Origin of the sequence: Paenibacillus sp. A3M_27_13, from assembly GCF_024213315.1 — a bacterium.
GTDB classification, from domain to species: domain Bacteria; phylum Bacillota; class Bacilli; order Paenibacillales; family Paenibacillaceae; genus Paenibacillus; species Paenibacillus polymyxa_B.
In genome coordinates, this window is the sequence record NZ_JANAVE010000008.1 from 1 (window position 1) to 115,343 (window position 115,343).

105 protein-coding genes, 1 rRNA gene, 3 pseudogenes and 2 riboswitches (1 of these 111 running past the window's edge) are annotated in these 115,343 nt (G+C 44.6%); of the genes and pseudogenes, 79 read left to right on the forward strand and 30 right to left on the reverse strand.

The window, feature by feature from the left end:
- The 4 genes from rrf to NLX82_RS21670 form a co-directional block, all read left to right on the forward strand.
- A 5S ribosomal RNA gene (gene rrf / locus NLX82_RS27970) occupies positions 1–75 on the forward strand; the annotation flags it as partial.
- 214 nt (positions 76–289) lie between these two features.
- Positions 290–1,282 carry a ketoacyl-ACP synthase III gene (locus tag NLX82_RS21660; protein WP_075153732.1) on the forward strand — a complete coding sequence of 331 codons (993 nt, stop codon included), beginning with the start codon at positions 290–292 and terminating at the stop codon, positions 1,280–1,282.
- 129 nt (positions 1,283–1,411) lie between these two features.
- On the forward strand, positions 1,412–3,547 hold the full coding sequence (locus NLX82_RS21665) for a DNA topoisomerase III (protein ID WP_254349045.1): 2,136 nt from the start codon (positions 1,412–1,414) through the stop codon (positions 3,545–3,547).
- A gap of 98 nt (positions 3,548–3,645) precedes the next feature.
- Positions 3,646–3,783, forward strand: coding sequence for a hypothetical protein (locus tag NLX82_RS21670; RefSeq protein WP_023987042.1), 138 nt, complete (start codon positions 3,646–3,648; stop codon positions 3,781–3,783).
- A 184-nt stretch (positions 3,784–3,967) separates the two neighbouring features.
- On the opposite strand, the gene NLX82_RS21675 is transcribed toward NLX82_RS21670, so the two are convergent.
- Both NLX82_RS21675 and NLX82_RS21680 read right to left on the reverse strand, forming a co-directional pair.
- Positions 3,968–5,128, reverse strand: coding sequence for a type II asparaginase (locus NLX82_RS21675; RefSeq protein WP_254349046.1), 1,161 nt, complete (start codon positions 5,126–5,128; stop codon positions 3,968–3,970).
- A 346-nt stretch (positions 5,129–5,474) separates the two neighbouring features.
- Positions 5,475–5,603, reverse strand: coding sequence for a DUF4023 family protein (locus NLX82_RS21680; RefSeq protein WP_023987044.1), 129 nt, complete (start codon positions 5,601–5,603; stop codon positions 5,475–5,477).
- A gap of 191 nt (positions 5,604–5,794) precedes the next feature.
- Between NLX82_RS21680 and NLX82_RS21685 the strand changes: the two genes are divergently transcribed.
- From NLX82_RS21685 to NLX82_RS21735, 11 genes are all read left to right on the forward strand, one after another.
- Positions 5,795–6,058: a DUF1294 domain-containing protein gene (locus NLX82_RS21685; RefSeq protein ID WP_254349047.1), complete on the forward strand. Its 264-nt coding sequence runs from the start codon at positions 5,795–5,797 to the stop codon at positions 6,056–6,058.
- 146 nt (positions 6,059–6,204) lie between these two features.
- Positions 6,205–6,639: a universal stress protein gene (locus NLX82_RS21690; RefSeq protein WP_023987046.1), complete on the forward strand. Its 435-nt coding sequence runs from the start codon at positions 6,205–6,207 to the stop codon at positions 6,637–6,639.
- A 350-nt stretch (positions 6,640–6,989) separates the two neighbouring features.
- Positions 6,990–7,091, forward strand: a riboswitch (purine riboswitch).
- A 148-nt stretch (positions 7,092–7,239) separates the two neighbouring features.
- Positions 7,240–7,725 (forward strand): 5-(carboxyamino)imidazole ribonucleotide mutase, encoded by a 486-nt coding sequence (gene purE / locus NLX82_RS21695; RefSeq protein WP_023987047.1) that lies wholly within the window; start codon positions 7,240–7,242, stop codon positions 7,723–7,725.
- A complete protein-coding gene (purK, locus tag NLX82_RS21700) occupies positions 7,722–8,897 on the forward strand; it encodes a 5-(carboxyamino)imidazole ribonucleotide synthase (RefSeq protein WP_254349048.1) in 1,176 nt (391 codons plus the stop codon). Before purE ends, purK begins: the two co-directional genes overlap by 4 nt.
- A gap of 2 nt (positions 8,898–8,899) precedes the next feature.
- Positions 8,900–10,198: an adenylosuccinate lyase gene (gene purB / locus NLX82_RS21705; RefSeq protein ID WP_013308794.1), complete on the forward strand. Its 1,299-nt coding sequence runs from the start codon at positions 8,900–8,902 to the stop codon at positions 10,196–10,198.
- Positions 10,199–10,998: 800 nt separating this feature from the next.
- Positions 10,999–11,880 (forward strand): phosphoribosylaminoimidazolesuccinocarboxamide synthase, encoded by an 882-nt coding sequence (locus tag NLX82_RS21710; RefSeq protein ID WP_025719826.1) that lies wholly within the window; start codon positions 10,999–11,001, stop codon positions 11,878–11,880.
- Positions 11,881–11,938: 58 nt separating this feature from the next.
- A complete protein-coding gene (gene purS / locus NLX82_RS21715; protein ID WP_013308797.1) occupies positions 11,939–12,184 on the forward strand; it encodes a phosphoribosylformylglycinamidine synthase subunit PurS in 246 nt (81 codons plus the stop codon).
- A 4-nt stretch (positions 12,185–12,188) separates the two neighbouring features.
- Positions 12,189–12,878: a phosphoribosylformylglycinamidine synthase subunit PurQ gene (gene purQ, locus NLX82_RS21720; protein ID WP_023987050.1), complete on the forward strand. Its 690-nt coding sequence runs from the start codon at positions 12,189–12,191 to the stop codon at positions 12,876–12,878.
- Positions 12,856–15,099 (forward strand): phosphoribosylformylglycinamidine synthase subunit PurL, encoded by a 2,244-nt coding sequence (purL, locus tag NLX82_RS21725; RefSeq protein ID WP_254349049.1) that lies wholly within the window; start codon positions 12,856–12,858, stop codon positions 15,097–15,099. Before purQ ends, purL begins: the two co-directional genes overlap by 23 nt.
- Entirely contained in the window at positions 15,084–16,565 is a 1,482-nt protein-coding gene (gene purF / locus NLX82_RS21730) for an amidophosphoribosyltransferase (RefSeq protein ID WP_023987052.1), read from the forward strand. The genes purL and purF overlap by 16 nt, the downstream gene beginning before the upstream one ends.
- Positions 16,537–16,689: a hypothetical protein gene (locus NLX82_RS21735; RefSeq protein ID WP_179086217.1), complete on the forward strand. Its 153-nt coding sequence runs from the start codon at positions 16,537–16,539 to the stop codon at positions 16,687–16,689. Before purF ends, NLX82_RS21735 begins: the two co-directional genes overlap by 29 nt.
- A 281-nt stretch (positions 16,690–16,970) precedes the next feature.
- On the opposite strand, the gene NLX82_RS21740 is transcribed toward NLX82_RS21735, so the two are convergent.
- Complete coding sequence (locus tag NLX82_RS21740; RefSeq protein ID WP_143757184.1) at positions 16,971–17,156, reverse strand: hypothetical protein; 186 nt, start codon at positions 17,154–17,156, stop codon at positions 16,971–16,973.
- Between the two features lie 138 nt (positions 17,157–17,294).
- Between NLX82_RS21740 and purM the strand changes: the two genes are divergently transcribed.
- From purM to NLX82_RS21790, 10 genes are all read left to right on the forward strand, one after another.
- Complete coding sequence (gene purM, locus NLX82_RS21745; RefSeq protein ID WP_053324651.1) at positions 17,295–18,335, forward strand: phosphoribosylformylglycinamidine cyclo-ligase; 1,041 nt, start codon at positions 17,295–17,297, stop codon at positions 18,333–18,335.
- Complete coding sequence (purN, locus tag NLX82_RS21750) at positions 18,335–18,949, forward strand: phosphoribosylglycinamide formyltransferase (protein ID WP_076293327.1); 615 nt, start codon at positions 18,335–18,337, stop codon at positions 18,947–18,949. Before purM ends, purN begins: the two co-directional genes overlap by 1 nt.
- Positions 18,950–19,079: 130 nt before the next feature.
- On the forward strand, positions 19,080–20,627 hold the full coding sequence (gene purH, locus NLX82_RS21755) for a bifunctional phosphoribosylaminoimidazolecarboxamide formyltransferase/IMP cyclohydrolase (RefSeq protein WP_254349050.1): 1,548 nt from the start codon (positions 19,080–19,082) through the stop codon (positions 20,625–20,627).
- Positions 20,628–20,697: 70 nt separating this feature from the next.
- On the forward strand, positions 20,698–21,963 hold the full coding sequence (gene purD, locus NLX82_RS21760; protein WP_023987055.1) for a phosphoribosylamine--glycine ligase: 1,266 nt from the start codon (positions 20,698–20,700) through the stop codon (positions 21,961–21,963).
- 125 nt (positions 21,964–22,088) lie between these two features.
- Positions 22,089–22,766: a TetR/AcrR family transcriptional regulator gene (locus tag NLX82_RS21765; protein ID WP_075153736.1), complete on the forward strand. Its 678-nt coding sequence runs from the start codon at positions 22,089–22,091 to the stop codon at positions 22,764–22,766.
- Positions 22,767–22,865: 99 nt separating this feature from the next.
- Positions 22,866–23,723, forward strand: coding sequence for a substrate-binding periplasmic protein (locus tag NLX82_RS21770; protein ID WP_254349051.1), 858 nt, complete (start codon positions 22,866–22,868; stop codon positions 23,721–23,723).
- Between the two features lie 85 nt (positions 23,724–23,808).
- A complete protein-coding gene (locus tag NLX82_RS21775) occupies positions 23,809–24,456 on the forward strand; it encodes an amino acid ABC transporter permease (RefSeq protein WP_023987058.1) in 648 nt (215 codons plus the stop codon).
- 14 nt (positions 24,457–24,470) lie between these two features.
- Positions 24,471–25,220: an amino acid ABC transporter ATP-binding protein gene (locus NLX82_RS21780; protein ID WP_081366795.1), complete on the forward strand. Its 750-nt coding sequence runs from the start codon at positions 24,471–24,473 to the stop codon at positions 25,218–25,220.
- Between the two features lie 54 nt (positions 25,221–25,274).
- Positions 25,275–25,700 (forward strand): OsmC family protein, encoded by a 426-nt coding sequence (locus NLX82_RS21785; RefSeq protein ID WP_076295796.1) that lies wholly within the window; start codon positions 25,275–25,277, stop codon positions 25,698–25,700.
- A gap of 183 nt (positions 25,701–25,883) precedes the next feature.
- On the forward strand, positions 25,884–27,137 hold the full coding sequence (locus NLX82_RS21790; RefSeq protein WP_053324654.1) for a serine hydrolase: 1,254 nt from the start codon (positions 25,884–25,886) through the stop codon (positions 27,135–27,137).
- A gap of 40 nt (positions 27,138–27,177) precedes the next feature.
- Here NLX82_RS21790 and NLX82_RS21795 read toward each other — a convergent pair whose 3' ends face one another.
- From NLX82_RS21795 to NLX82_RS21815, 5 genes are all read right to left on the reverse strand, one after another.
- Positions 27,178–28,155, reverse strand: a complete 978-nt coding sequence (locus NLX82_RS21795) for a FecCD family ABC transporter permease (RefSeq protein ID WP_254349052.1) — start codon at positions 28,153–28,155, stop codon at positions 27,178–27,180.
- Positions 28,152–29,156 (reverse strand): FecCD family ABC transporter permease, encoded by a 1,005-nt coding sequence (locus NLX82_RS21800; protein WP_254349053.1) that lies wholly within the window; start codon positions 29,154–29,156, stop codon positions 28,152–28,154. Before NLX82_RS21800 ends, NLX82_RS21795 begins: the two co-directional genes overlap by 4 nt.
- The gene (locus NLX82_RS21805) at positions 29,153–30,133 is read right to left on the reverse strand and encodes an ABC transporter substrate-binding protein (protein WP_254349054.1); all 981 of its coding nucleotides are present in this window, start codon (positions 30,131–30,133) and stop codon (positions 29,153–29,155) included. The genes NLX82_RS21800 and NLX82_RS21805 overlap by 4 nt, the downstream gene beginning before the upstream one ends.
- Positions 30,134–30,334: 201 nt before the next feature.
- Complete coding sequence (locus NLX82_RS21810; protein WP_023987065.1) at positions 30,335–31,063, reverse strand: response regulator; 729 nt, start codon at positions 31,061–31,063, stop codon at positions 30,335–30,337.
- The gene (locus tag NLX82_RS21815) at positions 31,056–32,729 is read right to left on the reverse strand and encodes an ATP-binding protein (RefSeq protein WP_023987066.1); all 1,674 of its coding nucleotides are present in this window, start codon (positions 32,727–32,729) and stop codon (positions 31,056–31,058) included. Before NLX82_RS21815 ends, NLX82_RS21810 begins: the two co-directional genes overlap by 8 nt.
- A 161-nt stretch (positions 32,730–32,890) precedes the next feature.
- Here NLX82_RS21815 and NLX82_RS21820 point away from each other — a divergent pair, with 161 nt between their 5' ends.
- The 12 genes and pseudogenes from NLX82_RS21820 (at position 32,891) to NLX82_RS21875 (ending at position 44,723) form a co-directional block, all read left to right on the forward strand.
- Positions 32,891–33,184 carry a putative quinol monooxygenase gene (locus NLX82_RS21820; protein WP_013308817.1) on the forward strand — a complete coding sequence of 98 codons (294 nt, stop codon included), beginning with the start codon at positions 32,891–32,893 and terminating at the stop codon, positions 33,182–33,184.
- 44 nt (positions 33,185–33,228) lie between these two features.
- The gene (locus tag NLX82_RS21825; protein ID WP_025721170.1) at positions 33,229–34,053 is read left to right on the forward strand and encodes an aldo/keto reductase; all 825 of its coding nucleotides are present in this window, start codon (positions 33,229–33,231) and stop codon (positions 34,051–34,053) included.
- Positions 34,054–34,250: 197 nt separating this feature from the next.
- Positions 34,251–34,862, forward strand: coding sequence for an alpha/beta hydrolase (locus NLX82_RS21830; protein ID WP_053324659.1), 612 nt, complete (start codon positions 34,251–34,253; stop codon positions 34,860–34,862).
- A gap of 73 nt (positions 34,863–34,935) precedes the next feature.
- On the forward strand, positions 34,936–35,160 hold the full coding sequence (gene tlp, locus NLX82_RS21835) for a small acid-soluble spore protein Tlp (protein ID WP_013308822.1): 225 nt from the start codon (positions 34,936–34,938) through the stop codon (positions 35,158–35,160).
- A gap of 240 nt (positions 35,161–35,400) precedes the next feature.
- Positions 35,401–36,693 carry an ABC transporter substrate-binding protein gene (locus tag NLX82_RS21840; RefSeq protein ID WP_023987070.1) on the forward strand — a complete coding sequence of 431 codons (1,293 nt, stop codon included), beginning with the start codon at positions 35,401–35,403 and terminating at the stop codon, positions 36,691–36,693.
- A 27-nt stretch (positions 36,694–36,720) separates the two neighbouring features.
- Positions 36,721–37,683, forward strand: a complete 963-nt coding sequence (locus NLX82_RS21845; RefSeq protein WP_023987071.1) for a carbohydrate ABC transporter permease — start codon at positions 36,721–36,723, stop codon at positions 37,681–37,683.
- Between the two features lie 3 nt (positions 37,684–37,686).
- Positions 37,687–38,526: a carbohydrate ABC transporter permease gene (locus NLX82_RS21850; RefSeq protein ID WP_023987072.1), complete on the forward strand. Its 840-nt coding sequence runs from the start codon at positions 37,687–37,689 to the stop codon at positions 38,524–38,526.
- Between the two features lie 334 nt (positions 38,527–38,860).
- Positions 38,861–40,147: a threonine ammonia-lyase IlvA gene (gene ilvA / locus NLX82_RS21855; RefSeq protein ID WP_069080226.1), complete on the forward strand. Its 1,287-nt coding sequence runs from the start codon at positions 38,861–38,863 to the stop codon at positions 40,145–40,147.
- Between the two features lie 220 nt (positions 40,148–40,367).
- Positions 40,368–41,342 (forward strand): arabinan endo-1,5-alpha-L-arabinosidase AbnA, encoded by a 975-nt coding sequence (abnA, locus tag NLX82_RS21860; RefSeq protein ID WP_013308827.1) that lies wholly within the window; start codon positions 40,368–40,370, stop codon positions 41,340–41,342.
- Between the two features lie 211 nt (positions 41,343–41,553).
- Positions 41,554–42,621, forward strand: coding sequence for a FecCD family ABC transporter permease (locus NLX82_RS21865; protein WP_370671136.1), 1,068 nt, complete (start codon positions 41,554–41,556; stop codon positions 42,619–42,621).
- A pseudogene (locus tag NLX82_RS21870) lies at positions 42,621–43,646 on the forward strand (FecCD family ABC transporter permease). Before NLX82_RS21865 ends, NLX82_RS21870 begins: the two are co-directional and overlap by 1 nt.
- A gap of 129 nt (positions 43,647–43,775) precedes the next feature.
- Positions 43,776–44,723, forward strand: a complete 948-nt coding sequence (locus tag NLX82_RS21875) for an ABC transporter substrate-binding protein (protein ID WP_023987077.1) — start codon at positions 43,776–43,778, stop codon at positions 44,721–44,723.
- Positions 44,724–44,884: 161 nt separating this feature from the next.
- On the opposite strand, the gene NLX82_RS21880 is transcribed toward NLX82_RS21875, so the two are convergent.
- Positions 44,885–45,316, reverse strand: coding sequence for a hypothetical protein (locus NLX82_RS21880; protein WP_013308831.1), 432 nt, complete (start codon positions 45,314–45,316; stop codon positions 44,885–44,887).
- 197 nt (positions 45,317–45,513) lie between these two features.
- On the opposite strand from NLX82_RS21880, the gene NLX82_RS21885 reads away from it, so the two are divergent.
- The 3 genes from NLX82_RS21885 to NLX82_RS21895 all read left to right on the forward strand — a co-directional run bounded on the left by NLX82_RS21885 (position 45,514) and on the right by NLX82_RS21895 (position 47,793).
- Complete coding sequence (locus NLX82_RS21885; RefSeq protein ID WP_023987079.1) at positions 45,514–45,813, forward strand: hypothetical protein; 300 nt, start codon at positions 45,514–45,516, stop codon at positions 45,811–45,813.
- Between the two features lie 271 nt (positions 45,814–46,084).
- Positions 46,085–46,909 carry an alpha/beta hydrolase gene (locus NLX82_RS21890; protein WP_023987080.1) on the forward strand — a complete coding sequence of 275 codons (825 nt, stop codon included), beginning with the start codon at positions 46,085–46,087 and terminating at the stop codon, positions 46,907–46,909.
- Between the two features lie 92 nt (positions 46,910–47,001).
- On the forward strand, positions 47,002–47,793 hold the full coding sequence (locus NLX82_RS21895; RefSeq protein WP_023987081.1) for a dioxygenase family protein: 792 nt from the start codon (positions 47,002–47,004) through the stop codon (positions 47,791–47,793).
- A gap of 72 nt (positions 47,794–47,865) precedes the next feature.
- On the opposite strand, the gene NLX82_RS21900 is transcribed toward NLX82_RS21895, so the two are convergent.
- Positions 47,866–48,789 (reverse strand): hypothetical protein, encoded by a 924-nt coding sequence (locus NLX82_RS21900; RefSeq protein WP_028542000.1) that lies wholly within the window; start codon positions 48,787–48,789, stop codon positions 47,866–47,868.
- A 213-nt stretch (positions 48,790–49,002) separates the two neighbouring features.
- Positions 49,003–49,521, reverse strand: coding sequence for a DoxX family membrane protein (locus NLX82_RS21905; RefSeq protein ID WP_023987083.1), 519 nt, complete (start codon positions 49,519–49,521; stop codon positions 49,003–49,005).
- A 249-nt stretch (positions 49,522–49,770) separates the two neighbouring features.
- Between NLX82_RS21905 and NLX82_RS21910 the strand changes: the two genes are divergently transcribed.
- The 6 genes from NLX82_RS21910 to corA all read left to right on the forward strand — a co-directional run bounded on the left by NLX82_RS21910 (position 49,771) and on the right by corA (position 56,615).
- Positions 49,771–50,865 carry a DUF3048 domain-containing protein gene (locus tag NLX82_RS21910; RefSeq protein ID WP_254349055.1) on the forward strand — a complete coding sequence of 365 codons (1,095 nt, stop codon included), beginning with the start codon at positions 49,771–49,773 and terminating at the stop codon, positions 50,863–50,865.
- A 188-nt stretch (positions 50,866–51,053) separates the two neighbouring features.
- A complete protein-coding gene (locus NLX82_RS21915; protein WP_007428879.1) occupies positions 51,054–51,668 on the forward strand; it encodes a DUF47 domain-containing protein in 615 nt (204 codons plus the stop codon).
- 14 nt (positions 51,669–51,682) lie between these two features.
- A complete protein-coding gene (locus NLX82_RS21920) occupies positions 51,683–52,672 on the forward strand; it encodes an inorganic phosphate transporter (protein WP_023987085.1) in 990 nt (329 codons plus the stop codon).
- A gap of 240 nt (positions 52,673–52,912) precedes the next feature.
- Complete coding sequence (locus NLX82_RS21925; RefSeq protein WP_023987086.1) at positions 52,913–54,361, forward strand: amino acid ABC transporter substrate-binding protein/permease; 1,449 nt, start codon at positions 52,913–52,915, stop codon at positions 54,359–54,361.
- Positions 54,354–55,082, forward strand: a complete 729-nt coding sequence (locus NLX82_RS21930; protein ID WP_254349056.1) for an amino acid ABC transporter ATP-binding protein — start codon at positions 54,354–54,356, stop codon at positions 55,080–55,082. The genes NLX82_RS21925 and NLX82_RS21930 overlap by 8 nt, the downstream gene beginning before the upstream one ends.
- A gap of 573 nt (positions 55,083–55,655) precedes the next feature.
- Positions 55,656–56,615: a magnesium/cobalt transporter CorA gene (gene corA, locus NLX82_RS21935; RefSeq protein WP_254349057.1), complete on the forward strand. Its 960-nt coding sequence runs from the start codon at positions 55,656–55,658 to the stop codon at positions 56,613–56,615.
- Positions 56,616–56,621: 6 nt separating this feature from the next.
- Here the strand turns inward: corA and NLX82_RS21940 are convergent, their stop codons facing one another.
- The gene (locus NLX82_RS21940; RefSeq protein ID WP_076159976.1) at positions 56,622–57,137 is read right to left on the reverse strand and encodes a tyrosine protein kinase; all 516 of its coding nucleotides are present in this window, start codon (positions 57,135–57,137) and stop codon (positions 56,622–56,624) included.
- 226 nt (positions 57,138–57,363) lie between these two features.
- Between NLX82_RS21940 and NLX82_RS21945 the strand changes: the two genes are divergently transcribed.
- The 6 genes and pseudogenes from NLX82_RS21945 to NLX82_RS21970 all read left to right on the forward strand — a co-directional run bounded on the left by NLX82_RS21945 (position 57,364) and on the right by NLX82_RS21970 (position 62,275).
- Positions 57,364–57,654 (forward strand): YerC/YecD family TrpR-related protein, encoded by a 291-nt coding sequence (locus tag NLX82_RS21945; protein WP_007428885.1) that lies wholly within the window; start codon positions 57,364–57,366, stop codon positions 57,652–57,654.
- Positions 57,654–58,442 carry a sirohydrochlorin chelatase gene (locus NLX82_RS21950; RefSeq protein ID WP_076317402.1) on the forward strand — a complete coding sequence of 263 codons (789 nt, stop codon included), beginning with the start codon at positions 57,654–57,656 and terminating at the stop codon, positions 58,440–58,442. The genes NLX82_RS21945 and NLX82_RS21950 overlap by 1 nt, the downstream gene beginning before the upstream one ends.
- A gap of 173 nt (positions 58,443–58,615) precedes the next feature.
- Positions 58,616–59,497 (forward strand): diacylglycerol kinase, encoded by an 882-nt coding sequence (locus tag NLX82_RS21955; protein ID WP_013308843.1) that lies wholly within the window; start codon positions 58,616–58,618, stop codon positions 59,495–59,497.
- Positions 59,498–59,702: 205 nt separating this feature from the next.
- Positions 59,703–61,526, forward strand: a complete 1,824-nt coding sequence (gene rlmD / locus NLX82_RS21960) for a 23S rRNA (uracil(1939)-C(5))-methyltransferase RlmD (RefSeq protein ID WP_254349058.1) — start codon at positions 59,703–59,705, stop codon at positions 61,524–61,526.
- A gap of 106 nt (positions 61,527–61,632) precedes the next feature.
- Positions 61,633–61,926, forward strand: a pseudogene (locus tag NLX82_RS21965) (SF0329 family protein); the annotation flags it as partial.
- Positions 61,907–62,275: a hypothetical protein gene (locus NLX82_RS21970; protein WP_254349059.1), complete on the forward strand. Its 369-nt coding sequence runs from the start codon at positions 61,907–61,909 to the stop codon at positions 62,273–62,275. The pseudogene NLX82_RS21965 and the gene NLX82_RS21970, both read left to right, overlap by 20 nt.
- A gap of 508 nt (positions 62,276–62,783) precedes the next feature.
- Here NLX82_RS21970 and NLX82_RS21975 read toward each other — a convergent pair.
- The 4 genes from NLX82_RS21975 to NLX82_RS21990 form a co-directional block, all read right to left on the reverse strand.
- Complete coding sequence (locus NLX82_RS21975) at positions 62,784–63,071, reverse strand: hypothetical protein (protein ID WP_254349060.1); 288 nt, start codon at positions 63,069–63,071, stop codon at positions 62,784–62,786.
- A 156-nt stretch (positions 63,072–63,227) separates the two neighbouring features.
- Positions 63,228–63,608 (reverse strand): hypothetical protein, encoded by a 381-nt coding sequence (locus NLX82_RS21980; protein WP_254349061.1) that lies wholly within the window; start codon positions 63,606–63,608, stop codon positions 63,228–63,230.
- Between the two features lie 13 nt (positions 63,609–63,621).
- Positions 63,622–66,612, reverse strand: coding sequence for a contractile injection system protein, VgrG/Pvc8 family (locus NLX82_RS21985; RefSeq protein ID WP_254349062.1), 2,991 nt, complete (start codon positions 66,610–66,612; stop codon positions 63,622–63,624).
- Between the two features lie 697 nt (positions 66,613–67,309).
- Entirely contained in the window at positions 67,310–67,756 is a 447-nt protein-coding gene (locus NLX82_RS21990; RefSeq protein WP_254349063.1) for a hypothetical protein, read from the reverse strand.
- Between the two features lie 126 nt (positions 67,757–67,882).
- Between NLX82_RS21990 and NLX82_RS21995 the strand changes: the two genes are divergently transcribed.
- The 9 genes from NLX82_RS21995 to NLX82_RS22035 all read left to right on the forward strand — a co-directional run bounded on the left by NLX82_RS21995 (position 67,883) and on the right by NLX82_RS22035 (position 79,539).
- Positions 67,883–68,233, forward strand: coding sequence for a hypothetical protein (locus NLX82_RS21995; protein ID WP_254349064.1), 351 nt, complete (start codon positions 67,883–67,885; stop codon positions 68,231–68,233).
- A gap of 722 nt (positions 68,234–68,955) precedes the next feature.
- Positions 68,956–69,468, forward strand: a complete 513-nt coding sequence (locus NLX82_RS22000; RefSeq protein WP_254349065.1) for a restriction endonuclease subunit S — start codon at positions 68,956–68,958, stop codon at positions 69,466–69,468.
- A complete protein-coding gene (locus NLX82_RS22005; protein WP_254349066.1) occupies positions 69,465–72,674 on the forward strand; it encodes a type I restriction endonuclease subunit R in 3,210 nt (1,069 codons plus the stop codon). Before NLX82_RS22000 ends, NLX82_RS22005 begins: the two co-directional genes overlap by 4 nt.
- Before the next feature lie 43 nt (positions 72,675–72,717).
- Positions 72,718–73,719, forward strand: a complete 1,002-nt coding sequence (gene rhuM, locus NLX82_RS22010; RefSeq protein WP_254349067.1) for a RhuM family protein — start codon at positions 72,718–72,720, stop codon at positions 73,717–73,719.
- Positions 73,716–74,954 carry a restriction endonuclease subunit S gene (locus NLX82_RS22015; RefSeq protein ID WP_254349068.1) on the forward strand — a complete coding sequence of 413 codons (1,239 nt, stop codon included), beginning with the start codon at positions 73,716–73,718 and terminating at the stop codon, positions 74,952–74,954. The genes rhuM and NLX82_RS22015 overlap by 4 nt, the downstream gene beginning before the upstream one ends.
- A gap of 15 nt (positions 74,955–74,969) precedes the next feature.
- Positions 74,970–76,568 carry a type I restriction-modification system subunit M gene (locus NLX82_RS22020; RefSeq protein ID WP_254349069.1) on the forward strand — a complete coding sequence of 533 codons (1,599 nt, stop codon included), beginning with the start codon at positions 74,970–74,972 and terminating at the stop codon, positions 76,566–76,568.
- A 359-nt stretch (positions 76,569–76,927) separates the two neighbouring features.
- On the forward strand, positions 76,928–77,917 hold the full coding sequence (locus tag NLX82_RS22025; protein WP_254349070.1) for a tRNA dihydrouridine synthase: 990 nt from the start codon (positions 76,928–76,930) through the stop codon (positions 77,915–77,917).
- A 54-nt stretch (positions 77,918–77,971) separates the two neighbouring features.
- Positions 77,972–78,541, forward strand: a complete 570-nt coding sequence (locus tag NLX82_RS22030) for an SF0329 family protein (RefSeq protein WP_254349071.1) — start codon at positions 77,972–77,974, stop codon at positions 78,539–78,541.
- Positions 78,542–78,960: 419 nt separating this feature from the next.
- On the forward strand, positions 78,961–79,539 hold the full coding sequence (locus NLX82_RS22035; RefSeq protein WP_075153762.1) for a hypothetical protein: 579 nt from the start codon (positions 78,961–78,963) through the stop codon (positions 79,537–79,539).
- Positions 79,540–79,587: 48 nt separating this feature from the next.
- Here the strand turns inward: NLX82_RS22035 and NLX82_RS22040 are convergent.
- A pseudogene (locus NLX82_RS22040) lies at positions 79,588–79,745 on the reverse strand (IS3 family transposase); the annotation flags it as partial.
- A gap of 199 nt (positions 79,746–79,944) precedes the next feature.
- On the opposite strand from NLX82_RS22040, the gene NLX82_RS22045 reads away from it, so the two are divergent.
- From NLX82_RS22045 to NLX82_RS22055, 3 genes are all read left to right on the forward strand, one after another.
- On the forward strand, positions 79,945–82,173 hold the full coding sequence (locus tag NLX82_RS22045) for an MrcB family domain-containing protein (RefSeq protein WP_254349072.1): 2,229 nt from the start codon (positions 79,945–79,947) through the stop codon (positions 82,171–82,173).
- Positions 82,145–84,556, forward strand: coding sequence for a restriction endonuclease-like protein (locus NLX82_RS22050; RefSeq protein ID WP_075153764.1), 2,412 nt, complete (start codon positions 82,145–82,147; stop codon positions 84,554–84,556). The genes NLX82_RS22045 and NLX82_RS22050 overlap by 29 nt, the downstream gene beginning before the upstream one ends.
- A gap of 112 nt (positions 84,557–84,668) precedes the next feature.
- On the forward strand, positions 84,669–85,751 hold the full coding sequence (locus NLX82_RS22055) for an endonuclease NucS domain-containing protein (RefSeq protein WP_081376881.1): 1,083 nt from the start codon (positions 84,669–84,671) through the stop codon (positions 85,749–85,751).
- Between the two features lie 143 nt (positions 85,752–85,894).
- Here the strand turns inward: NLX82_RS22055 and NLX82_RS22060 are convergent, their stop codons facing one another.
- Positions 85,895–86,836: a helix-turn-helix domain-containing protein gene (locus NLX82_RS22060; protein WP_071559272.1), complete on the reverse strand. Its 942-nt coding sequence runs from the start codon at positions 86,834–86,836 to the stop codon at positions 85,895–85,897.
- 316 nt (positions 86,837–87,152) lie between these two features.
- Here NLX82_RS22060 and NLX82_RS22065 point away from each other — a divergent pair, with 316 nt between their 5' ends.
- From NLX82_RS22065 to NLX82_RS22075, 3 genes are all read left to right on the forward strand, one after another.
- Positions 87,153–88,172, forward strand: coding sequence for a glycoside hydrolase family 88/105 protein (locus NLX82_RS22065; RefSeq protein WP_075153765.1), 1,020 nt, complete (start codon positions 87,153–87,155; stop codon positions 88,170–88,172).
- 12 nt (positions 88,173–88,184) lie between these two features.
- Positions 88,185–90,359: a 1,3-beta-galactosyl-N-acetylhexosamine phosphorylase gene (gene gnpA, locus NLX82_RS22070; protein WP_254349073.1), complete on the forward strand. Its 2,175-nt coding sequence runs from the start codon at positions 88,185–88,187 to the stop codon at positions 90,357–90,359.
- A 159-nt stretch (positions 90,360–90,518) separates the two neighbouring features.
- Positions 90,519–90,890 carry a hypothetical protein gene (locus NLX82_RS22075; RefSeq protein ID WP_226887842.1) on the forward strand — a complete coding sequence of 124 codons (372 nt, stop codon included), beginning with the start codon at positions 90,519–90,521 and terminating at the stop codon, positions 90,888–90,890.
- A 92-nt stretch (positions 90,891–90,982) separates the two neighbouring features.
- Here the strand turns inward: NLX82_RS22075 and NLX82_RS22080 are convergent, their stop codons facing one another.
- A complete protein-coding gene (locus tag NLX82_RS22080) occupies positions 90,983–91,921 on the reverse strand; it encodes a helix-turn-helix transcriptional regulator (RefSeq protein WP_075153767.1) in 939 nt (312 codons plus the stop codon).
- 120 nt (positions 91,922–92,041) lie between these two features.
- Between NLX82_RS22080 and NLX82_RS22085 the strand changes: the two genes are divergently transcribed.
- Together NLX82_RS22085 and NLX82_RS22090 are read left to right on the forward strand one after the other, a co-directional pair.
- On the forward strand, positions 92,042–92,488 hold the full coding sequence (locus NLX82_RS22085; RefSeq protein WP_075153768.1) for a VOC family protein: 447 nt from the start codon (positions 92,042–92,044) through the stop codon (positions 92,486–92,488).
- Positions 92,489–92,595: 107 nt separating this feature from the next.
- The gene (locus tag NLX82_RS22090; protein WP_075153769.1) at positions 92,596–94,074 is read left to right on the forward strand and encodes a protein adenylyltransferase SelO; all 1,479 of its coding nucleotides are present in this window, start codon (positions 92,596–92,598) and stop codon (positions 94,072–94,074) included.
- Between the two features lie 79 nt (positions 94,075–94,153).
- Here NLX82_RS22090 and NLX82_RS22095 read toward each other — a convergent pair whose 3' ends face one another.
- The 6 genes from NLX82_RS22095 to NLX82_RS22120 form a co-directional block, all read right to left on the reverse strand.
- The gene (locus tag NLX82_RS22095) at positions 94,154–94,570 is read right to left on the reverse strand and encodes a DUF4280 domain-containing protein (protein WP_013308879.1); all 417 of its coding nucleotides are present in this window, start codon (positions 94,568–94,570) and stop codon (positions 94,154–94,156) included.
- 5 nt (positions 94,571–94,575) lie between these two features.
- Positions 94,576–95,106, reverse strand: coding sequence for a hypothetical protein (locus NLX82_RS22100; protein ID WP_193217094.1), 531 nt, complete (start codon positions 95,104–95,106; stop codon positions 94,576–94,578).
- Positions 95,103–96,365 (reverse strand): pentapeptide repeat-containing protein, encoded by a 1,263-nt coding sequence (locus tag NLX82_RS22105; RefSeq protein ID WP_075153771.1) that lies wholly within the window; start codon positions 96,363–96,365, stop codon positions 95,103–95,105. Before NLX82_RS22105 ends, NLX82_RS22100 begins: the two co-directional genes overlap by 4 nt.
- Positions 96,366–96,377: 12 nt before the next feature.
- Positions 96,378–97,793: a phage baseplate assembly protein V gene (locus NLX82_RS22110; protein ID WP_075153772.1), complete on the reverse strand. Its 1,416-nt coding sequence runs from the start codon at positions 97,791–97,793 to the stop codon at positions 96,378–96,380.
- Positions 97,790–98,470 carry a hypothetical protein gene (locus tag NLX82_RS22115; RefSeq protein ID WP_075153773.1) on the reverse strand — a complete coding sequence of 227 codons (681 nt, stop codon included), beginning with the start codon at positions 98,468–98,470 and terminating at the stop codon, positions 97,790–97,792. The genes NLX82_RS22110 and NLX82_RS22115 overlap by 4 nt, the downstream gene beginning before the upstream one ends.
- 165 nt (positions 98,471–98,635) lie before the next feature.
- Positions 98,636–99,511, reverse strand: a complete 876-nt coding sequence (locus NLX82_RS22120; protein ID WP_254349074.1) for an SDR family NAD(P)-dependent oxidoreductase — start codon at positions 99,509–99,511, stop codon at positions 98,636–98,638.
- Between the two features lie 197 nt (positions 99,512–99,708).
- On the opposite strand from NLX82_RS22120, the gene NLX82_RS22125 reads away from it, so the two are divergent.
- The 3 genes from NLX82_RS22125 (at position 99,709) to NLX82_RS22135 (ending at position 102,569) form a co-directional block, all read left to right on the forward strand.
- On the forward strand, positions 99,709–100,176 hold the full coding sequence (locus NLX82_RS22125; RefSeq protein WP_075153775.1) for a MarR family winged helix-turn-helix transcriptional regulator: 468 nt from the start codon (positions 99,709–99,711) through the stop codon (positions 100,174–100,176).
- A 50-nt stretch (positions 100,177–100,226) separates the two neighbouring features.
- Positions 100,227–100,673 (forward strand): GNAT family N-acetyltransferase, encoded by a 447-nt coding sequence (locus NLX82_RS22130; RefSeq protein WP_028542025.1) that lies wholly within the window; start codon positions 100,227–100,229, stop codon positions 100,671–100,673.
- Positions 100,674–101,189: 516 nt separating this feature from the next.
- A complete protein-coding gene (locus tag NLX82_RS22135; protein WP_053324682.1) occupies positions 101,190–102,569 on the forward strand; it encodes an amino acid permease in 1,380 nt (459 codons plus the stop codon).
- A gap of 125 nt (positions 102,570–102,694) precedes the next feature.
- Here NLX82_RS22135 and NLX82_RS22140 read toward each other — a convergent pair whose 3' ends face one another.
- Together NLX82_RS22140 and NLX82_RS22145 are read right to left on the reverse strand one after the other, a co-directional pair.
- On the reverse strand, positions 102,695–102,958 hold the full coding sequence (locus NLX82_RS22140; protein ID WP_075153776.1) for a DUF3953 domain-containing protein: 264 nt from the start codon (positions 102,956–102,958) through the stop codon (positions 102,695–102,697).
- Positions 102,959–103,151: 193 nt separating this feature from the next.
- Positions 103,152–104,192, reverse strand: coding sequence for an NAD(P)-dependent alcohol dehydrogenase (locus tag NLX82_RS22145; protein ID WP_023987116.1), 1,041 nt, complete (start codon positions 104,190–104,192; stop codon positions 103,152–103,154).
- A gap of 395 nt (positions 104,193–104,587) precedes the next feature.
- Between NLX82_RS22145 and NLX82_RS22150 the strand changes: the two genes are divergently transcribed.
- The 4 genes from NLX82_RS22150 (at position 104,588) to NLX82_RS22165 (ending at position 110,646) form a co-directional block, all read left to right on the forward strand.
- Positions 104,588–105,004 carry a MerR family transcriptional regulator gene (locus tag NLX82_RS22150; protein WP_023987117.1) on the forward strand — a complete coding sequence of 139 codons (417 nt, stop codon included), beginning with the start codon at positions 104,588–104,590 and terminating at the stop codon, positions 105,002–105,004.
- A gap of 390 nt (positions 105,005–105,394) precedes the next feature.
- Positions 105,395–106,330, forward strand: coding sequence for a hypothetical protein (locus NLX82_RS22155; RefSeq protein WP_254349075.1), 936 nt, complete (start codon positions 105,395–105,397; stop codon positions 106,328–106,330).
- A 299-nt stretch (positions 106,331–106,629) separates the two neighbouring features.
- A complete protein-coding gene (locus NLX82_RS22160; RefSeq protein WP_254349076.1) occupies positions 106,630–107,352 on the forward strand; it encodes a hypothetical protein in 723 nt (240 codons plus the stop codon).
- Between the two features lie 381 nt (positions 107,353–107,733).
- On the forward strand, positions 107,734–110,646 hold the full coding sequence (locus NLX82_RS22165) for an S-layer homology domain-containing protein (protein ID WP_254349077.1): 2,913 nt from the start codon (positions 107,734–107,736) through the stop codon (positions 110,644–110,646).
- 107 nt (positions 110,647–110,753) lie between these two features.
- Here the strand turns inward: NLX82_RS22165 and NLX82_RS22170 are convergent, their stop codons facing one another.
- Positions 110,754–111,428: an NAD(P)H-dependent oxidoreductase gene (locus NLX82_RS22170; protein WP_023987121.1), complete on the reverse strand. Its 675-nt coding sequence runs from the start codon at positions 111,426–111,428 to the stop codon at positions 110,754–110,756.
- A 143-nt stretch (positions 111,429–111,571) separates the two neighbouring features.
- Between NLX82_RS22170 and NLX82_RS22175 the strand changes: the two genes are divergently transcribed.
- Together NLX82_RS22175 and NLX82_RS22180 are read left to right on the forward strand one after the other, a co-directional pair.
- A complete protein-coding gene (locus NLX82_RS22175) occupies positions 111,572–111,964 on the forward strand; it encodes a winged helix-turn-helix transcriptional regulator (RefSeq protein ID WP_023987122.1) in 393 nt (130 codons plus the stop codon).
- Between the two features lie 192 nt (positions 111,965–112,156).
- The gene (locus NLX82_RS22180; protein WP_254349078.1) at positions 112,157–113,149 is read left to right on the forward strand and encodes an ABC transporter substrate-binding protein; all 993 of its coding nucleotides are present in this window, start codon (positions 112,157–112,159) and stop codon (positions 113,147–113,149) included.
- Between the two features lie 219 nt (positions 113,150–113,368).
- On the opposite strand, the gene NLX82_RS22185 is transcribed toward NLX82_RS22180, so the two are convergent.
- Complete coding sequence (locus NLX82_RS22185) at positions 113,369–114,004, reverse strand: cyclodeaminase/cyclohydrolase family protein (RefSeq protein WP_254349079.1); 636 nt, start codon at positions 114,002–114,004, stop codon at positions 113,369–113,371.
- Positions 114,001–114,867, reverse strand: coding sequence for a bifunctional 5,10-methylenetetrahydrofolate dehydrogenase/5,10-methenyltetrahydrofolate cyclohydrolase (locus NLX82_RS22190; protein ID WP_254349080.1), 867 nt, complete (start codon positions 114,865–114,867; stop codon positions 114,001–114,003). The genes NLX82_RS22185 and NLX82_RS22190 overlap by 4 nt, the downstream gene beginning before the upstream one ends.
- A gap of 110 nt (positions 114,868–114,977) precedes the next feature.
- A riboswitch (ZMP/ZTP riboswitch) is annotated at positions 114,978–115,062 on the reverse strand.
- Between the two features lie 213 nt (positions 115,063–115,275).
- Here NLX82_RS22190 and desA point away from each other — a divergent pair.
- Positions 115,276–115,343, forward strand: partial view of a Delta(5) desaturase DesA gene (gene desA / locus NLX82_RS22195; RefSeq protein WP_302055935.1) — the start only. It continues 994 nt past the right edge of the window; 68 of the gene's 1,062 nt are visible here — the first part of the coding sequence; its start codon is at positions 115,276–115,278; its stop codon lies beyond the right edge, outside the window.

Consider the following 115,343-nt stretch of genomic DNA (forward strand, 5'->3'; position numbering starts at 1 on the left):
AACACGACCGTTAAGCCCTCCAGCGCCGATGGTACTTGGACCGCAGGGTCCTGGGAGAGTAGGACGTCGCCAAGCAACAAACAAAAGAGACCATGATCTTCTGAAGATCATGGTCTCTTTTTTGCGTTAAAAGGCAGAGGGATTTTATTTAAAGTGAGTTTGTTATAAGTTCAACTGGATAAGTGGATATTAACTAGTAAATAAGAAGACGTTTTTAAAATAATTTAGTACCAGGTATTAGTATCTGGTGTTATAATGTGAATAAGGATTACAAAGGAGAGTGATCAGATTGTTGAATTCAAAAGCTAAGCTTACGGCCTTTGGCACTTATGTGCCTGAACGCATTTTGACAAACACCGATTTGGAGAAGCTTGTGGACACTAGTGACGAGTGGATTGTACAAAGAACGGGTATGCGTGAAAGACGAATTGCGGCTGAAGATCAATATGTATCTGATTTATGTATACAAGCTATTACACGTATGATTAACCTATACGACGTAAATATAAACGATGTTGAGATGATCATTGTAGCGACTAGTACACCTGATTACTACTTTCCAAGCACGGCTTCACGTATTCAGGCTCATTTTGATATTCCGAACACGGGGTCAATGGATATTAGTGCAGCATGTGCAGGTTTTTCCTATGGACTTCATTTGGCAAATGGCCTTATTACGAGTGGTCTGCATCGTAAGGTGCTAGTAGTGGGAGCCGAAACGTTGTCCAAAATTACAGATTATACGGATCGGACGACGTGTATACTTTTTGGAGATGGTGCAGGAGTTGCCCTTGTTGAATATGACGAGGATGAAGGATCATTTTTAACTTCTGATATAGGTACTTATGGGCAAGGAGGAGCACATCTTTACCGTGTGGGATTATCTGATCATTTGGATGGAGAGAAGCTGCAAGACCATGGATTTATTGCTCAAAATGGACGTGAGGTTTATAAATGGGCTGTTCGCTCTGTTCCAACGGGAATCGAACGATTATTGGATAAGGCAAATATGAAGAAGGAGGATCTTGACTGGTTTGTCCCTCATAGCGCTAATTTGAGAATGATCGAGTCCATATGTGAAAGAAGTACAGTACCTTTGGAAAAAACGCTGACCAGCGTAGAGTTGTATGGTAATACATCGGCGGCATCCATCCCGTTGGCTTTGCAGTGTGGTTTGGATGATGGACGTTTACGGTATGGACAACATGTGTTGTTATATGGATTTGGGGGAGGCCTCACCTATGCGGGTCTGCTATTAAAATGGAGTGTGCCTGATTTGTAAGTTATCCTAACCGATGTAGAAGCAATAGCAATAGTATGTACGATCATGTTAATAAGAGCCGTTGGCATTAGAATTTATCGTAAGATGGCAGGATGGTATAATTAACACTATGAGAGAAAGGAGCGTAACATGAAGGTATTGGTATTGGCAGAAAAACCGTCCGTGGCCAGAGAGATTGCACGTGTGATGGGTAGCCGCGAGAAGCATAAAAGTTATATAGAAGGACCCCAGTACGTGGTGACGTGGGCACTGGGACATTTGGTCGGCTTAGCAGAGCCGGTGGATTACGATTCTAAGTATGCGACCTGGAATTTGGAGGACCTGCCTATTCTTCCGAAGAGTTCAAAGTTAAAGGTGCTGCGCGAAAGTAACCATCAGTTCAAAGCTGTGCAGCAGCTCATGAAGCGGCAGGACATTGGAGAGCTTATCGTGGCAACAGATGCTGCTCGTGAAGGAGAATTGTTGGCACGCTGGATCATCCAAATGGCAAACTGGAAAAAGCCCTTCCGGCGCTTATGGATCTCCTCGCAGACGGACAAGGCGATTAAGGCAGGTTTTGCAAAGCTATTGCCTGGTCAGCAGTTTGATCGTTTATATGAATCGGCTCGCTGTAGAGCTGAAGCAGACTGGATGATTGGTCTCAATGTAACTCGCGCGTTGACTTGTCGTTATAACGCCCAACTTTCGGCTGGAAGAGTGCAGACGCCAACGCTGGGGATGATTATGGAGCGTGAGAAAGAAATTACCGAATTCCGTTCTCAGGAATATGATACTTTGACGGCGGATTTCGGCGATTTTCAGGCAACTTGGCGGGCAGAGAGCGGGGATTCACGCATGTTTGACCGCACTCAAGCAGAGGCTTTGCGCCGCAGGCTTGAGGGGGCCAAAGGCACAGTTGCGAGTGTTAAAAAGAGCGAAAAGAACGAGCCTCACCCGCTAGCGTATGATTTAACGGAGCTGCAAAGAGATGCTAATCAGCGCTATGGCTTTTCGGCTAAACAAACGTCTAATCTGCTTCAGCGTCTGTATGAACAGCATAAGCTGGTGACCTATCCACGTACGGACAGCCGTTATCTGACATCCGATATGGTGGACACACTTAAGGAAAGGCTCAGTAGTGTAGCAGTAGGTCCATATGCTTCCTTGGCACGTCCGCTATTGCGTAACAACCTACCAATCACAAAGCGAATTGTGGATGACAGTAAAGTTACGGATCATCATGCGATTATTCCTACTGAGCAGACATTATTGCTTAATCAGTTGAGCCCAGAGGAACGTAAACTGTATGATCTGATTGCACGACGTTTTATCAGTCTATTCTATCCACCTGCACGTTATGATGCTGTAGCCGTATCAGTAACGGTGGAGCAGGAGACGTTTCAGGTAAAAGGCACAACGGTAAAAGATAGCGGATGGCGTGCTGTATATGACGCGAACCATTATGGTATGGATGATGAAGAAGCAGAGGATCGGGAAAACAATGGACAAGGCGTTATTTTACCTGAGCTGCAAAAAGGAGATTCAGTCCGGTTACAACGTTGTCTTGTACGAGCTGGGCGAACGATGCCGCCGAAGCGGTATACAGAAGCAGCCCTGCTCGCTCAGATGGAAAAGCATGGACTGGGTACTCCTGCTACCCGTGCCGATCTGATTGAGAAGCTTGTCAGCTCGGATACGATTGAGCGTCAGGGGAACATGATGCATCCCACAGGGAAAGGTAAGCAACTGATTGAACTGGCGGCTCCACAGCTTAGAACGCCCGAACTGACGGCACGTTGGGAAGCGGAGCTGGAACGGATTGCTCGTGGTCAAGGACAACCGGAACCGTTTTTGAATTCTATTCGTGCTATGGCGAAAGAGTTGGTTTCCACTGTAAAAAATAGCAGTGCGGAGTACAAGCCCCACAACGTGACGAATAGTCATTGTCCTGATTGTGGTACAAAGCTGTTGGAGAAGAAGGGGAAGAAAGGAAAGTTCCTTGTATGTCCAAGTGCGGATTGCGGTTACCGTCGTTCAGGGGAAAAACGTTTGTCCAATCGACGTTGTCCGCAGTGTCATAAGAAAATGGAAATGAAAGAGGGCAAGGCAGGGCTATATGTAAGATGCCTGCCCTGCGGCATTACTGAGACGTTGGATAATGACAAGCAGCGGGTAAACAAACGGGAACAGCAAAAGCTAGTAAGACAATTTGAAAAGCAGGAATCTTTTGGCTCCAGTTTGGGTGATTTGCTAAAAGCAGCGATGGAACAAAAGCAGGGCAAATAACGGATGACCAAAAGTGCTGTAGTCAACATAATCAGCAGGTATACGTCGGTATAAAAACGATCACTCCTTGGCATGGTAATCCGAGGAGGTGAGTATTTATGCCCAAGCATAAGTCGCTTAAAATCAATAATCAGCAAAATAAATCAAGTATTCTGGAGGAAGAAATCGCTCCTCATCCAGAGAAGCAAGCGAAATATCCTCCAAGCTTGAATGGGATTCCCAAACAGCAGTCTTGATGCTACATGGGAGGAACAACGAATTACTGTTTAAGACCAAGACGATTGGATATCAGATGAAATAGTTACTAATGCTAGAATTGTCTCGCAAAAAAAAGAAGCAGCAGTTACGGTGGTCAACCGTAATCGCTGCTTCTTTTTCATAATAAAGATGATCTATTTATTTGATTTGGGATGACTGCTTTTAGTATTCATTAAAAAAGGATTGAATTTGGTTAACATCGTGTGTTTGGGTCAAAGCAAGCATGAGCAAAATCCGTGCTTTTTGCGGATTAAGCGAATCGGTCGACACAAAGTTCGATGCCGCGTCTTTTGTTGACGGGGACACAACTCCACTTCCCACGCGGCTGGAGCGGGCAATGATCACTCTTTTTTTACCTGCGGCCTCTGCGCCCTCTGAGGAGGTCTTGGACAAGGAACCATTACCGGAACCAGCTACGACAATACCCTTGGCACCAGCTGCTACGGCTGCATCATATAGATAGCGACCATTGTTTTGATACTCGTATAAAATATCTACTTGCGGCAGTTGAGTCAGGTTAGAGATGTCGAATACAGAAGAAGTCGTATGCTTGTGCGTGGATTTGTTGTAGTAGTACACTTGATCACCCACAACAGCTCCAAGGTATCCCTGCTCTACAGACTTGAACGTATCGACTGCTGTTGTGTTCGTTTTGGTGATGTATCTTGCTGCACCGATACGGTCGTTCAGCAGGACGAGTACACCCTGACCTTTAGAGGCCGAAGCCCCGGCGACTTTCACTGCATTATACAGGTTGAAGGGACCATCGGCACTGATGGCAGTAGCTGGACGCATAGAGCCAACGACAACTACTGGCTTATCGCTTTTGATAACAAGATTGAGGAAATAAGCGGTTTCTTCTAATGTATCTGTGCCATGTGTAATGACAATGCCGTCTACATCGTCTCTGGCAAGCAGTTCATTGGTACGTTTGGCAAGTTTTAAGAGGATTTCATTATTAACGTCGGGGCTACCTACATTAACAACTTGCTCACCACTGACATTTGCAATACTTTTCATCTCAGGAACGGCATTGATCAGAGTTTCCACACCTAACGCTCCTGCTTTGTAGCCGGTCGTATCCGTATTGACGGAAGATGATCCTGCAATGGTTCCTCCCGTGGCAAGTATTTTAATATTGGGTAAATGATTGGTTTGAGGATTTTCGGATTTGTCCGACGTTGTAGTGGCAGAAGTAGGTGCAGTTGTGCTGGTTGTAGCTGCTGCCGCAGCGTTGGCGGTAAATCCACTACTCCACAAGGTACTACCGAGAATAAAGCTAGCCAACAGGGGAATCATCGTCATTTTTTTCATGTTAGTCATATAAAGCTCCTCTCCAATCTTAAACCTCAAATATTAATGATAGATTAACTGACAAATAATTTGTCGAATTACGTTAATATCACGAATTATAGGGTGTAAAATTGTTTTTAGTCAACACTTATGTTAGGAAATATGACTTTAGAACTTGTTTATTATAAATGTAATCGATTTCAAAAAAATATTTGCAAAAACAACAAGCAGATATCTTATAAGAAGTCTGCTTGCTGTTATTGTGGAAGCTAAACAACGGAGTTTACCTTGTACTCAATTCTCAGGAAAAGCTGCAAGGTTAAGTTGATACTATACGTTAATAACGTGGCTATACAGCTTAACACAGATTCCTTGATCAAGGATTGTTGGTATGCTGTTTTGTCGGTAAGCTGGCGCTGGGAGTTCCTTTTCCTCGTTTACGGTTGCGTTCTGCCTTTTTTGCATTTTCTCGCAGCTTTTCAACGTATTCATGGGTGCTTTCCATCGCAGTTCCTCCTTTAAGACGAAATAGATGCACTCGGGGATCGCCCTTATGCCACCTTACTATTTCCGCAAAAGCACTATCCAAGTCAGGGGAGGCGTTGTTTCTGTAAAAGGGGGGGGGTTATAATGAGGGAGGAGCGCTATATAAGGCCTAATCCTGAACTTGGTAGGTGTGCAAAAGGAGGAGAGACATTGCAGACAGGCTTGTTGGTATGGCTGCTGTTTATCAATGCAGTAGGCTATCTGGTAATGTCGGAAGATAAAAAGAGAGCACGTAAACATCGCGATCGTGTACCTGAACGGACGTTGTTTTTCCTGGCCCTGTTCGGGGGAGCATTAGGCGTGCTAATTGCCATGTACCGCAAACGCCATAAAACACGGCATATGAGCTTCAGACTAGGTATTCCTGCGTTGCTATTCATGAACGCATTGCTGTATGGGTATTTTTTACGGTAAAGGGGAGGAGTTTAGGTTCTCATAGGGAAGTTTAATGATGAGTGAGAAGACTACTCCAGCCATCCAGTGATGACATGGCATGAACAACAGGACTACATATTTCAGGCTTTGGAATCAACAAACTGAATGAGGAAGAGGTGCGTAGTATGCTATTTTCAAAAATATTGCTTGCTTATGACGGTTCGGATGCATCCAACAAGGCTTTGTTGAAGGCGACTGAATTGGTCAAGGCATCACCGTCCTCGCAGCTTGAGGTGGTAACAGCATTTGATTTTCCACGGATTTTTATGGGCGAAGGTTTGGCTCCAATTCCAGCTTCGGTGAATAAAGAATATTACGATTTGGCCGAACAAACTACGGATGAAGTTAAAAAGCGGCTTGCTGAGCAAGGCGTAGATGCCAAGGTGGAGCTCATTCAAGGTTCGCCAGCCGAAGTCATTTTGGATTATGCTAATGAGAATGACTTCGATGTGATTGTGATCGGTAGCCGCGGTTTAGGTGGTATCCGTGAATTCGTATTGGGTAGCGTAAGCCACAATGTGGTGCAGCATGCGCGTATTCCTGTGCTGGTCGTAAAATAACTGAATAAAAAAGTAAAAGTCGGTTTACTGCCTGTATAGGGAGTGCCGACTTTTATTTTTGTCAGTGAAATGCGGTGCACTCGCTGTTATCAGGATAGGTGAGAGATAGCTAAATGTAATACAATAGTCCTGACCTATGGGTATATAAGGGTGTTGATTTTGTTAAACACGAACATTCTATTGTATGGTTATTATAATGTTCGTTTTCAAGTTGACATAAGGTGTAGGGAATTGTTAAACTAGGAAGTGTATTGTCGATAAAAAATGAACTTTAGGTACAATTTAATAAGGTACACATGTTTGAGCCGAAACTGACCATGATCATACTTGTAAAGAATATCGTTGGGTATGGAATAGGCACAATGCTAACTCGTATAATGCCGGGGATATGGCCTGGAAGTTTCTACCTGGAAACCTTAAATTTCCGGACTACGGGAGACATACGACTGAAGCCGCATTGGATGCGGTGGAAGAGGCTTGCTTTTGGCATGCCTTTAAGAGGCTCTGTCGTTTGTTTTTTCGTAGTCCGGTGTCTTGAAAATAACGTTATTTTCGAGTGCCGGATTTTTGGCGCTTATTGATAAACAGGGAGTGAAGGACATGTCAGTGCAGGTCGCTGTCATTATGGGCAGCACATCAGACTGGGACACCATGCAGCATGCATGTGCTGTGCTGGACGAGCTTGAAATCGGATATGAGAAAAAAGTAGTTTCAGCCCATCGTACACCGGATTTAATGTTTCGTTTTGCAGAAGAGGCCGCCGGGCGTGGACTAAAGGTCATTATTGCTGGAGCGGGTGGGGCTGCGCATTTGCCAGGGATGGTGGCTGCGAAGACATCCTTGCCGGTCATTGGTGTGCCTGTTCAGTCGAAGGCTCTGAACGGTCTGGACTCCCTGCTCTCCATTGTGCAGATGCCGGGTGGTATTCCGGTTGCCACTGTGGCAATCGGTAAGGCAGGTGCTACGAATGCAGGGCTGCTGGCAGCACAAATATTAGGCGCTTTTGACGAAAAGATAAGCCAACGGGTTTTGGCGAGACGCGACCGTATCCGTGATGAGGTGCTGGAAGGCAGTGACTCGCTATGAATGGGGCAGGTGAACCCACAGGCCGTATCCGACCTCCTGGTACAACGATTGGACTTTTGGGAGGCGGGCAATTAGGAAGAATGCTTGTACTGGCGGGAACCAATCTAGGATATCGCTTTGTGACACTGGACCCTACACCGGATAGCCCATGTGGACAGGTGTCAGAACAAATCCGCGCTGCCTATGATGATGAGCATGCAGCCAGAGAGCTGGCTGAGCGATGCGATGTGATCACGTATGAGTTTGAAAATGTGGACGCGGGTGTGGCTGCACTTTTGGAACAGGAATCCAGCGTTCCGCAAGGCAGCAGTCTTTTGTACACAACCCAGCATCGTCTGAGAGAGAAGCGTTCTATTGAAGCTGCTGGTGTCCCTGTCGCTCCGTATCGTGAAATCAGCAGTCTTGCGGATATGGTTCAAGCGGTAGCTGAACTGGGTGTACCGTGTGTGCTCAAGACAGCAGTCGGTGGTTATGATGGCAAGGGACAAGTGGTCATTCGCCAACCGGAGGAAGCCACGGCTGCCTACGAACAACTGGCAGGAGGCGGTGCAGAACTGGTATTGGAACAGTTCATCCGTTTTCGCTGCGAAATCTCGGTGATTGTAGCTCGCAGCACGAACGGTGAAGCCAAAGCCTTTCCACCTGCCGAAAACATTCACGTGAACAATATTTTGCACACGTCAATTGTGCCTGCGCGTGTGCCAGAACCTGTCCAGGAGGAAGCGCGAAAGTTAGCGCTGGCTGTGGCAGATTCGCTGGGTGCGGTGGGACTGCTCGCTGTGGAGATGTTTGTCACCGAAGATGGACAATTGTACGTTAATGAGTTGGCACCACGACCGCATAACTCCGGCCATTACACGATGGAGGGATGCGCGACGTCGCAATTCGAGCAGCACATACGTGCGATTTGCGGTTTACCCTTGGGCAGCACGAAGCTGCTGACTTCCGTCGTGATGGTCAATGTGTTAGGTGAGCATTTGGAGGACGTGGTTCGGCGGTTTGCGCAATCGGATGTTGAAGCTGAAAGATTGGATGTTGTACCCAAGCTGCATTTGTATGGAAAAAGTGAAGCCAAGCCAGGCCGAAAGATGGGACATATTAATCTATTGTGCCAGGATGCGGAACAAGCGCTGGAATGGATTGAACAAACCAATATTTGGGGGAATAAATAGTCATGATCGAACGCTATAGCAGACCGGAAATGAGAGCGATTTGGACGGAAGAAAATAAATTTAAAGCGTGGCTGGAAGTAGAGCTGTGTGCCTGTGAAGCTTGGGCGGAATTAGGAGTTATTCCCAAAGAGGATACTGTGGCTCTGCGTAAGAATGCAAGTTTTGATATTGAACGGATCTATGAAATTGAGCAGGAGACAAGACATGATGTCATTGCTTTTACCCGCACGGTGTCCGAAAGTCTTGGAGACGAGCGCAAATGGGTACATTATGGTTTGACCTCCACAGACGTAGTTGATACGGCACTGGGCTACCTGTTAAAGCAGGCAAATGAAATTCTGGAACGTGATATCTTGAATTTTATTGAAATTTTGAAGGAAAAGGCATTGGCTTACAAGCATACACCGATGATGGGGCGAACACACGGAGTACATGCTGAGCCAACAACGTTTGGACTGAAGATGGGATTGTGGTACGAGGAAATGAAGCGCAATCTGGAACGCTTTCGTTTTGCTGCTGACCAAGTACAATACGGTAAAATGTCCGGTGCAGTGGGAACATATGCCAACATTGACCCGGCTGTAGAAGAATTTGTATGCCGCAAGCTGGGCACCAAGCCTGCACCGATTTCTACACAGACGCTACAGCGCGACCGTCATGCCGAATACATGGCAACATTGGCGTTGATCGCCACATCGTTGGACAAATTTGCTACAGAAGTCCGTGCTCTGCAAAAGAGTGAGTTCCGCGAGGTGGAAGAAGCCTTTGCCAAGGGTCAAAAAGGATCTTCCGCGATGCCGCATAAACGCAATCCGATCGGAAGTGAAAACATCTCCGGTCTGGCACGCGTGATTCGTGGGCATATGGTATCGGCGTATGAGAACGTAACCCTGTGGCATGAACGCGACATTTCGCATTCTTCCGTAGAACGCATCATTCTGCCGGATGCAACGATGCTGTTGAACTACATGCTGAACCGTTTTGGTAATATCGTAAAAAATCTGACGGTCTTCCCTGAAAATATGAAGCGCAATATGGCCCGTACGTACGGCGTACCGTTCTCCGGTCGTATTATGACCAAGCTGATCGACAAAGGCTTTAGTCGTGAAAAAGCTTACGATACTGTGCAGCCGCGTGCTATGCAGGCGTGGGAAGAGCAACGCCAATTCCGCGAAATCGTCGAGGCGACCCCGGAAATTACTGCCGTGCTCAGCGCAGACGAAATCGAGGACGCGTTCAACCCAGCCTGGCATCTGAAGAACGTGGATACGATCTTCAAAAAGCTGGGATTAGGGGAGTAGGAGGGAATGTTGGTGCGTGGTGAGGCCGCTGCGCGAACGGATCATTCTTCCGATTGCTGTTGCCCCTGGATTCCTGTGATTGTATAAGACCAGATATTGGTTGGAATCCAGAGGCAAAGGCAAGCGCTAACGCTTCTCCAGAACGATTCCGTCCGCTCCGCTGCTTCCAGCACCAACCTTCATGAGGGAGCAGAACTAGGGGTGGTGCGGCACATAAGATGCCGCACCACCCCGAAGAACGATAGAAAAGCGTGTTCCACTGCTTTTCTATCGCAAAGCAACGTGCTCGTGAGGGCTGCCGAATTTGCGTAGCAAACAGCCCGCGGCCCTCACGAGCACGCGCAGGCTCAAGAAGCGAAGCCTTGAGCCACCGTATCCGTGCGCATGCGTAGCATATGCGCACAACAGGCGAAGCCCAATGCTCGCTGCACGGCATGCCGAGCTACGGCCACGGGCAGAATGGTTTGGCGGTATGTAGACGCTGAACCACGGTCGAGCTGTAAGCGGCATAAAACTTGTCGCTTAGAGTCGGAAGCGTTAATACATTGTTAATACGTAAAAACGTCGATCTGTACTAACGTAAAAGCGTTGCTGGATGAGGGCTTGTGCCAACAAGCCTTCATCCAGCGGAACGCGCTCACTCCACCGTAGCTCCAGTAACCCGTCATCCCCTGCTCACTAGCCAACCCTTGCGGGAGTCCCGAGGGCAGCAGCCCTGGGGGTCCTCCCTGAGGGGAGGATTTAGGAGGGGCAAGGTTGATTTAGGAGGGGTAATACTCTTTTGAAAGAGGTGTAATGAAATGTCATTGTCTACTGCCGAAGGTCTGATCCATGCGCCGCTCTTGTACAAAGGCAAGGTGCGTGAACTGTATGATCTCGGAGAGCATTTTCTGATTGTCGTGACGGACCGAATTTCGGCTTTTGATTATGTGTTAGAGCCGCCCGTGCCCGAAAAGGGGAACGTGCTGAATAAGCTCAGCGCTTTCTGGTTTGAGCAGACGAAAGACTTGTTGGAAAACCATGTCGTGCACACCGATGTGAACAAGCTCGGGCATGTGATCGACGAACAGAATAAAGAGTTGCTGAAGGACCGTATCATGGTCACGCTGAAGGCTGAACGCATCGACATTGAGTGTGTGGTGCGCGGATATATTACCGGAGGCGGCTGGCGTCAGTATGAGCAGAACGGTGAGGTGAACGGCATTCCATTGCCAGAGGGACTGCGTAAAAATGAGCGCTTTCCCAAGCCTTTATTTACACCGGCTGCAAAAAATGATGTTGGACACGACGAGGACATTTCTCTCCATCAGATGAAAGAGCTGGTCGGGGTTGAATTGACAGGCGAGCTTGAAGAAAAAAGCCTGGCGTTGTACGAATTTGCACGTGCTTTCTGTGAGAAGCGGGGGATTATTTTAGCCGATTGCAAGTTTGAGTTTGGTCTTGTTAACGGTAAGGTGATTTTGATTGACGAAATTTTCACTCCAGATTCATCCCGTTTTTGGGCGCAGGAAAAGTATGAGCTGGATGTTGAGATTGACAGCATGGACAAGGAGCCGGTACGAAGCTATTTGGCATCATCCGGTTGGGACAAGAATAGCAAGCCCGATCCGTTGCCTGCTGAGGTCGTAGAAGAAACAACTGCAAGATATACGGATATTTGGCGGCGTCTGACGGCACAGTAAATAGTAATCATAATTCAACCAATAGGATTCACTCATTCGGAGGAGGAACTGAAGGAACATGATGAAAGCAACAGTCTATGTCACGATTAAGCAAAGCGTTTTGGACCCGCAGGGGGTTGCGGTGCAAGGCGCACTGCATTCTATGGGTTTTGGAGAAGTGGACAGCGTCAGAATTGGTAAGTATATGGAATTGAATCTGGATACAACAGACCGCGAGAGTGCTGAAAAGCGCATCATTGAGATGTGCGAAAAGCTGTTGGCCAACACGGTCATTGAAGACTACCGCTACGAACTGGAGGGCTGATTCCATGAAATTTGCAGTTCTGGTTTTTCCGGGCTCCAACTGTGATATTGACTGCTATAAGGCGGTAGAGGACACGGTCGGTGAACCTGTCGATTATGTTTGGCATACTGCGACGGATCTGTCGCCTTATGATTGTATTCTTGTTCCAGGAGGCTTCTCCTACGGGGATTACCTGCGTTGCGGCGCGATTTCCCGGTTTGCTCCGGTGATGAAGGAAGTTGCCAAAGCGGCTGCCGAGGGCAAATATATTTTGGGGATTTGCAACGGTTTTCAAATTCTGACCGAAGCTGGGCTGTTGCCAGGCGCTTTGCGCCGTAATCTGTCGATGAAGTTCCGTTGCCATGATACGGTGTTGAAGGTTGCGAATAACCAAACACCTTTTACAAAAGATTACGCTGCTGGTGAAGAGATCGTCATTCCGATCGCCCACGGCGAAGGCAACTATTACTGTGATGATGAGACGCTGGCTCGCTTGCAGGCGAATAACCAGATCGTATTTACGTATAGAGATAATCCAAACGGTTCCGTGACGGATATCGCAGGGATTTGTAATGAACAAGGAAACGTGCTGGGCATGATGCCTCATCCGGAACGCGCGGTGGACGCATTGCTCGGAACGGATGACGGCAAACGTATGTTTACATCTATTTTGAATGCTTGGAGGGATCGACATGGCGCAGCAAGTGTCCGCTAAGGAACCGACGGCAGAGCAGGTTGCCGAACATAAACTGTATCAGCAGATGGGTGTATCGGACAGTGAATATGCGTTGATCTGTGAATTCATGGGACGTCAGCCGAATTATACGGAGATTGGCGTATTCAGTGTCATGTGGTCAGAGCATTGTGCTTACAAAAACTCTAAGCCGTTGCTGCGTCGTTTTCCAACGAGCGGTCCGCGAGTTCTGATGGGACCCGGCGAGGGCGCAGGCATTGTAGATATCGGTGACAACCAAGCGGTTGTATTTAAAATCGAAAGTCATAACCATCCGTCGGCTGTGGAGCCTTTTCAAGGGGCAGCGACTGGGGTAGGCGGTATCATCCGTGATATTTTCTCCATGGGTGCAAGACCAGTTGCGGTGTTGAACTCTCTGCGTTTTGGCAAGCTGGAGAGCGACCGTGTGAAATATTTGTTCGAGCATGTGGTATCTGGTATTGCGGGATACGGGAACTGTATCGGTATTCCGACTGTAGGTGGCGAGGTTGTATTTGATGAAAGCTACGAAGGCAATCCGCTCGTTAATGCAATGTGTGTTGGACTGATTGACCATGATAAGATCCAGCGTGGTGTTGCTAAGGGGGTCGGTAACCCGGTGTTCTATGTGGGCCCGCCGACAGGTCGTGATGGGATTCACGGAGCGACATTCGCATCGGTTGAGCTGACAGAAGAATCTGAAGCGAACCGGACTGCGGTTCAAGTAGGCGATCCTTTTATGGAGAAGCTGGTTATGGAATCCTGTCTGGAACTGATCGACAGCGGTATTGTGCTGGGTATTCAGGATATGGGTGCCGCAGGACTTACCTGCTCCAGCGCGGAGATGGCGAGTAAGGCTGGCAACGGCCTGGAGCTGTATCTGGATCAGGTACCGCAGCGTGAAGAGGGCATGACACCTTATGAAATGATGCTGTCCGAATCACAGGAACGGATGCTGTTCATAGTAGAGCCTAAGGATGAAGCACAGGCACTGGAAATTTTCGAGCGTTGGGGTGTTATTTGTGCCAAGGTCGGTAAAGTGACGGATGACGGTCGTTTGCGTTTGTTCCATCACAATGAAGTGGTCGGAGATATGCCAGTGACGGCGCTGGTTGACGAGTGTCCGATTTATGACAAGCCTTCCGAAGTCCCTGCTTATTATGAGCAAAATGCTGCTATTGACACACTGCGTTACGCTGAAGTGACGGATTTGAACGGTGCGTTGAAAAAGGTGCTGTCTTCACCAAGTGTAGCCAGTAAGAAATGGGTATACGAGCAGTATGACTACATGGTTCGCACGAGTACAGCCGTTCGTCCGGGATCGGATGCAGCTGTAGTGACTGTGCGCGGAACTCGTAAGGGACTCGCCATGACGACAGATTGTAACGGACGTTATGTATACCTTGATCCAGAGGTAGGTGGACGGATTGCAGTCAGCGAAGCAGCGCGTAACATTGTATGCTCCGGCGGCGAGCCGTTGGCGATTACGGATAACCTGAACTTCGGTAACCCTGAAAAGCCGGATATTTTCTGGCAAATGGAAAAAGCCGTGGACGGTATGGCAGAGGCTTGCCGTGTACTGGATACACCTGTTATCGGGGGCAATGTCAGCTTGTACAATGAAAATGCCAAAGGCTCCATCTATCCGACGCCTGTTGTCGGTATGGTAGGACTGGTTCATGATACAGATCATATTACGACACAAGGCTTCAAAGCCGAAGGTGATGTAATTTTCCTAGTGGGGGAAACGAAGGCCGAGCTGGGAGGCAGTGAGTTCCAAGCTGTCGTACACGGTGTATCCGAGGGACGCCCACCTGAGCTGGATTTGAACGTAGAGAAAAAACTGCTGACTGCGGTACTGGGAGCGATTCAGACCGGATTGGTACAATCTGCGCATGATTTGGCAGAGGGCGGATTGGCTGTAGCGCTTGCAGAATCCGGGATTAGCGGCGGATTGGGAGCACAGGTCAACGTAGAAACGAGCTTGCGTCCTGACCATGCGTTGTTTAGCGAAACTCAATCCCGTATTTTGTTATCTGCATCGCCGGATAAAGCGTCTGCTCTGGAAGCACATCTGCGTGGTTTGGAAGTGCCAGTTACCGTATTAGGAAAAGTTGAAGGATCACAATTGACAGTTGAGGTGAACGGACAACCCGCTTTGAACGAGGCAGTCGCCAGTTTGAAGCAAATCTGGGAGGATGTCATTCCATGTCTGATGAAATAACAGCACGGACGTTGTGGACTGGAGATTATTATAATGAAGGCTCTGGTAAAGAGGGGCTGTTTGATAAATTAAAAGAGGAATGCGGCGTGTTTGGAGTATATAGACACTCCGATGCCGCTTCCCTAGCATATTACGGATTGCATGCACTCCAGCATCGCGGGGAGGAAAGTGCGGGCATCTGTGTGAGCAGTGGCGACGAGTTCCATTATCATCGTGGAATGGGGCTTGTAAAAGAAGTATTCAATAAAGATTTGATGGCTTCGCTGACAGGCGATATTGCCATAGGACATGTGCGCTACTCGACAAGTGGAGACAGTAAGCTAACGAATGCACAGCCTTTGGTGTTTAAGTATCGTGATGGGGATCTAGCGGTAGCTACGAACGGGAATATCGTGAATGCTTTGCAAATCCGGCATGAGCTGGAGCAGGGCGGGTCTATTTTTCAAACAACCAGCGATACAGAAGTAGTGGCGCATTTGATCGCACGATCGTCCAAGGATTTGGTGGAGGCCGCCAAAGATGCATTGAAGCGTATCGTCGGAGGATTTGCTTTTCTCATTATGACCAATGATAAACTGCTGGTCGCTTCTGATCCCAATGGCTTGCGTCCGTTGACGATGGGCAGATTAGGTGATGCATATTTGTTTGCTTCCGAAACCTGTGCTTTGGAAACGATTGGAGCAGAGCTGTTGCGCGATATCGAGCCGGGTGAACTGTTGGTGTTGGACAAAAATGGTCTGCACGAAGACCGTTACAGTGAAGGCAAGCATCGTAAAGCACTGTGCGCGATGGAATATATTTATTTTGCCCGTCCTGACAGTGATTTGAATGGTTCCAATCTTCATGCTGCACGCAAAAGAATGGGGAGCCAGATGGCGCTGGAAGCTTTTGTCGATGCGGATCTGGTGACAGGAGTGCCGGATTCCAGTATTTCGGCTGCGATTGGTTATGCAGAGCAGACAGGTATTCCTTATGAGTTGGGTATGATTAAAAATAAATACACTGGACGTACCTTCATTCAGCCGAGTCAGGAGCTACGCGAGCAGGGTGTGAAAATGAAGCTGAGCGCTGTACGCCGTGTTGTTGAAGGTAAACGAGTCATTATGATCGACGATTCTATCGTACGGGGCACTACATCCCGTCGAATCGTGAATATGCTGCGGGATGCAGGGGCACTGGAGGTACATGTACGTATTACCTCACCGCCTTTCAAAAACCCGTGCTTCTATGGCATCGACACGCCGGATCGCCGGGAACTGATCGCTTCGTCCAAAACCGTCGAGGAAATTCGTGAGGAAATTAACGCCGATTCGCTCTACTTTATGAGCGCCGAGGGTTTGATTGCCGCTGTAGGAGGATATAACGAACAGGATTACAAAGGCGGCTTGTGCCTAGCCTGTTTCGATAATGATTACCCGACTCAGGTAGATTTCAAAGGTGAAGAAAAGTTCGGATGTAGTTGTTGAGAAAAGGGAACAAAAGAGGCACAGTGGTGCATGGCAGGAATGGGATGGCGGTTTTGAGGGGGCCACTCCGCGTGTGGAAGGTTCCTACGATCGCTGTTGCCGCTGGATTCTTGGATTGGAATAACCCTTACAGGGTTAGAATCCAGCGGCAAAGGCGAACGCTTTCGCTTCTCCAGAATCCTTCCACCCGCTGCGTTTCTCAGTTGTACATCCCTTTGCAGCAGTGCCTGTACCTCTTCTGTTCCCACGGGGAAGAGGATAGGTAAGGCAGTTAAAAACTCATGGCATAACTATTTCATGCCATGAGTTTTTAACGGAGCGGTGACTCACAAAAAGTCACCCTGCTCTTATAAGGTTGAGCCAGCGAAGCGAAGCTCAACAGCAGGCAAGGCGAAGCTGCCTGCCTCAATGGTCAAATAAGTAAGCCGCCCGTTGGCGCTGCTCACTTATTTGACCGGCACGTCCCCGCCTTTGCGAAGCAAACAGCCCGGGACGTGCCCCGCCGCCGCTGCATAGGCGGCCTTGCACTAAAGCGTGTCCTTTGTATTCGCGGGTATAGCCCACGAATACAAAGGACAACACGCGACTCACAGCACGAACCAACCACCAAGCAGCACCCAACCTTACACATCTGACCGACTCTTGAGGGGTCCAGGGGGAGCAGCCCCATGGAATCCTCCCTGCTAGGGAGGACTTAGGAGGGTCAATCATTTGAAGGAGTGTTCATGAATGTCCGAAGCATACAAAAACGCAGGGGTAGATATCGCTGCCGGTAATGAAGCAGTAGAACGGATGAAAAAGCACGTTAAACGTACCTTCCGTCCCGAAGTGCTGACGGACTTGGGCGGATTCGGTGCGTTGTTCGGCCTGAATAAGGATAAGTACGATGAGCCTGTACTCGTTTCCGGTACCGATGGTGTCGGCACGAAGCTGAAGCTTGCTTTCGCAATGGATCGTCATGACACCATTGGTATTGACGCGGTTGCGATGTGTGTAAACGACATTATCGTCGGGGGCGCGGAGCCACTCTTTTTTCTGGATTACCTCGCTTGTGACAAGGTTGTACCCGAGAAAATTGAAGCTATAGTCGCTGGAATCGCAGAGGGTTGCCATCAATCGGGCTGTGCGCTGGTCGGCGGTGAAACCGCAGAAATGCCAGGGATGTACAGCGAGGGTGAATATGATATTGCCGGATTCACGGTAGGGATTGTAGATAAAAGCAAAATCATCAACGGTAGCTCCATTGCTTCCGGAGATACAGTGATCGGACTGGCCTCCAGCGGAGTACACAGTAATGGCTTCTCACTGGTTCGCAAGCTGTTATTGGAACAGCAGGGCTATGATTTGCATGATGAAATCGAAGGCTTGAACGGCAAACTGGGCGATGTACTGCTGGAGCCGACGAAAATTTACGTGAAATCCGTTTTGGCATTGCTGGACAAGGTAAAAGTAAAAGGTATGGCGCATATCACAGGTGGCGGTTTTATTGAAAATATCCCTAGAGTGTTACCGGATCACGTCAATGTGGATATAGAATACGGCACTTGGCCGATTTTGCCAATCTTCCAGCTCATGCAGGAAAAAGGCGCAATCTCCAACAAAGACATGTTCACAACCTTTAATATGGGAATTGGGATGGTAATCGTTGTAGGCGAAGAGCATGCACAGACTGCACTGGAAGTTCTGAAGGAACAGGGCGAAGCTGCGTATGTGATCGGAAAAGTAACGGAAGGCAGTTCTATCGTGACCTTTACGGGAGCCGAGGTGTAATGAACGAGTACCGGATTGCTGTTTTTGCATCAGGCGAGGGGACGAATTTTCAGTCATTGGTGGATGCGGCTGCACGAGGAGAACTGGGCGGCGCCTCGGTAGAACTGCTCATCTGTGACAAGCCTGCGGCTCCTGCCGTAGCTAGAGCACAGAAAGCTGGAATTGCGTGCCATACTTTTCGACCCAAGGAATATCCTTCTCGAGAAGACTATGAGCGTGAACTGGTGACTTTACTGGATCAGAAATCAATTGATCTCATCGTGTTAGCTGGCTATATGCGTTTGCTATCCAGTGTCATGGTTGATGCCTACGCAGGAAAAATCATTAATATTCATCCGTCACTACTTCCGGCATTTCCAGGGAAAGATGCTGTTGGACAGGCATTGGCCTATGGGGTCAAGGTAAGTGGCGTCACCGTTCATTTTGTGGACGGGGGCATGGATACGGGTGCCATTATTGCCCAGCGTGTCGTGGAAGTTGACGACCATGATACAGCGGAATCCTTATCCGTAGCCATTCAATCCGTGGAACGTCAGCTATATCCAGAGGTAGTTGGCAAATTGGCCCAAGGCAAAATCCAATTAAATGGTCGCAAAGTGATTTCACTTCTCTAAGAATGATTGTAATTTGTCATATCATTGTCATATCAAGGATGCTGTACAGGCATTTTCCGATATTTCTCGGGAAATAAAATGATAAAAGAGAATTTTGCAAAATTCTGAAAGAGCTAAAGGAGGAGACAGGGTGAGTATTAAAAGAGCGCTCGTCAGCGTATCGGATAAGCGGGGGATCGTGGAATTTTGCCGCGAGTTGTCCAAATTGGGTGTGGAGATCGTTTCGACAGGGGGAACGAGCAGCTTGTTGTCGAAGGAGGGCATTCCCGTCATCGGCATTTCAGAGGTAACGGGTTTTCCTGAAATTATGGATGGACGTGTTAAAACACTCCACCCTGCGGTACACAGCGGCTTGCTGGCTGTTCGGGATAATGAAGAGCATCAGCGTCAGATGAAAGAACTTGGATTGGGTTATATAGATCTGGTCGTTGTGAATCTGTATCCTTTTGCGGAAACGATTGCCAAACCCGGTGTAACTTATGAGGACGCGATTGAAAATATCGACATCGGCGGTCCAACGATGCTGCGTTCTGCGGCAAAAAATCATGCTTTTGTCAGTGTGGTGGTCGATGCTGATGACTATAGCACAGTGTTGGAGGAAATCCGTAAGGATGGCGATACGGAACTGAATACCCGTAAGCGTTTGGCCGCAAAAGTTTTCCGTCATACGGCGTCATACGACGCTTTGATATCCGATTATTTGTCGAATGTGGCAGGCGAGCCGTTGCCTGAGCGTTACACTGTAACCTATGAAAAAATCCAGGATTTGCGTTATGGCGAAAATCCGCATCAGCAGGCGGCATTTTACCGTGAGCCATTGGCGGCAAAGGGTACACTGACAACAGCGAAACAACTTCACGGCAAAGAGCTGTCTTACAATAACATCAATGATGCTAATGCTGCTTTGCAAATCGTTAAAGAATTCAGCGAACCTACAGTAGTAGCAGTTAAGCATATGAATCCTTGCGGTGTGGGAATCGGCGGCAGTATTTATGAAGCGTACAGCAAGGCGTATGCAGCTGATCCAACCTCGATTTTTGGTGGCATCGTAGCGGCTAACCGGATTATTGATGGTGATACAGCGAATAAGCTGAGTGAGATCTTTTTGGAAATTGTACTGGCACCGGGATTTACGAAAGAAGCATTGGAGATTTTAACGAAAAAGAAAAATATTCGTTTGCTTGATCTGGGTGAGCTTTCCCGGTCTGAACAGGCAGAGAGCCGTTTCGTCGTGACTTCCATTGAAGGCGGCATGGTAGTTCAGCAAAATGACATTCACGCTGTAGACTCGGATGCACTTACAGTTGTAACGGAGCGGGCACCATCCGAGGAAGAACTGAAACAGCTTTTGTTTAGCTGGAAAGTGGTTAAGCATGTGAAATCCAACGCCATCGTACTGGCGGCAGATAATATGACCATTGGCGTAGGCGCAGGACAAATGAACCGTGTCGGTGCGGCCAAGATTGCTATCGAGCAGGCCGGTGACAAAGCAAAAGGTGCCGTACTGGCATCCGATGCATTTTTCCCGATGGGCGATACGTTGGAGTTGGCAGCTAAAGCAGGCATCACAGCAGTTATTCAGCCGGGCGGCTCCATCAAAGACGAAGAGTCCATCAAGGTTGCTAACGAATACGGCATTGCCATGGTCTTTACAGGCGTACGTCATTTCAAGCACTAACTTGTATGAGTTGAGGATGCAGCAGCATTTTCACCTGAACAATCTAATGGGAGCGGGAGGAAACACCTGAATGGATATTTTGGTTATCGGAGGGGGCGGCCGCGAACATGCAATTGTGTGGGCGCTGAAGAAGAGCCCCAAGGCCGGGCAAATCTATTGCGCACCAGGCAATGCTGGTATCGGACAGTTAGCGGAGTGCGTGCCGATTCCGGTGAGTGACTTTGACGCGCTGACAGAGCTGGCGGAATCCAAAAAGGTAGGACTTGTCGTGGTTGGTCCCGATGATCCGCTGGCAGATGGCATTGTGGATGCTTTTGAAGCGAAAGGCATTCCAGTCTTCGGACCGCGTAAAAATGCAGCTGAAATTGAAGGCAGCAAAATCTTCATGAAGGATTTGCTCCATAAATATCATATTCCGACAGCAACCTATCGCAAGTTTTATACTTACGAGGAAGCACATGCATACTTGAAGGAGCAACCGATCCCAGTCGTCATCAAGGCAGACGGACTGGCGGCAGGCAAAGGGGTAACGGTCGCGTACTCGATGGAGGAAGCGGAAAAGGCTCTCTCTGACATTATGGTGGCCAAGGTGTTTGGTGAAGCCGGGGCACAAGTCGTGATCGAGGAGTTTCTGGCTGGTCAGGAAATGTCGATTCTCTCCTTTGTCGACGGTGAAACGGTTCGTCCGATGGCTGCGGCGCAAGACCACAAGCCAATTTTTGATGGTGACAAAGGGCCGAATACAGGTGGCATGGGTACGTATTCTCCGTTGCCTCACATAGCCAATTCCATTATTGAGGAAGCTATTGAGACGATTATTAAGCCGACGGCCAAGGCGATGGTTGCTGAAGGGCGCCCGTTCCGAGGTGTATTATTTGCCGGATTGATGATTTCGCCGGACGGCAAGCCGAAGACCATTGAGTTTAATGCACGTTTCGGTGATCCGGAAACTCAAGTGGTTCTGCCTCGTTTAAAATCCGATCTGCTCGATATATTTCTCGCTGCTGTAAATGGCACGCTGGATCAGGTGGAGATTGAGTGGAAGGATGAAGCGGCGGTGTGCGTGGTACTGGCATCCGGAGGTTATCCTGCAGCTTACGCCAAAGGCGTACCTATCCACGGATTGGAACAGGTAGACGAAGCCATTGTGTTCCATGCTGGAACAGGCATCAACGAACAGGGTGAGTGGGTAACGAACGGCGGACGTGTATTAGGTGTGGTCGGCTTGGGACGTGATATTGCCGGGGCACGGAACAAAGCTTACGAACAGGCGGATCGTATTACCTTTGAAGGTAAACAAAACCGTACGGATATTGCGGCAAAAGCATTGCTGTAGCAGTAATATATAGGATAAAGAGGACCTCTGTGGAGGTTCTCTTTTTTCGTTTGACAAAAGTATACTTATCCTATAGGATTAAAAATACAAAACTGACTGACTGATCAATCGGGAGGAGGAAACCCATGCAGCCACGGAAGGCGAAGCAGTCCGAGACCGTCTCAAATGACCAACCTGCTGAGCACGCGGGAGAAGAAACAGACCGCAGAACACAGCTTCTTCACATTGCATTGAAGCGGTTCGCCGAGCAGGGTTACCATCAAACGAAGATTTCAGATATCGTGGTAGAGGCGGGAGTAGCCCAAGGCACGTTTTATTGGCATTTTAAAAGTAAAGAGGCACTGGCGCTGGAGATTATCGCTACTGGTCGTGAACAACTACTGTCAGCGATCGGACAGGGATATCGCCGTGACGCGGGAACGCTGGCTGATATGGTTAAGGCATCAGAGGCGCTGTTTGTTCGGTTATTTGATTTTGCATTGGAGAACCGCTATCTGATGGGTTTGCTGCTGATCGGCAGCGGTGTCGATGAACCGGTGCGCCAGAGTATCCGAGAGACAAGGGCCGCGATGGAGCTGGCATTCCGGCGCAATATGGAAAGAGCGATCGAGCTGAACATGTTGCCTGCTGAATTGGATGTCGAATTAAGGGCGGCACTACTCATGAGTATGATCGAAGGTGTCATTACACGCTGGCTATTCGGTTCAGAGGGAACACATGACCACATCACGCAGATAACTGCTAAAAGATTGGCAGCAGAGGCGGCTAATTTTGAGTTTTATGGACTATTAGGTCAAAGCTAGATGTGCAACATCGCATGAATGGGGCGTTGGCAACAAATAATATAGCCAAATCACATAGAAGAACTCAATCATTTACATCCAGACAGGAGAGAACGATACATGAAAACACGTAAAAAAGGGTTCTTGGTAACTACACTCATGGCTCTGGCATTGTTCAGCCTTGTGCTGAGCGCTTGCGGTACTAAGCCAGAAGCTTCTAATACTAGTAATGGAGCGGGTAGCAGTAATGTGGCAGCGAGTAACCAGCTCGAAGCAATCAAGAAGGCTGGTGTAATTAAGGTAGGCATGATGGGCACCTATCCGCCGTACAATTTTTTGAACGACAACAAGGAATTGGATGGATTTGATGTGGATATCGCCAAAGAATTGGCGAAGCGGATTGGAGTGAAACCGGAGTTCACGGCACAAGAATTCTCGGGACTGGTTCCAAGTTTGCAAAAGAAAAAATTCGATGCAGTGATTAGCCAGGTGACGATCACAGAGGATCGTAAGAAGGCCATTGACTTCACAGAACCTTATATCACAAACAATGTAAACATTATCGTAAACAGCAAAACAAATGATATTACCAAGCTGGAGGACTTTAAAGGCAAAACCATTGGTGTCGGCTTGGGAACGAATGATGAATCTTATCTGCGGAATGAAGTACTACCGAAGGTAGGCGATTTTGAGATTAAAACGTTTGATGATGTCATTACTTCCTTAAAGGATTTAAACTCTGGCCGTATTGACGCAACCATTAACAATCTGTATGCTCTCAAGCCCATTATTGATAAAAACGGGTTCCAAATTAAAGCCGTAGGCGAGCCGATTAAATCGGACCAAGCGGGTGTAGCTATTAACCAGAAAACTCCTGAGCTCAAAGAAGCCTTGAACAAGGCTTTGAAGGAAATGAAGGAAGACGGCACTTACAAAACAATTTTCAAAAAATGGTTTGGCGAGGAGCCAAAAGAATAACGTAAGCCTGTTAGAGGCGTCTGGCTCCAGTCTTGGCTTTTATGCTGACATGGGGCCACTCGTCTGAAAGAAGGGAATATAACCGATGCTTGAATTAATGTGGGAGAACGTCCCTTTTTTATTAAAGGGTGCTTATTATACGCTTTATATCACGATTGTCTCTATGTTTTTTGGCCTAATCATTGGTTTGGTTGTTGCTGTGGCCCGGTTGAAGGGGAATCGACCCGCTCGATGGCTGGCGCGCATGTATGTATCGATCATTCGGGGGACGCCGGTTTTGGTGCAGATTGCGGTCATTTATTACGGACTGGATGATTATGGAATATCATTCGGATCGCTGACGGCTGCTTGTCTGGCACTCAGTATTAATACAGGGGCGTACTTATCGGAGACGTTCCGTGGAGCTATTTTAGCCGTACCCCAGGGACAGACCGAGGCAGCTTATGCGACGGGAATGTCGCCCGGTCAAACGATGTGGCGCATTATTCTTCCTCAGGCGGTACGCATTGCAATTGCACCGATGGGGAATACATTTGTAGGTATGCTTAAAGAAACGTCGCTGGTGTCGGTTATCGGGGTCAGTGAATTGATGCGACAGGCACAGCTTTTACAGGCACAGTATTTGCTCTACATGCCGTTTCTGCTCGAAATTGGCCTGATGTACTGGATTATGAGCATTGGATTCTCCGCTATACTGGAGCGGGTGGAAAAGCGTCTGGCTCGAGCTTATTAAGGTGGAGATGATAGATGATGATAACAACAAACGGATTAGGTAAACGATTCGGACAGGTAGAGGTTCTGAAAAGCATTGATTTTCAGGTTGCCGCTCGTGAAATCGTCGTATTACTCGGCCCGAGCGGCTCAGGTAAAAGTACCTTGCTGCGCTGCCTGAACGGTCTTGAAGAGCTGTCTTCCGGCAAGTTTGAGGTGAATGGGATTGAGGTAGATGCTACGGCTCCCGTTCGTGTCCGCCAAGCAGCCATTCGTGATATTCGCAAACAGACGGGGATGGTGTTTCAGCAATTCAATCTGTATCCGCACAAAACCGCAATCGGCAATGTCATTGAAGGACTGCTGACAGTAAAAAAAATGCCGCGCGACAAGGCTATGTCCATCGGACAACGGTTGTTGGAGCGGGTGGGGTTATCGGATAAGCAGGATGTACATCCTTCACGTCTGTCCGGTGGACAGCAGCAGCGGGTAGCCATTGCACGTGCGCTGGCGATGGACCCGGCGATTATGCTGTTCGACGAGCCGACATCGGCGCTTGATCCCGAGCTGGTAGGGGAAGTGCTGGGTGTTATGCGAGAGTTGGCTCAAGACGGAATGACGATGGTCGTCGTTACTCATGAGATGAAATTTGCTCGCGAGGTGGCAGACAAGGTTATATTTATGGCAGATGGTATCATTTTGGAGGAGGCAGCGCCACAGGCGTTTTTTGACACTCCCCAGCACGAGAGAACACAGAAATTTTTACGCCAAATCAGCGAATTTTAAAGTAAGATCGAGGATAAATCATAGATTATTAAGATGGAAAGAAGGCCTTTGAACATGAAAGTATCTACAACTTGGCACGGCAAACGCGCGTTTACTTCGGAGGGACCATCCGGTTATTCTGTAGGGATGGATGCTACGGCGGCTTATGGCGGTGATGGTAAAGGGATGACACCCATGGAACTGCTGTTGGCAGGTCTGGCAGGATGTATGGGGATCGATATCACAATGATTTTGGATCGTTTCTTGTCGGACATTACTCGTATTGATATTGACGCAGAAGGTACGCGCAAGGAAGAAATGCCGACAGGCTTTACAGCGATTGATCTGACATTCAATGTAGATGGAGATATTCCAGATTACCGCGTATGGAAAGCGATTCAGATGGGTAAGGAAAAATATTGTGCAGTATCCGACTCCTTAAAAGCGGAAATTCGGATGCACCTCATATTGAATGGAACCGAAGTACCCTATCCAGCATAAGTGTCGAAGGGTAATGAAAGAGAGTCAGCCTGTGTTATGTACAGGTGGCTCTCTTTTTTATGTTATTTGAAAATATGACACGTAATGAAACTTTTTGTACTGTGTTTTCGTTTAAAATAGAAATTGAAATATAAAAATGGGAAAATAAACCTGTGTATGAAGTGTATACAGGGGGAGGTTATAGTGAAACGAAAGCGCCTTATCATAGTAGCAACTATTTTGGCTACAGTGCTCATCGTTATGGGAGTGGCAACAGGATTACTATCTTTCATGCAGAATCAAGTGGCTAATCCCCCGAATACCGTCCGGCCCACAACTGCGATTGCAGCCGAGGTTGAGGGTGAAACAAAGGAACAGGATGCTGCCACGCGTTTACTTCATTTTGTGGAGGAGAATGCAGAAAAAGTTTCGATTACGATTCTGAGAGATGAAAAAAAGCTGGCAGGCCAAGAGGAAAACCGGATGATGCCTTTGGCGAGCACCGTCAAAACAATCATTGCGATCGAATATGCCAAGCAAGCGGCGGTGGATCAGATCAACCCGGATGACAGAGTGAAGCTGATTTCGCTGGAAAGGTTTTATTTGCCGGGTTTGGATGGTGGTGCTCATACGGCGTGGCTACAGAATATGGAGGCTAAAGGGCGGATACAGAATGAAACTGTATCTGTACGAGACGTCGCCAAGGGGATGATTCAATTTAGTTCCAACGCCAATGCGGAGTATTTAATGGACAAACTGGGGGTGGATGCGATCAATCGGACGAGAGCCAAAATGGGGCTGCAAAATCATGATCCCATTTATCCGTTTGTATCCTCCATTTTGATTCCCTACGAATGGATGAAGGAGAGACAAGGTGAGAATTGGAATAATACAAAGAATAATATTTCTGCCAAAGAAGCCATTCAGGCGATGTCGGACACGGAGTTTCGCCGATATGCCCGCGTGATTCATAACAAGCTGCGCCGTGATGTGAGTGGTTCTTACAAGAAAAACGCAGATATTGAGACCTGGTATGATCAGGATTATGACCGTATTAATACGGATCGTTTTATAGCTTCAACGACAGCCGATTATGCCTCTTTAATGAGTAAGCTGAACCGCCGTCAAGGGTTCACAAAAGCTGAGCAAAAGTTATTGTCCGAGGTCATGGAGGAACCATTTATGGTTCTTCCTGAAAACCAGCAATTCCTGAAACATACTGGGCAAAAAGGAGGCTCCACGGCTTACGTTTTGACACTGGCAATGTATGCGACAGATAAGGAAGGGCATTCGACAGAGCTAGCTGTCTTTTTTAACGATTTGGACCCTAGCACAAATGCCAGCTTTCCTGAAATGATAAATGTTTTTAAAAAGAGGTTACTGCATGATGAATCGTTTAGAGAAGAAGTTAATCGGCGTATCGGTGTACAGGTAGCGCTGCTAAACGCTAGAGTATAGTACTGCGTTTAGCAGCGCTGCGCAACTTCTTATCCTAATCCTATCCGCTGCCTTTTTGTTTGCGTTCCCGCAGCAATAGATACAGAAAATATGGCGCGCCAATGACGGCTGTCACGATGCCAGCGGGAATTTCTAGCGGCGGCCTCAGCCCCCGTCCCAACGCATCGGCGAGGACGAGAATCAGGGCGCCGATCATCGCCGAGCCGGGCAATAGATAGCGGTGGCGATTCCCAAATAACCGCCGTGCCAGATGCGGTGCCAGCAGTCCGATAAAGCCGATGGAGCCGATGGCAGCAACACAGGAGGCAGCCAAGGCGACTGACACGGCTAGCAGTCCTGTACGCACGCGTTTCACGCTAAGTCCCAGCCCAGCAGAGCTTTCTTCATCTAGGCTCATAATGTCGAGCTTACGCTGTAGGGTATAGGCGAGAGGCAGCAACACGATTAACCACGGCATTAGCCCATACACTTCGTCCCAGCCTTTTCCCCACAGACTTCCAGCTAGCCAAGTGAGCGTGTCGCTGGCTTCGAGTGGATACTTGACCAGTATATAATCGGTCGCAGCCTGAAAAATAGCGCCCACCGCCAGTCCGGTCAAGGCTAGCATATTGGGACGCATGCCTCCCTTCATCGAAAGCTGTACGAGCAACAGTGCAGCTAGTCCGGCACCGACAAAGGCCGCTACAGGCAACAGCGCCACTGGGGATGAGGGTAGCAGTACGATGACGAGAACCGCCGCAAAGCCGGCCCCCTTGGATACACCTACCACATCTGGCGAGGCTAGCGGGTTGCGGATCATGCCTTGTAGCAGAACACCGGCTACTGCCAGCCCAGCTCCGGCCATGATGGCCAGCAGACCACGTGGCAGCCGATAGTGGTGAACGATGAACCAGGAAGAGGCATTCTGGTCAGTCAGAGCTGTGATCAGCTCAGAGGGCGTAATGTAGGTGCTGCCCACGCCTATAGCTATAAAAGCAACACCCAGCATTAGTGCGAGTAAAATCCACAGTTTTTTCATCGTGAAGTCCTCCCGTTCTTATGCGCCAGATATAAAAAGAAGGGCGCACCCACCAGCGCCGTTACAATACCAACGGGCGACTCATAAGGAAATGCAATGAATCGTCCAAGCACGTCTGCATATGTCAGCAGCAGAGCTCCGCAGATTGCAGACAGGGGAATGACCCGCTTGTAATTGTCACCTGTAAACATCTTGATGATATTCGGCACCATCAGGCCCACAAAGCCGATGGACCCGGCTACCGCTATGGCAGAGCCTGCCAGCATAATCACTGAGGCCGAGGCCAGTAGACGGACAAGACGTACGTTTTGTCCCAATCCTTGTGCGACTTCCGTCCCGAGGCTCAGCACAGATAGCGCGGGGGCCAGCGCCAGCGCAAGGATCATACCCACGGCGAACCATGGCAGCACCAGACGCGTGTCGGCCCAAGTGGAACCATCGATGGCTCCGGCGAGCCAATACAGCACATCGGATATTTGCTCGTTGAACACGAGCAGTCCCTGGGTGATGGAGGCCAGCAACAGATGCACGGCCATCCCGGCAAGGGCCAGCTTAACCGGCGTCATGCCCGCCGTTCCGGCCAGCGCATATACGAAGGAGCCGCCTGCGATGGCCCCGGCAAAAGCAAAATAAATGCTGCCGGACGATCCGATATTCGGCAGCAGCACGACGGACAGCACGACAGCCAGCGAAGCGCCTGAGCTGACCCCGAATACCTGCGGCGAGGCCAGCGGGTTGCGTGTGATGGCCTGCATCAGGGCTCCAGCCACGGCGAGCCCCGCCCCGACGATTAGGCCAATAACGGCACGCGGTAGGCGTACCGTCAAGACAATGAGCTGATCCTTGGACGGATGCTCGGTGAACAGCGCAGTCAGCATGGTGGGGATGTCCATCCTGACTGGGCCAATCGCCACGCTGAGCAGCAATCCAGCCAGCAACGCAGCGATAAGTGCAAAGAAGACCGGCTTATTCAGCCGGTCGCGTGAGACTTGTCCGATCAACGGGAGCCGTCTCCTTTACTTTGCGCGGGATACAGAAGCGAAATGGCTTGCTCCAGTATTTTCTCGGCTGAGCCGAGTCCACGGTACCGGGTCCATAGTGCCCGGTTCACTTCGTAAACTTCCCCTTTTTTGACTGCCGTAATGTTTTGCCAAAGCGGGTTTTGCTTCCATTCCGCAATCAGCTTCTCATCGGCTTCCACCAAAAAGATCACATCAGGATCCGCTTGTGCAATCTGTTCCAGCGTCAGCTTGACGGTAGGCTCGCTTGTATTTTGAAGGGCATTGTGAATACCCGCTTGCTCCAGCAGTTGTCCATCAAAGGATGAAGCACCGTGAGCCGATAGTGAATCAGAGCGGAATACCCCTAGCAATACGCTACGTGACTCGCCAGCTTTGATGCCTTCTTTTAACTTTTCCATGGTAGCTTTATGCGCAGTGAGAATTTGCTCGCCTTTTTCCTTCTCGCCCAACGCATCGGCGATGACACCGAAGGATGCCAGGTTTTGTTCATAGGAGGAATTGCGGCTCTTTAGAACAATGGTCGGAGCAATCTCGCTTAGTTCTTTGTATATGCTTTTATGACGATTCAGATCCGCAATAATCAAATCCGGCTTTAGGGAGCTAATCGTTTCCAGGTTTGGCTGTTTGCGCGTGCCTAATGGTGTGAAGTTGATTTTCTTACCGAGCAGCCCATCAATATCATCGTCATTTTCCTGAGCTATGCCGACAGGAGTAACGCCCAGTTGGGTTGTGGCATCGACAAAAGAGAATTCCAGGGTTACGATTCTTTTGGGTGTACCTGTAACCTTGGTTGCTCCCATCTCATGTTTAATCATTCGAGTGTCGCCTGTTGCTTGAGGTGCTACTGCGCTGTTATCTTGTGACTGGCGTCCACATCCCGCCATAATGACCGTCAGTAGTGCCAGGATCGCTGCAAGCAGCATGCCTGTGCGCAGTGGTTGTTTCGGTGTTGCCATACGTTATCCCCCGTTCCAGTATGATTATCAGAGAAACTGATAATCATTATCAATCAACTAACTGTTGATCATTCTAGCAATCGGGAAGGAGGACGTAAATAATGTGGTCATTTAAACCGTTTTGATCGATTAAGTGAATTAAATTCAATAAAATTATGAATAGGAAGAGGGGGAAGTAACAGGACATCAGAGTTGGGTGGTTTATGCATCCCTCCGCTGTCGCCGATAGATACGCTCCGGTCTGCCGACGGTTCCGTACACCTGATCGTGGTGCGCGTCGCCACTTTCCACTAAATACTCCAGATACCTTCTGGCTGTAGAACGACTCATACCCAGCTCAATTCCCACTGTACCTGTAGTCACCTCACCCCGTCGATTCAGGAGATCTAGCACTTTGTCGCAAGTTACTTTATCGATGCCTTTGGCCCATAATTCTCCGACTCCGTTCCCCGCCATCCGACCGGTGCCCGCGCTTTGAAGCAAACTGTCAATTTCAGATTGTTCGACTGTGGATTGTTCCTCTTGCCATGTTGTGATTTGTCGCCGAAACCGGGCATATTCCTCCAAGGTCGCACGCAATCTCTCGAATATAAGCGGCTTTACGATAAAATCAAACACGCCTGCTCGAACGGCTTGTACCACTGTTTCAGCTTCTTTGGCGGCAGTCAGCATAATAACATCTGTACCCGGATAGTGTTGCTTAATGAACGATAGCAGGGTTAGACCATCTGTATCAGGAAAATAAACATCCAGCACGACTAGAGGAGGACGGAGCACGTCCAGTTGAAGTTTTGCCTCAAATTCGTTCGTCGCGATTGCACATACGGTGAACCCGTCTACCTTTTCAATAAATCGGCGGTTAATCTCCGCAATTCGCGGATCGTCTTCAATAATAAGAACCTCAATGTCCGATAAAACTCGCTCATTCATGGGCATAACCTCCTTTTGCATCATTACTCATATCTGTCCTATGTAAAGGAATGTATACCTCAAAAATACTTCCACCACCAGGCCGTTCATGCACTTCAATAGAGCCGCCCATTCGTTCAGTGTACTCCAGCACGAGAGCAAGGCCATATCCATGTCCTGCATCTGCTTTGGTCGAAGCTCCCCTGACAAACAGCTTTTCTTGGATATCGTCCGAAATTCCCGATCCGTTATCCGCAACTTCGACGATGATGGCTTCAGTCGTTTCTTCAAGCCGGAACCAGACCTGTCCGTCAGAGATGGAGGACATCGCAACAGCTTCCATGGCATTGTCCAGCAGGTTTCCGGCTATGGAAGCGAGAAAGGACCACTCCAACGTAGGAGACTGGGTTGAGAATGCTCCTTTAATATCAAAATGGAGTAAAACCCCTTTTTCCAGCGCCTGTTTCTTCTTACCGATCAGTAGGCTGGCGATGATTGAATCGGTTAGGAGAGCTGTGCCAATCGGCCTGTGTACACGATATTCCTCTGATTCCTGGGTGATAAAGTCCACCGCTTCGTCATAACACTCCAACTGAATCAGGCCGGATATGAGATACAGCCGATTGGCGTATTCGTGTGTTTGTGATCGAAGTACTTCCGCGTAATCTTTGACCTCTGTCAACTGTTGTGTCATGTGGAGCAGTTCGGTCTTGTCACGCAGACTGGCAACCGTGCCCATGATGCGACCGGAACGATCCTGGATCGGCACACGGCTGACGACTACAATTCGCTGCTGGACCTCAATTTCCTTATTCCATATGTCCTGTCCCTGATCTGGCCCCATCGTTGAATGCTCTACTGTGTAATCGGCAACAAGCATATCAACCAGTACATCTGGAACACCTGTCAAGTGACGAAGGTCGCATCCGTAGATAGAGGTTTCCGCGGGGAGTCCGATCAAGCGAGCTGCCTGTGGATTGGCAAGTGTGATTTGTCCGTTACTATTAACCGCGATAATTCCTTCGCCGATGGACTCAATAATGGCTTGCTTTTCCTGGTACAACCGTCCGATCTCCACTGGCTCCAGTCCATGCAGTGCGCGTCGAACCCGTTGCGCTATAACCAGGCTTCCCAATATGCCGATCATCAGCGCGCCCACCATAAACCAGAGCCATGCATATGTGTATGTTCGAATATTTTGCTGCACATCTGTCATTAAAAAACCTACAGAGACGAGCCCGATGGCCTTACCTTGCGTATCATAAACGGCTGTTTTGGCGCGTATTGACGGTCCGAGAGAACCCGTCGATTCAGTGATAAAGGACTGCCCTTGCAGTACCTTATCATTCATGGGGTCTATCATAGGCGTGCCGATGCGCTCCGGGTTTACATGCCACTGTCGAATGAGATGACGATCAGCAATAGTAATAAAATCAGCGCCGCTGCTGGCTTGGACAGGCTTTATGACCTCGTTGATACGCGAACGCAATTGCGTCGTCTCAGTCTGCTCCAGAGCGTCTCTGACCTGCGCATCTACGGCGAGGGTATTGGCGACGGTGAGCGCCCTTTCTCCGATTTCATCATATAGAGCGGAGGTGATCATATATCGAAAGGATAATCCCAACAGCCCGGTAACTACCAGTACTAAAAGAGATATAAATACCATTAGTTTTGTCTGAAAACGCACATGCCTTCACCGCCGTTAAACAAAATATAGGAGGAACGGATCAGCTGATCTTCTCCCCCATACGATCTATTTTACTGTATTACAGAAACGCCCGCACTTTTATTCTGTCGAAAGAATGGTCTATAATAGAAATAGTTACATAATACGAGGAGGAACATAATATGATTATTATTCATGCCGATATGAAAGTTTTACCTGAAAAAAGAGAGACTTTTCTGCAACAAACCCAAGGGCTGATCAGCGCATCCCAAGCTGAAGAAGGCAATGTACGTTACACGTTAATGCAGGATCTGAATGATCCCAACGCATTTACGATGGTTGAAGAGTGGAAAGATGCTGCTGCTGTAGATTTCCATAATAATTCTGCCCATTTCCAGGCATTTGTTGCCGCGGCTAAAGAATTGTTGGCTGCTCCACTTCAAGTGAATGCTTTTCAGGATGCAACTAAACTGTAATCATCCCGTTGAATAATTCATAATCAGGAACAGGAGGAATAGACATGGGGAACATTGCGGATACAACTGTACTGAATAACGGAGTTCAGATGCCTTGGCTCGGTTTCGGTACTTACAAGGCGGAAGGCAATGAGGTCTACGAAGCGGTCAAAACAGCTATTGAGGTCGGTTACCGTCACATTGATACAGCGGCGATCTACGGCAACGAGGAACTGGTTGGACAAGCCATTCGTGATAGTGGAGCGGCTAGAGAAAACCTGTTTGTAACTACCAAGCTATGGAATCAGGATCAAGGCTACGATTCAACACTGCGTGCCTTTGAGGAAAGCCGTAAGCGGCTGGGTCTGGATATCATTGATCTGTATCTCATTCATTGGCCTGGCAAGGATAAGTACAAGGAAACCTGGAAGGCATTCGAACGACTGTATGAAGAAGGAAGCGTACGCGCTATCGGAGTTAGTAACTTCCAAGTTCACCATCTCGAAGACCTCCTCAAAGACAGCAACATGGTTCCTGTCATCAACCAAGTGGAGCTTCACCCTCGTCTGACTCAACAAGAGTTGCATCAATACTGCCGGGAGCACCAGATTCAGCTTGAATCGTGGAGTCCGCTGATGAAGGGGAAATTAACCGAGCAAGCGGACATCGTTGAGATTGCTGCCAAATACGGTAAAACCTCTTCGCAGGTTATTTTGCGTTGGCATCTGGATCGGGGGATTGTGACGATTCCCAAATCTGTAACCGCGCATCGTATTCGCGAAAATGCTGATTTATTCGATTTTGAATTGACGACTGAGGATATTGAACGAATCAATGGTCTTCATCTTGATGAGCGTGTAGGCACGCATCCTGATAAGCTGTTGTTCTAATATTAATATTTAAATGTACAAAGAACCTCCTATTCTACGTTTATCGTGGATTGGGAGGTTCCTTTTTTAGGTTCAGGTTTTAGAAAAAGATTTAGATCAGACTAATTAGGTTTGTAAAAGGCAGCGAAGTTGGCTATAATCAATTTATACTAAAAATAAGAATCTTAATTTAAAGAAAAAATGAGGAGGAAATATAAATGAAACACGTATTTCGTAAAGGAAATCATCCGCAAGCCCCGGTTATTTTGCTGTTGCATGGTACAGGCGGGAACGAACAAGACCTGATACCTTTGGCTGAGATGGTAGCACCGGGAGCTTCTGTATTAGGCGTGAGAGGAAATGTGCTGGAAAATGGGATGCCACGTTTCTTTCGCCGTTTGGCAGAAGGAGTGTTCGACATCGAGGATCTCGTATTTCGCACCAAAGAACTGAGCGAATTTGTGGACACAGCAGCAGAGCAATACGATTTTGACCGTAATAACGTGGTGGCTCTTGGCTATTCCAATGGTGCAAACATAGCCGCCAGCATGCTCTTTCACGATGCAAAAGCGTTACGTGGAGCTATTTTGCACCATGCAATGGTGCCGTTGCGTGGCCTGGATTTGCCAGCTTTGAATGGTATCCCTGTATTTTTGTCTTCCGGTGAGAATGATCCCATTGTTCCGATTTCGGAATCTCAGGAGCTGCAAGCATTATTGGAAGGGGCCGGAGCGCAGGTGGAAGCATATTGGGAACGCAATGGTCATCAATTGACTCGGACTGAAGCCGAAGCCGCAGGAAAGTGGTTTGGGGAGCATTTTAATGCATAAAATGATCCGATAGCGATCAAGCTACGGATTAGCGCTCTACTGAGCGACCCCATAATTAGGAGGCGACAAACGAATGGCAAAACCAGATAATCGAGCCGATAATGTTGAACATTTGCAACAAAGTATTCAGAACACACAGCAGAACCTGCATGAAGCTGAAGGATATCTAAACGAATTTTCCTCTGAAATCAGCAACGAGGAGCGTAAGCAGATCGAAGAAAAAAATAATCGTCGTAAAGAAAGTATTAGATCATTTCGGGAAGAAGTAAAGGACGAAGCAGCCCATTCCCAAGAGTAGTTAAAAAAGCGAGGCCCAACTTCGAGTTTCAATTCGAGTGGGGCCTCTTTTTTATGCAAAAATCATCATAGCCTCATTCAATTCATTTTCCCCCTATAATGCAAAGGAGACGCTAATCTGCGTTGAAAATAAATATTTTATAAATAATGTTGTTGTAAACTAATTTGTGTTGATGTTAAATAATAAAAGAAAGCGCAATCATTTACGAATTAGGATTTCATCATGCGAAGGGGGAAGGATATGCTGCTGCGAAGAAAACGCATGGCTTTGATGCTTATGGCGGTGGTTTTGATGGCTGGACTGCTGCAAGGCTGTTCTTTCAAGACCGATGAAAAGGATGGGCCGGGAACAGAACTTGTATTATGGACGTTCAATGAACTGCATGAGAAGTTTTTTCTGCAAATGGCTGACCAATGGAACCAACAGCACCCTGATGAATTGATTAATTTGAAAGCGAATACATTTCCTTATGATAACCATCACAGTAAGCTGTCGATTGCGCTGCAATCGGGGGTGGGAGCGCCGGATATCGCGGATATCGAGGTGAACAAGATCGGTAATTTCCTCAAAGGCATACCGCAGCTGGTCCCGCTCAATCCGGTGATTGACCCCGAGATCAATAACATTGTGCCTTCCAGAGTACAGATTTACGGCAAAGACGGTAAATATTACGGCATTGACTTCCACGTTGGGGCCGAAGTGATGTACTACAATAAAGAGATTATGGACCAGGCGGGGGTAAACCCGGATTCCATCGTCACCTGGGCAGACTATGCTGCTGCAGGCAAGCAAGTACTGGCGAAAACAGGCAAGCCCATGGCGACCTTAGAAACGAATGACCTATGGAGCTATTGGCCGATGATCTCCCAGCAAAATTCAGATTTTCTGGATGACAAGGGCGAGTTGACGTTGGATAACGAAACCAATATTAAAACACTCGAGTTTCTTCAACAGATGATAAAAGACAAAATCGCTATTCCCGCACCGGGCGGCGGGCATCACATGGAGGAATACTACGGATTTATGAACAAAGGTGGGGCCGCTTCGGTATGGATGCCGATGTGGTATATGGGACGTTTTACGGATTACATGCCTGACCTAAAAGGTAAAATTATCATCAGACCCATGCCAGCGTGGGAAAAAGGTGGTTTTCGCTCAGCGGGTATGGGTGGAACCGGAACAGTAGTCACGAACCAATCAGAGCACCAGGATCTGGCGATGCGCTTTCTGGCCTTTGCCAAGCTATCCAAGCAAGGGAATGTGGAGATCTGGAAGCAGCTTGGTTTTGATCCCATCCGTAGTGAAGTGTGGACCATGCCGGAAGCCAAAGCCAAGAATAAATTTACGGAGTATTTCGGAACGAATATTTTTGACACGCTCATCGAAGTCAAAGATGAAATCAATGCGGTGCATATCGGTCCGAAAACGCCTGATATCGCCAGTGCTGTGCGCAATAAAATACTTTATCGGACACTACAGAATGGCGAAGATCCAGCCACGGTGCTACATGAGCTGGCAGATGAACTGAGATAGACCCCAACAGGAAAGGGAGTGAGATTCATGGCAACGCCCGTTCATACGAACGCTAATGTACCGACAGGTCAGCCGCCACAGCCTCAGCGTCCGACCAGAAGCCGATGGAGTCGCTTTATTCATTCCAGCCGTACGGCACCGTATGTGTTTGTCCTTCCATTTTTACTGTCCTTTGCGTTATTTTTTGCCTATCCGGTCATATCGACGGTCATTATGAGCTTTCAGGAAGTCCTGCCAGGGATAACAACTTATGTTGGACTGGAAAATTATAAGGACTTAATCAATCCTACGTTTGGAAAGGCGATATTGAATAGCGTCCTGTACACGCTCCTTACCCTGGTCGTGCTGATTCCTCTGCCGCTGGTATTGGCGGTATTGCTGAATTCGCCTAAAATGCCGGGCAGAGGGTTGTTTCGCTCCGTGATGTTTATCCCTGCACTAACCTCAGTGGTGGTAGCAGGAACGATCTTCCGCCTCATGTTCGGGGAATTGGATGGTTCGCTGATGAACTCCCTGTTGGGGGTATTCGGTCTGGAGCCTTACAAATGGCTAATGAATGCGAACACCGGCTTTTTAGCGTTGATTGTGCTGGCCTTGTGGAGATGGTTGGGCGTAAATATGTTGTACTACATGTCGGGACTCCAGAACATTCCTCCTGAGTTGTATGAGGCTGCGCAAATTGATGGAGCCAGTCGTTTCGATTCATTTTGGCGGATTACGATTCCTATGCTGAAACCAGTAACGATCTACGTATTTACGATTAGCATTTATGCGGGGTTGTCCATGTTCACGGAGAGCTACATGTTGTGGAACGGAAATAACTCCCCGAATGATATTGGTTTAACAATTGTTGGCTATCTCTATCGCCAAGGTCTGGAGCAGAACAGTATGGGATTCGGAGCTGCGGTGGGCATTGTATTGCTCGTATTTACACTCGTGCTGAACCTGATCCAGCTCAAATTTTTCGGTATGTTCCGGAAGGAGGATTAAGCGATGGCTCAGAAACAAAAAGGCTCGTTATCCGCATTGCTCGTTGTCCTGTTCATTCTGTTTGCCGGGTTTGCCCTGTTTCCGCTATTTGCCGTGACGCTTGCCTCGTTCAAGCCATCGACGGAGCTGCTGCGCTACGGCTTGAATCTTAAGCTGGAGTGGGGCATCATGTCCTTGAAAAACTATGCGTTCATCTTTCAGGGGACGACGGATTATTTTCAATGGTACTGGAACAGTATTGTCATTACCGTCTTGTTTACGGTGTTATGTCTGATATTGTCCGCGATGGTTGGCTACGGTCTGGAGATGTACCGTTTTAGATTGAAAAATGTGATTTTCACACTGGTACTGGTCGTGATGATGATCCCGGTAGAAATTATCATGCTGCCGCTCTACAAGCTAATGATTGGCATGAAGCTAATTAATACAGTATGGGGCGTAATTCTACCCTTCGTCGTCGCGCCGATCCCGATCTTTTTCTTCCGTCAATATTTGAGTGGTGTTCCCAAGGACTTCATGGATGCTGCGCGGGTTGACGGCTGTTCAGAATATGGCATTTTCGTGCGGATTATGATGCCTCTGATGGCGCCTGCATTTGCGGCAATGGCTATTTTGCAGGCGATGAACAGTTGGAATAACTTCCTGTGGCCGATGATTGTATTACGTACCAACGACATGCTGACACTGCCAATTGGACTGTCCAGTCTGCTGACGCCGTATGGCAACAATTATGATGTGCTGATCGCGGGATCCGTTTTGGCTATTTTACCGATTCTCGTCGTGTTCCTGTTCTTCCAGCGTTACTTTATTGAAGGGATGACGGCAGGCGGAGTAAAAGGATAATTGGAAGGGTATTAAATAGAGCAATGGAATACAAGAAATGTGCAACGTCAGAAAAGGCTGATCGGGTATTGTCCCGGTCTGCCTTTTTTTAGATTCGATTGATTTTCATTCTCATTTTCATGACTATCATCTGCACAAGCTATGGGTAAACGTGGTATGATATTTGAAAGATTTCAAATACAGCACTTTGCATAATTCGATTCCTGACGCTCAAAAGTACAATATATAGACGAACTAAACCGTTTCGATCTGTATATTGCTGATTTGAAATCGCTCTTGGGGTTTATGCAAAATGCTCAAATACAGAAATATTCAGGCGGAGCGTGGAGAACCTATGGAACCAACAGAAACCCAGAAAACTGACCCGACCATGGCGTCAACCGTTGGCATGGAAGATATTGTACGAGCGCATCATATGCTGCGTGAGGTGATTGTACGTACACCTTTACAGAGGGATGCCGTCCTATCGGCCAAATATAACTGTAATGTGTATCTGAAAAGAGAGGATCTCCAAGTCGTGCGGTCCTTTAAAATCCGTGGAGCTTACAACATGATCCGTAGCTTGACCCCTGAGCAAATGGAAAAAGGAATCGTGTGTGCGAGTGCAGGGAATCATGCGCAAGGTGTGGCTTTTTCATGTAATGCTCTTGGTATCCACGGTAAAATATTTATGCCGAGTACAACGCCCAATCAGAAGGTCAAGCAGGTTCGTCGCTTTGGCGGTAACAGTGTAGAGGTCATTCTGACCGGAGACACGTTTGATGATGCCTATGACGAGGCCATGAAGGTGTGCAGCGAGCAGGCAATGACCTTCATCCATCCGTTCGATCAGCCGAAAATTATTGCGGGCAATGGTACGATTGCGATGGAAGTGATGGAGAGCCTAGATACACCTATGGACTATGTGTTCGTAACGATTGGCGGCGGCGGTTTGGCGGCAGGCGTAGGTACGTATGTTAAAACCGTGAGTCCGTCCACCAAGGTAATTGGCGTGGAACCCCTCGGCGCGGCGTCGATGACGGAAGCGATGCGTGTGCACAAGGTGGTTACACTGGATCAAATAGACAAATTTGTTGACGGAGCTGCAGTGAAGCGTGTGGGTCAGCTGACATACGATATTTGTAAGCATACCTTGGACGATATTGTGAAGGTACCGGAAGGCAAAGCATGTACCGCGATTCTGGAGCTGTATAATGAAAATGCGATTGTTGTGGAGCCTGCGGGCTCACTGCCTGTTGCAGCACTTGATCTGTATCGCGAGCAGATTCAAGGCAAAACGGTTGTCTGTATCGTCAGCGGTGGTAACAACGATATAGATCGTATGCAGGAGATTAAGGAACGGTCCCTCATTTACGAAGGACTGAAGCATTATTTTATGGTGAATTTCCCGCAAAGAGCTGGGGCACTGCGTGAGTTTCTACAGGATGTGCTTGGACCAGACGACGATATTACTAGGTTTGAATATACGAAAAAGAATGATAAGGAAAATGGACCAGCTCTGGTCGGCATTGAGCTGTTCCACAAGGAAGACTATCTTCCTTTAATTGAACGAATGAACCGCAAGGGGCTTAAATACACGGAACTGAACAAAAACGAAAATCTATTTAATATGTTAATTTGAAAAGGAGCCTATGGGCTCCTTTTTTGTATCAGAATTTTGCAAAATCCTCGTATGTATATTGTTATGCGTAGTTTACGAATTTCTTTTTATTTGAAATAAAGCGTTTACAAAACTGAATGTGATAGGTTAATATATGGGTAACTTCATAAGTATAAACACTAATGTAATAGGTGTGTCACCTGAATTTCATTATAAGATACTCATTCGGAGGTGCGAAAGAATGTTGAAGGCATGGAAAAAATCAGTACAGAGTAAATTGACCCGAACGGCGTTTGCTGCCGTAACCTCGGCTGCTTTAATGCTGTCAGTGATGCCATCTGCATCCGCAGAGCATTGGGCGTTAACTGGCGATGTGGCAGTGCATGATCCGTCCATTACGAAGGAAGGCAACGCATGGTATATTTTCTCCACAGGGCAGGGGATACAGGTTCAAAGATCGGACGACGGACGCAATTTTTACAGATTGCCGCAAATATTTCTGTCGCCGCCATCATGGTGGAAAACGTATGTACCTAAGCAAAAGACTAACGATGTATGGGCACCGGATGCTCAAAAGTACAATGGACGGGTATGGCTGTACTATTCCATTTCTACTTTTGGTGCCCGGACCTCGGCTATCGGACTAGCTTCCGCAACGAGCATTGGCGCGGGGAGCTGGAGAGATGATGGACTAGTGCTGCGTACGACGGATGCTAACGATTATAATGCTATTGACCCGAATCTCGTCATTGACGCTTCCGGTAACCCGTGGCTTTCCTTTGGTTCATGGAATTCAGGCTTGAAAGTGACTCGACTGGATAAAAATACGATGAAGCCTACGGGCCAGATCTATTCTATCGCCAAGCGTACGGCTGGTGGTTTGGAAGCGCCACATGTTACATACCGCGACGGCTATTATTATCTGTTTGCTTCCATTGATAACTGCTGCAAAGGCGTAGACAGTAATTATAAGATTATTTACGGTCGCTCTACTAGTATTACCGGACCGTATGTGGACAAGAGCGGCAAAAGCCTGATGGATGGCGGTGGAACGATACTGGATGCAGGGAATGACCGTTGGAAGGGACCGGGTGGACAATCTGTCTATAACAACAGTGTGATTGCACGTCATGCCTATGATGCCACTGATGGTGGAAATCCAAAGCTTCTGATTAGTGATTTGAAATGGGATTCGGCAGGCTGGCCTACGTACTAAAGAGAGGACCGTTTGGAGTCATTTGTGCAGTAAAATCATATAGATATATTCAAAAACTGTTCCTCCTAAGGGGAACAGTTTTTGGCTTGCAATGTCATAGAAACATGCTATTATGTATCAAGTTGATAATAATTATCATTATCGTTATAAGAGACGTGATGATTTTCAGGTATGGAGGGAGTGACCTCACCAAATGCAGTCCAAAGACAGCATGGACAAACATACAGCTCTGACAGAGAGGGCAGTTCCTGAAGTAGACATAACAGCACGTCCAGTGCTTCGAGCGGGTAGGGTTCGGCAGGCGTTGTTGTTCACAGCTTCGGCTGTATTGTTGGCTTTGGCCATATTCGCCGCCATTTCTCTCGGAGCCAAGGATTTGACCGTAAGCACCGTGTGGTCGGCAGTATTTCACTATGATCGTTCGCTAATGACCCATCAGATCATTCACGAGCTGAGATTACCGCGTGTACTCGGTGCAGCTGTTATTGGAGCTGCGCTGGCGGTGGCAGGCTCTCTGATTCAGGGTATTACACGAAACCCGCTGGGAGATACAGGTGTGCTGGGCATTAACGCAGGAGCGATGTTTGTAGTTGCAGTGAGTTTTGCCTTTTTCCCCAATCTACCTTATGGGACGTTAATAGTATTGTCGTTCCTGGGGGCGCTGATGAGTACCTTACTAGTATTTGGTCTGGGAGCATCTGCACCGGGAGGATTGACACCTATGAGATTGACGGTGTCTGGAGCTGTGACGGCTGCCTTGTTAGGTTCCATGACTTCGGGGATTGCGATTTATTTTGATCTAAGTCAGGATTTAGCCTTCTGGTATGCGGGTGGCGTAGCCGGGATTAAATGGTCGCAGCTTGAGATTCTTGCACCGATTTTGCTTATTGTGATCGCCTGGTCTATGGGGCTGGCACGTTCCATTTCGCTGATTTCGATGGGCGATGAGGTGGCGTTAAACCTTGGGTTGAATCTCAGGCGTATCCGGCTTTTGGGTCTGCTGACTGTAGTGGTACTGGCCGGCCTATCTGTATCGGCTGCCGGAGCCATCGGCTTTGTAGGTTTGGTTATCCCACATATCGCTCGCAAGCTAATCGGTGTGGATTATCGCCAGATCGTGCCGTTGTCTGCGTTATTGGGAGCCGTATTACTGGTGCTGGCAGATTTGGGAGCGAGAATGGCAAATCCGCCAGAGGAGCTAGCTATTGGGATTATGGTGTCTTTTATCGGAGTACCCTTTTTCCTCTTTCTCGCCCGTAAGGAAAGGAGGGATTTATAGTGAGTCGCTCTTTAGGGATTGGGGACACAAGAACGAAAAAGGCTTGGCTCGTTTGTTTGGTATTGGCGGGGATCAGCTTTGCTGTCCTTGTTTTGGGTTTGAATACCGGAACGATTCGTATTCCACCGCTACGTGTGCTGGATACGTTGTTTGGCGGTGGCAACGGACGTGATCATATCGTTCTGTTCGAATATCGTCTGCCACGTATTGCTGTAACGGTGCTAGCTGGAGCGGGACTAGGCGCAGCCGGGGCGGTCATGCAAGGCTTGTCACGGAACGCACTTGCTGATCCGGGAGTGCTCGGTCTTCATGCGGGGGCTGCGTTGTGACTGGTGATGTTCGTTAGCTTTTTTCGCGACCTGGACGGATCGGCCGCCGTTCTGATCCCCTTGTTTACCTTTGCAGGAGGTGTCATTGCGGCGGTGCTAATTGTTTTGTTGTCCTATAACCGCAGCAGAGGAATCGTGCCGGTGCGTCTGATTTTGTCCGGCATCGGTGTAGCCTCGGGTCTTAGCGCCATAACGCTGTATTGGTCGTTGCGGCTGGATGAGGATACGTACGCATTTACTGCACGTTGGTTGGCTGGCAGCGTTTGGGGCCGGGATTGGATACACGCAGCGGCTTTGTTGCCTTGGATAGTCATTGTATTACCCTACGTTCTGTCGCAGACGCGCAGTCTGAACAATCTGTCGTTGGGCGACGAGACCGCAGCTGGAATCGGCACAAATGTGAAGCGCCAGCGTCTATTACTGCTGGGCGCAGCCGTGGCTCTATCCAGTGCCAGCGTATCCATGGCTGGAGGCATCGGTTTTATTGGGCTGATTGCGCCTCATCTGGCTCGCCGTCTGGTTGGGCCGATGTACCAGCATTTGCTGCCAGTAGCCTGTTTGGTCGGGGTCGTTATTCTGGTCACCGCAGACACGATTGGGCGTTCGGTGTTTCAGCCGAATGCGATTCCCGCAGGTGTGGTGGTTGCTGTGGTAGGAGCTCCATACTTTTTATTCCTGTTGTCCCGAACAAAATGACAGAAGGAATAGGTACATATGAAATCATATGATGCAAATGATGCAACCCGTTGAAATTAATAACTAAGCAGAAGCCTTCTATATTGATCATTATAATGTAGAGTTTCTGTAGCATAGGAGAGAGTAAACATGAGAAAGCACAAATTTGAGGGTTCAGATTTTAAACGTTCATGGGTAGTCACAACTCTTGTTGTATGCATGATCATGCTGTCCGCTTGCGGACAAGCAGCCGACAAACAGGCTACCGATACGAAAGCGGCTGGCAGTGCGCAGACAACCATTAGTGCGGATTCGCGCATTGCTTCGATGTCTATTCATTTGACAAACAACCTGCTGGCATTGGGCATTACTCCGGCTGGTTCGGTCATTGGTGGAGATGTGAAGGATTTTCTGCCCCATGTAAAAGATCGTCTTCAAACTACACGTAAGCTAGGTGTTGTCACAGACCCGGATATGGAAGCGGTATTGGAACTTCAACCTGATCATATTTTTTTGGACAAAAAATATTCGGGAACCGATGTGGCCAAGTTTGAAAAAATTGCGCCGACCGAAGTTTTTGATCTGGATGAAGGCACATGGAAGGATCAATTGAAAAAAATAGCTGCTATGGTCAAACATGAAGCACAGGCAGACGCATTTCTAAAAGATTATGATACACAGAAGGAACGAGTCAAAAAGCTGATTCATTCAAAAATTGGGGACGGAACGGTTATGGCTGTACGTGTGACGGCGAAAGAGGTTCGTGTTATGGGGATGAAGCGTCCCGTAGGACCGCTGTTGTATCAGGACTTGGGTTTGAAGCCAGCCAAGGGTGTAGAAAAGATCAACAAGGCTTATCAAGTTGTTTCCCAAGAGGTTTTACCGGATTATGATGCCGATGCGATCCTTGTTATCATCAGTAAAGGCGCGGATGCCCAAAAGGTATACAAACAGCTGGAAGGAAATACAGTATGGCAAGGTCTCAAAGCGGTGAAGCAAGGGCATGTCTACATGTTGGACGGACAGCCTTGGCTGGACTATTCCGCGATGGGACATAAAATTGCTCTGGATAATGCAGAACAACTATTTTCCAAATAAGTTTTAAAGTATATCAAGCCGTATTCCCCCATGCAGCTTCTTGCAGGCCAGGAGTACGGCTTTTTGGCGCACGCTCAAGCTGTAAGTCGGTTGCCTGATCGAAATGGAAAGGAGCTGCTATGATCCAAAATGAGGCAGCTCCATATAATGAGAATTGCGGGCTATGAACGCTTTTTACGCAGAAAAATCGGTTTGAGTCCAATAAAGCCGATGGCGGCGAGAATTAAATTTACCCAAGGTGAGATCCTGAATACCGGCAGTACACTGCGCAGCGCCAGTCCGGCGACAAGAATCACGACAACTAACACAACATACATCAAGATGGATTTGAGATTCATCTGGGGCTTTACAGGGGCATGGTCTGGCTGTTGTGTCTCCTCGCCTTCTTCGGGACGGTCCATAAAATTCATCAGGGCTTCAACGAGTAGAATGGCTCCTGCGGCGATGATGATAAGGGTGGATAGGCTGATTTTTTCAAAGGGTTTGATATCCCCACCTGTAAAGGTGACAAACCATCCGATAATTGCCTGTGTCAAAAAAAACATAGACAAGGCAATCCATGCAATAAGCGTATAATTTTTTGCTTTATTCATTTCTTCCTCCTGCTTTATGAGCGTATTCCGGGGTGATGGAACCGCCATTTCGTAACAAAGACAGTATACGTGAGGAAGCGTCGGATGGCAAAAGACTTTATCTATAAAATGTATATTACCGCTGCATTCTCCTCAAACTGGATACAGGGTGAGCACATAGAGCAACCTGAATATAAACGTTAAGAGGGTGTGGCATCATGAAACTGGAGAACCAGGCAGATTATTCAGTCCAAAAACGATTAGCAAACGCTTCGAACAGGAATAGCGGGGTGGCCTCGTCTACAAATGTGAGTCACCGGAGTGTTCAAGGAACTTCTCCAACCTACCGTATACTGGACGATATTGAAGTGGCTGAGGATACAGAATTTGCAGGTGAACTAGGTGCACAGAACTACCGCAGCCTGTGGCATGAGGATGAACATAACGGCGCCTCTTGTAAGCTGGAGTGGGAGGGACGAACGGAGACCCACCAAATGTTTAGGAACAGCTACGAATAACGAATGTCTACTTTAATGTAGTGGATTCACTCTAATAAGTGTAGTATAGCGTTCTCCGGAATCGCACCGGGGAGCGCTATTTGTTTACTTTTTTAACGATGTGAACTGACAGGTTGACAAGGAAGCAGGGCGATGATAGACTGACTTTACTATAAAACTTATTAAACTTATCGGAATTAAAGTGAATGAATATCCTGGATGGATATTCCACGTTACTATATGAGCTTGAATTCATAAATGTGTAGTGAAGCTTGAAACAGGGGGAATCAGGATGGAACGGCAAATTGGAATTCGCTTTGAACATGAAGAGCTGGCCGCAACAATTCATTATCCAAACCGTACAAATGAGGGAGAGCGTCAGAGACGAGTTCCCCTCGTTGTTATATGTCACGGTTTTGTGGGCAATCGTATCGGAGTAGATCGATTATTCGTCAAGACTGCGCGTGAACTGGCCGAAGGGGGATACTTTGTCCTGCGCTTTGATTTTGCCGGTTGTGGGGAAAGCACAGGTGAATACGGCAAGCAGGGGCTCGAATCCATGATTAATCAGACACGTACCGTGTTGGATTACGCCGTCAATTGTGCGGACATTGACCCAACCAAGGTGACGCTGATCGGTCACAGTCTGGGGGGCGCGGTTGCCCTTCTCACAGCCGTACGGGATAAGAGAGTACAAAATCTGGTTCTTTGGTCAGCAGTGGGCTATCCATTCAACGACATCGTCAAAATTACGGAGCGAAGCGTGTACGATGAGTCTGTTAAAACCGGTCATGCCGACTATTTGGGCTATAAGTTTACGCCTGCTTATTTTGAGTCGTTAGCTCAATTTCAGCCGTTCCAGGAGGCCGTTAAATTTAACGGAGATGTGCTCGTTGTTCATGGCACCTCGGATGATATTATTCCTGTGGATTATGCATTTCTGTTTCAAAAGATATTCTGGATGCGTCCAGAGGGACGCTGTGATAAAGAGATTATTTTCCAGGGGGATCACACTTTCTCGTCAGGTAAAGAGCGGCAACGGCTCATTGATCGGACACTTGAATGGCTGGATGAACAGGAAAATATTCAACGGGATTGGCAGCACTGGATGATCTGATTTCAGTGTGTAACGGATTGTATTGGAAATTGCGCCTCCGCCGGAGTAAAATGGAAGAGTAACACTATACTGGCGTGTGGAGGTTGGCAGCGATGACATTACCCTCAATTTTTGTTGCGCATGGTTCACCGACACTGGCTGTAGAAAATAACGCATATACCAGCTTTCTTGCAAAGCTGGGCGCGAGCCTGCCCCGACCCAAAGGAATTGTCATTTTTTCAGCGCATTGGGATAGCCCCGATCAATGTATTGGCGCGGATGATCAGCATGCAGCGTTGCACGATTTCTATGGCTTTCCCGAAGAAATGTACTCAATCGATTACCCTGCACCAGGCGATCCGAAGCTGTATGAGGAGATAGAGCATCTGTTCAGTCAGCATAACCTGTTCCACCAGCCGGTTCGGAACCGAGGACTGGATCATGGAGCATGGGTGGTTTTGCGGCATATATATCCTGATGCGGACATACCGGTCGTACCCTTATCCATTGATTCTCGGCGCGCTCCCCAGGAGCAATACGAGATTGGACGGATGCTGGCGCCTTTGCGAGAACAAGGGATTTTGATTATCGGTAGCGGCGGATTGGTCCACAACTTGCGGACACTCAAGCAGACGAGTGAGCCAGCCGATTGGGCCGTTCAATATGATGACTGGATTGCACAGCAGCTCCAAGACTGGAATTTGCGTCACCTATTCCAATATGACAAAAAGGCTCCATATGCCAAACAGGCGGTACCTTCTTATGGAATAGAGCATTTTTCACCTTTGTTTTATGCGATGGGGGCTGCGGATCATGAGCGCTCTGCGCATAAGCTTTTTCAGTCGTATGTCCTTGGCTCGTTGAGTCTCAATTGTTGGGCTTTTGGTCAAGAAAGTGATACGTAAATGTAAAAAAGAACTTCCGAATCCACATGGTGTGTGGGAATGGAAGTTCTTTTGTGTATTTTGCGTTTTTGATTAATTAGAAGGCACGTTCTTTTTAAGCCAAGTGGATACCTGCGTAGTACGCTGATCTCCATTTTGATCCAACAGTGTCATAAATGCTTTCAGCTTTTGAATGTAGGTACTCTTCGAATCCATATTACGTTGAACGACGAATTGATACCCTTTTTTCGCATTCGGATGAATCTTCCCGGTATCATAATCGAATAATGGCGTATTGTTCGTGCCATAGAAAGTATAGAAGAAGTACAGATCGTGCAATTTTTTTATAGCTTGTGTACGGTTGGAATGAGGATATTGGTTTAAAAATGCCTCCTGTGCCAGCACTCGTCCGGCTAACTGTTGATAGCCGATACGGAGCGCGGCATCCTTGGTAGCCGCCTGTCCGGATTCCATCGCCATGATGTCAATATAGCTGCGGATATCTGTCGTGGTGTGCTTCCCGAAGACTTTATATTTTTCATAGTTGATGACTGGGTAGTACATGCCTTCTGCAGTTTCAAGTTTGTAGCCGGCATCTCTTGTTTGAGTTAGCAACTTTTTCAGGTTCACATCGCTTGAACGGATGATTACATTTGTGAACGAATCACCGGGTTTATAGATTTGATTTATTTTGGTTTGAACAGAGGCCGGGTATAAGGTCTTTGCATAGGAATCCAATTGCTGTTTCTGCGCATTTTCCAGATGAAGCACCATGATGGTAGCTTGAGAGGCTGGAATGGATTGAATATGCTTTTGCAAATAAGTGAATGCCTGAGGTAGCTTGTCGGGTTGGCGTAGTAGCTGCTCGAAGGTCTTGGAGATAAGTTGTACACTTTCTGCCTGAGATGTCGTAGTAGACGTCGCCGCTTTGACTGATGTCGTATATCCCAATCCCATAGTCTGCACTGTGAAAGTTACGGCTGCGAGCATGAGATAGGCTTTGGTAATTTTTTTCATGATATAACCCTCCATTACGTTCTTTGATGTAACTGTAGTGTATAGGGTAAATGTATCGTGAGCATTCCATGTTGTATCCAACTTGTAAACGTTTGGGGGGATGATGAATCCGATAAAAGAGTTCGAGTTAGAAGGAGCTGAAAGACCTCTTGTGAGCATAACAGCACAAAAAAAATAACCATTACCCGGAGGATAACGGTTATTTTGGGATGTTTAAGCTATTTTTCGACTAGGGTCCGCTGGAAAGGTATCTTTATTTTTACGAAACAGTCCACGCAGGAAGGGCAGTACCCAACGGTCAAAGCCAATTCTTCCGGCATTTGCACCAGCAACTACAAGGAAGATTTCAAACAGCAGGTAGATTGCATTGGTGCTTACTGTACCCGAGAACAGGAACGAGAAGTTCATAACCATAGCCATCAAAGCAGCCAGTGTAGTCAATGTACCGAGAAGCAGGCCAACCCCTACCAAGAACTCACCCAATGGGATCAGGACGTTGAACAAACCTACATTCGGCAGGGCAAAGGCTTCGAGGAACGATCCCCACCAGCCTTGTACAGCGGGATGGTCTCCACCTGTTTTAGCAATGGCCCCCGAGATAAATCCGCCTGCATCGAATCCACCTGTCAGCTTTTCAAGTCCGTGGGTCATCCATTCATACCCTAGATAAACCCGTACTACAGTCAGCAACCACATTGCGACTTTGTTCTCACGTAACCAGCTGTTAAACATTCAAACCACTCCTCTTTCTTAATCTATAATGTTGGTTGTATTTCATTTTGTTGGGGATGATCATCTTTGCTACACCTTTATTGTAGTAGGTTCAGTTACAGTTATTTGTGATAAAAATCACAAAGTCTAAATATTTTTTAAATTTTAATGTCTTCAGATAAGTATTCTATAGATTGGTCATGCTTCAATCAAGACAAAAACAGGAAATAAAGCTTATAATGAGAAAAATAACTAAGTGGAGGGATGAACTTGTCCGGGCCCATTTCCCAACGAAATCATTGGTTGCGTGTGATGGCCTCAGCTCTGTTATGCATGACGCTGATGTCTTGTTCTGCTATGTCCAATACGGGTGAATCTGAATCCGTTCCCCAACTGACCAAGCAAGAAACAGAGAAGGAGGCACTTGAACCGCCGAAGGAGCAGTCTATTCCGGCATTTACAGCTCCGCTCACCGGTCTTCCGGTGGAGCAGCCAGTTTTGGAGCGACCGCTCGCTGTCATGATCAACAATGCTCCGGCTGCACGTCCACAGGCAGGACTTAGCCAGGCAGACATGGTATATGAAGTTCTTGCAGAAGGTGGGATTACCCGTCTGGTCGCTTTTTTCCAAAGTCATGGCGGAGATGTAAAGATCGGACCGGTCCGTAGCATTCGACCGTATTTGATTGAGCTGGGCGAAACCTATGGTGCGTTGCCGATACACGCAGGAGGAAGCACAGATGCCTATGCGATTTTACAGCAGCAGCGGAAGGAACATCTGGATGAGATTTCAAATGGAGGGGCTTACTTCTGGCGAAGCAAAGATCGTCGTCCTCCACATAATTTATACACAGACGTGAACAGACTGCGCAAAGGAAGCGATAGTAAAGGGTATGCCAAGCAGACGGACGTTCCAGTATATTCTTACCTCAAATCCGGTGAAACCCCAGTTATGGTGGACGAGACTGCATCATCTTTACAAATTCGGTTTTTGCTTAAAAGCTATCGGGTATCTTATACCTATGATCCAGCGGATCAACAATATAAGCGTTTTGTGAACGAAAAGTCACATGTGGATCAAAATAATAACCAACAGCTCTCAGCAGCCAATGTCATTGTGATGAGCGCTAGACATCGAACGTTGGATGATGTAGGCAGATTAAGTGTTGAGTTGGACGGTAGCGGAGAGGCCATGGTGTTTCGACAAGGACGGTTAATACAGGCTGAGTGGCAACATACACCAGGTGATGCGATTCGTTTTATGAAAAATGGGGTTGAAATCCCGTTAACACCAGGTACATCCTATATACATGTGGTACCTGCAGATACTTCACTAAAGGAACATGTAACCATAGAAGCAAATTAGAAAACGAAATACACCTTTTTAGGGAAAAAATGTCGGATAATGACCTTCCATGTCGGGCAATGTATACGTATATCATTAAATTTGCTTTTACAAACATTACAAAAACATTGATGAGTGTGATAAGATAGCAAAGGTTGTCTATTGCAGTCGAAACAGGTTGCGGATATTTTCGTAAAGGGGTAATCGTTATGAGATTGAAGAAAAAGGATATATTCTTCGAGACGTTGGAAAATATGGCAGATACGATCGTGCAAGCAGCCGATTATTTTGCCCAACATACTTCAAATCTTCAGGATGTAACTTTGTTTACAAATGAAATGAAGAAGTATGAAAATAAGTGTGATGATTACACACACACGATTATTACTGAGCTGAACAAGACCTTCATTACGCCGTTGGAACGCGACGACATCATGGAACTGACAACAACCATGGATGATGTGTTGGACGGTCTTGAAGCGACGGCTTCTCGTTTTTATATGTACAATATTACGGAGCCGGACGAGTATATTGTGCAGTTCGCTGATATTTTGCGTCAATCAGCTTACGAAATTCAGAAAGCTGTGCATTTGCTTTCACAGAAAAAATTGCTGGCCATTCGTGAATACACTATTCGCCTGAATGATTTGGAAAATCAGGGGGATGAATTGTTGCGTATTTGCATTAAAAACCTGTTTGCAACTGTAACTGACCCTATTGAACTGATTAAACGCAAAGAATTGTACGAACGCCTTGAAACGACAACGGATTCATGCGAGGATGTTGCAAATATGCTGGAATCCATCATTATGCGTAACTCGTAAGGGAGTCCTTTTACATGGATACAAGTTTATTGGTATTGGGTATTGTTATTTTTCTTGCTCTTGCATTTGATTTTATTAATGGTTTTCATGATACGGCGAACGCGATTGCAACTTCGGTATCGACCCGTGCATTGACCCCGCGACGTGCGATTATTATGGCTGCGGTCATGAACTTTCTCGGGGCAATATTGTTTACAGGGGTTGCGAAGACCATTGGTGGAAGTGTCGCTGATCCAACCAAGCTTACGAATGGAATTGATATCGTCATTGCGACGCTGATCGCTGCGATTATCTGGAACCTCTTAACCTGGTGGTTCGGTATTCCTTCATCCTCTTCTCATGCATTGATTGGTGCATTGGCTGGAGCGGTGTATGTAGGTGCGGGATCGGATAAATTAAACTGGAGCGGCTTCATCGGGATTGTCGAAGGACTTATTTTCTCCCCGTTGATTGCTTTTGTTGTCGGTTACATCGTGATGATGATTTTAAAATATATCTTCGCTCATCGTAGTCCGCATACGGTGAACAAAGGGTTTCGTACAATGCAGGTCATTACAGCAGCGCTTCAGTCGTTCACGCATGGTACGAATGATGCTCAAAAGGCGATGGGGATTATTACATTCGCACTCGTTTCGGCGGGGTATCAGGACCATTTGGAAGTACCCATGTGGGTAAAAATTTCAGCCGCAACAGCCATGGCGCTGGGTACGTCTATCGGGGGCTGGAAAATCATCAAGACGATGGGAACCAAGATTTTTAAAATCGAGCCAATTAACGGATTCGCAGCTGACATTTCGGGAGCCTCTGTTATTTTCACAGCTACATTGCTTCATTTGCCCGTAAGTACTACTCATGCCATTACTTCGGCTATTTTGGGTGTGGGTTCTGCGAAGCGCTTTTCCGCTGTGCGTTGGTCGCTGGCCGGTCGAATTATTATTACTTGGGTGATAACCATACCGATTGCTGCACTGTTATCTGGATTGATTTTCAAAATTCTTTTTTAGTTCATTATTATTTCTTGAAAAAAAGGTACACACTATAGAATACACAATAAGCTTCCGTCCGCTTTTTGCGGCAGGGGCTTATTGGCATTCTAGGATAAAACTGCTTCTTCAAAGTTCACACATCCAGATAGTTCCATGAAACGTTTTTCAAAAAATACCTGACATCAAAGTAGTCAATTTTTAATAACTCCTGTAGAATAAACAGAAAACTTTGAACCGTTCAACTGACTGGAGGAAATTATGCAAAAATCTAGAAAACTAATAGCGCTCATGATTTGTTTGTTTTTTGTGGTTGCCCTGGCCGGTAATTTCGGTGTAGTGGCACATGCAGAAAATAAAACAAAGTATGATATTGGCACGGATACAACGTTCGCGCCTTTTGAGTTTGAAGATGTAGATGGTAAATTTGTCGGTATCGACATGGATTTGCTGGCAGCTATTGCCAAGGATCAGAATTTTGAATATACCATTAAGCCCCTTGGCTTTAACGCGGCAGTGCAGGCCCTTGAAACGAATCAAGTGGATGGTGTCATTGCCGGGATGAGTATTACCGATGAACGCAAGCGGAAATTTGATTTTTCCGAGCCTTATTTTGATTCAGGCGTCGTCATGGCGGTCCGCAAGGATAATGATACGGTTAAACGCTATGAGGACTTGAAAGGGCAGCGTGTCGCTGTCAAAACAGGAACGGAAGGTTACACATTCGCAGAATCCATTAAGGCCAAATACGGCTTTACTACAGTACCGTTCGACGATTCTTCTCAAATGTATGATGAAGTTAAAACAGGTAATTCGGTTGCCTGCTTTGATGACTATCCGGTACTGGCATACGGTGTAAACCAGAATAACGGCCTTAAGCTGGTAACAGATAAGGAAAAAGGTGCTTCTTACGGGTTTGCTGTTAACCAAGGCAAGAACCAAGAGTTGCTGGAGAAATTTAATGCAGGGCTTGTTAATCTGCGCAATAGCGGGGAATACGATAAAATTTTGGCTAAATACCTTGGCGAGTCTGGCAAAGGTGTGGCGCCTGTAGAGACCAGCCGTTGGGGACTGATTTCCGCTTCGCTGCCTTCGCTGATTAAGGGCATGGGAAATACGTTGCTGTACACACTTGTATCTTTACTCGTAGCCTTTATCCTAGGATTGGTGTTTGGCTTTATGAAGGTAAGCCATAACAAGGTGTTCCGTGGTATTGCAACTGTATTCGTCGATATATTCCGCGGTATTCCGCTGATCGTGCTTGCTTTCTTTATTTACTTTGGTATTCCACAGGCACTGGATTTCAAAATGCCGCTTTTTGTCGCGGCTGTATTGACGTTATCCCTGAATGCGGGCGCGTATGTAACTGAGATTATCCGTGGTGGTATTCAGTCCATTGATCCGGGACAAATGGAAGCAGCTCGTTCGCTTGGTCTACCCTATCGGACGGCTATGCTTAAAATCATTTTGCCACAAGCTGTGAAAATCATGATCCCGTCGTTTATCAATCAGTTGGTTATTACGTTGAAGGATACGTCCATTTTGTCTGTTATCGGTTTGGTCGAATTGACCCAATCGGGTAAGATCATTATTGCGCGGACATTCCAATCCTTTGATATTTGGCTGGTAGTAGCGGTGATGTATCTTATCGTCATTACAGTCCTGACCAAAATTTCCAACCGTCTTGAAGGGAGAGTTCGCCGTGGGTAAAATTATCGTTAAAAACCTGAAAAAAAGCTATGGTAGTAATCAAGTGCTAAAGGGCATCGACATGCAAGTACGTGAAGGCGAAGTTGTGTGTGTCATTGGCCCGTCTGGTTCGGGGAAAAGTACGTTTTTGCGTTGTATGAACATGCTTGAAGAAATTACCGCAGGTGAGGTCATTGTCGATGACTACAACTTGAGTGACAAAAACGTGGACATTAACAAAGTCCGTGAAAATATAGGTATGGTATTTCAACATTTCAATCTGTTTCCGCATATGACTGTGCTCAAGAACATTATGTTCGCGCCGACTGAACTGGGCAAACAGTCCAAGGCAGAGGCTCGGGAAACGGCTTTGAAGCTGCTGGATCGTGTAGGTTTGGCCGATAAGGCAAATGCACTGCCAGGACAGCTTTCCGGCGGTCAGAAACAGCGTGTGGCGATTGCACGTGCGCTGGCAATGAGCCCAGACATTATGCTGTTTGACGAGCCTACCTCGGCGCTCGATCCTGAAATGGTGGGCGAAGTGCTCGGCGTAATGAAAGATCTGGCGCGTGAAGGCATGACGATGATGATCGTAACGCATGAGATGGGTTTTGCACGCGAAGTAAGCGACCGTGTCGTGTTTATGGACGGTGGTTACATCGTAGAAGAAGGAACGCCACAAGAGGTATTTGGTAATCCGAAAAATGAGCGGACCATTAGTTTCTTGGAGAAGGTATTGTAAGTGGGCAAGGTTTGCCGTGAGTGCAGGTAAGGACGTAGTGTGCGATCGCTCCGCAGTCCATTTGATCTTTCGATCGCTGTTGCCCCTGGATTTTTTTGGATTATATAAGATCTTATAAGGTGAAAATTCAGGGGCAAAGGCGAACGCTCCGCTTCTCCAGATTCAAATGGAGCGCTCCGCTACTACTTGCTGAGCGCTCCTTTCTTCGCAAAAGCCTGCCCCATTTTAAATGGGGGGGTATAGGCAGAAGGAATTGGCGCAGCGCTTTGCTTGCTGCGCCGAGGGGGATATAGCGAGGTAAGCATCCGACCGCTTAGTGGCTTTTCGTGTGCATCTTTAATGAACGTGAGTGATTTTTCTTTTATGATGCTTATTTTCGTAAGTGGAAGGCTTGCTTTGAAGATAAGAACTACTCTGCACGAGGATAAAGGATATCTTGGGAGGCATGTTGGCCCGGAGATATCCTTTTCTTTATTAAAAGGAATTTAGAACTTGAGATTTGTATAATGTTAATTGGCTTATATAAAATATAAATAACATATCAGACGGAAGTGTAAGCGAGGGGGACGTACGGTGATACGTACATTGGCTATAGGTCATGATCATCAGGTAACAGTGGGAAAACCATTGGATCTGATCGTCATGGAGGATTATATATGGATGTGGGTAGATTTTAGCGAGCCTACAGATCGCGAGACGGAGCTGCTGACGAGTTATTTTCATTTTCACCCATTGGCTGTGGAGGATTGTATGCATGTTCTGCAACGTCCCAAATTGGATTATTACGAGGATGTGCAGTTTCTGGTCGTGCATGCGCTTGATGTAGATACGTTAGCTGCGGAAGAAGTGGATATGTTTATTAGCAGTCGTTTTTTGGTTACATATCACCATCATGAGTTAGAGGAGCTGGATCAAGCCTGGGAGCGGATTGTCCAGCATGCGAATGAACGCAAAATATGGTCGCGAGGACCGCTGGCTGCAGCCTACACGGTGATGGACAAGCTGGTAGATAACTATTTTCCGAGCCTTTTTATGATTGAGGATGAATTAGCCGAGCTGGAGGGCTTGGGCGGTCGCGAATCCGTAGAGGAATTAATGAAGCAGGTGTTTGACCTGCGTGGCAGGCTGCTCAAGCTGCGCCGTACCATCGTACCCATGCGTGATCTAATGTACCGAGTTTTGAATTCGCAGCATGTGCAGGGCCAAGGAGACCATATGGCTTATTTTACCGATATATATGATCATTTATTGAAGCTGACAGACATGCTGGAGGCCGACCGCGAGATGACAGCCGACCTGAGGGACAGTTATATATCGCTCAATTCCAATCGCATGAATTCAATTATGAAGACGCTGACCGTAATTACGACCGTTTTTATGCCCTTGACGCTGATTGCAGGAATCTATGGTATGAATTTTTCGAATATGCCCGAGTTGGGCTGGAAATATGGATATTTTGGCGTACTGTTCTTCATGTTTTTGTTGAGTGTTGCAATGGTGGTCTGGTTTATGCGCCGAGGCTGGTTCAAATAGTATAGTCTACTTTCTTTTGCGCTTGCGCGGACGTCTGCGTGGGGTAGTGGTGCTTTTGCGCTGCGTCTTTTTCCGACGTGGGCGTGGTGGTGTGTATTCATCCAATTCCTCGGTGATATCTGTTGCAGAATTTTTGCTCGCGGATTTGCCGAATGCTGGGAGCGAACCCATAATCAGCTTCGCCATTGGAGCAAATTGCTGCACACTGGACATGACCTTTTGCACCTTGCCGACTGTAGCAACAATTCCATCAATACCACCCATACGGTCAATGAAGCCTTTGATTTCGTTGAGATTACTGAGGTTGCCAAGACCCCCAAGCAGTCCTCCTTTGGCTGGAACCGGGTCTGGTGTGACCACGGCAGAATCCGTAATACTCGCTGGCGCCTCGTAAGGAACCAGCCCGGAAGAACCGGCTTGCGGAACCTCGTTGTATGGATCGAGTCCGGGATAAGGAGATGAACTATACGGATCGGAAAGGGAACGCTGTAGCGGCCTCCGATGATAGTAGTGTCCAGGCATGAGATCACATTCCTTTGCAGGTTGATACTCTACTGTATGTTACAAACGCACAGTGGGTTTAGGCGCGTGTCCCGAAATCAGGTATAAAAGCGGATTTGGGCATTCGTACGGTACGTTTCTATGGTCATAATGTTGTTCTGTAATGCGTGAAACCGTTAATGCTTGAAAAAGCGACTATTCCTCGGGTACAATGAGGAGAGATCGTAACCTTGGGAGATGATAATCCATGCAGCTTAAGAAGCTTAATGATAAAAGTATTGATCAATTGTTCGAAGCTATTTTAACTCTTAAAAATTTGGAAGAGTGCTATGTATTTTTTGATGATCTGTGCACGATTAATGAAATTCAATCCCTCTCCCAACGTCTAGAGGTTGCCCGTATGCTAGGCAAAGGCAGCACATATAATCAGATTGAAGCAGAGACAGGGGCCAGTACAGCCACCATTTCACGTGTTAAACGTTGCCTGAACTATGGTAATGATGGGTATAAAATGACTTTGGAACGTCTGGGACGCTAATGCGGAGCCCTGGGATACTGGTAATCAGCCACGGCTCTAGGGAGCCTTATTGGGTGGAACAGGTGGATCAGGCAGTTGCAAAGCTCCATTTGCCGGAAGAAATACCGGTAGAGGTTTCATTTTTGGAAACGGTTAAAGAAAGATTGATTCAAAATGGTATTGACCATCTGGAAGCCTTGGGTGTAACAGATATATTGGTTATACCTTTGTTTGTGTCATCAGGCAGTACGCATGTAGATGAGATTAGCTATGCGCTGGGTGTCAAAGATGCGCCGGACAAAGAAACAGATTTGAAGCCGTTTCGAATGAAGGCGCGAGTACATTTTGGCAGCCCGCTGGATGATGGAGAAGATGTTGCCCGCATGGTGTGGGACAAGGTTCGCCCGCTGTCGGCCGACCCTGCGAGAGAGGTTATTTTACTCGTAGGTCACGGCAGTGTGCACAACGGCTTTTTTCAGCGCTGGGAGCAGGGGATTTCTTCCCTGGCCCGTACGGTGCAAAGCGTGAGCGGTATCATCACGGACCACGCTTTGCTAAATCCCGAGAGTGTGTACGACAAGGCAGCGTATTGGAATCAGGAGCGGGGTCATGATGTTATTGTGGCACCGCTATTTTTGAGTTCTGGATATTTTACAAGTCACATAATTCCTAAACGCTTGCAGGGGCTCGAATACCGTTATTCAGGAGATCCTTTATTGCCGCATCCTTTGCTCACAAGCTGGATGGATAGACAAGTTCGTGAATTATTGCAAAGTGTGCAGAAGCAAGCAAGGTCAAGTCATAGGTAGTCTAGTTCGGCTATAGCGTCATCTTAGCCTTAAATTTCCTTATTTGGGCAAAGTCTGGCTTCTTTTATTGTAAAAGAGGTCTTTTTCCAGTATGATGATATTTTGTACAGACTGAATGTGATGAACTGCTATGTGAATATAAATATCATTAAATATACGGGTGGCGTAACGGAATGAAAAGAGCTAGATTAATCTATAATCCGACCTCTGGGCGTGAGGAAATGAAGCGTCGTCTTGCGGATGTTTTGCAGCGCCTGGATGAAGGTGGTATTGAAGCCTCTTGCCATGCAACTACGGGTGAAGGGGACGCAACGCGTGCCGCAATAGAGGCCATTGAGCGTGGGTATGACATGATTATCGCCGCTGGTGGCGACGGTACATTGTATGAGGTCATTAACGGGATGGCTGAAAGAGAAAACCGCCCGCCCCTGGGTGTGTTTCCTTTGGGGACGACGAATGATTTCGCCAGGGCACTGGGCATCCCCAAGCACTGGGAGGATTATTGCGACCTAGTTATTCGTCAAAATCCGAAGCCACTGGATATAGGAAAAGCGAACGACCGCTACTTTATCAACATTGCAGGCGGGGGAACTTTAACCGAGCTTACGTATGAAGTTCCGAGCAAGCTAAAAACGATGATTGGCCAGTTGGCGTATTATTTTAAAGGCATGGAGAAGATGGTCAGCCTTGCTCCACAGGAGCTGATCATCAAGGCATCGGGTCAGGAAGTGATCCACGACGAGTTTATGCTCTTCCTGATTGCGAATACGAATTCGGTGGGCGGGTTTGAAAAGCTTGCTCCTGGGGCGACAATAGATGATGGACTGCTTGACGTCATCGCTGTGCGGAAATGCAATCTGGCGGAAATGATCCGATTGGTAACACTTGCGCTGCGTGGTGAGCATTTGCAGGATAAGAAGATAGTTTATTTTAAAACAGATTACATGGAAGTGACCTCACCCGGTTACGTCCAGCTTAATCTGGATGGCGAACTGGGCGGCACCTTGCCAGCGACCTTCCGGAATTTACCTCATCATTTGAATGTTTTCCGGTGAGAAATAATGAGGAAATACTTCTGTTTCCGAGCGGCAACGCAATATAGTATACGGAATTCAGAGTAGGTAGTTGTTTTTGTGAACATATTGGTTCTTGCCGTTCTCCGTGGGGAGTAACGGCATTTTCGAGTTGATGTTTGTATACTTGGATGACGTTAGTATTGTATGTAGCGCATAAAAAGAAGATCAGAAAGAAGTGACAATCATGACGAATAACCGTAGCGGACGTGGAAAAAGCCGCCGGAATACAGCAACAGTAACTCCTGTTCAAGGAAATCAGCACAAAAAGACTATGAAGGCGACAAGAGAGAGAGAACCGGAACAGTCTCGAGTTAGAGCTGGAAATGGGCTGCTTCAAGCCGAAATCAAACATAAAAATGGAAATATGAATGAAGTGGCTCAGAAGAAAAGGGAAAATGGACGAAATATTCGTCGTTCTTCCAACGGTGGACGAAGTCAGGAAGCTTCCAATCGTAACCGGTCTAGTGTAGAGCGTAGCGATCTGCCTGTGCAAAAGAACGATGAGGCCGTGATAGACATCATCGGCATGAACCACGATGGCGAGGGCGTAGGACGTGTCGAGGGTTTTACGCTGTTCGTTCCAGGTGCGTTACCGGGTGAAAAGGTTCGAGTAAAGGTGTTAAAAACGAAAAAGCAGTATGGGTATGCCAAGCTGCTGGATATTGCGCAGGCTAGCCCTGACCGGATTGCAGCTCCGTGCGCCATCTACGATCAATGCGGTGGCTGCCAGATCCAGCATATGAGCTACGAAGCGCAGCTCAGCTGGAAACGCCAGCATGTCGTGGACGTGCTGGAGCGTATCGGGAAGCTGAGTGTGGCTACAGAGCCAAGTGAGCATACTGCACAGGTTTTGGCTGCTTCTGCGGATACAGATGGTGAGGCCGATACAGTCACGACTTCTGATTCGGCCATGAATGCGGATGGAAATGCCGACAGCATGTCGCGTGTACATGGCGTAGTCGTGCATCCTACACTCGGTATGAGTGAGTCTTGGCGATACCGCAACAAAGCCCAGGTGCCGATTGGTGTCACCGAGGGTGGGCTTGTCGGCGGTTTCTACGCACGTGGCAGCCATCGAATTGTGGATATGAACACCTGTCTCATTCAGGATGAGCGTAATGACGAAGTTGTCGCACGTGTGAAAGAGATTGGCCGAATGCTGGGCATAAGTGCATATAATGAAGAAACCGGACGTGGGCTGCTGCGCCATGTCGTTGTAAAGACTGCTTTTCGCACGGGTGAAATGATGCTGGTGCTCGTGACGAATGGGCGAGATATTCCGCATGCAGATGCGTGGATCGGCAGTATCTGTGAGCATATCCCACACGTGGCAAGCATATGCCAGAACGTGAATACGAAGCGAACGAACGTTATTTTTGGCGACGAGACTCGTGTACTGTGGGGTCGTGACGTGATCTACGACTACATTGGAAACGTACAGTTTGCGATTTCCGCGCGATCCTTTTATCAGGTGAATCCCGTACAAACGGAAGTGCTGTATAGCAAAACTGTCGAATATGCCGGGCTCACGGGCAAAGAAACGGTAATTGATGCGTATTGCGGCATCGGCACGATTTCTTTGTTTCTCGCCCAGCATGCGGACCAGGTGTATGGGGTCGAAATCGTCAAAGAAGCCATCGACGATGCACGGAGTAATGCGCTATTGAACGAAATGCGTAATGTGAAATTTGAGGTAGGCGCGTCCGAGGACGTCATTCCTGCATGGAAAGAGCAAGGCATCACCGCCGACGTTATCGTCGTCGATCCACCCCGCAAGGGCTGTGATCCACGCCTACTCGACACCATTCTGGAGATGAAGCCAGAGCGCGTGGTGTATGTATCGTGTAATCCAAGCACATTGGCACGGGATTTAAGGATATTGGAGGATGGCGGGTATAGTACTGTGGAAGTGCAACCCGTAGATATGTTTCCGCATACGGTGCATGTGGAGTGCGTGGCGATGCTGGTTAAGGATTTTATGGCCCATGCGCTACAGAAAACAGATTAAATGAATGTAGGATACAAAGTGATTTAAATAAATTGTCTCATCTTTCAAAAAGAAAGCCTGACAGCCGCAAATACTGGTAGTAGGCTTTGAGAACATAGAAGGATACATGTCCTGGAGCAAATTGAAGCAACAGCTGGAGAGTTTCCTCTGTCCTGCGTTATATGGAAGGGGCGAATACCGGGCAACCAGTTATCGGTATTTACCTGATAAATCTGGAATTTGTTATATTGCTGTAGATAAAAAGAACGTACTCAATATGAGTGATATAACGAGCTCGATCAGATGGTATCAGTCGGAGCAGGAAATTAAGAATGATCCAGATATCCAAGTTCCTATCAACAAAGAAGAAATTGAAGCGGTCAGAAAAGATACCAAGGGAATTGTTCCAGAGGATCGTCTATGGTAACTATAAAACATATAACTTTTTTAGTTATAATGACTTTAAAATATGGACTAGTTGGGGACCAGATGGAAGCCATGTTTCCAAAACAAATGTCCCTATCACAGGTCCATACACATCCCTAGCTATAAGTAACATAAACGCTTTTGCTACTTCTCATGCCAGTATAAAATATAATTTGGCTCAAACTTTGATTGCTCTTGGTGTAGCGGCAGTTACATGGGAAACAGTTGTAGGATTAGTTGGCTCTGGACTTACTGGAGCAGCATCAGCGGCTGGTGTGGTTAATGATCGTTCACAAGCTAGATCAAGTCTTAAACAAGCATATAATTATATTCAACGTATGTAATTTTCGACTGAAGAGTAATAAAATTAGCAAAGGTGATATTAAACCTTTGCTAATTTTATTTTAAAGGGGGACATGCAAATATGGTTTTCGTTATTATCTCAATAGTATCTTTCTTGCTACTATTTTTTCTGATTTATAGAATTATTAAATATAAGACAAGGAAATATAACCGTGAAAATTTTGGACTATCATTAATTATGCTTCTTATTCTAGTAGGAAGAATATATATCAATACAGGAGAATCTAATCTAAAACCCTTGCTAATAGGTTATACATTTTTGTTCTCTGTTTTATTATTAATTTTTTTATTTGGTATGATTCGTAAGAAAAATAGTAAGCAATGAACGGAAATTGACCGTTTTTATGAGCTGCTGATGATAACTATTTAATGCGTTGGTGGAGAAGATAACCATTCTCTCACCAGCGCATTTTGTTTTTACCTTGAAAAGTGGAATGAGTATAGATTAAATACTGGACTAAAAAAATCATAGACTAAAGTGAACAAAAGCTAACTAGTGACTGTGGACTGCATGACGGGAAGGATCAATCGAATCCCGTCTTTTACTCCTTCCATATAGATGGATTGTTTATCTTGACTTAGCTGATAGCTTATGGCTTCTTCCCATTCGGATAGCAGTTGCTGAATATTCTCAGTTTGATTAATTTTAAATTGCTCAACTTGAGTGAATAGATTTTTGTCCTCAAATGAACATGAAGCCTGTTGTTCACTGGCTAATTCCAACTGATAAAAACGTTGGCGTAATGCTTCTTGAAACCAATCTGACCAATTTGACATGGCACATTTCCCCTTCCGTGGTTTGAGTGTGTGTATGGTAACTCTGATGGGGAGGGATGGCAAGTCATTGTTTTTGTAAGCAAAATAAGCCCATTCCGACTCATAGATTCAAGTCGGAACAAGCTTTGGGCAGCTTTTTAATCGTAAAAAAATGACCTATTCAGAAATTTCAATATAGTTCTGTTCATTAATTTGTTCATATTTTATTTTTATTTTTTCCGTTCCTTCTAAAAGTGAGGCAATGTATCTTGTTATTTCTACCGTCACTCTCTCAGCATCATCTGGGCCTTCAGTGTATGGGCTTGGATTGACTTCTAGTATATATCCCCCCTCACCTCCATACCCTTGTATAACTAACTCAAAACCCAATATATTGGCATTAACATATACTGCCGGTACTTCTTCATAAATGTAATCTTCTAAACCACCAAATGGAATACCACCAACCAGTTTATCTGAAATAATCTTTGCAACACCAAAGATATCTTCCTCAGAATCTATTGGTAGAGAACAAGTAAAGTAAGGGTATTTTTTCATATTAATTTTTCTCCTAATCATTATCAATTATTTGAGTACCTGCTTTAATTTTTTGGTTATATTCTTCTTGCGTAAATATACGAAAAGTAAGCTTGTCTGGTCTCCCTTTCTTATCCACTCTCCTTAGACCATCTAAAGATTCTTTAAGGATTTTATCGGCTTGCCGTTGTAATTGTTCAACCTCTTTAATTTTTGCCCCTGACCTCCATTTATCATCAATCCGAAATCTTGAAGCCAGCTTATCACTGACAATAAATGCATCAATATCAAAGTCCGTTGGATCAAATGGCGCGTTCCCCTTATGTGAGCCTTTCTGGCCTGTTGCCAAAGAACCTCTATACCCCACTTTAGCATCCGGGTCTAATTCTTTTATTTTCTTCGCAGCAGGACTCAGTGTCGCTTGAACCGTATTCATAATATCTATTCTGGTTTTAGGTTTACCCGTCCCTTTAGTTTTAGTTAGACTCGATTTCGGCTCATTCGTTGGCTTCAAGGGTTTTGGTCCTGGAACATCTTTGGAATTATGATGTGTCCCTTTTCCACCTTTTATTTTTCCCTTACCCAGAAGAGAGCTAATTAGCACCCCAGCTAATGTCTCACCCTCCATGTAACTTTGGCCCTTCTCTAACATCCGTTTATCGTCTTCTTTTAAACCTTTGAGATACTCATCTCTGGCATTTTCCTGATCCAAAACATAATTTTTAGCAAATACCAAATCTCCCTTTGCCTCTTCATATTGGCCCGACACTATAGTACTTATAGTATCCACAGGATGCTCGATAAGAGCATCTTTTAACTGTTTCAAGCCTTCAACGTTCGCTTGAACTGTTTCCTCCATGCCCTGGAAAAAGAGTGTGGTTTCCTCGCCAAAGCTTTTTTTAGGGGGTTCGGGACGATTAGCTTCCCAGTCACGAATACTTTGCGCATACTTTCTTGCTCTCTGTAATTTTTCTTCTTCTGGGGAAAGCGGCTTAGGAGGAGGTTGTTGCTTCATATAATCCCTAATCCATTTTTTACGAACACTTTTAGGAACCTGCTGATACGCATGAACCATCATCTTAGACTCTTTCAGCAAGTTTTGAACCAGCTCCAATGTTCCACCGGAATGAGCCACATGACGAGCACTTGTATACACTTTCCCCAAAATCCACTTGTTATAATAGGCTTCCTGAGCTCGCTCATACTCGTATTGACTGACCAGTCCCTGCATTGTTAAACCAGCCAAGTATTTTAACGGATGAATTCTGGTTCCCTTACCGCCTCCCCCAACCGTAGGTGTTCCTTTACTTCGAACAGGAATGGCTGCAGTTGCTTTCAGAATGACACCCGCCGCAGGCCCACTTAGTGCTCCTATAACAGCACCAGCCACTTTTCCCATCACCGGAATGGAGCCTAAAAGCTTAGACACCGTACCCATCAAAGCTTTGGCCTGTTGAAGGGCTGCCGGACTTGTGACTTTCGCGGTAGGAGTGTTGCTGGATGGAGCTTTGGCTATTGCTGCAGTTTGAGCCGCTTCATAGACTTTAATACTCATCAATGGAGGCTCAGGTACAGGAGGAAGGTCAGCTACGAAAACTGGAGCTTTTACCGTACCTTCTTGATAAATCACTGGAGCTTTGGTGTCTGTCTCACCATCCAATACCATGCTGCTGGCTCCACCTATTAAGTATAGCGCCGTGCCAGCTTCCAGTGATAGTTCCTCACCTGCATTGAGCTTCACATGACCACCCTGAATCTGCACATTCCCCGGACTGTTAACGGTAATGCCACCATCTTCATTTAGTGTAATTGAAAATTCATCCGAGGTGGACAGGGTCAGTTCTTGCTCAGACATTTCTATGCCGCTTCCTTGCACATGTTGCCATACCTTCACATTCGGCTGTCCATTGGTGTGGCGTTGTTGTCGCAGTGAATCCGTTACATAGGCATCTTGTTCGCGTTGGATAGGCAGATACAATTCCACCTGTTCCCCGATCTCAGGCATATCGTACCAGCCGCTATGCTCTTCCGCGACATAACGGGTGGCGACGGGAAACCAGCAGGCTTTGGCAGGATCTTGCTTCGGGTCGATGTCCAGTTGTAGCTGTACAAAATCCTGCTGTACCTTGAGCACCGTTCCTGTCAGCGAAATTCCAGTAGCCTGATCGTTTTCATACCGCGCATAGCGGATATCTTGTTCAGTTTGAAGATCATAGCAAGTGCGTAGTAAACCATCCGTTAGTGTGGTCACGGCTCGAACCACGACCAGTTCTTTGCCTGGCCCGATGGGTAACGTGATGAGGTCGCCCAGCGCATAGTATTGTAGGCTTTCGATCGTATAGGTGATATACGAGCCAGCACGTTCTCTCGCCTTTTCTGAATCCAACTCATGAAACGTTTTTCGTACACGATAAAATACATCCCGCTCCACCTTATGCTGCTTGCCTTCCGGCATCCCGAAGAAAACCTTGGGCGAGGCTGCGGTTACCTCTGGCACAAGTACGGAGCCGAAGCGAGAAGCGAGACGTTTTAAAAACGCCCAATCGGTCTCCTCATATTGTAAAACAAATGTCTCTAATTTGGCATAGTTGCTTACCGTATCAATGGCATCTCCGTATTGATATTTTCGAACCAGCGCAGTGACCAGATCATCATAGGTGCGGTGAATATCTTGATAGGAGCGTCTTTTTACCTTGATATCCATTTGATAGGAATGGGAAGCAGCCTTCAGTTCAAAGGTATATACTCCACGTGTGCAATTCACAGACATTTGCGTAACGATCCCGTGGAACAGTCTTCTTAGCGATTGTCCTTGATCATCCAACTGACGAATCACAATCGGCTCTTGCTCTATATTTTGTCCGATGCATGCGGCTCCCTGTTCTTCGGAGAGCATACCACTGATATGTAAAAAAGTATGATCATTAATGGTACGTGTTATTTGAAGTTGATCGATGTGTTTCGGCTGAAAGGGGCCATAAAAGCGTAGGCTTTCATACCCGATCCCATCTGATAATATGCTCAAGTGAGTTCATGACTCCTTTCTAGATGCGATGGCTGATTACAAAAGTAAAGTGCAGCAATTTTAATTCGAGTCTGACGAATAGAAGAAATGGATGAATACAACTTTGAGTTAAGACCCATATGTATCGCTGAGTTTGTTGGATACAAAACGTTCTTATTCGGATACAGATGTTCCGAGTAAGCTTTCATTCTAAGTACAAAAGGGTAAGAGGTGATATTTATTAAACAGTCCAGCATATGTATTTATCGGTTGAAAGAGAGATTTAGTTTACAAAATGACCCATTAGTTGGGGGCTTTCAGTGTGTATTTTTGGAAGTAGGAGAAATGAGAGGGGGTTAAGTTGTGTACAGTGGCGGGTATTATCAATACTTTCATTACTTACCTAGTCGAATAGCTGTGTAAACAAAAAAACGTATTTAGTTTACTCGACTAAATACGTTTTTTCGTTTGCTTTGAATATGCATATTTATGTTTTAGTTACGACTATTGAACGAACCCACATACGTAAGATCATTACTATTAATCACTTGACCTGGAGTTACAATAGCTTCTTTATTTGGTTCATAATAACCCATAATAAAGTCTGTGTTATAGTTTCCATAATAGAATGCTTGCCAAATAAATTTAGAGCAGTAATTAGGGTTCATAGTTTTAAGTTGATAGTTATCCCAATTTGCCCAAGGTATATGGTAACTTGTTACCGAAGAGTAATTGTTTTGTGCCCAATAAGCTGCGTTACGGCCATGAGTCGCTCTATAGACAGCGATTGATTCACCAGCCTTATGCCTCGTTTGGTAATAGAAATGGTATCCCTTTTTCCACCTTCTCCTTGATTATCATTTACGGCATTTACATGATAAACCATATAATCAGGTCCAATAATTCCAACATGTCCGGCAAGCATTGCACTTCCGCCTAATGCTTTTGATGAATAAAGCACATCTCCTACCCTGACTCTAATATTGGTTCCTGGATAGGTTGAATCTGGATCTAACGCTGATGGCGCAAAGCCATATGTGGCCTCAGAAGCACTTACAGAAGGATCAACTTCGGAAGCACTTACAGAAGTTACACCAAGAAAAGAAGTAAAGAAGAGAAGTATTAGTAGAGCAGGTGAAAAATCTTTAATTTTTTCATAATACACCGCCATTTTCCATAAATTTAAATACAATACTTAATTATACACAAAGAATGCTGGAAGTAAATGGAAAAATAATGTATGATTATCCTAAAAGAGAGTTTGTTGAAATAAGAGGAGGGAGATGAAAAATTGAATTTTTATAATAATAGATTGGTTCAGATATTAATAGTAATACTCTATCCTATTACGGCATTTGTGGTATTAAGTAATGGTGCTAAGATAGTTTCATGGGGGATACCAGCAGTCATTGCAGTATTGTTTTGTTTTCTTTGGAAAAACCTTCGATATTTAATCATTTCTAATGCATTGTTATGGATTTTATCAGTACCAATTTGGTTTTGGATTGAGGGGGGGCAGGGGGCAGAAGTTTTCATTGCAAATTTACCACTCATCATACCCCTATTTATGTTTATTGTGTTTCTACCAGAAGTTATAATAGTTTTGATTAGGAATTTCCTTCTCAATAAGTTTAGACGGTAGCATCAAGAACTATGTGTAAATGAAAATAACCTTTCTTGTAGAAGTTGGTATTCATCTTTGCTGGTGAACATGATGATTTCGCTACAGAAGGGCAGCTAAAGGATTTATGCTTGCTTATCTGAGACTCACGTTATCTGATTGCACCGGATTGTAGTCATTGACCGCATATGTTTAGAGAACAGCCCCGATTAATCAATGATTCTATTCTTTTGGATAGACATGCTATTTTCTGATCTAACTATATTCTTTCCATCGTCTCGACACATGTGGAGTGCTGTTCACTATTGGTCAGGAAAGACTAATAATTAAGGTGTATTGGCGTATACAGCAACGGAGCAACAATTGTCACTACAGGTAGAGACTTATAGAGGCGGTTGTATCGCTCTCCCGCAAAACACATGATACCAATAAGGTAGATATGATTAAGAATGCCTTAAAGCACTTTCAAGTAATTTAATATTGGATACGAAAACAAAAAGTTGTTTGCTCTTTAACAGGGTAGGCAACTTTTTCTATATAAAAATTACTATCACTATGATTTCTATATAAAAAACGTAATTTTTTAAAATTAATAAAATTATCACTTGCATTTTTAAAAACAATTTTATAAGATATAAGCATCAATAATAAAAGTTAATTTTAGAAAGGCACGAATTTTAATGAGGAGATTAGAAAACGTAGTAGAGTTCGTGAGTGGCTCTCCACAATTTAGGATTATAGAAGTGGTTGATGATAAAGCACCACTTTACACCTATTATGGACAACAAGATATTGAAGATGATTTGGTTGGTATTGATTCAAATGGTAGTGAAAGCAAACAAGTACGAACCTTGGATAAGGTCAGTACGCTATGTCAAGGGGATATTGTTTTTAGTTTGATATCGGGAAAATCTACTATAGTTGGTGTGAAGCATCGGGGATATCTATACACGCAAAACTACGTTAAATTAGTAACTGATGAAAAGGTTGATTCAAAATATCTTGTTTACTTACTTAATGAAGATAAATTCATTAAGAAACAGTTTCAAATGGGGCTACAGGGGTCTCAAGTTCTAAAATACACACTGAAACAAGTGAAAGAGCTTGAGCTACCAGATCTGCCCGCACTAGAAAAACAGCGCATAATCGGTGAACTCTATTTCAACCAATTGCGACTAGAAGCATTGAAAATTAGAGCGGCAAATTTGGAAACTACCATAGTATTAGAAAAGCTTAGGGGGGCAATCAATAAATGACCGAGAATCAATTTGAAACAGAATTAATTCAATACCTGACGAGTCGCACAATTGTAGAACAAGAACATCCTGAAGGAACGGGTAACTTTGATATCAAAGAATCAAGTGCTGGCTACATAGTGAAAACAAAATTATGGAAATACGAACCGCATATTAAATCTACAGAACAACTCTGGAATAATTTCAAGGCGATCCTGGAACAACACAATCAGAATACGCTTGACCATCCTTTAAGTGTTGTGGAATTTAATCAAGTTAAGAAAATTATCTCTGATATTCAGACCCCCTATGAAGCAGGGCAGTTCTTATATGGTTTAAATGGGGTTTCGCAAATCGAAATAGATTTAGATGATGGACGTCATGTGTTTCTTACTGTATTTGATCAAAAACAAATAGGGGCTGGAGATACCGTTTATCAAGTGGTCAATCAAATCAAACGACCATCAGTGATCACAGGAAAAGGAGAATGTCGTTTTGACACAACTCTTTTGATTAATGGTCTACCAATCATTCAAATTGAAGAAAAGCGTGATACGCGTAATGTCGATGAAGCGCTCAATCAGATGCAGCAATATGCTGCAGATCATCAGTATCGTGATATTTTCTCAACCTTGCAAATTTTGGTGGCAATGACACCAAATAATGTGAAGTATATGGCGAATACGACGGCAGATAAATTTAATAAGGATTTTGCTTTTAACTGGCAACGCAAGAGTGACAATAACATCGTGCGTAACTGGAAAGAATTTGCTGATTCTATGCTTTCGATTCCAATGGCGCATCAAATGGCTACTAACTACATGATTTTGGACGGAACAAAGAACAAACAAACGTTGAAAGTGATGCGTCCGTATCAAGTGTATGCGACACAAAATGTGATCGAGGGCTTGAAACGTTCAGATTTTGAACTTGGTACCAATAAAATCGGTTATATCTGGCACACAACGGGATCTGGTAAAACGATCACAAGCTTCAAAACGGCATGGCTGGCAAGTCGTATGCCGAAGGTGGACAAGGTTGTCTTTGTTGTGGATAGAATTGCTTTAACCAAGCAAACCAATGAAAATTACAAAGCCTATGATCCTGATGCGACAGAAGACACATTTGGTAGCGTTCAAAACACAGACAATACGACTGATTTGAGTCGCAAGCTTAAAAGTAAAGACAATAGCATTATTGTTACTTCGGTTCAAAAACTAGATACCTTGGTGAAACGCAAAACCTTTCAAGCTCCAGATAAGAATATCGTATTTATCGTGGACGAAGCCCATCGTTCAACTGGCGGTGACTCATTCAAGAATATCCAAAAAGCCTTTAAGAAATCTGCTTGGGTAGGCTATACGGGAACACCGATGTTTGATGAAACGACCACTGGTCTTCGAACAGAAGATATTTTTGGTCCACTATTACATGCATATACCATTCGTGAAGCGATTGCTGACCGTAATGTGTTAGGATTCAAGGTGGATTTTGAGACAACAATTGACGAAAAACAAATGAAAGAACAATATCTTCCTGCGTTTTACCGTGAACGCTATCCGAAATGGAATGAAGAACGAATTCAAGAGAAAATCAACAATCTCTCCCAGGAAGATATGGATGATGCTGTTGAACCCAGTTTCTACGATGAAAATTCGGATCATATCAAATTAGTAGTGCAAGACATTTTCAAAAATTGGCGTAATCGTTCTAATGAAGGCAAGTATAATGCTTTGTTCACAACTCATGTGGGTGGTGGTAAAGCAAGTACGCCAATGGCAATGATGTATTTTAAGGAGTTTCAACGTGTCAACGAAGAAAATAAGATGAATGGCGGACAAACATTAAAAGTTGCGGTGACATTTAGTCAAAACACTTCAAACAATGATAGTATGCTTGCTACGAATCAAGGTTTGTACGATGCCATTACAGCTTATAATGCTGAATTTGGTACATCTTTTGGGATGGATGATGTTTCTGGCTATACCCAAGACGTGACTTCGCGATTAAATAAATCGGTCACCGATCGAAATTTCCTCGATTTGGTTATTGTGGTTGACCAATTATTGACTGGTTTTGATGCACCTGAACTTAACACGCTTTATGTGGATCGAACCTTAAAAGGTGCTGGGTTAATTCAAGCCTATTCAAGAACGAACCGTATTGCAGATATGCAAGAGAAACCATGGGGACGTGTGGTAAATTACCGATGGCCTGCTCAAAATGAGAAGTTAATGAATAAAGCACTTGCTGTTTATGCGAATAAAAACTCAGCTATTCTTTCTGAAGAAGAACAACGTCAGTCTAATCAGAAAGACGGTATCATTGCTAAACCATTTGAAGATGTATTTAATGGAGTGAAAGAAGTGGTTGGGAAGCTAGGTAGCTTAACATCTGATTTTCAACAGTTGCCACCATCTGAAAAGAAAAAGGACGAGATGCTCGATTTGCTCCGTGAATATAACAGAGGAATGGCAAAATTAAAGCAATATGATCCAGATGAAGTTGATGGCGAAAAAGTCGGATTTAACTATGATGATCGAGATGAGTTAATAGAGAAGTTAGGGATGACTTCAGATCAAGAGAAAATGTTGACAACCGTTTTAACGAATGAATTGAAGTCACATATTGCTAAAGAGAAGAAAATTCCTCTTTATCAAATCGAACTGCGCATGACACATGTGAAGGATGTTAAAGTAGACTATGATTATCTTACTGAACTCGTGGAACGATTATTGAACGAAGTCCACGAAGGCAAAGATGAAGAAGCCAAAGAGACGCAAGAAAAAATCAATCAATTTGCCAATGGGTTGGATGATCGTAACTATGCGACTAAAATTATGAATGCAGCTACTGCAATTATCAAAGGTCACTTCCCACCTGCAGGCTCTGACTTCAAGTATCCTGTGAAGCTGAGTGACAGTGAACATATTATCCAGCAAGCGAACAACGTCAGCCTGGATCGAAGGTTTCTTGACTTCCGAGTGAAGTGGGGAATCACAGATATTATCACAAGTGCTCAAATGCGAGAATTGTTTAGCCGTCATCGCTATGGCTTGCAAGATTTGGATGATACGGGTCAAATCCGTGACATTATCGCTCAAGCCAGTTCTGACTATAAGACACTAGCTCATGATGAAAAAGTACAGTCCTTATCTAAAATGAAATATCGAAACGGGTTGCGTGACGCGATTTACGAACTAGCGGATGAAATGGTAGAGAGGTAAACGGGGCGAAATCGTTCAACAAAGTATTAGATTGGAGTTTATTATGAACGAAATACAATTTTTAATGTATGATGCCGATGAAAAAGTGGAAGTTCTTGTTCAAGATGAAACGATCTGGGCAACCCAAAAGATTATTTCACAACTTTTTGATGTTGGAGTCCCAGCAATCAGTAAACACCTAAAGAATATTTTCCAGTCTGGAGAATTGGATGAAAAAGTGGTTGTTTCTATTTTGGAAAATACCACTCGACACGGTGCAATGGAAGGGAAAACACAAATAAATCCAGTGAAGTATTACAACTTGGATGCCATTATCTCAATTGGCTATCGTGTAAATTCGCAAAAGGCGACGAAATTCCGTATATGGGCAACGGATGTCTTAAAAGATTACATCCAGAAAGGTTTTAAAATTGATGTTGAACGTATGAAACAAGGTGAGCATGTTTTTGGTAAGGATTACTTCCGTGAGCTGATTGAAACCGTTCGTTCCATTCGAGCAAGTGAAAGACGTATATGGCAACAAATATCAGATGTATTTGCGGAAATTTCATACGACTATGACAGAAACGCAGACATCACCAAGAAGTTTTATGCGACAGTTCAAAATAAGTTTCATTATGCCATTACAGGCAAAACGGCTGCGGAAATTGTGTATGACAGTGCTGATAAAGATAAAGAGCACATGGGACTTACTTCTTGGAAGAACTCACCCGATGGCCGTATCTTACAATCTGATGTATCCGTTGCGAAGAATTATTTATCGGAAAAAGAAATTCGCAGTCTGGAGCGTAACGTATCCGCGTATTTCGACTATGTTGAGCGTCTGCTCGAAGATGAGGTTTTATTGGGAATGCAGGACTTTGCGAAAAGCATTGATGAATTCTTAACATTCAATCGCTATGAAATCTTGGATGGAAATGGACGCATTTCACAAAGCACAGCTAAGGAAAAGGCTATTGGTGAGTATAAAGAATTCAACAAGCATCAAAAAATAGTATCTGATTTTGATAGAGTCATTAAGACCATACAGGGAGAGCAGCAATGAGCGAACACAAAGAAAATGTACCTAAATTAAGGTTTCCTGGATTTACTGATGTGTGGGAAGAGCGTAGGTTGTGGGAGATTGTTGAATTTAATCCTAAATCAATATTGCCAGACGAATTTGAATACGTTGATTTGGAATCTGTTGTAGGTACTAATTTGATTAGTCATCGTACTGAATCAAAAGAATCTGCACCATCTCGAGCTCAACGGTTAGCACAACTTGGAGATGTCTTTTATCAAACAGTTCGTCCTTATCAAAAGAACAATTATTTGTATGACTTGCCCTATGATAACTATGTTTTCTCAACTGGTTATGCACAAATGCGACCAAGTATTGATAGTTATTTCTTGCTTAGCCGCGTACAAGAAGAGTTATTCGTTAAGGCTGTTCTAGATAGAAGTACGGGTACAAGTTATCCTGCAATCAACTCAAATGACTTAGCGGAAATTGAAATTAAAGTACCTATTGATAAAGATGAACAAGTGAAAATCGGATCATTATTCCGAAGTTTAGACCACCTCATCACCCTTCATCAGCGTAAGTTAAATAACGTTAAAAATTTGAAGGATGGATTACTTCAAAAAATGTTTCCGAAAAATGGCGAAGATTTTCCTGAAGTTCGTTTTCCTGGATTCACTGGCGCTTGGGAACAGCGCCATTTCTTCGGCAATATCAAAAGTACTATTGATTTTCGTGGAAGAACACCTAAAAAGTTGGGATTAGACTGGAGCGAAACTGGCTATTTGGCACTATCTGCCTTGAATGTTAAGAATGGATATATTGACCCTAGTGCAGATGCTCATTATGGAAATCAAGAATTATACGATAAATGGATGACTGGACGTGAATTAAGAAAAGGACAAGTACTTTTTACAACTGAAGCACCAATGGGAAATGTGGCTCAAGTACCTGATGATACAGGCTATATCCTAAGTCAACGAACGATTGCTTTTGATGTTAATCCAGAAAAGATTACCGATGACTTTCTTGCTGTACTTTTACGCTCTCCGAAAACATTTGCAGAACTATCTGCTTTGTCTAGTGGAGGAACAGCTAAAGGAGTAAGCCAAAAATCTTTATCACAGTTAAAAGTTACCTTACCAACAGATCTTGAAGAACAAGCCAAGATTGCAGCCTTTTTCAAAGGCCTCGACCACCTCATCACCCTTCATCAGCGTAAGCTGGAACACTTGCAAGAACAAAAGAAAGCACTACTACAACAAATGTTTATTTAGGAGGAAAATAGCAATATGAGCAATAATCTACAAAGCATCACAACAAAACTGTGGGCGATGGCCAATGAGCTTCGTGGAAGCATGGATGCCGCAGAATATAAGAACTACATTTTAGCCTTTATGTTTTATCGTTATCTGTCAGAACATCAAGAACGATATTTAGTTGAAAATAATGTTATTGATGTTGCCGCTGGTGAAACGATCAATAGTGCCTACTTAGAACAAGCAAAAGGTGACGATTTGAATGATTACTTAGAAGATATTTCTGCAAGTTTAGGCTATGCCATTGCACCGCTTGATACTTGGGAATCTTTAGTTGATAAGATTGATAATAGCATGGTGATTCCTAGTGATTATCAGACTATTTTTGATAACTTCAATCGAAACGCCGAATTAAATAAAGAAGCTGCGAAAGATTTTCGTGGTGTATTTAACGACATTAATCTTGGAGACTCACGTCTTGGCTCTTCTACAAATGAACGTGCAAAATCACTTAACCGAATTGTAAAGCTTGTTCATGGCATTGAATACAAGGGTGAAGATAACAAGGATATTCTTGGCGCAATCTATGAATACCTGATCGGTCAATTTGCAGCAAGTGCAGGTAAAAAAGGTGGAGAGTTCTACACACCTCATGAAGTGTCTAAAGTTTTGGCTAAAATCGTAATAGACGGTGTAGAGGAATCGGAACATACTTTTTCGCTGTATGACCCGACTTGCGGTTCGGGATCATTGTTATTAACGGTTCAAGGTGAGCTGCCTGGTGGAAATAAACCCGGGGCGATTAAATTTTTTGGTCAAGAAAAAAATACGACAACATACAACTTGGCTCGTATGAATCTGATGATGCATGGTGTTTCATTTAATAACATAACTCTGTCTAATGCTGACACACTTGAAAGCGATTGGCCTGATGGACCAGATGCCCAAGGAACTGACCATCCACGCTCATTTGATGCCGTGGTTGCGAATCCTCCTTATCCTGCTCATTGGGACAATAGCGAAACGAAACTCAAAGATCCACGTTTTAGGGAATATGGTAAACTCGCTCCTAGAACTAAGGCGGATTATGCATTCATTTTACACAGCTTGTATCATCTGAATGATACTGGAACCATGGCGATTGTATTACCACATGGTGTCTTGTTCCGTGGTGCAGCAGAAGGTGCGATTCGCCAAACGATCATTGAGAAAAACTACCTTGATACCGTTATAGGCTTACCTGCCAACTTGTTTTATGGCGTATCCATCCCAACTACGATCTTGGTATTCAAGAAAAATCGTAAAACAAAAGACATCTTGTTTATCGATGCAAGCAATGAATTTGAAAAAGGCAAAAATCAAAACAAACTTACTGATAAAAACATTAATAAGATTATAGAAACGTACCGAAATCGTGTAGATGTTGATAAATATGCTCGCGTGGCATCACTTGAAGAAATCAAAGAAAACGAGTTTAACTTAAATATTCCTCGCTACGTGGATACGTTTGAAGAAGAACAAGTTATTGACCTTGATGAGGTGAGTAAGCTATTAGAGCAAGATAAACAAGAAATCGCTGAACTTGAAGCCAAAATCAATGAACAGCTGAAAATTTTGGGTATTCATGTGTAGAAATTGACGAAGTGGGCCAAGGATATTATTTCTTGGCTTTTTTTAGCTATTTCGCATGGGAACGGCATAGGAAGGGGGAAGTAATGCCGTGCAGTATTTCTATGAACTGCGGCGCAGTACGTTATAGAAGATGGCAAGGAGGGGCGGGCGCTCTTCCTTTTTTTGCGAGTCTTTTGGGGAGTATGCTCCTCTATTGAGTATGATATACTCATTTAGATGTCTATGCTTAACATATACTGCCGTTTGAACTACGTTGCTTAAACATGTTATATGTGAAGAAGAAGCAAGGACATGAACAGGTTAGCTTTACCATTTTGGGACCAAAGATTTGTCCTGGTATGTATAGAGGAGTTTTTGATATGATGAATAATTTTTGGCGTGATTTGCCACGACCTTTTTTTATACTGGCACCGATGGAAGATGTGACGGATGTTGTGTTTCGCCATGTCGTAAGTGAAGCAGCCAGACCGGATGTGTTTTTTACGGAGTTTGCGAATACAGAGAGTTATTGTCACCCGGAGGGAAACAAAAGTGTACGCGGGCGTTTGACTTTTACAGAGGATGAACAGCCCATGGTGGCCCATATCTGGGGAGATAAGCCGGAATATTTCCGTGAAATGAGCATCGGTATGGCGAAAGAAGGCTTCAAAGGCATCGATATTAATATGGGTTGTCCTGTAGCGAATGTAGCCGAGAATGGGAAGGGAAGCGGCCTGATCTGCCGTCCCGAAATCGCAGCAGATATCATTCAGGCCGCCAAAGCCGGGGGACTGCCCGTCAGTGTAAAAACAAGGCTCGGTTTCACTACCGTAGACGAATGGCGCGACTGGTTGACCCATATTTTGAAACAAGACATTGTAAATTTGTCCATTCATCTGCGGACAAGAGAGGAAATGAGCAAAGTAGACGCTCACTGGGAACTGATTCCGGAGATTAAGAAACTTCGTGATGAAGTGGCACCAGATACACTGCTGACCATTAACGGAGATATTCCGGACCGTCAGACCGGCTTGAAGCTCGCTGAGCAATATGGAGTGGATGGCATTATGATTGGGCGTGGTATTTTCCAGAATCCATTTGCGTTTGAGAAGGAGCCGAAGGAACACAGCAGTGAGGAATTGCTTGAATTGCTGCGGCTTCATCTAGATCTCCATGATCATTATTCAGCGCAGGAGCCACGTTCTTTCAGCCCACTCGCCCGCTTCTTCAAAATATATGTCCGTGGATTCCGAGGGGCAAGTGAACTCAGAAACAGCTTAATGAACGCCAAATCAACAAGTGAAGTGCGTACATTGCTTGATGAGTTTGGAAGCAAGGATCATGATGAGGTAGAGGAACGTGGAAATTAAATTGCCAAGGTGGGGGACGGGCTGTTAGTAGGCATTGAAAACATAGGAGGATATATGTCTTGGAGTAAATTGAAGCAACAACTGGAGAGTTTCCTTTGTCCTGCGTTAGACGGAAGGGTCGAATACCGGGCAACCAGTTACCGTTATTTAATTGATAAACCTGGAATTTGTTATATTGCCGTAGATAAGAAGAACATACTCAATATGAATGATATCACTAGTCCAATCAAATGGTATCAGACGGAGTTGGAAATCAAGAATGATCCAGATATCCAAGTTCCTATCAGCAATGAAGAAATTGAAATGGTCAGAAAAGATACTAATGGGAACGTTCCGGAGGATCGTCTACAAGTAATTGCAAGAGGTAGAAAAATATCAGAACATGCAAAGGATCTTTTGTCAGCACAGGCCTCATTAAGCAAGTCTAATTTTAATGTTGTAGCTAATAAATTTTTAACTACTTCTATAGAGGAAAGCTTAGAGAGTAATGATATCTTATTGAATATTCTAGCTTTAGTGGACAGACGAGTAGGAAAAAAGCGAATTTTAAACATGACCGAGAAGATGAAGTTAAAGCACCCCATTGTGCAGTATTTTTATGAACTACGGCGTAGTACGTTATGAAAATAAATAACTTTTATTGAAAGAGTATTCTTTAGCCAAAACCGGATTCCCCCTGAAAATAAAGGTAATATGATAAGAGGTTACCGTAGTATTGGACAATAATGGTTATTTCTAAACTAATAATTGAATTGAAAACGATTAAAAACTCTTCATTATTCTTTAGGCAGTATGTTAAGTTGTTTTTATAAAGAACACAACGGAAACGATAACCAGATGAATGAGTTATTAAGTTTATTCTTACCATATTATTAAATACCAAGATAATCATAAATAATAATCGAGAAGATACCGGGGATTCCTTAAAAGGAGTCCTTTTTAAATTTCATCAAAGTTAATGATTTTCAGTCCTTTAAAATGATATTATTTATGCATAGGCTAATAATCCTATCAATTTTAATGTAGTGTGAGGGAGAAAACAAATGAATGCAAATTTCGGAGAAGAATTGGTGTATTGGTATCTTAGATTAAATGGCTTCTTTCTTATTAATAATTTTGTTTTACATCAAAATAGTGAGGGAAGGACATCCGACGCAGATTTGTTAGCTGTTCGATTTCCATATGTATATGAAGAAACAGGCGGTAGGTTAGAGGATTGGGATCCGTTGTTACTTTCTTACTTTGAGCCAGGGAAAACAATAGGAATTATTTGCGAAGTAAAAACAGGTCTCGACTTTAACACCAATAAAATTTTTCAAGATTATAATGTGAATAAGTCTGTCCAAAGAATTGGATTTACGAGTAACGAGTTAGATTACCAAGAAATTTTTTATAACTCTATGGTTAGTTTTGGAGATTATCAGATAGCCAAGCTGCTAGTAACAAGAAAACTTCATAATCCCAAAAGTGATTGCTTACATATCAAAATGGTTCACATTAGAAGTTTCCTACGGGAAAGGATGCATAAATATATGGACCGGAAGTTGGGAGACCGTATGTTTTTTTCTTCTTCATTACTTCAATATTTAATATGGGATGAAAGTTTAAAAATGAATCGGTGAGATTCAAAAAGTGGTTCCTCTGATATAGAGTGTACAAAAGACGACGTTTATTTGCGTCAAATAGCCCAAAGTTCCATGAATGCGATGCTTATTGAACCAGTTGACGTAATCGTATAATTCCAAATCTAAATGACGAAGGCTCTGAAAGCTCATCTGGTTCAAAACTCCGTTTTAATGATCTTATAGGTGGCATCAGCCACGGCGTTTGGGGTTGCAGTAACTTCCCAAGATGCTGAATACGAAAGATGTTTCAAAGGATATGCATAAAAGGAACGGTCTTGCTTTTTAGTTTCTTCTTTAATCTGGAATTTAAAGTTTTCCCTATCATGCCGATAAAGAAAGGATAAAGTTACTTTTTCACGAATTATGTCTAATATAGCCAATGCACATTCTTGGAGGAATACCATGTTACCTAACGAACTTTCAAACATTTTCCGAAGTAAACAAAAGTCCTATAAGATGGTTCTTGTTTTATCCCTCATCGACGAGTATGAAGTGAACCACCACAATCTAATATTTCCGCTCAACAAAGTTGCTGAGCGGTTTTTGGCTTATTACCGACATCGTAGCAGTATAGGAAATCCAGTGGATGCCCCACCGCAGAGAGAAACTTCAAGCTGGAATGATTATACGTTAGCCCAGACGAGGACACTGCTTAAAACACCTATAGATGCGCTATCTTCAATATTTGAATTTAACAACGATCAACAAACTATTACCTTTAAGTCATCCATTATGGATCAGCTGAATGACAAAGTAATTCAGGAATTAAAAGAATATGCGCTAAATGAGTTAGACAGCTACAATAATCAACTGACATCTAACGAGATAGGAGCCGCCTTTTCACTGCAAAATACTCTAACTGAAATTTTAAATAGTTACCTACACGCCAAAACACAAACTTTTGCTAATCATCCCTTAGGTGTGCTGTTTCGACAAACTATACCGGAACAACTAAGGAAGCTGCCCTTTATTGATGATAACTATAAAATCCAAGGCTCTATTGGTCAGGGCAACTGGGCTAACATACCCTGGATTGCTATCATGGATAAGCGAATTACAGGAACAACACAGCAAGGCCAGTATATCGTTTATTTATTTTCAGAGGATATGAGGAATGTTTATCTAACTTTAGCCCAAGGGGTGACCCTTCCTATCAAGGAATGGGGCAGGAAAGAGGCCTACCAATATTTCGAGCAAAAGGTCACCGAAATGCGAGATCAGCTTCCGCTTGAAAGCATGCAAAAGGATGATAACATCCACCTGACAACAAGCGGTTTAGGACGGGATTATCAAGTATCCACGGTGGCTTATATGCGTTATGATCAGGGCTCTATTCCGAATGATGAGCAATTATTGGCTGATTTAGAAAATGTAATGAATAACTATAAGCTTTACGTGGACAGCCTGACACAAGAGCCAGTAGAAGAGAATGAGCCTACTTTCGAATATGAGGAGCTAGGGCCATTGGATCCATTAACGGTATCGCCGCGAGTTGAGCAAATCAAAGCCTTTATCGAGCAAAGAGGATTTCATTACCCGACGGGGCTAATTGAGAACCTGTATTTATCTCTGAAGACTAAACCATTCGTCATTCTAGCTGGAGTATCGGGTACAGGCAAAACGAAGCTTGTTAAGCTATTCGCTGAGGCACTTGGTGCGATTGGAAGTAACCATCAATTCACGTTGATTCCAGTAAGGCCGGATTGGAGTGATCCGTCCGATCTTTTGGGCTACAAAGATTTATCAGGAGCTTTTCGTCCGGGCCGTTTAGCGGAAGTGTTGGTGGATGCTTCACAGCCAGAAAACCAACATAAGCCTTATTTTATATGTCTGGATGAGATGAATTTGGCTAGGGTGGAGTATTATTTTAGTGATTTGCTGAGTATCATCGAAACCCAAGAATGGAATAACAATCGAATTGTGACTTCACCGTTAATTAACCAAGATTCCTTAAGGTCAGAGGATCAGTCGATCTATGGGGATCTATATTTGCCAGATAACGTGTATTTGATTGGAACAGTCAATATGGATGAGACTACGCATCCTTTTAGCAAAAAGGTGTTAGATCGTGCCAATACGATTGAATTTAACTACATCAATTTACAGCAGTATCCAAACGATCATCGGGCAGAGCAACAAGAAGTGATAGTGGCCGAAAATCAATTTTTACGCAGCGAGTATTTACAGTTAGTGGACGTGTACAGGGATTATAGTGATTTGGTACATAAAACGACAGAGAAGCTCGTGAAGATCAACCATATCCTAGAAGAGATTCATGCCCAGGTCGGATTTCGGATTAGGGACTCCATTTGTTTTTATATGGTATATAATCAACGGTTTCAATTACTTACTGAGGATGAGGCATTTGATTTGCAGCTTCTTCAGAAAATACTTCCGCGTGTCCAGGGTAGTAGTTTATCTGTGAAACGGGTGTTACTGCAATTGATGCAAGGAGCGCTAGGGAAGTCTTTAGTAGTAAATGATCTTATTGAAGATGCTTCAGGCCTCTACCAGAAATGGAGCTCCAGTCAAGGAGAAGAAGATGCGAGGCATCCTCAAACTGGTAGAAAAATTGCCTTCATGTTACGGAGGTTGGAGGAAGATGGATTTACCTCATATTGGCTCTCTTAGTCAGAGCGTTGAGCTTATTCGTGTCGAGACGAATCTGTTTAATTTATATATTCAAGGCAAGCCGTTTCATCCGACCGTGGAGTTTTTGCAGCTTCACCGCACCGAGGAAGGGAAGTGGGTGGATACCTCACTGCAGGTGTCTACTCTGTCCACGGTTCTATCTATTGAAAAGGTATCTGTATTTACTCCTCAATTAGGCGAATTGTCACCATGGCAAACAGGTGACCCAAGCTACCCGATCTTTTTCGAGACGCAGTCTTATGAGCTAATTATTGAGAAAAAGCAGGATATAGCGTTAACCTTTCACCATGAGAATGTAAACTTACGTCAAGCGATTAAGCCCCTCGGTAAAACGATTTTATCCGGTATTCTGAACTTTCAAAATGAAGTCGGACTATCCGTTTTGGAGCTAAGATGGAATGGGCAGCCGATTTGTCAGCTTCAGCTCGAGATATTTCCAGCAAAGATGGATTACAAAAATGATTACCAAATGATCCTGAAAGATGTGAACCAGCAGATTTATAATCTATCCTTTGACTTTTTACGAAAAACCTACAATCTGACGGGTCTAAAAGAGACACGTAATCAAAGTCTAACTGAGTTTTTTACCATCCTTCAGCATGTGTTCGACCAGCTTGTTCAAGCTGTGGAGCGGATTAAGGCTTCTCCGCATACTAAGCTAGTGAAAGAGGAGCGAATTGTAGAAGCTGCCCGAGCGAAGAAGGTGGGCAAAGAGAACGTTCCTTTTATAACTAAACGTCCCCATCTGTTAGTGTCGGATGAGAGGCTTGGCTTTGTACCGTTAAACAACCAAGGCTATTACCCAAGTCATGTATTGGAGACGAAACGGCAAATTAGCTACAACACGATGGAGAATCGCTTTGTACGTTGGATGCTGCTCCGTATTTCGAGCAAGTTGAAGGATATAAAAGCACGATTGATGAAAAAGGGTCGCTTACAAGATCCCTTGCTAGCGAAGCGGTTGGAATTTATGCAAACACAAATAAAGCGTCTATTGAACCTGGATTTTCTAAAGGTTGGCGAAATGAAGCAATTGTCGATCTCTTTGGTGTTACAAATGGCACCGGGGTATCGGGAAGTGTACCGGAATTATTTGATGCTTATGAAGGGCTTGTCCATTCAAAATGACCTCTTCCGTATTTCCATGAAGGACTTAGCACAGCTATATGAATATTGGTGTTTTCTTAAAATCCATGATCTTCTTAGCCGGAAGTATGAGCTTCTCACCCAAGATATGATTAAGGTTGATCGCAGGGGCTTGTTTGTAACCCTGGATAGAACACAGAAGGCCAAGATGGTATATCGAAACCCGGCCAATGGGGAGGTATTCACCCTTTACTACAACACATTACCTAAAGGCGATCATAGCGAAACACTGGGGCAACAGCCGGACAATGTTCTTACACTGAAGAAAAATGAAGCTGCGGTGGAATATAAGTATATTTTTGATGCCAAATATCGCTTGAATCCAGGGTATGAGGGAACGTCGTATTTCAGAAATTACAAGATGCCTGGTCCCGAGGAAGATGACATCAACACGATGCATCGCTATCGGGATGCTATAGTGTACACCGATGTACATAACCGGGATTTGGAACGAAGCATGTTCGGTGCTTATGTGTTGTTCCCATATCATGATGAGGAACGGTTTCAAGAACATAAATTTTACAAAAGTATTGAGTTAATTAATGTTGGGGCATTTCCATTTTTACCGAACTCAACAAAGCTGATGGAAGCTTTCTTGGATGAGATTATCATGGATAGTCCTGAGAAAGCCTATGAGCGTTCTACCCGGCCGCGGGGGACGAAGAGTTATTATCAGAACAAAATGAGCGGCAAAAATATTATGGTTGGTTCGTTGCGGGAAAAGGCGCAGTTAGATTTAGCATTAAAGTACGAGTTTTACCATATACCATTGGAGAATATCTCTGATCACAAATTATTAACACAGATAAAATATGTTGCTCTTTATCAGTCACGAAGTCAGTTTTTATCCACAGGCGAAACCGGGATTCATTGGTATGGGAAAGTGGTTGACTGGAAGGTAATGCAGCGTAAAGAAATCACCGAACGTCCTTACAGGCGAGGTACGGAAGATAAGCTATATGTGAAATTTACGGTGGAGAAATGGATGAAGAGGGACAAGCCGATTGTATCTGGAGGGAGAGGGATTTATACGGTGTTGTACACGTCTAAATATATGTTTGACCGTGCAGTGGAGATTGCTGAACTCAAATTGGAAACAGAAGAGGACCTGGTGCAGTGGCGCGAGCAGAGACGTTTAGGTACAGTTAAAGTGGATTTGAATCATGAGCAGGTAGACTTGGCTAGTAAGGTGTTGGGGGTCCGGCTTAAGGAGTGAGGAAGCATTAATTCTTTCTATCCATATGCTGAGAAAAAGAAAAACATGGATTACTAGGATGTATGATGTTTTAAGAATTATCTTTAGACTAGCAAACAAGGAGAGAACTGGAATGCCGATCGAACTAGGAATTTGGAAGATTAATGGAGATGTCGAGAAAATTCACTTTTCTAGTATGGAGACCGAACGTAAGCTCGAAGATGTTATCACACATGATATTAGCATCATTGATCCTTCGTTATTGTTAATTGGGAGACAGATCAATACAGCCTTTGGTAAATTCATTGATATCCTTGCAATGAACTCGGAAGGGAATCTAGTCATTATCGAATTAAAACGTAATAAAACGCCACGAGAAGTAGTTGCACAGACACTGGATTATGCCTCGTGGGTTCAACAGTTGAATTATACGGATATCATTGAGATCTATAGTGAGAGAAATCCGGGAAAGCAATTGGAACAAGATTTTGTAGACTATTTTCAAACCGACTTACCTGAAACTTTGAACGAACTCCATCAATTGATTATCGTGTCAGCAGAACTGGATCCAGCAACAGAACGAATCATTAACTACTTAACGAACTTCGGTGTCCCGATTAATGCACTCTTTTTTCATTATTTTAAAGACGGAGATAATGAATATCTGGCCAGAAACTGGCTCATTGATCCCAACAAAGTTGAGGTTAAAACATCTAATGTGACGACGAATAAAACAGGAAAGGCTCCATGGAACGGGAAAGATTTTTATATCTCTTTGGGAGACGGTGATTATCGGAACTGGGAGGATTGCAGACGATACGGTTTTATTTCGGCTGGCCAAGGAAAATGGTACAGCAGATCGCTGAATCTTCTGAAGCCAGGTGCTAGGATTTTTGCATGTATTCCTAAGGTGGGGTATGTTGGTGTCGGAATCGTGCAAGAGGAAGTAGTACCCATCAAGGAGTTTCAAGTGATGGTAAATGGAGTAAATATACCACTGCTTGATGCTGATATACATGTAAGAATGGATACAGATGTCGATGACCCCGATTTATGCGAATACGTTGTACGAGTGGAATGGGTCAAGACTGTTTCTAAACAGGAGGCGATCTGGGAGAAAGGGATGTTTGCGAATCAGAATTCTGCCTGTAAATTGAGAAACCAGTTTACGATTGAACGCCTTACGGAGCATTTTCGACTGGAGGAAGAGAACTGATAATAAATATGTCTCTTTCATTAAAAATGAAATTGATTGGTTATCATTATTCAAGGGTCTTTCCTGGTTGCCGCAATGTCCTACGTCACCCACTATGATATTTGGCGGGAAGTGGACGATCTGCTTGATTCCGTTTGGTAAAATCAAACCCACCCCGTAAACTCCAGTATAGACGCTTTTGCAGATTGCGCTTCGGATTGCGCCCCTTTACGCCATTCTTTTGGCGGCTTTCCCATAAGCCTGGAAAAGCAACGGTTGAAGCTGGAAATGGAATGAAAACCGACTTGTTCGGAGATCGAAAGAATAGAATCCTCCGTGCTTTTTAACTGCTTGCAAGCCTCTTCGATTCGGGTGCTGTTTAGGAAATCGAGAGGCGACGTCCCCATAATTTCATGGAATTTTCTTCGGAAATGAGTTGTACTTAGATGGCACAGATCGGCCAAAAAATCCATGGTAATGGGGTTCATATAGTTTTTCGTGATGTATTCCAGAACCGGAGAAATGACAAAATCGCTTTTCAGGCTATGCTCTGTTTCTTGATCTGCCAACAGTTCATTCCTGGAATGAATTCTAAGGAGTTCTATGTAAAGGGATAGCAATAAGCCGTAGGCACTTTCCTGATAGTAAGGATTCTGCTGTTTTAATTCCTCTACGATTGAAGTCGCAAGTGTATAAACCTTGGGATGTTGCTCCTTATTCAATATACAGTTCATACCCTTCACTACCCACAAATTCGGCTCGAAGTTGCTATAAGCACTTTTAAATGAATGTTGAAAGAGCTCCTCTGGCGAAAAAAAGATATAAGACCAAAGACTGGCTGTATTTGGCGAACTATACGTGGTATGAGGAAGATACCTGGGGATGAAGGTCACATCGCCAGCTTTGAAGGGTACAGATTCTCCTTTGATCTCCATGATGCCGCTATCCGAATAGCATATACCAATCTCCAAATGGTTATGGAAATGGAGATGTTCACTTTTAATATCGGAAATCTTCCAACGCTCACCGCTTAATAGCAAGACAGGGAAATTTATGGGCAAGCTGTAGTGTCGGTATTCTATAACGGGCTTCTTTTTTCTGGGCATATCCAATACTCCCATGACTTTGATTTTAACCAGCCTATATATATCAGGATTTTGCAAAATTCGATTCCAATCGCTCCAAGGTGCAATATATAGACGAACTAGACCATTTCGATCTATATACTGTTTATTGGAAGTCGCTTATTGGATTTTTGCAAAATCATCACATAAATGATTAGAATTGCACAGTTTTGTTGCGAATATGCTTAGATGGAGACTATTTTACTGCGTACAATGGAATAAGTAAAGCGTTTTCAAAACAGTGACGAACAGCTCTCAAGCGCCTTTGGGGGCGTGTGCGAAAGAGAGGAGAACATAGATGCTTCAATTAACTTATGACAAGGAAGAGATGTTAATAGTTATCGACAAAGTCGTCAGAAAAACAATGGCGATGGATTTGACGTGGGACTGGCCTTGCGGTGTGGCTTATTATGGGGTATCCAGAGCCTATACAAAAACTGGAAATAAAGAGTATTTGAATATGCTTGTGCAATGGGCAGATGAATATATCGAGCTGGGGCTGCCGCATTGGACGGTAAACACATGTGCCATGGGTCATATGCTGATCACATTGTATGAAGAAACAGGGGACCAGAAATATTGGGATATTGTGATGAGCAAGGTGGATTATATTCGGAACCATGCTCTCAGGTTCGGAGACAATGTTCTGCAGCATACGGTATCCGTTGCTAATGATTTTCCAGAACAGGCATGGGCGGACACATTGTTTATGGCGGCATTTTTTCTGCTCCGTGTAGGAACCAAATTAAAGGATGAGGAAATGATCCAGGACGCCTTAAACCAATTTTACTGGCATATCAAATACCTGCAAGACCCTAGTAGCGGTTTCTGGTACCATGGCTACAATAATGTCAAGCAGGATCACATGTCCGGATTTTTCTGGGGGAGAGCGAATGCTTGGGGAGCCTATACCATGTCGCAAGTTAAAATTCATTTGAAGGACTGGTATTTATATCCGCAGTGCATGGACGTGGAGTGTTCGCTTCGGGATCAACTGGCGGCACTAAAGGGTGTTCAAACGGAGAACGGCCTATGGCGGACGGTACTGGATGACGAGGAGTCCTACGAGGAGGTGTCTGCATCTTGCGGAATCGCGGCAGCCATGATCAATAACGGCAATCCGCTGCATACCAAATACGTGCAAAAGGCATTGGACGGCATCTTGAACCATATTAGCGAGGACGGACGGGTACTAGGTGTTTCTGGCGGCACAGCGGTTATGAAAGATCGGGATGGGTATCGCAATATTCCAAAAGACTGGATTCAGGGCTGGGGTCAAGGCCTGGCATTGGCTTTTCTGTCTGATATGTTGAATTAGGAGGGAACCAAGTTGTCTAAACAAACAACGGGGGCCTTTACACTACCGGGAGAATCTGGTTATGAGGCGCTGACCCTAAAATTAGCTGAACGGTGGGGTGCCGATGTCATCCGTGATAGTGACGGCACGCAATTGTCCGACGAGATTATTAACGCTGGGTACGGCATATATTCGACAATCTGTATCATCAGAGATCATAACGAGTGGGCGTCCCACAATCTTGATAAGCTTCAGCAATGTTTTTTAATTACAAATCCGAAGGTAGCTGTACAAGATTATGTATCCATCTATCTGATGGAGGATTTTTTTGCTGAACAATTCAAGGTTAATGATTCCAAAGAGGCGTTTAACTATTGGCAGGTTTTTGACAGAACGACCGGGGAGGAAGTTCCAAGAGAACAGTGGAATTATGAAAGGGAATCCGGAAATGTAGTCATTACCGGAATTGTTCCTTGGCATAAATACACGGTAAGCTTCATGGCCTACCGGATCTGGGAAGAGATTTCCATGTACAATCACACAACGAATCATTGGGACAAAGAGCATTTGATGCAGATTGATCCCATCTATGCAGAAACGCAAAAATATCTGCTGGATTGGATGGAAGATTGGTGTCTCCATCATAAGGAAACCACGGTTGTTCGGTTTACCTCCTTATTTTATAATTTCGCCTGGATCTGGGGCAGTAATGAGCGCAATCGCCATCTGTTCTCTGACTGGGGTTCATACGATTTTACGGTAAGTTCAAGAGCGCTTGATCTGTTTGCCAAGAAATACGGGTATTCGATGACAGCCGAGGATTTTGTGAATGGCGGGAAATACCGCGTCAGTCATATCCCGGCTGAGCAGCGCAAGCTGGATTGGATGGCATTTATCAATGATTTTGTGATTGAATTTGGCAAGAAATTAATTGACATTGTGCATAGGCACGACAAGCTGGCCTATGTTTTCTATGATGACAGTTGGGTTGGTATGGAGCCTTACAATGACCGTTTTCAAGAGTTTGGATTTGACGGGTTGATTAAATGTGTGTTTTCAGGTTACGAGGCGAGGCTCTGTTCAGGTGTAAAAGTGAATACGCATGAGATTCGGCTGCATCCATACTTATTTCCGGTTGGTTTAGGCGGGCTTCCTACCTTTATGGAAGGGGGGAACCCCACGCTGGATGCCAAAAAGTATTGGATTAATATTCGGCGCGCCTTGCTGCGGGAGCCTATTGACCGAATTGGACTGGGCGGATATTTGCACCTTGTAGAGCCTTACCCGGATTTTTGCGATTACATCGAAAAGATTGCCAATGAATTCAGAGAAATTAAGGAACTGCACCATGAAGGCAAGCCCTATCACATGAAGACGAAGGTAGCTATTCTGCATAGTTGGGGAAAATTGAGATCGTGGACATTGTCCGGACATTTCCATGAAACGTATATGCATGATTTGGTTCATGTCAATGAGGCTTTATCCGGATTGCCGATTGAAGTGAAATTCATTGATTTTGAAGATATCCGTCAGGGAATTCTACAGGATTGTGATGTAGTGATCAATGCCGGCTCTGCTGGTTCAGCATGGAGTGGTGGGGAGTACTGGAATGACAACAAGTGTGTGGACTTACTGACCCAATGGGTTTATGAGGGTGGTACCTTTATTGGCATCAACCAGCCTTCTGCGATTGAAGGCCACGACAGCTTTTTCAGAATGGCACATGTTCTCGGTCTGGATGAGGATACAGGCTCCAGAGTAGGTCATGGAAGATGGGTATACGAGGTTAGGGATGAGCATGGTTTGGTGCCTGAAGGAGCCAGTATAACGCCAAAGAATAGCATTTATCTTACCGATGGGTCAGCTGCGGTAGTGGAAGAAACGAGTGGTATGATAACACTGTCTACTCATGCCTTCGGTAAAGGAAAGGGGATATACCTTCCTTCTTTCGAATTCAGCTGGGAAAACACAAGATTACTGTTGAATTTGATTCGCTTTGCAGGCAATGAGTTACATGAAACGAAGTACATTACGGATAACCTATATACAGAGTGTGCTTATTATCCAGAAAGTAAAATGTTGGTTGTTATTAACAATAGCGATCAACTTCAAAGAACGACGATTGAAACGGAATATGGCAAACAAACCATGGAATTAGAACCGTATGACACCATGATCACCCATATCGGCTTAACAAAATCGGTATAGGAACGGAAAATATGAGAAGTAGCGGTATCAAGCCCTCCTTTATTTTAAGGAAGGGCTTTTTGTTTCCGCACCTCCAGAAAATCAAGCCAATTTACCGGGGATTTTGTCCATTCAAAAGTATCTACTCCATCATTAACTATAAGTAAAACAATTAAGGAGATGATTTCTTTGAGAAAGGCAACCTTAATGAAAATTAAAAAAACAGAAGCAAAGTTGGGAAAAAAACTGAAAAAAAATAGTCACGTGATTATGAATCTTAAAAAAGCCATTCGTGTAACTCAACTTGGAGATGGGTTCGCACGATTCACTTTCGCACCGATCACTATTTCTCCTAATAGCTTTAGAAGCACTACGATTAACGGTAACGCCTACAATCTGATTAGCGGTGCATGGACTTTCTCTGGAAATGAACAAGGGTTTCTTCTCAATAATTATTCCGCGGCCGAAGACAGATGGGTATTTACTGCATGGAATCCAACTGGATTCACAAGAACGGTATCCTATGCTGTTATCGCCAAACGGAAGCCATGATTCAATTGTCATAGCTAGTAAAGAAAAGGAGCTTGCAGGTTCCTTTTCTTTACTAGAATGTAGAGAAAATTTTGAACAAACCTTCGATGATCTTATAATTTTTGATAGTGGTTTAAGAGGTGCTCAACTCTATCTTTAAGAATCTGTTTTAAAAATTCAGGCTTCACTGATCGTACATAATGACCATATCTCATAAAATATTGAGCTATAAATTCTTCTTCTCCTGGATTATAGAATCCCTTAATGACTGTCTTATCACCATTTTCTATTTTCATAGAAGGATAATGTTCTTTATAAAAAATATCCTTTGCTTGTTCTAAAATTTCTACTTCAAAGTCAATGCTCTTCTCAGATTGATACATTTCTAATGAACGACTAAGGAGTTCATCTATAGAAAAGCGAGAATTGCTCTCCTCATCTTCTATAAAGGTTATTCGATCACATCTGAAAACTCTATATTTATTCGTATGTAACTCTATTCCAGTAGCATACCATTGACCAAACTTAGCGGAAATTTTGAAAAATTGAATATAGTAACTTTTTTTCTGATTATTTTTTACATATTTAACTTTACAGGTGCTCTCATTAAGAATGCTTGTTAGAATTTTATCTAAATAACGACTAACATGATTATGCTGATATGTTTCAAATTGTAAAACCTTTTTCATTTTATGAATCTGGTTTATTTGTATTTTAGAAAGACAGTGTTCAAACTTTTCATTCAGTTGATTAACACTTAAATGAAAGGGGGTGGATTGATAAGCTTCTAACGTCAACATTGCAAAGTACAGAGCATATACCTCATCCATTGTAAAAATAATGGGGGATAACAATCTATTTTTTAAGATACCATATCGTCCATGTCTGCCATGTTCCGAAAAAATAGGCATACCTAATTGTTCTAATGAATTAATATCACGTAGAGCTGTACTTTTTGAAATATGGTATTTATCCATTAGGTCATTTAAATTAAAGAACTCTCGACTGTTTAAGTATCTGATCATATCATTTAATCTTTCCGATTTCTTCATCTAAATCTCCTTATAAAGGTGTCATATTTTGATACCTTTTTATATGATAATAAGTTCAAGGGAATATATCAAATTCATAAGATATCTGACTAAAAGCACATATAAAAGGAGATTGATACCATGAGTACAACACTGGAAGTAGCTATTTTCTTATCCATGAACGGAAAGGCAAAAGAAGCTATACATTTTTACAAAAAACACTTCAACGCAAAGGAATTGTTTCTGGTTACCTATCAAGACATGGCCCAACGTGACAGCTCCATACAGCTTACGGATGAAAATAAAAATTATATTTCTCATTCAGTCTTATCCATCGGAAAAACAAAAGTAATGATAGCAGAAGATACAATGAATCCCAGTGAAGAATATACAGTAGGGAATAATACTTCATTATGTATTCAAAGTGCTGACCTAGAAGAAATTAAACGTTTTTATGATAGCTTAATTACAGATGATCGAGTGAAAATTATTGTGCCTTTATCTAATAATGTGTTTAGCCAAGCCTACGGTATTATTGAAGACCCATTCGGTATTCAAATACAATTAATGTTTGATAATCGATTATAATAAAAAAGCATATTGTATGTTCCATGTTTCATAATTGGATAATAAATGGGCAGAAGTAAAAACTAAAATGGGAAAACCTAAGATACCGCAGCAGAAAAGGAGACACTATGACGGAGAAAAAAGAAATAGCAGATAAAATAGGGTGGAACTTCGACAACAGTTACTCTCGTTTGCCGGAATCATTGTTTACAAAGCTCAACCTAACTCCTGTCCGCTCACCAAAGCTGATCATTCTTAATCATCCGTTGGCAGCATCACTGGGGTTGAACGGCACGGCGCTGCAAGGGAATGATGGCGTAGCGGAGCTGGCCGGTAACCAGGTTCCTGAAGGGGCTATGCCTCTTGCTCAAGCTTACGCAGGGCATCAATTCGGGCATTTTAACATGTTAGGAGACGGACGTGCTCTGCTGCTTGGCGAACAGATCAATCCCTTGGGTGAACGGGTTGATATTCAGCTCAAGGGCTCAGGCAGAACGCCATACTCCCGTGGTGGTGACGGTCGTGCGGCACTTGGGCCGATGCTTCGCGAATACATCATCAGTGAGGCGATGCATGCGCTAGGTATTGCTACCACCCGCAGCTTGGCGGTGGTATCCACGGGTGAGTCGATCATCCGGGAAACCGAGCAGCCCGGAGCCATTCTGACCCGTGTGGCTGGCAGTCATCTTCGCGTCGGCACCTTTCAATACGTCTCAGCATGGGGCACGTCCCAAGATCTCCGTGCTCTGGCTGATTATACATTGGAAAGACACTACCCGGAAGTTGCCAATGACGAAAACCGTTACCTTTCACTTCTTCAGGAAGTGATTAAGCGTCAGGCCGAGCTGATTGCCAAATGGCAGCTAGTTGGTTTTATTCATGGGGTGATGAACACCGACAATATGACCCTTAGCGGAGAAACCATTGATTATGGACCTTGCGCCTTCATGGATACCTATGATCCTGAGACGGTGTTCAGTTCCATCGACAGGCAGGGACGCTATGCTTATGCCAATCAGCCGCATATTGCTGCGTGGAATCTCGCGAGATTTGCTGAGACGCTCTTGCCACTGCTGCATGACAACAGGGAGCAGGCTGTCACACTGGCTGAGGATGCAATTTCAGATTTTGTAAAAATGTTTCACCATCATTGGCTTGCAGGAATGCGGGCGAAGCTAGGGATCTTTAACGAAGAGCAGGAGGATGAATCTCTTATTGAGGAGCTTCTGAGTATCATGCAGAAGCATCGTGCCGACTACACCAATACCTTCCGTGCCCTAACTTTGAACAAGCTGGAGGATACGGTTCTGTTCAGCACTGCGGAATTCACCCAGTGGCACGAGCAGTGGCAGGCGAGGCTGGGCAGACAGCAGGAATCACAAGCCTCCTCGCGTCAGCTGATGCGCAGCAGTAATCCTGCAATCATCCCACGCAACCACCGGGTAGAAGAAGCACTAGAAGCTGCGGTGGAACGAGAAGACTACCGTGTGATGGAGAAGCTTCTTGAAGTTCTTTCGAACCCTTATGCCTACTCTACCGAACAGGAAATTTACTCTACATTGCCTGAGGAATCCACCCGTCCTTACCGAACCTTTTGCGGTACCTAACCTATATCATGCGTTGGTGGAGAAGATAGCCAATCTCTCACCAACGCATTTTGTTTTTATAGTGGTAGGTTGCGACTGATCAATCCAGTTCCTGACCGTCATTTTCGATCTGTATGTGTCCGCAATAAAGACATTGATGTGTACAGTTCTGCGTAAGAGCAGGCTGGCCTTCGATGCGCATGTCGCTTTTTCCGTTCAGCCAAGGCATCGTAAGGACAGGAATACACGGTGCCTTTTTCACCCCATAAATATCGACCATCTCACTGGCTTGCACAGCCGGATTCAGCGGACTGGAGCAATTCCCAAAAGATTTTATGTTCACTCCGGGCACATAATCTCCAATATTCATCTGAGCTTTATTTTTGACATACACCCCGTGGCTAAAAGGGCGCTTCAAACGCGTAGGCTGTGTACCGTAACTACAGCTTAAAATCGCACCTGCCACGACATAGCTTTTTTTCGCACCTGTTCCAGGCTGCACACTTGCTTCTTCCATACGGATTATTCCTCCTTTGTGGCCATCTCCACTTTTTGCACACGAACACCTGTAAATGGACGACGCAGCAGACTTTCCGCTACCGCGAGATTGATATAGATATGTGCTTCCAACAAGCCGGCGATCCGAAATATAGACGATTCGATTTTCCTGTGTTTAAGTACCAATTGCTTCAAGGTGTGGTCGGGATACCACTCGGTTTGTGAGGAAAGACAATCCACCACAGGTGGACGCAGTACCCAGTACACATCCTGCCTGGCTTTCTGAAAATCGGTAAGTATAGCGGCCTTCCATTCCAGCTCAGGCATATATTTTTCCAACAGGGCTTTCATAGAGTCTGAAACCAGCGGCAAAGGGAACTCCAGAAAATCCGGATATACGGTTCGTGAATCTGTATGTACAGCTAAAAACAGGGGAGTATCATCCGCCTGAAGGGTATGACCCGAAAGGATATCTTCCACCTGCAAGGGAGACAGGGGCGCAGTCTCCACCCGATGCTTTACGCGCTCGTCCACCATGAGTCGGTAATACCTCATGACATCCACTCCCCTTTACTCACTGCATCTGTTATCTGTGTAGCCAGGGGCGCTTCTATAGCAGCAAGGCCAATGGCTTCACTTAGTTGGTCATCTGTAAAGCTTACCCGGTGTAGTTTTGCTCCTGTAAAATTAGCGTTTACTAAACATGCACCTATAAACGAAGCGTCAGTAACATCGGCTCCTACAAAGCAGGCACCTGTTAGATCCGCGCTGTTAAATAAAGCTCTTTGCAGCGCGGCATCTTGGAAAGTAGCTCCTTGAAGCTGTGCATGTTGAAAACTAGCTCCCTGTAAATTAGCTCTTGTAAAATTCACTCCATCCAATCCTAACGGTTCCCAATCCAGCCAAGCATCCGATCCATATTCGCTATTGCTTATCACTTCGTCCAGTACAGCCTCTTGCAGGGAACAGCCACTGAAATCGGCTCCATGAAGCAGGCTGTGCGAAAGGTCGGTTCCATCTAGCTGAGCTTCTTGCCATACCGTGCCTACGAGGATACAGTGATGCAATTGACTTTGTTGCATCCCGATCTGGCGAAAGACTGTATAGCGAAAATCCAAGGAACTGTAATTTCCATCCGACAGTTGAACTTGAGACAGTGCTTGGTAGCTGTAGGCCGATTCTTCTTTTTCCTCCAGCCAAGACTTTATTATGTTTGCATCCACGGGTCTTCGATCTTCCCGATACACGGAGACACTATGATCCATATACTCTCCGACGCGAATCTCAAAAGCTTCTTCACGATCCAACGCCTCAAACTCTGGTAGGTGGACTGCTTGCTTCATAGCCTGACGAACTAGACTAACGATCATCGTATGAAGATATCCCGCTGCTTCCAACATGATCTGTTCCAATTCAAGTTCGGAAAGGGAGACTTGTTGCTTCAAAGTTTCAGCCCCAAGTTGTTCACGTAATTGAGTCCAATAGAGAAAAATCCAACTTGCATCGTACTCCAACTGAACGGGCTCAGCATCAAGCATCCATAAGGCATCCGTAGCTTCAACAAGATAAACGGGCTTCTGTTCAAGCCATGTGGTGCGCAGCATAGAGTAGGTGATGTAACCGATATGACCTTTACGGCCTGTAAATTGTTTTTGCCGAACCAGCTCACAAAAGGCGCGAAAATGTTCTACTATATGCTGTAATCTTTGTGTTTGTGTTGATTTACATGTCAACGCCCATTCTTTGCGAATGAAAGACCAAGCCTGATGAAGAGCCGTTTGTTGTTGATCTAACACATCTGTTTGCTTTTCCATTTCTAATCATCCTTAATTCGACTTCACTTCGCTGCCTTTCATATCCGCCGATCCGCTTAATTCAATATGACTGCCATTACAATCCATACGGAGCTGACTACCTGCGGATAGACTCATCGTCTTCCCCGCAGACAGGCTGAGATTGCCTCCCGCCGTAATATTCACCTGTTTGCTGCTCGCAATATGAATGCCTTCTTTATCGTCCAGTTTGATATAAATAGCGCCGTCCTTACCTGTAACGACCAGTTCATCCGGTCCCAGTCGAATTTCCTTGCCATGCGGGGTACGCCATATTTTCATTTGCGGATTGGAAAAATGGTTATGCGTACTCTTGCGATCTGCCCTTCTCACGGCACTACCTGCAACGCCGTCTTCTTCCCGACTACCGGGGAAATAGAGGGAAACTGAATCGCCTTTTTCTGGCATGACATACCAGCCGGTATGGCCACCGCCACTGTACACAGTAGAATAGTTGAACCAGTGTGCTTGGTTTGTGTCCTGTTGTTCATCACAATCCAGATGAATGCGCACCTGATCCTGACGTACGTCCAGCACAATACCGCTTAATGAGGCTCCTGCCAGCTTATCCTGGTAGTAGCTTTTTTGCCGAAATCCTTGGTAAGAACCCAACACATACTGATGCCGCAGCAGTCCCTGACTCATGGCGGTGTAGGCTTCCATCACATATAGGTTATGCCCCTGAAAATTCAACTGAGCGCCCAAGTCGAGTACCTCATCCGTTTCTACCTCATAAAAAATAAAATCGTGTTCACTCAGCTTGGTTTGCTCATTCTCCTGAAAATAACGAAAAGGAAGCAATTGCTTACGTACGGTATAACGGGTATGATCCAGTATCGCCTGTGCAGGGCTGTCCTCAATACCAAAATAAAATTTGGGACTGTCAAAACGGGCTACAGGCATCAGACTTGTATGATAACGTGAGGCTATGCGTCTTAAAAACGCCCAGTCTGTCTCCTGATACTGAATGGCAAGCCGTCCGATGGCTTCTCCTCCAGTAGCCCCGTCGATCACATCCAGTCCTTCATAGTCCTTACCTATGTGCTCCAGCATTTGAGGAATCGTCATTTTCGTATACTGAAAAGAACGAGTACGCTGCTTCATGTCCATCCGGTACGTATGGGAAATGGCTTCCACCTCCAGATAGTACACACCTCGCACGACTTTTACCTCGACCGAGAGGGCAATCCCACTAAATAGCGGCTTGCTTGCTCCAGATTCATCTTGTTGACTGACTTCAATGATGGTATTTTTTTCCGTCGTTTCTACGTAACTGTCTTGCAAGTCATCGGGGATAATACCTGTAAAATAAAGCCGAGTATGCTCGTTAATTTTTTTCGTTAAGGTAAGCTCCTCCAGATCAATTTGTTCATAAGGGTGAATTTGAATTTGATCGTATCCCAGACTCATGGTGTAGTCATTCCTTTCTCATTTGTAGAATAGATGGAGGGTGGAAGGACAGAAAGGGATTGAACCCAGTATTCTGCTACAGGTAACCATACTTCGAGATCTATCTCCAGACAGCTAAAGGAACCTATGACAACTCGTCCATTGTGGATGAAGAGCAGCATTTCGTTGTATAGATTACCGTCGATCCCCGCCGCCACAAAACGAATCTGCCCAACTGAAAGTCCAGAACAGTTGGTGACCATTTCGGTACCTAACCAGTTGCGAATCGGTTGTACAGACCGTAAAATATCCGCCATTTGCTCTACAAAATCAGGCAGTTCTTCCGCTTCCAGAGCGGTATCTGTAGGATTAAAAGTGATATTGATGGTCTCCTCAGATGAGGTATAAATGACCTTTGGTCGATGCTCTGAAGGATATTTGATTATAGCTTGCTCCATTGGCATAGGAGTGAAGGACTTGGGGATGTAGAAACCAATCTCTCCGTGTAGTATTGTAATGGGCTCCAACGTGAGATAATCATTTTCAACATGAAGTAGCTTTGTTTCTTCAAACATGGAACCGTCCAGTTCCGATTTCTGGGTTTGAGCTGGGATGGATTTCACATTATCGTTATTAGCTGTCTTCTGATCCACCATTTTAGCTTTGAGGCTAAGTATATGCTCGTCTAGATAGTTCATAGAAAGCCCCCTTTTAGAAAAATACACGTTTGTACTTGAATATGTAAAGATGGGAGGAGATATTTAAGTACAGAACCAACATATGTATTTATCGGTTAAAAGAGAGATTTAGTTTACAAAATGAACCATTCGTTGGGGGGACATTGTTCGATTTTAGATTCTATTTCATTCCATAACGCCTTTTTGCCGTAATAATTCGGTTGTAGTACTCCAAAGTAGGCATTGCATCTTGATATCCCCACCAGGATATGCCGGCACAATCAGCTTACCAGTACCAACATTAAAATACCCGCCTGTCACTTCTTGATATTGGGATTCTGTTGCTAAACGAATAATAATTTCTGCTCCTCTCCGTGGGTCTCCGATATGCAAAGCGTTCAATATTTTTGCAAGTACCGAAGAAAATCCTAACTCACGGCCAAGGCCAGTAACGTTAAATCCTGGATTAAGTGCGTTAACTGTGATCCCAGTTCCATCCAACTGACGTCCAAGTTCTTCTGTAAACATGATATTAAGAAGTTTAGTCTTTCCGTATATCTTAGATGAACCTCTTGCGGTAAATGCAGATGTATCTATTAAATCCTCCGGTAATTTTAATTCACCATGGTTGCGTGACGCTTCAGAAGCTACATTGACGATCCTAGCATTTGTGGATTCCATTAGTGAATTGAGTAGTGTATGCGTTAACAGCCACGGGGCAAGATAGTTTACGGCTATCATTTCTGCCAAACCCTCTGAGGTTATTCGCTGTTCAAATCCATGTAATCCAGCATTGTTCACTAATACATCAATCTTTGGATAATTAGCTTTAATTTCATCCCCAATACGTTTGACATCTTTCATAAGAGACAGGTCCCCGAAAAAAAAGTCTACCTTTGTACTTGGCGCCAAGTCTCTCAGAATATTTCTAGTCGTTTCAGCACGCTTTTCATTTCTGGCTGTTAAGACTAGATGTGCTCCGCGTTGGGCTAATTCAATTGCTACCCATTGTCCAAGACCGTTAGTAGCACCAGTGATTACAATAATCGGGTATGTCGACATATAAATCATCCTCCAAATTCTCGATCTAATTACATTCTTATTCATGTCCACGCTTTACGGTTGTGGATGCTTTATACTGTAGATCTTCTGCTTGACACTTACCAAAGTTGAAAATATGATTGACATATATCAAGTATATGTATTTTGATTGATATATGTCAAATATATTCATACTAATTTAAATAAGGTGGAGACATATGGATAATAAAACTCAACATCCAAATTCTACAAGAGAGCAATTAGAACTGAATCTTGGTGAACAACTTAATGCACTTATAAGCGCGTCACATGCACTCAATGTAAAAACTGCGGCACTTTTCGATCCATCATTACAACCTGCGGCTTTTCTGATCGTACGCTGTCTCCTTTCGTACGGTCCGGCAAGCGCTACATTTTTGGCAGAATCCACCGCTATGGATCGAAGCTCTGTCAGCCGTCTTGTTACTCAGCTTAAGCAATTGGAATATGTAAAAAGTGAAACTCACCCTGAGGATCGCCGGGGGGTGTTGATATCCCTGACAGCTAATGGTCGTGGAAAAGCCTTGGAAGCTTTAAAAGAAAAAGAAAATGAGTTTTATCAACGTATTTCAACATGGGAGGATTCCAAACTTGAAGCATTTATTGGGATGCTGAATTGTTTTAACGGTCAAGATTGTGAGGATTAATGAGTTTAGACATAAAGCATCGTATGATGAAAATAGGGGGTATTTCAAAAGTGAAAGAAAAAAATGTTAGGGAAATTAGGGTATCTGATTATCATGACATTTATTTGTTGAACCAAGATTTTAACCCCAATCTATATCTATTTCCTGAAGAAAAAGTAAAAGAGAAGATTGAATTGATTACAAAGGAATCAAAAGATATGATCTTTGTTTATGAAGAAAATAACGAGGTCTTAGGATATATTCATGGAAGCCCATATGAATTACTTTTTTCTGAATCTTTGGTAAATGTACTAGGATTTGTTGTTAAAGAAAAGTATAGAAATCAAGGTGTAGGTAGCATGTTGATTGAGCGTCTTGAACAGTGGGGAAAGTCCCATGGATTTTCTGGGATCAAACTATTATCTCACCCAAGTCGGATACAGGCTCACAGATTCTATGAACGACGTGGCTATATGTTTACCAAGGATCAGAAAAATTTTATAAAAAATCTCAAATAAATACATATTCATTCATCATTGAATAAGTGGGTTCAAAAGCCTGATCTTTAGCTAGGCTTTGAACCCTTCAATTTTATAGATGAGATCCGCCACTTGCATCAATCCATTGACCAGTTATATCTTCATCTCAGATTTCAAATAGACTTAATATCGTGATATTTATCATTGAAGAAATATGTTTGTTTAGCACTCTAATGCATTACATTAAATTGACCATTGTTCAGAAAATATGAATAGCCTTCCTTTCCATTTCATGCATAAAAATGTCTGCTAATTAGCAGTTGTATTTAGGCGTTTTTTGTCATACAATGCATCTAATGCTACGGACTCGGTCTTAGAAACAGTAAGGTTTGGACGGTAAATAGGACGTGGTTTTCTGGTGTATTTACGAATCGTGGAACTACTTTGTTGTCGTTCACTCACGACCACGTCAGTCTGAAAAGTTAATAATGTTTGGGGACAGTTTTCCGGATCATTAGCGTTTGATGATGAACATATACGAAGGGGAGCGTTCTTTTGGAATCGAAACAATTAACGAGAGGGCTAAAGCCACGGCATGTTGAGTTGATTGCGCTTGGAGGCACGATTGGCGTCGGTTTGTTTATGGGATCGGCAAGTACGATAAAATGGGCAGGTCCCTCAGTGCTGCTGGCTTATCTCTTAGCTGGGATTATTATGTTTTTTGTCATGCGGATCATGGGGGAAATGCTGATTCTTGAACCGGTGACAGGCTCATTCGCTACATTTGCTCATAAATATATCAGCCCTTTAGCCGGTTTCTTGACCGCCTGGAGCTATTGGTTTTTATGGGTTACCGTAGGGATGGCGGAAGTTACTGCGATTGGGGTATATGTGGGCTACTGGTTTCCAGATATCCCGCAATGGTTGCCGGCTTTGGCAGGTGTAATTATTATTGCATTGGCCAATTTGGCGGCTGTGAAATTTTATGGGGAATTTGAGTTTTGGTTTGCGATGATTAAAATTGTCGCCATTATCTTCATGTTAGTAGTTGGTACGGGGATGATCTTCTTTGGACTCGGTAACGGTGGACAACCGATAGGTCTATCCAATCTGTACAGCCATGGCGGCTTCTTTGCAGGTGGTTTGAAAGGGTTTCTGTTTGCACTCTGTATTGTAACAGCGGCTTACCAAGGGATAGAAATGGTGGGTATTACGGCAGGTGAAGCTGAAAATCCAAAAACGACACTGCGAAAAGCCATTAAAAACATCATCTGGCGTATTCTGATTTTCTACGTGGGTGCAATCTTTGTCATTGTTACGATTTATCCTTGGAACCAAATAGGCGAGATCGGTAGTCCATTTGTTCTGACTTTTGCCAAGGTAGGAATTGTGGCTGCTGCGGGTATCATTAACTTTGTTGTACTTACAGCTGCGATGTCTGGTTGTAACAGTGGTATTTACAGTGCGGGAAGAATGTTATACACGTTGGCTAAGAACGGACAAGCTCCCAAGTTTTTCGGGAAAGTTTCTCCAAGCGGCGTCCCTAGAAATAGTATAATAACGACCATTTCCTTGCTGCTGGTAGGGGTGTTATTTAACTATTTAATGCCTGATTCCAAACTGTTTCTGTATATTTACAGCGCCAGTGTTCTTCCAGGCATGGTACCGTGGTTTGCATTAGCCATCAGTCAATTTAAATTCAGGAAAAAGTGGAAAGACGAAATGAAGGATCACACCTTTAAATCTCGTTTTTTTCCGATCAGTAATTACATTACCATTATCTTTTTGTTGCTTGTGATCGTTGGAATGTGGTTTAATCCAGACACACGCTTGTCGTTGATTGTCGGGGCATCATTCATGGCGATCGTCATTGTTGGATATTTTGTCTTTGGCATAGGAAAGCGGCAGAGAATTGAAGAATTAGAGGAAAACTAAAAGATTGCTAAATACGTAACATTTGCCGAGCGCAATTCAGATGATCCTGAGTTCGCTCGGCTTTTCTTTTACATGACGAGGGAGGAGCTATGGAAGGGTTGTTACTGAGGTATAGAACCGTGTGGTTATCCTGTTCGCACTACAAGTGTAAATATAGAGACAAAAAAAGTGAGAAGGGAAACTGAGAAGTTGATAATTGCAATACTCTTACGGTTAGCCTTAAACTCTGTAATTCCAGAAAATAAAAATATAAACCCTAGAAAAAATTGCGAGACTTTGTATAAGTCCTTGTAGGTATCTGGATATACGAGGGATAGTAAGGACGAGATCATAACAACTACAGCAAATATTAAAGTGAGGATTCGGTAAATATCCATTTTCTTAAACATAGATAAGTTCCCCCTTCCTATTTATTCCTAATGTATTATATTCTAAGGGTAGAATCTTTGAATTACAAATAAATACAAAAAAGAGGAAATGGACAATAGGATGGTACACAGAATAAAGTGAAGGTGTCCCAAGTAATACTTTGGGGACACCTTCAAAATTAAAATCACTTGTACAACTTATGATTTACATAGCTTACATTGTGCTAATGTCAATCACGAATCTATACTTCACATCAGAAGCCAACACTCGTTTGTAGGCTTCGTCAATCTGGTCGGCCGATATCACTTCAATTTTAGGAACAATATTGTGTTTTGCACAAAAATCCAACATTTCCTGTGTCTCACGGATGCCTCCTATCATTGAACCAGCAAATGAACGGCGATGTCCGATAAGGGACATCACATTTAGTGACAACGGCTCCCCAGGGGCACCGACATTCACCAAAGTTCCATCTAGATTGAGTAGTGCAAAATAAGCATCCATATCGATGGCAGCACTTACCGTGTTAATAATCAAATCAAAGTGCCCAGCAAGCTTTTCAAATGTTTCTGGTTCGCTTGTAGCATAATAGTGATCCGCACCAAATTGCAAGCCATCATCCTTTTTCTTTAATGTTTGTGATAGAACGGTTACCTCAGCACCCATAGCATGTGCAATCTTGATAGCCATATGGCCAAGGCCTCCCATTCCCACAACGGCCACTTTCTTATCTGGACCAGCACCCCAGCGGTTCAACGGTGAATAAGTCGTAATACCTGCACAAAGTAATGGAGCAGCCACGTCTAGCTCAATGTTATCTGGAATTTTCACTACAAAATCCTCAGTTACGACAATGTGGGTAGAATATCCGCCTTGTGTAGGCTCGCCGTATTTGTCAACACCAGCATAGGTAGGGACATTTCCTTTAAGGCAGTATTGTTCCTCTCCTTTACGACAGTTCTCACATTCTCCACAGGAATCGACCATACAGCCAACCCCTACCCGGTCACCAACTCTGTACTTTGTAACCTTAGATCCTACCTCCGTGACAATCCCTGCAATTTCATGTCCAGGTACGAGAGGGTAGTTCACTGGTCCCCATTCACCGTGAGCAGTGTGGATGTCAGAATGGCATATTCCGGCATATTTAATTTCAATCAGAACATCGTATGAATCAAGATCCCGTCGTTTAATTTCAGCCGATCGAAACGGTTTGTCTGGGCCATCGACAGCTCGTGCTTTAGCAGTTATCATAAATAGCCTCCTATTATTTGTATTTTTCTAGAGAATGCAGTTATATCGGTATAAATTGAAAACTAGCTGAAGTCGGTTGAAGTTGCCCTTCATTCATTTCCATTTATACTTTTTCTCTTGCAAATCAATGTTAATCCTTATAGTTAACTCTAAGTCAAGCGCAAGTTTATATTCCTTTTGGGAATTTCTGCTCGTACAGGTTCAGGTTCATTACATCTATTAATAAAGCCTCTATCCAGTAATGTTGTTTTCTTGCTAATTATATTTCGTTAGATAGCATCTGATTCTACTTTTCCTATAAGGGGACTTTGACATTCTACAAATAACTTGATAGAATCCCCCTTATATCATAGAGTTAACTCGAAGTCTACGTCATTAAGAATAGGAGATACATGATGAAGACATATTCTATCAGCGAAGTCGCAAAAGAATTGAATCTTACAGCATACGCTTTGCGTTACTACGACAAGGAGGGACTTATGCCTTTTGTAGAACGGACATCTAGCGGAACAAGATTATTTAAAGAATCCGATATCGACGCTTTAAAAATAATTGAATGTCTAAAATCCACCGGGATGCCGATCAAAGAAATTAAAAATTTCATTGATTGGTGTTCTGGTGGGGATTCCACACTACAACAAAGATATGACATGTTTATGGAACGAAAAGCTACTGTAGAAGCACAAATGGAAGAACTTAAAAAAACAATGGAAGTTATTGAACATAAATGCTCATATTACAAAACTGCATTGGAAGCCGGAACGGAAAATATTCATAAAAACAATAAAATAGGGAGTCTCATTACTAACTAATAGAAAAGCACCTGTAATTCATCCATTTCTATATGAATTACAGGTGCTTTCGTTTGTAATATTCGATTTACACAACCTACTGATTTAAAACAGCACGATCTGCTTTAGAAAACTAGGAACCAACTATAATGTAACTTGAACAGGCAGGAGTAGTACCGAGGATCAAGTATTCCGAAAGTCAACGGGCAATTTGCCCATTATATAGGTTGAGAGCCACGACTTTAGTTCAGAAAACAACGAATTACTATAGAATCATCGAAGATAATCAGGAGTATGGTCCAGTATTCCCTCATTTTTATTTTTGATAAGATTAATTCCATATTATTGAAGGCTACAATCAGACCGCGAAGGTATAAAGAATGATACATAAGGAAATGAGGAAGATACTGAATGAAGGCAAAAGCGTATATTATTTTGTTGACTGCTGTAATAAGTTTAACTGCTATGCTGACCGCATGCGGTGACTCCAAAAAGCAAATTGAAGGTGAATCTACGACTGGAGCAGCAACGACTACGACTACACAGAATACCAAGGCGGACAATGCGGAACAGGCTGGTGTGGATGGTATTGTGAGCAATACTACAGACCAAGCTGCAAAAAGTAATGGGAAGACGTACTCAGATGTGGCTAAAGAAGCAACGAAACCCGAGCAGCCAGCAGGACAAATAGGGTTAAATACGACGCAGGAGCAGCTTCTTACCTTTGCGGATCGTTATGGACTGGTACGAGTACCGGATCATCCGATTCGGCGGGTTTCCGATCCAACCGGGAAACATGTAAACATTGCAAATTACAGTGATTCTGTCGTGAATTTATATACAGAAGAACCCATCCACCTGAATACAGATGAATTTATTCATGAAGCTTATAATTTTTTTACAGAGGGAGTTGCTCCAGGTGAGTCCTACAAGAAGTGGGAGGAAACCTCTAATACAGAAAGAGGACTCGTCAAAATGCTTTATTTGTCACGCGAGGGACTTCATATTTTAGAAGAAGCGATGAGGACGCATGATTATTCTAGTCCATCGGTCCAAAATACGCTGGGATTTTTTAAGGTTGCCTCGAAATTTGAGTCTATGATGCCTGTTGCCCAGACACCTACAGACATCAGCTTGTACGATATGTACGATCAACGCGTTAAGCCCGAGTGGAAGAAACTAAGTGACATTAAAAACCCTGCCGCGAATGAAAAAGCCTTCGCTGCGGCCTATCAAAAAGCAAGGGATGAGACCAATAATCTTATGGGGCTATTAAACATTATGGTGTCTACAGAAATGGAAAAACGTCTCAAAGCAGCAACCGATCAGCAGAATACAGGGAAATAGCTTATTCAATGCATGTTTTAACTTGATACCAATACGTATAAATTTCCGAAAATCCTAGCTTGGAATAAAGCCGTTATAGACCCCAGTATTCTCTCTCCATAATGCCTTTATTATGTTCTGCTACCCATCCATCATAAAGTAAAGTGGACAGGGGCTGCCAGTTGTTCAAGGAAATTTTGTAGCTCATAGGTGACAAAAATCATCCACACTTTTTTCTAATATTTAACTGTTAATAGAACTGTTGAAAAGCTATAATGCTAATAATGATTTGAGTGTACTTTGAGAAAGAGGTTGAGGGTATGGTGTTGAAAAAATGGCCATTATTATTGATGATAGGTATTCTCATGGTGGCATCTGTGAGCTGGAACAGTGGAGTATCTTATGCAGCTACAGAATATACTTGGGATAAGTACAAGGGCACTGAGGTCAAGACATATAGATTGACTGCGGTACCTGGAAGAGTCGAATATATGGATCAGGAAAGGTTTTTTGCAGCTTTAAGTCAAACCCCAAATGTGTATGGAGATTTCAGTGGCTATAAAACAGGGAAAACAACTGGAGTTGTAACCGAGAGTATAACGGATGATGTGTACAAATTTACAGTTACTGATTTTCTTCGCGATCAAGAGCCTGAGGTTGTAGAGTATATCAATCCCAGAGGCGGAATTCCTCATAGATGGAATGGAACTAGTGATATTCAAATTTTTATGAGAGGGTCAGAAGCGGCTTCTTTGTCTGAGCTGTTTTATGAGGGGACACCCAGTGAAGGACGCTTTCAATTTAATGCTAACGATATATATTTAGTTACATTCTGGTCCAGTACCGTAAGACTTATCAGTGGGATGTCTGCTGAGGCGCTAATAGAGGAAGGTCCTCACACGTTTAAGAATCAGGAGCTTGTAGGTCAAGTAACCAGCGAAGATCCTGCAGCTTATCCGCAAGATGGGATTTCAGAAGGTTATTATTATGTTTTTAAGAGTGCTGGCAACAAAGAATCAACAGCTGATGGAGATAGCCAATAAAAACAAAAGAAGAGATAACATTGTGTATGGTGCTTTATACATGATGTTATCTTTTTTATTGTGATGCTCGCATTAGAAAATTTAGTAATGAAAAAATGCTGGAAATTTAATTCCCAATGAAAACCATTTTAAAAGATCGGGATATATGCCTTTAAAATAATGACAATTTTACGGATGGAACCGTAATCTATAACTACTTTTTTTGCTGTCTTTATTCAATCCTAGGGATATTATTCCGATAATTCAAGTATATACAGTTTGGTGTTAATTGAAATGAAATCCGTTTGAAAACAAAAGAGATAATTTTCAGAGTTGAAACAGAAGTGCAGGTGGAAGTAACCTGATGCTATATCGTAAAGGAGGTGCAAGGATCCAAATAATATGAAATCTGAAAAAAAGTTAAAACAAATTAGGCAGTACATCGCTGCTTTACTGGCTGTTTGGTTGTTCTGTATACATACTGTGCCTGTTTTTGCAGACAGGGTCTTTAACGATATCGAACATTCCTACGCAGCTGATGCAATTGAAGCCATGGCTGCTCAAGGGTATGTTACGGGTTATCAGGATGGTAGTTTTCGACCTGTGCATTTTATTTCGAGGCAGGAATGGGCGAGCATTTTCGTTAAAACCTTAAAACGAACTTCGGTTAACAAAAGCGTTGCTTCTTTTAGTGATGTGTCACCGTGGGCTCTACCCTATGTACAGACCTTGCAAGCAGAGAACATTACCAAAGGAGTTAGTGATCAGTTATTCGGTGCAAAGCATAATATGACCCGTCAGGATATGGCGGTGTGGTATGCCAGGTATTTCGGCGTTTCTGAAGATACCCGCGCTTCCGATAGATCCAGTTTTGTGGATCAAGCTGATATATCAGACTATGCACAAACGAGCGTATGGCTGATGGAACGGTTGGAGCTGATCGAGGGGGATACGAATCATTATTTTCATCCCAAAGAGTCTGTGAGACGGCAGGATGCTACACTGGTAGCATATCGGATATGGCTAGGCGGTGACGGTCTGAGAGAACGTGCTAAGCGTTTGCTGGAGTCATTAGGAAATGGAACTGCAATGACGAATCAGCCAGCCAGTCCAACGGAATCGAGGAAGATCGTGGTCGACCTGGCGCCGGAAATCAGTCACCAGCGTGCGAATCCGGAGATCGAAGAGCCTAAAAGCCATAGTCCAAGACCCGATCCACCGGTATCTCCGGTAACACCAACAGAGCCGAAGCCGGAACCGCCAATTATACGACCAGAACCTAGTCCCAAACCACCGGTGATACCACCAGTGACACCGCCAGTGATACCACCAATCATACCGCCAGTGACTCCGTCAGAACCACCGGATCATTCGTCGGATTTCGTGGTGGATGAGGTAGTAATCAAGGCGCCCGAGTTGGTCAATCAACCGGAAACGTATCCTTCGTATCAGCTGTCCTTTGATCTCTACAATAAAGGGCACTTGGTAAGCATTCCCGCTGTTAGCGTCACAAGTGTCACCTACACATTTAGTGATACATTAGGTGTATTTGATGAACATGGGAAAATTGCGCATTCCGAAAATATACCTGCTGCTGATGGTTATATTCCTGTAGAGATGGAAGTCACCATTGCTAAACCTTATCGGGTACTTAAAGCACAGACCAAGCTGATCGTGAAAGGGAAGACTCCTCCGGTAGAGGACCCGAGTGTAATCAGGTCCGTATACTTGGCGACGTACACCATTTCACAGGCCACTACTCTAGACCCTACAGCCTGGAGCATGCCCTATGTATTTCAAAATGCAAAGGGAGAGGTCATACCGTCCGGTCTATTGCCGTCAGACTTGAAGCTTCGTATAGAGGATTCCAGAGGGATATTTGACGAGGATGGACATATTGCCAACCTGCATCTGATTCCTGCATTGAACTCTGTCATTCCATTCAAGATTGAGGTTGAATCACCCTCTCAGGGAATTCACTTCATATCCGATGCCGAGTTAACTGTAGTACCAGGAGCACGCAAAAAGCAATATTTTGCTATCTCCATGATGCTACAGGGAAAAGATGCGGGCAGTACGACCACGGTAGAGCAAATTGAGCAGTCGCGTCAATTGCTGATGGATCACTTTGGTACCAACTTAAAAGTGACGTGGGCCATGGAAAATAGATTTATTTTTGTGGAATCAAATCGTCCGCAGCTTAAAAAGGTTTTGGAATACGTGGATCAGTATGGCGATGAAGTCGGGATTTTGGATGGGTATCCGAATAATCTGTTTGATCTTCCTGAATGGGAAGCACAGATGAACGAGTGGTTGTATATGTATCGTTATAATGCCCTCAATGAGCTGCACCAATCTGGTTCGTTGGGATCACCTTCGGTGTTTGAAAGTATGGATACAGACCAATATCGGAAGTATCTGCCTAAATCATTGACCGGCTTTACGGTGAATCCTGAGCAGGCCCAATGGCTTAAGGATCATTTTAAGATTACCTCAGCGATGGGATGGTCGGCTACACAGTATAATGTGAACAACATGTATGGTGAGGGTTCACCTTTGATGCCTTACTGGTCCCATAAGGATAATCCGATTGTTCCGGCACAGGGGCTTACAAATAATAGCGGTATCGTATTTATGAACTCGATTACGATTGATCCCATCGGGTCGCGCTATACCAAAGATTCTTCACGCTGGACTCTCCATCCAGGTGATCCATATGTGACGGAAACGGATGCGGCACCACAACTGTATATAGCACAGCAATATTTAGATAACCCGTATCAACGTTTGAATACAGTAAACTACATGTCCATTATTTTGGATGTCAACTGGCTTGCCAAAAACCATAACATGTCTCAAATATGGGAAAACTTTGTGAAGCACTTCCCTGTTGACCGTGAGGTTGAGATTGTGGGCGTGGACGGGCTGAAACAGATTTATGAATCGATAGCTGGATTGAGTAATGATCATACGGAGTTTTCACTCATGTTTAGAGGCTCAGGTTTTAAGGCAGTTATGGACTCCAATAATTCACCAGCCAATCTGCGTTACTTGTGGACTGAAAACGCCTCACAGCGGATTATTTTATCCAAGGAGGATGGAGATGCGGCATGGTCCATTATTGACTTTACTGACTATACCCGAAATCCGATTCCGAAGATGGCCTACAATCTGGGTAAGAACACAGATGTAAGCTATGTCACTGGAAGGAACTTTAAGCTGCATCCTACAGCTCCGTTAACAGCAGATGAAATTCAGCGCGTAAAGGATCGTTTAAAGGAAATCTATTTCGCGGAAGAAGTAACTTATAAGTAAGGGTTTGGAATGACAGAATTTTTAAGACTTGAGGTTTTATGAAAAGGGGGTGTCCCAACAGCCATGGAGATGGTTATGGGACGCCCCTTTGTTTTAGAAAAAAGGTTTTACACCCATTCAATAACCTGATCTACAGATCGCCGAGTTTTGCCACGCGGTTCGTTGAGACGGTATCCAAATGCCACCATACAAGAAATACCGAAATGCTCGGCATCCATAATGCCTTCCTCGGAGAGGATGCGTTCGATTTCCTGTTTATTAAAACCTTCGATAGGGCAGGAATCAATGCCGATTTGAGCTGCGGCAGTCATCATGTTGCCCAGTGCGATGTAGGTTTGTCGGCAGCCCCACTCGAACAAGGCTCTTTTATTTTCCTCCAGCCCAAAATCTGACTTTAGAAAGGCATCATACACTTTCTCTCTGCCTTGAATCACTTCAGCTGGTAATTGCTGCACGTTCTCCATCATACTCTTGATATAATCGGATGAGGCTACCATATCTTCAGGAAGTCTAGAGAGGATGAGTACAAAATGGCTGGCTGTTGGCAGTTGTTTTTGGGCCCCCCAAGAGTAAGGCAGCAGCTTCTCACGCATAGCGTTACTCTGAACGACAACAAATTTCCAGGGTTCAAAGCCAAACGAACTCGGGGATAAACGGCCTGTTTCAAGAATAAAGTCGAAGTCAGAATCGCTAATTTTCTTATGGCTATCAAATTCCTTCGTTGCATGTCTGAACTCGTATGCAGATAAGATTTGATCTTTAGTAGTAGTTAAGGTTTCCATCGTTATTCCACTCCTTATGGATGTGATTAAAATTGACGCTTACCAAGTAACATGCTTAATATTAGAATATACATGATCGTTTTTGAAGTACGCACATTAATGTGCTGTAGTATATAAAATGATACCAAGGAGGAGAAAAGCCTATGCGCAATCGGAAAGGCGGCTTTGGGGAATGTACCGCTGGAAATGATCAGGCGTGTCCTGTTGAGTACACGCTGGACGTGATTGGGGGCAAATGGAAAGGGATTATTTTATATCATCTCATGTATGGGACTAAGCGATTTAGTGATTTTCGGCGGATCTGTCCGGGAATTACCCAGCGTATGCTGACACTCCAATTGCGCGAGCTGGAAGAGGACGGAGTCGTTCACCGTGAAGTCTACCAACAGGTTCCTCCCAAGGTCGAATACTCTCTAACTGAATTTGGAAAAACGCTGATCCCGATTATTAACCTGATGAAGGATTGGGGAGAAGAATATAAAACAAAACAGCGATCACCAGAAAGCAGCCTTCAGCAACCTAGCCCCAATGTGTAGGTTTTGAGACGGCTCCACAAAGAAGACCTGGCCATCATTTTGGCAGGTCTTTTCATTTTTAAAGTGAAATGATGCAAAGTTCGTTTTTCAGTTGACAGTAAGGACGACGCTTGATATATTTCTTACGATATTGATAATCATTATCATGTGTATCGGGAAGATCATCTTCACAATATATAGGGGGCTAATCAGTTGAAAAGAAAATCGTATTTTATGATAACAGCTATGTTACTTGTATTGTCTGTATTCATCAGCGCTTGCGGCGGAAATAATAATGGAAGTAATCCGGCTTCATCTTCAGGAGATAAGCAAGAGTCGGCTTCTACTGGAGAGACTAGAAGCTTTAAAACGGTTAAAGGGGATATTCAAATTCCTGCGAAGCCACAGCGCATTGTAACGGATTTTTACGGTGGAGAATTGCTGTCCGTGGGTGCTAACGTGGTGGGTGTGGAGCCGACTGCGTTTCAAAATCCTTTTCTGACCGATTTGCTGAAGGAAAAAGGAACCAAAGAGGTGGGTGATCCGACCAATTTGGAAAAGACGCTGGAACTCAAACCCGATCTGATCGTGGTTATGAAGGATACGAATTATGAGGCTTTGTCTAAAATCGCACCTACCCTGTACATTCCGTACGGTACGACGACTAATATCTATGATACGGTCAAGCTGTTCGGAGATATCACCGGGGAAAAGGAGAAGGCTGAGCAATTTATTGCTGCATTTGATAAAAAGGCCGCTGAAGGTCGCGTACGTCTTAAAGGTGTGATTGACGAAAAGGCAACTTTCGGTCTGTATGAGCTGACGGACAAGCACGCACTTTGGATCTTTGGCGACAATGCGGGGCGGGGCGGACAAGCCGTGTACAATGCGCTTAAACTGAATATGCCAAAGAAAACAGCTAACTCCAAGGAACAAACGGTGCAGCTTTCGATGGAGGTATTGCCACAGTATGACGCAGATTATATGTTCCTGACTACGTATGACCCGGAGAAAAAGGGTGACGCGCTCAAGCAACTGAAATCGTCCGCTGTGTGGGGGAATCTTCCTGCGGTGAAGAACAATAGAGTGTTCTTTAACGATTTTGATACGTATTATCGCTATGATCCAATCGCTATTACCGGGCAAATTGATATGATCGTAGATATGCTGGTCGAAAGAGAAAAAGAGAATAAAGTTAAACAATAGGTGTGAGATTCTGCGTTGTGACGAATTGTCCAAAACAGATGGGAAGTCGCATAATACACGCAGTATCTAGCAATAAAAACCAGTCCAACATGAATCATGTTTGGACTGGTTTTTTATTTACTATTTCGTCGTAATTTCGATAGTATCTTCTTTTTGTATCCAATCAGTTATTTTTTTGAAGAAATGTTTTAGAACAGGTTAAACACGGTTATGAGCAGACTAATTCGCTATTCGACTGCGTACCATCAACAAGGTTTGTTCTTTGATTTGTCCGATTTCACGGATGAGTGCGGCTGTCTTGGTCTCATAGGAGTATTTGACATCCAAGTCTTTCAGCGAAGCAAGGTTAATGTCGATGGTAAGCAGGGCAGATTGAGCTGCTGCTTCGAACAGGATCGCGCCGATGCCAAGATCTGAAATCACATTTTTATTGGACATTTCCACAATGTTATAGGCTTGCGACAATCCGTCCCGGCATACTTCCAGCAGGCGCATGGGTACCTCAATGGCAGCGATCACCGCTGTCTGTAGGGAATGGGTACGATAGCGCTTTTCTTCGTCTGTTTCCTTGGGCAAACGCAACGCGGTCATGTACTGTTCAAAGGATTGGATGTCTGCGACCATCAGTTCCTCACAATGCGTAGACAATCTTCCCATGCTGCTAATGACGTCCGTGATTTTTTCATGGATGTGCGCATATTTTTCTCCTTGTGAAAGGTTGGCGGTCATGGAGGTCATAGCCGCGCCTAGTGCCGCAGCCAGTGCGGATACACTTCCTCCGCCGGGGGTAGGCGCTGCACTTGCAGCCTCTTTCAGAAAATGTCCGATGGAATTGTTCCACGACAGTTCACTCATGAATAGACCACCTCTCTGGAGTAGTGTTGCAGATGTATCGCTTTGAGCAGATTTTTGTACAAAATCGCAGTCGTTAAGGTGCCAACACCGCCGGGAACCGGAGAAATGGCATGTACCTTTTCACCCACGTTTGAAGCAGCGTCACCCACGATTTTTCCTTCCAGCGTCTCGTTAATTCCTGCATCCACGAGAATCAGACCAGGATGGACCATATCCTGCGTAATCACATCAGGGCATCCGACTGCGACGAAGGCAATGTCTGCATGGCTCAGATGCTCTGCAATATCACGCGTACCTGCATGACAGGCGGTAACGGTGGCATTTTCTCTTTGCAACATGTGGAAAAGGGGAAGTCCCACTGTCTGCCCGATGCCCACGAGCGTGACATTTTTGCCTGCCAAGGTGTGACCGTAATGCTTGAGCAGCTCGATACAGGCTTGAGGTGTTGCGGGATATAGTCCGGCGTCACCTGTTACGGTAGCCAGCTTGTTATCAGGTGTTATTCCATCAATATCCTTGTAGGGGGCGATGGATTGTTTAATAACGGAGGCAGAAAGATGTTGGGGAAGCGGCAGTTCCAGCATAATGCCATGTACATGGGATGCATCGTTCAGACTGCCGATCAGGTGCAGTAGCTCGGCTTCGCTAACATGACGGTCAAAAGTATGGAGATGAAATGAGATGCCCAGCTTCTCCGCTATTTTTTGCTTGGTCCGGGCATAGTATGCAGATGCCGGATCGCCTTCTACCAATAGGGTCGCCAGATGGGGACGGTTTCCTTGCTGCTTCATTTTTTCTACCTGTGAACGGATCGTTGCATATACTTGCTCAGCTGCTTCTTTGGATTTCATGATTATAGCCATAGTCCGTGCCTCCTCTGAATTTATCGCATGATTTATCAACAGGGTGTCATGGTCTTAAAACGAAAAAAAGTATTTGCACAAGGTCGTCAAGACAGACGAATCCTCTGCAAATACTTCTCCCAGGCGAACGGTACGCTTTTTTTGTATGCTCCCTCGTGGTTCATTCCACTGACTTCGCCAGTCACATACAGCGTTATTATACCTTATATTTTAACAAATAATCATCAGAAAAGAAACCCGCGAACATTTGGAAAACGGGTTGTGTTACTTGTCTATATGACAAATGTCATATACCCGAGCTGACGTTTATGACTACATCGCCTAGAGGCTTTACCTTATACTGAGATTAGATCAACATGTACGCCTAACAGGATCAAGGTATAGGCGTCATTTTAAAGGAGGATCATAATGAGTATGACACAACTCCCATTAGCCCAATTGAAAAAAAATATGGCTCCCTACGAGAAAATAAACAC

Coding starts and splice junctions, on each gene's coding strand:
- NLX82_RS21665 (WP_254349045.1), top strand. CDS start 1,412: ATGAAGGTATTGGTATTGGCAGAAAAACCGTCCGTGGCCAGAGAGATT.
- NLX82_RS21670 (WP_023987042.1), top strand. CDS start 3,646: ATGCCCAAGCATAAGTCGCTTAAAATCAATAATCAGCAAAATAAATCA.
- NLX82_RS21675 (WP_254349046.1), bottom strand. CDS start 5,128: ATGACTAACATGAAAAAAATGACGATGATTCCCCTGTTGGCTAGCTTT.
- NLX82_RS21680 (WP_023987044.1), bottom strand. CDS start 5,603: ATGGAAAGCACCCATGAATACGTTGAAAAGCTGCGAGAAAATGCAAAA.
- NLX82_RS21690 (WP_023987046.1), top strand. CDS start 6,205: ATGCTATTTTCAAAAATATTGCTTGCTTATGACGGTTCGGATGCATCC.
- purE (WP_023987047.1), top strand. CDS start 7,240: ATGTCAGTGCAGGTCGCTGTCATTATGGGCAGCACATCAGACTGGGAC.
- purK (WP_254349048.1), top strand. CDS start 7,722: ATGAATGGGGCAGGTGAACCCACAGGCCGTATCCGACCTCCTGGTACA.
- purB (WP_013308794.1), top strand. CDS start 8,900: ATGATCGAACGCTATAGCAGACCGGAAATGAGAGCGATTTGGACGGAA.
- NLX82_RS21710 (WP_025719826.1), top strand. CDS start 10,999: ATGTCATTGTCTACTGCCGAAGGTCTGATCCATGCGCCGCTCTTGTAC.
- purS (WP_013308797.1), top strand. CDS start 11,939: ATGATGAAAGCAACAGTCTATGTCACGATTAAGCAAAGCGTTTTGGAC.
- purQ (WP_023987050.1), top strand. CDS start 12,189: ATGAAATTTGCAGTTCTGGTTTTTCCGGGCTCCAACTGTGATATTGAC.
- purL (WP_254349049.1), top strand. CDS start 12,856: ATGGCGCAGCAAGTGTCCGCTAAGGAACCGACGGCAGAGCAGGTTGCC.
- purF (WP_023987052.1), top strand. CDS start 15,084: ATGTCTGATGAAATAACAGCACGGACGTTGTGGACTGGAGATTATTAT.
- purM (WP_053324651.1), top strand. CDS start 17,295: ATGTCCGAAGCATACAAAAACGCAGGGGTAGATATCGCTGCCGGTAAT.
- purN (WP_076293327.1), top strand. CDS start 18,335: ATGAACGAGTACCGGATTGCTGTTTTTGCATCAGGCGAGGGGACGAAT.
- purD (WP_023987055.1), top strand. CDS start 20,698: ATGGATATTTTGGTTATCGGAGGGGGCGGCCGCGAACATGCAATTGTG.
- NLX82_RS21765 (WP_075153736.1), top strand. CDS start 22,089: ATGCAGCCACGGAAGGCGAAGCAGTCCGAGACCGTCTCAAATGACCAA.
- NLX82_RS21770 (WP_254349051.1), top strand. CDS start 22,866: ATGAAAACACGTAAAAAAGGGTTCTTGGTAACTACACTCATGGCTCTG.
- NLX82_RS21775 (WP_023987058.1), top strand. CDS start 23,809: ATGCTTGAATTAATGTGGGAGAACGTCCCTTTTTTATTAAAGGGTGCT.
- NLX82_RS21780 (WP_081366795.1), top strand. CDS start 24,471: ATGATGATAACAACAAACGGATTAGGTAAACGATTCGGACAGGTAGAG.
- NLX82_RS21785 (WP_076295796.1), top strand. CDS start 25,275: ATGAAAGTATCTACAACTTGGCACGGCAAACGCGCGTTTACTTCGGAG.
- NLX82_RS21795 (WP_254349052.1), bottom strand. CDS start 28,155: ATGAAAAAACTGTGGATTTTACTCGCACTAATGCTGGGTGTTGCTTTT.
- NLX82_RS21805 (WP_254349054.1), bottom strand. CDS start 30,133: ATGGCAACACCGAAACAACCACTGCGCACAGGCATGCTGCTTGCAGCG.
- NLX82_RS21810 (WP_023987065.1), bottom strand. CDS start 31,063: ATGAATGAGCGAGTTTTATCGGACATTGAGGTTCTTATTATTGAAGAC.
- NLX82_RS21820 (WP_013308817.1), top strand. CDS start 32,891: ATGATTATTATTCATGCCGATATGAAAGTTTTACCTGAAAAAAGAGAG.
- NLX82_RS21825 (WP_025721170.1), top strand. CDS start 33,229: ATGGGGAACATTGCGGATACAACTGTACTGAATAACGGAGTTCAGATG.
- NLX82_RS21830 (WP_053324659.1), top strand. CDS start 34,251: ATGAAACACGTATTTCGTAAAGGAAATCATCCGCAAGCCCCGGTTATT.
- tlp (WP_013308822.1), top strand. CDS start 34,936: ATGGCAAAACCAGATAATCGAGCCGATAATGTTGAACATTTGCAACAA.
- NLX82_RS21840 (WP_023987070.1), top strand. CDS start 35,401: ATGCTGCTGCGAAGAAAACGCATGGCTTTGATGCTTATGGCGGTGGTT.
- NLX82_RS21845 (WP_023987071.1), top strand. CDS start 36,721: ATGGCAACGCCCGTTCATACGAACGCTAATGTACCGACAGGTCAGCCG.
- NLX82_RS21850 (WP_023987072.1), top strand. CDS start 37,687: ATGGCTCAGAAACAAAAAGGCTCGTTATCCGCATTGCTCGTTGTCCTG.
- ilvA (WP_069080226.1), top strand. CDS start 38,861: ATGGAACCAACAGAAACCCAGAAAACTGACCCGACCATGGCGTCAACC.
- abnA (WP_013308827.1), top strand. CDS start 40,368: ATGTTGAAGGCATGGAAAAAATCAGTACAGAGTAAATTGACCCGAACG.
- NLX82_RS21865 (WP_370671136.1), top strand. CDS start 41,554: ATGGACAAACATACAGCTCTGACAGAGAGGGCAGTTCCTGAAGTAGAC.
- NLX82_RS21875 (WP_023987077.1), top strand. CDS start 43,776: ATGAGAAAGCACAAATTTGAGGGTTCAGATTTTAAACGTTCATGGGTA.
- NLX82_RS21880 (WP_013308831.1), bottom strand. CDS start 45,316: ATGAATAAAGCAAAAAATTATACGCTTATTGCATGGATTGCCTTGTCT.
- NLX82_RS21885 (WP_023987079.1), top strand. CDS start 45,514: ATGAAACTGGAGAACCAGGCAGATTATTCAGTCCAAAAACGATTAGCA.
- NLX82_RS21890 (WP_023987080.1), top strand. CDS start 46,085: ATGGAACGGCAAATTGGAATTCGCTTTGAACATGAAGAGCTGGCCGCA.
- NLX82_RS21895 (WP_023987081.1), top strand. CDS start 47,002: ATGACATTACCCTCAATTTTTGTTGCGCATGGTTCACCGACACTGGCT.
- NLX82_RS21900 (WP_028542000.1), bottom strand. CDS start 48,789: ATGAAAAAAATTACCAAAGCCTATCTCATGCTCGCAGCCGTAACTTTC.
- NLX82_RS21905 (WP_023987083.1), bottom strand. CDS start 49,521: ATGTTTAACAGCTGGTTACGTGAGAACAAAGTCGCAATGTGGTTGCTG.
- NLX82_RS21915 (WP_007428879.1), top strand. CDS start 51,054: ATGAGATTGAAGAAAAAGGATATATTCTTCGAGACGTTGGAAAATATG.
- NLX82_RS21920 (WP_023987085.1), top strand. CDS start 51,683: ATGGATACAAGTTTATTGGTATTGGGTATTGTTATTTTTCTTGCTCTT.
- NLX82_RS21925 (WP_023987086.1), top strand. CDS start 52,913: ATGCAAAAATCTAGAAAACTAATAGCGCTCATGATTTGTTTGTTTTTT.
- NLX82_RS21940 (WP_076159976.1), bottom strand. CDS start 57,137: ATGCCTGGACACTACTATCATCGGAGGCCGCTACAGCGTTCCCTTTCC.
- NLX82_RS21945 (WP_007428885.1), top strand. CDS start 57,364: ATGCAGCTTAAGAAGCTTAATGATAAAAGTATTGATCAATTGTTCGAA.
- NLX82_RS21950 (WP_076317402.1), top strand. CDS start 57,654: ATGCGGAGCCCTGGGATACTGGTAATCAGCCACGGCTCTAGGGAGCCT.
- NLX82_RS21955 (WP_013308843.1), top strand. CDS start 58,616: ATGAAAAGAGCTAGATTAATCTATAATCCGACCTCTGGGCGTGAGGAA.
- rlmD (WP_254349058.1), top strand. CDS start 59,703: ATGACGAATAACCGTAGCGGACGTGGAAAAAGCCGCCGGAATACAGCA.
- NLX82_RS21975 (WP_254349060.1), bottom strand. CDS start 63,071: ATGTCAAATTGGTCAGATTGGTTTCAAGAAGCATTACGCCAACGTTTT.
- NLX82_RS21980 (WP_254349061.1), bottom strand. CDS start 63,608: ATGAAAAAATACCCTTACTTTACTTGTTCTCTACCAATAGATTCTGAG.
- NLX82_RS22005 (WP_254349066.1), top strand. CDS start 69,465: ATGACCGAGAATCAATTTGAAACAGAATTAATTCAATACCTGACGAGT.
- rhuM (WP_254349067.1), top strand. CDS start 72,718: ATGAACGAAATACAATTTTTAATGTATGATGCCGATGAAAAAGTGGAA.
- NLX82_RS22015 (WP_254349068.1), top strand. CDS start 73,716: ATGAGCGAACACAAAGAAAATGTACCTAAATTAAGGTTTCCTGGATTT.
- NLX82_RS22020 (WP_254349069.1), top strand. CDS start 74,970: ATGAGCAATAATCTACAAAGCATCACAACAAAACTGTGGGCGATGGCC.
- NLX82_RS22025 (WP_254349070.1), top strand. CDS start 76,928: ATGATGAATAATTTTTGGCGTGATTTGCCACGACCTTTTTTTATACTG.
- NLX82_RS22030 (WP_254349071.1), top strand. CDS start 77,972: ATGTCTTGGAGTAAATTGAAGCAACAACTGGAGAGTTTCCTTTGTCCT.
- NLX82_RS22035 (WP_075153762.1), top strand. CDS start 78,961: ATGAATGCAAATTTCGGAGAAGAATTGGTGTATTGGTATCTTAGATTA.
- NLX82_RS22045 (WP_254349072.1), top strand. CDS start 79,945: ATGTTACCTAACGAACTTTCAAACATTTTCCGAAGTAAACAAAAGTCC.
- NLX82_RS22050 (WP_075153764.1), top strand. CDS start 82,145: ATGGATTTACCTCATATTGGCTCTCTTAGTCAGAGCGTTGAGCTTATT.
- NLX82_RS22055 (WP_081376881.1), top strand. CDS start 84,669: ATGCCGATCGAACTAGGAATTTGGAAGATTAATGGAGATGTCGAGAAA.
- NLX82_RS22060 (WP_071559272.1), bottom strand. CDS start 86,836: ATGCCCAGAAAAAAGAAGCCCGTTATAGAATACCGACACTACAGCTTG.
- NLX82_RS22065 (WP_075153765.1), top strand. CDS start 87,153: ATGCTTCAATTAACTTATGACAAGGAAGAGATGTTAATAGTTATCGAC.
- NLX82_RS22075 (WP_226887842.1), top strand. CDS start 90,519: ATGATTTCTTTGAGAAAGGCAACCTTAATGAAAATTAAAAAAACAGAA.
- NLX82_RS22080 (WP_075153767.1), bottom strand. CDS start 91,921: ATGAAGAAATCGGAAAGATTAAATGATATGATCAGATACTTAAACAGT.
- NLX82_RS22085 (WP_075153768.1), top strand. CDS start 92,042: ATGAGTACAACACTGGAAGTAGCTATTTTCTTATCCATGAACGGAAAG.
- NLX82_RS22090 (WP_075153769.1), top strand. CDS start 92,596: ATGACGGAGAAAAAAGAAATAGCAGATAAAATAGGGTGGAACTTCGAC.
- NLX82_RS22095 (WP_013308879.1), bottom strand. CDS start 94,570: ATGGAAGAAGCAAGTGTGCAGCCTGGAACAGGTGCGAAAAAAAGCTAT.
- NLX82_RS22100 (WP_193217094.1), bottom strand. CDS start 95,106: ATGAGGTATTACCGACTCATGGTGGACGAGCGCGTAAAGCATCGGGTG.
- NLX82_RS22105 (WP_075153771.1), bottom strand. CDS start 96,365: ATGGAAAAGCAAACAGATGTGTTAGATCAACAACAAACGGCTCTTCAT.
- NLX82_RS22110 (WP_075153772.1), bottom strand. CDS start 97,793: ATGAGTCTGGGATACGATCAAATTCAAATTCACCCTTATGAACAAATT.
- NLX82_RS22115 (WP_075153773.1), bottom strand. CDS start 98,470: ATGAACTATCTAGACGAGCATATACTTAGCCTCAAAGCTAAAATGGTG.
- NLX82_RS22120 (WP_254349074.1), bottom strand. CDS start 99,511: ATGTCGACATACCCGATTATTGTAATCACTGGTGCTACTAACGGTCTT.
- NLX82_RS22125 (WP_075153775.1), top strand. CDS start 99,709: ATGGATAATAAAACTCAACATCCAAATTCTACAAGAGAGCAATTAGAA.
- NLX82_RS22140 (WP_075153776.1), bottom strand. CDS start 102,958: ATGTTTAAGAAAATGGATATTTACCGAATCCTCACTTTAATATTTGCT.
- NLX82_RS22145 (WP_023987116.1), bottom strand. CDS start 104,192: ATGATAACTGCTAAAGCACGAGCTGTCGATGGCCCAGACAAACCGTTT.
- NLX82_RS22150 (WP_023987117.1), top strand. CDS start 104,588: ATGAAGACATATTCTATCAGCGAAGTCGCAAAAGAATTGAATCTTACA.
- NLX82_RS22155 (WP_254349075.1), top strand. CDS start 105,395: ATGAAGGCAAAAGCGTATATTATTTTGTTGACTGCTGTAATAAGTTTA.
- NLX82_RS22160 (WP_254349076.1), top strand. CDS start 106,630: ATGGTGTTGAAAAAATGGCCATTATTATTGATGATAGGTATTCTCATG.
- NLX82_RS22165 (WP_254349077.1), top strand. CDS start 107,734: ATGAAATCTGAAAAAAAGTTAAAACAAATTAGGCAGTACATCGCTGCT.
- NLX82_RS22170 (WP_023987121.1), bottom strand. CDS start 111,428: ATGGAAACCTTAACTACTACTAAAGATCAAATCTTATCTGCATACGAG.
- NLX82_RS22175 (WP_023987122.1), top strand. CDS start 111,572: ATGCGCAATCGGAAAGGCGGCTTTGGGGAATGTACCGCTGGAAATGAT.
- NLX82_RS22185 (WP_254349079.1), bottom strand. CDS start 114,004: ATGAGTGAACTGTCGTGGAACAATTCCATCGGACATTTTCTGAAAGAG.
- NLX82_RS22190 (WP_254349080.1), bottom strand. CDS start 114,867: ATGGCTATAATCATGAAATCCAAAGAAGCAGCTGAGCAAGTATATGCA.